Here is a 115,343-nt window from a genome sequence, read left to right as displayed (position 1 = left end):
CTTGTGCTCGCCGGGACCGGCGGGACTGCTGAAAGTGATATCCCAGCCTTGCTGCAAGAACGTTTCGAGGATCTGCATCACATGCCCACTGGCCGCAGAAGAGCGGGGCTCGGGCCAGACGTAACCGATGACTAGGACTTTGGTGATGGGCGGGGGGGGCATGAAGGTGGATCCTTTGCGGCAAGCGATAGGGCGAAAAGGGCGCAATTAAACCACAGCGCTGGATAATTTTATTCCTGCGTGGAATCACAAGACGGTGTGAATTTTTCAAGCAACCAATGACAAGGGACTATTCATTATTCCTGGATAGCCCAGCGTTCACCTCTCGCCTGGCCATGCCGAGCCGCTGTCGCCGGTTGCGAGCAGTAACGTTCTTTACTGTCATTGCATGCAGGTCAAAAAATATAACTAAGGTTTTTGGTTGCGTTGTAAATATTAATAACATATCTACGGTTTGTTGTTGGGTTGGGGATGATTACGCTTGTGCCTGGCTTGCAGTAATGGAAAAGTGCAGTTCGTGCTTTGTTGCTGCTCGCAGGAATACGTTATGAAAATGGAGTTGCCTGGTATTTACGATAATGCCGAAGATCAATACTCGCTTCTATGGCTGCTGGACCCCCTAAGTGATGTGGAGGAGAAAGAGCCTGTGCCAATGGCGAAAACCAGGACATTCGAAATCAGTTCGCTCGATGAAAGCGATGTTGATGGTGTTAATGTGAAAGAGCTGAGTGATGAAATATTGCATGGCTGTTCAGTCGTCGCTGACCCCGCCAGCTTTGATCCTGCTTATTTTATTCGTGATCGCATTGATGAGGCTGTGCAAGCACTAGTGCCTGACGAAAAAAACAGGTCGCGGATAAGGCATGATTCAGAAGTGACGATTAAATATATAGAGGTTAAACAACCCAATCGCAGTGACATGCTTAAAGCCGAAAGGGATTCCGCCAACTGGAAGGAGAGAACATTTACATTGGCAGAGCTATGCACCGGCTATCATTATCGTGTGCTGAAAGACAGAGGGTATTCTGAAATACAATGGCCTTCCTACTATCCTGCCAAGCTTGTAAAGACGTTGGAGGGGGTCGACTATCAGGCTGACTTCAAAAACTATGTTTCCGAAAGCTTACAGCATCCTGCGGCGCACGCTTTTGGGCGACTGCTAAAAAAAGCCGAACTCAACAAGCTGGTCGTAGAGTTCATCAAGAGTGACGCTCGCGCAATGGAAGACAGGATGATTGCCTTTGAGTATCTCAAAGGCTTGATCCCTGCGCGCCTTCTTAACTTGCACAGCGACCCGGATCTTGAGGTCGATAACGCCGTGTTTATCGGGCGCAGCAATCTGGATCGCGGCGTGTTGTTTTTTCTGGGCGAAGACAGTGCGGCCATCGAATTTCCCGCCGGGCATGACGAGCGCGGAAGGTTTCTGGAAAACCATCCGGAACTGCAAAAGCGTCTGCTGAAGCGTGTTCCATTGAGCGCGCAACAAAAACCTTACGTCCGTGATTTCAAATATCGGGGAATGGAGTTTCTCCTGTTCGCGACGCGCCCAAACTATCGAGAGATTGTATTTCGATCCAGCACTGACATTGGCAAAGACCTTTTTGACCGGCAGATCGAGCGAGCGTTGGCGGACATCGATACATTGGTATCAACCCACGCCGAGCGTATGACCGATATTGCGTTGGAAGTCGCCGGGTATCTGCTGCAATGCATTGCGTTCGCGGTTTCGATCCCTACCGGAGGAACGGCGGCCTGGGTGTCTGCACCGATTCGTATGCTGATTCCCTTCCTGTTGGGAATTGGGGCATCGGCAACTGATCTGATCCGTTCCGAAATCTCTGATGACCCTTCCGAGGCGGAACGTTTGAGGATCAACGCAGCGATCGGCGTTTTGTCTGAACTCGCCGGCCCCATTGCGGAAAAACTTTTGGGTAAAGCGCTTTCCATCGTGGCCAAGAAAAACATCAGCCGCCGAGTGCTCGAAACACTTAAGCGCAGCAATAGACCCTCGTTGGTGCGCAGACCCGCAGGCAGCATCAGCCATCAACTGGCGAGTACTACTGGCAAAGAAATACCGGATGCAGGCAAAGGGGTGCTTGTCGCAGGCTACCTGTCAGAGTTGGCGGGCGGGCCTAATGTGGCGCAGTCCCTTGCGACGAACTCACAGGTGGTGAGACTTTCCGGGCCGGAAAAAGGTTTTGTCTATCAAGGTTTCGTGTTCCGCGGGGACATGCGCGACCCGACGGTAATCTTTGAAAAAGGGTTTACCCAACGCACGCCAATCAGGGATCTCAAACAGGTCAACGGCTTCAAAGGTGGCTATGGAGGTGCTCACGATGCGCTCGATCTTGATGGAGCCGGGATTTCTACGTCGGCTTTTTACAAGAAAGACGGCGCAGGTGCCTTTGTCTATGGTGGCCAAAAAGGCGGCTACACCTATTTCGTCGATGCTCGTCAGTTGGAAGGATTCCATTTGTATGCCAATACCGAACTAGCGTTTCGCCCAAACTCCGGGTTGAAACAACTGCCGCCTTTGGAAATCAACTATGCCGTCGATCTACCGCCGGCCTTGATTCTCGGCGCCTATGACAAGACCGGAACGTTCATTCCCAACCCCAAAGCGATCAATCGAGCGCTGATGGCGAGTGAGGTCAATCCATTGAAAGGCAGTGGTCGAGACGTGGGAAATAAATTCCGCCAGCCGCTGACTGATATCAACGGACTTGCAGGCGTCGATTTTGGTAACGAGGCGGTGGCCGAGCAGGAAGCAGTGCCGCCTGTACCAGGCACTACCCCGACGCCTGCACGACTACCGGCTAAAGTGGATGCCAATGACATCGTCGCTTTCCGAGAGCGGCAGGAGGCTAAACGCAAACGCCCGAGTGCTTGAGTCGCGTTATTGGCCAGGCGACAAAATACCCTTGACCTTGTCCCGCAACTGATCGATAGAGAATGGCTTGCCGATGAGATGCATGCCGTCTGGCACCTCGATGCTTTCGGCATAGCCGCTGGCGAACAGAATCGGCAATTCGGGACGCAGCATGCGCGCCTGCTTCGCCAGTTCCCGACCGTCCATGACCGGCAACCCTACATCCGTCATCATCAAGTCGATGTACTGGTCTTCATCATTGATGAACTCCAGCGCCGCTTCACAGCCATCAGCCGCAAGCACCTTGAATTCGAGCTCCTCCAGCACATCGACGATCAGCGTGCGCACGATGGCATCGTCTTCGACGACTAGAATGGTGGAGGCGGCTGCGGACATAGTGGGGCTCTCAAAGGTTGAATTCGTGGTTGCCGGACAATCGAAACCGCCGGGTTCTTGCGTGATTGAGTGATGAATCACGACAGGTTCCCGACGCGCTACAAAAACAATAGCCGCACAAGAGCCGCAGAGAATAACCGCTCCTTTGTCCCAGAGCAGCTAAATGCAGGTTTTTGCCGCAAAACATGTCAGAAAAATGGATGAGCCCGGACGTTTTGGGGCAGACTCGATGCTTTTCAACAGTACGACAAGGCTTCCCCATGACCTCTGCGTCCTCGGTTGATGAGCAACGATTCCGTAAACTCCTGAGCCGCAACGTCAGCCTGCCGCTGGGTGTCGGCGTCATCAGTGCGGTTTTCTTCGTTTCGCTGATCACCTACCTGCTGTCGGTGATTCAGTGGGTCCAGCACACCGACCGGGTGATCAATAATGCCAATGAGGCGATAAAGCTGACCGTCGATCTGGAAACCGGCATGCGTGGGTTCCTGCTCAGTGGCGACGAACATTTCCTCGATCCCTACGAGACGGCCAAGCCCAGAATCGCCGTCGCGCTCAATACCTTGCTCGAATTGACCGCCGACAATCCGGTCCAGACCGATCGTCTGCGCCGGCTCCAGGCCTTGCAGACAGAATGGGCCAATTACGCGCAATCGATGATCGATCTGCAGCGCGCCAGCGGTGACTACCGTGGCGTCGTCAAGGCCGGACGCGGCAAACGGCTGACCGATGAGATCCGCAAGCAGTTCGAAGACGTTATCGACCTGGAGCAGCAGTTGCGTGCCACACGTAACGAGGAAGTGCGCCGCACCACGATCTGGAGCATCGCCCTTTATCTGCTGTTCGTGGCCGCTATCAGCGGGTTGCTGGCCTACATTGGCCGTCGGGACTTGCTCAAACTGTCGCAAAGTTACAGCACCAATCTCGCCGGACAACAGGCCAGTGCCCGGCGCCTGGAACAGCAAGCCTGGTTACGTAACGGCCAGACCGAACTGGCCGAGCAAGTCCTGGGGCAGCTATCTCTCAATGTGTTGGGGCGCAACATTTTGCAGTTCTGTGCCCAATATTTAGGCACGGCTGTCGCGGCGATCTATGTCCGTGAGGATCATGGTGGCCTGAAGCGTATCGCGTCTTACGGTTTCTCCCGGGAACAGGAAGCGCTTGAACAGCTGATCTACAGTGGCGAAGGGATTGTCGGCCAGGTGGCGCAACAGGCGCGTTTGATTCGTCTGGATAACGTTCCCGGCGACTACTTCAAAGTCAGCTCCGGCCTGGGCGAAGGTTTACCGCACAGCGTGCTGGTGGTGCCGACCAGCGACGACGATCGGGTCAATGGTGTGATCGAACTGGGGTTCCTGCGCACGCTGTCGGATCGTGATGTCGAACTGCTTGAATTGATTGCCGGTAACATCGGCACCTCGATCGAGGCCGCCCGCTATCGCCAGCGCTTGCAGGAAGTGCTGGCCGAAGCCCAGCAACTCAACGAAGAGCTGCAAGTTCAGCAAGAAGAACTCAAGACCGCCAACGAGGAGCTGGAAGAGCAGTCGCGGATTCTCAAGGAGTCCCAGACTCACTTGGAAACCCAGCAGGTAGCGCTGGAGCAAACCAACGAACAACTCGCCGAGCAGGGGCAGATCCTGGCCGCGCAACGCGATGCCATGGACCTGAAGAATACCGAACTGAATCTGGCTCAAGTTGAACTCGAAGCGCGCGCCGAAGAATTGCAGCGCTCAAGCAAATACAAGTCCGAATTCCTCGCCAACATGTCCCACGAACTGCGCACGCCGCTGAACAGTTCATTGATTCTGGCCAAACTGCTGGCGGAAAACCCGCAGGAAAACCTCAGCGCCGAGCAGGTCAAGTTCGCCGAGTCGATCTATTCCGCTGGTAATGACTTGCTTAACCTGATCAACGACATTCTCGACATTTCCAAGGTCGAGGCCGGCAAGCTTGAGGTACGTCCGGAGAACACCAGTGTTGCGCGTCTGGTGGAAGGCCTGCGAGGCATGTTCCAGCCATTGGCTGCGCAAAAGAACCTGGATCTGCAGATCCAGTTGCAGGCCGATGCACCGCTGATGCTGCTCACCGATCGCCAGCGGCTGGAGCAAGTGATCAAGAACTTGCTGTCCAACGCCGTGAAGTTCACCGAGAAAGGCACTGTCAGCCTGAGCGTCGCTGCTCAACCGGGCGAGGGCATTGCCTTTATCATCCGCGATTCGGGTATCGGTATCGCGCCGGATCAGCAGGAAAGCATTTTCGAAGCCTTCCGTCAGGCCGATGGCACCATCAATCGTCGTTACGGCGGCACCGGCCTGGGTTTGTCGATTTCGCGTGATCTGGCCACCTTGTTGGGCGGCTCGATCAGTGTGACCAGTACGCCTGGGCAGGGCAGTGTGTTCACCCTGGTGCTGCCGCAGCAGTACGTCGAGCCGGACGACGGGCCTGTCGATGCGATGGAAGCCACGCCGGCTGTCATGCCCCAAAGCGCCATGGTTGCTGCGCCTGGGCCGCTGATTGCCGCCGTCGATATTCCGCGTTTCGACGATGATCGCAACAAGGCGCCATTCGCGACTCGCTGCATCCTGGTCGTGGAGGATGAGCCAAACTTTGCGCACATTCTTTACGATCTGGCCCATGAACTGGGTTACCAGTGCCTGGTGGCCCACGGTGCCGACGAAGGCTACGACCTGGCCATGCAGTTCCTCCCTGATGCGATTCTGCTGGACATGCGCCTGCCGGATCACTCCGGGCTGACGGTATTGCAGCGCCTGAAAGAACATGCCGAAACCCGGCACATCCCGGTGCACGTGATTTCGGTCGAAGACCGTGTCGAGGCGGCCATGCACATGGGCGCCATCGGTTATGCGGTCAAGCCCACCACCCGCGAGGAGCTCAAGGATGTATTTGCCCGCCTCGAAGCCAAACTGACGCAGAAGGTCAAACGGGTCTTGCTGGTTGAAGACGACGATGTGCAACGCGACAGCATCGCCCGGCTGATCGGCGACGAGGACATTGAAATCACCGCTGTCGGCCTGGCGCAGGATGCGCTGGACTTGCTGCGCACCACGATTTTCGACTGCATGATCATCGACCTGAAGCTGCCAGACATGCTCGGCAACGACTTGCTTAAACGCATGTCCACCGAGGATATCTGCTCGTTCCCGCCGGTGATCGTCTATACCGGACGTAACCTGACCCGGGACGAAGAGACCGAGCTGCGCAAGTATTCGCGTTCGATCATCATCAAGGGCGCGCGCTCGCCCGAGCGGTTGCTGGACGAAGTGACACTTTTTCTGCACAAGGTCGAATCCCGCTTGTCCCAGGAGCGTCAGACGATGCTCAAGATCGCCCGCAGCCGCGACAAGGTTTTCGAGGGCCGTAAAGTGCTGTTGGTGGACGACGATGTACGCAACATCTTCGCCCTCACCAGTGCATTGGAGCAAAAGGGGGCCGTCGTGGTCATTGGCCGCACCGGCCGTGAGGCGATCGAGAAATTGAATGAAGTCGAGGACATTGACCTGGTGCTGATGGACGTGATGATGCCGGAAATGGATGGTTTCGAAGCCACCCTCGAAATCCGCAAGGACCCGCGCTGGCGCAAGCTGCCGATCATTGCGGTGACGGCCAAGGCGATGAAGGACGATCAGGAGCGCTGCTTGCAGGCCGGTTCCAACGACTACCTGGCCAAGCCTATCGACCTGGACCGCCTGTTCTCTTTGATTCGTGTGTGGTTACCGAAGATGGAACGAATCTAGTGGAGCGCGGCACCGACATCGAATTGCGCTTATTGATCGAGGCGATCTACCTCAAGTACAGCTACGATTTTCGCGATTACTCCAGCGCGTCGATCAAACGCCGGGTCAATCACGCCTTGAGTCAGTTCGAGTGCAAAACCATCTCGGCGCTGCAAGAGAAGGTTCTGCATGATCCGAGCGCATTCATGCAACTGCTGCAATTGCTGACGATTCCGGTCAGCGAAATGTTCCGCGATCCTTCGCATTTCCTGGCGCTACGTCAGGAAGTGGTGCCACTGCTCAAGACTTATCCGTCGATCAAGGTCTGGATCGCCGGTTGCAGCACTGGTGAAGAGGTCTATTCGATGGCGATTCTGCTGCGCGAAGAAGGCCTGCTGGATCGCACCATCCTCTATGCCACCGACATCAACCCGCACTCGCTGGATAAAGCGCGGCAGGGGATTTTCTCCCTGGAGAACGTTCGGGCCTACACTCACAACTACCAGCAGGCCGGTGGTCAGCGGTCGTTCGCCGATTACTACACGGCGGCCTATGGTTATGCGATTTTCGACAAGAGCCTGTGCGACAACGTGACCTTCGCCGATCACAGCCTGGCCACCGACAGTGTGTTCTCGGAAACTCAATTAATTTCATGTCGTAATGTATTGATTTATTTCAATAAAAAGCTTCAGGGTCGTGCATTGGGCTTGTTTCACGAATCGCTGTGTCATCGGGGTTTTCTGGCACTGGGCAGTAAGGAAACCCTGGATTTCTCGGCCTATGGCAATCAATTTGAAGCATTGGTCAAACCAGAACGGATCTATCGCAAATCATGAATAGGGCAGTGCTGGATACTCATCGGCTGGATCTTCGCGGCATTGGCCGTCTGTTTGTCGAGCTGGAACGAATCGCATGTTAAGTAATGTCCTGGCCAAATTACTGATCGTCGACGACTTGCCGGAAAACCTTCTGGCGCTCGATGCATTGATCAGGCGTGAAGACCGTATCGTCTACAAAGCCCTGTCCGCCGACGAAGCCTTGTCGCTGTTGCTGCAACATGAATTCGCCATGGCCATTCTTGATGTGCAGATGCCCGGCATGAACGGCTTCGAGCTGGCCGAGTTGATGCGCGGCACGGAAAAAACCAAAAACATCCCGATTGTGTTCGTCAGCGCCGCCGGCCGCGAGCTTAATTACGCGTTCAAGGGCTATGAAAGCGGTGCGGTAGACTTCTTGCACAAACCGCTGGATGTTCATGCGGTCAAGAGCAAGGTCAATGTCTTCGTCGACCTGTATCGCCAGAGCAAAGCGATGAAGCATCAGGTCGAAGCGCTGGAGCAGAGTCGTCGGGAGCAGGAGGCGCTGCTCAAACAGTTGCAGAACACCCAGAGTGAGCTGGAGCAGGCGGTGCGCATGCGTGATGACTTCATGTCTATCGTGGCCCACGAAGTCCGTACGCCGCTCAATGGCCTGATTCTCGAAACCCAGTTGCGTAAAATGCACCTGGCCCGCAATAACGCCGCGGCATTCACGCTGGACAAGATGCACGCCATGGTCGACCGCGACGAGCGGCAGATCAAAAGCCTGATCCGCCTGATCGAAGACATGCTCGATGTGTCGCGGATCCGCACCGGCAAGCTGTCGATCCGCCCCAGTCGGTTTGACCTTGTACAACTGGTGAACAATCTTCTGCAAAACTTTGCCCCGCAGGTCGAGGCCGCAGAGTCGTCGGTGACCTTGACGGCCGAGCAGCCGGTGATGGGGCACTGGGACGAATTCCGTATCGAACAAGTGATCTCCAACTTGTTGACCAATGCGCTGCGTTATGGCGCCAAGAGCCAGATCGACGTACGCGTGTACAATCAGGACGGGCAAGCGTGGGTTGAGGTTCAGGATCGCGGTATCGGGATCAGTGAAGAGGATCAGCAGCGCATTTTTCAGCAGTTCGAACGGGTTTGCGCCAAGGCCGTTGTAGCGGGACTGGGCCTTGGGTTATTTATTTCGGAGCAAATTGTCGCCGCCCACGGTGGCTCCATCACCGTCGAGAGCCGGATTGGCGAAGGCGCCTTGTTTCGCGTTTGTCTGCCGCTGCAGGAAAACAGCCCGATTAACGCAACCTCTGAGTGACCGCACGGTCGTATCAGCAGCTATTGACCGAACAAAGGCTTTCCATGAGTGAAGATGCACAAGATGTGGTACTGATCGTCGAGGATGACCCTTCGATCTTGATGGTGCTGTCTGCTTACTTGTCGGGTGAGGGGTACCGGGTGCTGCAAGCCGAAAACGGCGAGCAGGCCTTTGAAATTCTGGCGAGCAAGCCGCATCTGGACATGATGATCACCGACTTCCGCTTACCGGGGGGAATCACTGGCGTGCAGATCGCCGAACCCGCCGTGAAGCTGCGACCGGAGCTCAAGGTCATCTTCATCAGCGGCTACCCGCAGGAAATTCGCGAGACCGACAGCCCGATCACCCGCAAAGCGCCGATCCTGGGCAAGCCGTTCGATCTGGATGTGCTGCAACAGATCATGCAGGACATGCTGTCCTGAAGGCGGCTGGCCCCCGTAGGAGCTGCCGCAGGCTGCGATCTTTTGATCTTTTGATCTTTTGATCTTTTTGCGCTTGCGCGACGGCCCAGGATCAAAAGATCGCAGCCTTCGGCAGCTCCTACACGAGAATCTCTCAGATTCTGATCATCTCCCGCACCTTCGCCGTCAACAAATCGAAGGTGAACGGCTTGGTGATCATCTGCATGCCGGGGTCAAGAAAGCCACCGCGCACGGCAGCGTGTTCGGCATACCCGGTGATGAACAATACCTTGAGATCAGGCCGATACTGCCGGCCGATTTCCGCCAGTTGCCGGCCGTTCATGCCCGGCAGCCCCACGTCGCTGATCAACAGGTCGATTCGCTGACCGGAGTCGAGAATCGGCACGGCGCTGTCGGCGTCGCACGCTTCAACAAAGGCGTAGCCCAATTCACTCAATACGGCACTGACCAGAACTCGCACGGCGGGATCGTCCTCGACGATCAGCACGGTTTCGCCGTCTCGGGCGTAAGGAGCGTGTTGGGCATCGATTTGGGTGTCCTGGACCAATTCGCCGCTGAAACGCGGCAAAAACAGACTGACCGTGGTGCCTTTTCCGACTTCACTGTGAATGCTCGCATGGCCGCCGGACTGCTTGCTGAAACCGTAAATCATCGACAACCCCAGGCCCGTGCCCTGGCCAATGGGTTTGGTCGTGAAGAAGGGATCAAAGGCTCGGTTGATGGTGCTTTGCGGCATGCCGTAACCGGTATCGGTGACGCTCAGGACGATGTAATCGCCCGGTTGCAGATTGCTGTGTGCCGCGGTGAACCCCGTATCCAGATGCTGATTGGAGGTTTTGACCAGCAGCTTTCCGCCGTCGGGCATGGCATCCCGGGCGTTGAGCACCAGGTTGAGCAGGGCGCTTTCGAGTTGGTTGGGGTCTGCCTCGGCGACCCACAGTTGCTCGTCCAGCTGCATTTCCAGGTGAATGCTCTCGTTGATGCTGCGTAGCAACAGCTCGCCCATGGACACCACAAGGGTGTTCATCTGCACCGGTTTTGAATCCAGCGACTGACGCCGAGAGAACGCTAGCAGACGATGCGTCAGGCCCGCCGCGCGGTTGGCGGAGGTCACTCCAAGATCGATCAGACTGTCCAGGTCTTCGGTGCGTCCGCGCGCCAGGCGTCGACGCAGCAGTTCCAGGCTGCCGATGATGCCGGTCAGCATGTTGTTGAAGTCGTGGGCAATGCCGCCGGTGAGTTGGCCGACCGCTTCCATTTTCTGCGACTGCCTGAGAACCTCCTCGTTGAGGCGCAGTTGTGCGGTGCGTTCCTCGACCTGTTGCTCGAGGGTTTCCAGCGTGTTTTGCAGGCGCAGTTCACTTTGGCTCAGATCAATCAACCGGTCCCTGGCTTCATACTGCCGTCGTCGCCCGCGCAACGCCGTGGTGACCAGGCTGATCAGCGTGACCGGATGGAACGGGCGCTCAAGGAAAGTCACGTTGCCCAACTGCGAACCGAGTCGCGACGCAGGGTTCTGCTCCGGGCCACCGTGGTGGGTCAGCAGCACGATCGGCAGATCCGACCACGCCGGTTGCTGTTCGATCAGACCCAGCAGCGGTTCAAGGTCGGCGCCCAATAAGGCCTCGGAAGAAATCACCAGCAGGCCGGCACCTAGCGACAGCTCATTGCACAACGCGCCCAGATCCCGGGTAATGACCCCGTCGAACCCTGCCTCGTTGAGCATCATCAGCGCGATCTGGCTGTCGCGTCCCAACGGCGCAAGAATGATCGCACGCTCGGACATTGCCTCCATGACCGTCACTGGGCATCTTCCTCAAGCAGCGGATTGCTCGCGCCCAGGTAAGTGGGCACGCCACGCAATACACCCTGGAATGCATCCAGTGGTTTACCGATGGTCATGCCCTGGCTGCTGATGCGGTATTCGCGGATGGTCGATTCGTGGCTGCCGGTACGTTTTTTGATGATCGAGATCGCTCGGCGAACCTTGCCCAGGGCTTCGAAGTAGCGCAGCAGAATGACCGTGTCGGCGAGATAGGTAATGTCGACGGGGGCCTGCATGTCACCGACCAGCCCATGTTGGGCGACGGTCATGAATGTCGCGGCGCCTTGGCGATTGAGGTACAGCAGCAACTCGTGCATGTGCAGCACCAGCGCATTTTCCTCGGGCATCGCCGCTTGATAGCCGTTGATACTGTCGATCACCACGGTTTTGATATTGCGTTCATCAACACAACGACGAACCCGGTAGGAGAACTCGCCGGGGGACAATTCGGCGGCGTCCACTTGCTCGATCAGCAGGTTGCCGGTGTCTTCCAGTGCCTTCAGGTCGATGCCGATGTTTTTCATCCGCTCGAACAGCAGCCCCAACTCTTCATCGAAAATGAACAACGCAGCCTTTTCGCCACGGGCCACTGCCGCAGCGGCGAAGATCATCGAGATCAGGGATTTGCCGGTACCGGCCGGGCCGAGGATCAGGGTGCTGGACCCCGTCTCGATACCGCCACCGAGCAGGGCATCCATTTCCGGGATGCCACTGGTCAATTGCTGGCGTATATAGCGCCCGCGATGTTCGGCCGCCACCAGGCGCGGGAAGACATGCACGCCGTCACCCATGATGGTGAAGTCATGGAAACCACCCCGGTACTTCTGGCCGCGATACTTCACCACGCGGATGCGCCGGCGTTCGGCGCCGTAGTTGGGCGTCAATTCTTCGAGACGAATCACCCCGTGGGCCACACTGTGCACGGTTTTGTCGAGGGCTTCGGTGGTCAGGTCATCCAGCAGCAACACCGTGGCCTCGTAGCGCACGAAGTAATGCTTGATGGCCAGAATCTGTCGGCGGTAGCGCAAAGAGCTTTGGGCCAACAGGCGGATTTCGGACAGGCTGTCGACCACGACACGGGTCGGTTTGACCCGTTCGACCGCCTCGAAAATCTGTTTGGTGGCTTCGCCCAGCTCCAGGTCCGAGGAATACAGCAGACTCTGCTGTTGCTCGGCATTGAGCAGGCTTTCCGGCGGCGTCAGTTCGAAGATGTGGATGTTCTCATCGAGCTCCCAGCCGTGGGACAACGCCCCTTGGCGCAGCTCGCGCTCGGTTTCCGACAGGGTGATGTACAACGAGCGCTCGCCGGCACGGGCGCCAGCCAGCAAAAAATGCAATGCGACGGTGGTTTTGCCGGTTCCGGGTTCACCCTCCAGCAAGAACACGTGGCCGCGGGACAATCCACCGGCCAGGATGTCATCCAGACCTTCAATGCCGGTGGCGGCTTTTGCACTGATCAACTCGTTAGACGTAGACAAGAAATGCCCTCTCATGACTAGGGGAAGCGAGGCAGCAGGCTGGGAGCGCCTGAATGGACTGCCTGATCACTTGACCTTTCGCCGAGACGGCGGTTCAACCTTTTGTTGCTCTGATTTGTAGCAGCTGCCGAAGGCTGCGTTCGGGGGCGCAGCGCCCGTCGGTCAATCGATGACGAGTGCTACGCGCTCGAACGCAGCCTTCGGCAGCGCCCACAGGCGCGTAGGAGCTGCCGAAGGCTGCGATCTTTCGATCTTGATTAAAGCCCTTGCTGCAACGCCGGATCATCCGGATTGAGCTGCTCCAGCTGTGCCAACAGAATCTGTACGTTCTGCAACTGACCGCTTTCCTTCCAATAGTTGATCAAGAGCACCCGCGCCTTGCGGTCGGCCGGGTGGCGCTGAACGATTTCCTGCAGCTGGCTCTGCGCCGCTTCCAGCTCTTGCTCAGCATGCAGCGTGGTGGCCAGGTCGTAGCGGTAATCCTTGTTGTCGGGCTCAAGCTCCACGGCTTTGGACAACCCGAGCAGGGCGAACTCACTTTGCCCGTGATGCAGCAACCATAGCCCCAGCGCATGTTGCAGGTAGGCCGAGTCAGGCTGGGCCTTTAGCTGCTTGGCCAACAATTGCCTGGCAGCATCGCTTTGGCCCTGTTTATCCAGCACTTCGATCTGCATCACCAGTGCCGGCAGGTTGCCGGGCTCCAGTTGCAACGTGCGCTCCAAGGCCTGCTGCGCTTCCTTCAGCTCGGCATTGTGCAAGTGCAGGCGCGCCTGTTGATAGTGGATCTCGGCCGTTTCCGGCTGACCCTTGAGGAGTTGCTCCCAAGCATCGATGGCTTGCTCCAAAGGACCAAAGTACAACCCCAGTTCATCCGGCGTCAGGCCCAGCAAGGCGTTGACCGCGGCAAACCGGACGCTCGGATCGCTGTCATCGAGCAAGGGCCCCAGCAACAGACTGCGCTGACCACTGGGCACTAGCCCGCTGATGCTTTTAATCGCCGCGATGCGCACATCCGCCGAGGGATGTTGCAGGTCCGCATCCGCCAGTTTCAGGGCTTGCGGGCTTGGGTAGTTGGGCAGTTCGGCATGCAGCCAGACACGGCGCTTGGTCGACAGGTCAGGGCGGCCCAATTGCTGATAGAGCACCCGCGCCGCGCCCGGTTGACCCGCGCGCGCCTGGGCCAGTGCTTCGCTGTAGCCATGTTTGATCGCCGCCGGCACCACGGGTGTCGTGCTGCGCAGGAAAAACCAGGCGAGGGCGAGGGTAAACAATACGCAAACGCTGATGAGCAAGTAGCGGCGGGACTGAGGCATGCAGGAATCCGGGGTGGCAGGTTTTGCAAGGTCATCAGCTTCGGTCAGGCCGGGCTGTGAGTCAAACCAGGAGTGAGGTTTTCGCGATTCGAGCCTGGTAGGGGAACTGTCCAATCATGATCCCCCGCAATCTCTGTGGGAGCGGGCTTGCCCGCGATTGCGTCGGTACATCCAACATCCATGTGCCAGACAGACCGCTATCGCGGGCAAGCCCGCTCCCACAGGGGGGGGCGGTGACTTCAGCACCATACATCGACAAAAAAAAGCCCCGCGACCGAATGAGGCGCGGGGCAAAAGAATTGGTTGGTTGCGGCCAACCAAAGGAGCTCTTTGAAACGTTACTTGCTGGCGACCGTCTCTGGTTGCCAGCCGCCGCCAAGGGCTTTGTAGATCGCGACAATGCCGCGATACAAATCGACTTCGGCCTGGGCCTGGGTGTCTTCGGCTGCGAGGCGCTCACGTTGGGCATCGAGCAGCACGAGGAAGTCCACGGTGCCTTCGCGGTAGCGAATGTCGGCCAGGTCCGCGGCGGCGCGGCTTGATTCGCTCTGACGAATCAGCGAGATCAGGCGCTGCTGACGTTTGCCGTAATCGCTGAAGGCATTTTCCGACTCTTCCAGCGCCAGCAGCACCTGCTGCTCGTAGGTCGCCAGGGCGCCTTCGGCTTCAGCATCGGCACCGCGCAAACGGGCGCGCACGCTGCCCAGGTCGAATGCCGCCCAGGTAATGCTTGGGCCCAGTGCCCAAGCGTTGGCCGCCGAGGAACCGATCTGCGACCCGCGTCCGGCGGTGAAACCGAGGAAGCCGCTGAGGCTGACCCGCGGGAACAAATCAGCCTTGGCCACGCCGATGCGGGCGGTGGCAGCCGCGAGTTTGCGTTCGGCGCTGCGGATGTCCGGACGCCGTTGCAGCAATTCGCCCGGATCACCAATGGGCAGGGCCTTGGCGATCGCTGGCAAGTCTTTTGGACTCAGGTCGACGGTCAGCTTGTCCGGACGCTCGCCCAGCAGGGTGGCGATGCGGTTGCGCTGACGAACCTGTTCGGCCTGCAGCTGCGGGACGCTGGCTTCGACAGAGGCCAGGCGTGCATCGGCGCGAACCACGTCCAGCTGATCGCCGACACCGGCATCACGCAGGCTTTCGGTGATCTTGCGCGACTCCTGCTGGTTGTTCAGGTTGGCCAGGGCAATCTTTTCCCGCAGCTGTGCGCCGCGCAGTTGGCCATAGGCGTCCACCAGTTCGGCAATCATGGTGACTTGCAGTTGGTAAAGATCGGCTTCGGCGGCCTGCTGTTCAGCGTTGCTGGATTCCAGGTTGCGCTGGATGCGACCGAACAAGTCCAGTTCCCAGGCCATGTCCAGGCCCAGGTCATAGCGTTCACTGCTGACCCGGTCGGTGGTCTGGCCGGGAATCTGCCCCTTGGCCAGATCACTGCTGGCGCGGCTGGTGATGGTCGGCATGGCGTCATTGCTGGCGTCATCGCGAATCGCCCGGGCCGCTTTCCAGCGAGCGAAGGCCACGCGCAAATCGCGGTTGCCTTGCAAGGATTGCGTCACCAACTGGTTGAGGGTCGGATCGTCGAACTGCTGCCACCAGATGCCTTCGAAACGAGCGCGGTCAAAGTTCTTCTGACCGGCGCTGCCATCGGTGGCGGCCGTGATGTTGGCCGCCTCCGTCGCTGGGGTTTTGTAGTCCGGGCCAACGGCGCAGGCACTCAGGGCCAGTACCAGAAGGCTCGGCAGGAAGGCTTTCAGGCTCATTGTTGCGCCTCCAGTTGCTTGTCCAATTTCAGCGCCTTGGCCGCTTTGCGCGCTTCACCGCGCTCCACAAAGTTGCGAATCAGTACGTAGAACACCGGTGTCAGCAACAGACCGAAGAAGGTCACCCCGAGCATCCCGGAGAACACCGCCACACCCATGGCATGACGCATTTCAGCACCGGCACCGCTGGAGAAAACCAGAGGCACCACACCCATGATGAACGCGAAGGAGGTCATCAGGATCGGCCGCAGACGCAGACGGCAAGCTTCCAGCACCGCTGCCAGCGGGCCGAGGCCTTCTTCCTGTTTATCCTTGGCAAACTCGACGATCAGAATCGCGTTCTTACAGGCAAGTCCCACCAGTACGATCAAACCGATCTGGGTGAAAATGTTGTTGTCACCGCCCGAGGCAATCACACCGGTAATGGCCGACAGCAGGGTCATCGGTACGATCAGGATCACCGCCAGTGGCAGGCTCCAGCTTTCGTATTGAGCCGCGAGTACCAGGAATGCCAGCAGTACGCAGAGCGGGAACACGAACAGCGCGGTGTTGCCGGACAGAATCTGCTGGTAGGTCAGGTCGGTCCACTCGTAGGTCATGCCGTTGGGCAATTCGTCCTTGAGCAGTTTCTCGATGGCTTTCTCGGCCTGGCCGGAGCTGTAGCCGGGGGCTGCCGCACCGTTGATTTCAGCGGTGATGAAGCCGTTGTAGTGCATCACGCGGTCCGGCCCCGAGGTGTCGCTGACCTTGATGAAGGTCGCCAGCGGAATCATCTCGCCCCGGTTGTTACGCACTTTCAGCTGACCGATCTGGTCCGATTCGAGGCGGAACTGCTGCTCGGCCTGAACGTTGACCTGATAGGTGCGACCGAAGCGGTTGAAGTCGTTGGCATACAGCGAACCCAGATAGATCTGCAGGGTGTCGAAGATGTCGCTGACGGCAACGCCGTGGGTCTTGGCTTTTTCCCGGTCGATGGCGGCATCGACCTGCGGCACGTTCACGGTGTAGCTGGTGAACAGGCCGGCCAGTTCCGGCACGCTGTGGCTTTTGGTAATGATGTTCATGGTTTCTTTGTACAGCTCGTCATAGCCCAGGTTGCCCCGGTCTTCGATCTGCAGGCGGAAACCGCCAATGGTGCCCAGGCCTTGTACCGGCGGCGGCGGGAAGATCGCCATGTAGGCTTCCTGAATCCCGGCGTACTGGCCGTTCAATGCACCGGCAATCGCACCAGCGGACATGCTCGGATCCTTGCGCTCGTCGAACGGTTTCAGGGTGACGAACACGATGCCGGCGTTAGGGCTGTTGGTGAAGCCGTTGATCGACAGACCCGGGAAGGCCACCGCGCTTTCCACGCCAGGCTGTTTCAGGGCCAGGTCGGACATACGCTTGATCACGTCTTCGGTACGGTCCAGGCTCGCGGCATCCGGCAGTTGCGCGAAGGCCACCAGGTATTGCTTGTCCTGGCCGGGTACGAAACCGGTCGGGGTATTGGAGAAACCGAAGAACGTCAGCACCATCAGACCGGCGTACACCAGCAAGGCGATACCGCTGCTGCGGATAACCCGGCCTACAGTGCCGACATAACCATGGCTGGCCTTGTCAAAGAAGCGGTTGAACGGACGGAATAACCAGCCACCGAAGATCTTGTCCAGAACCTTGGAGAAGCGGTCTTTCGGCGCGTCATGGCTCTTGAGCAACACGGCGGCCAGCGCCGGCGACAGAGTCAGCGAGTTGAAGGCCGAGATCACGGTCGAAATCGCAATCGTCAGGGCGAACTGTTTATAGAACTGCCCGGTCAAGCCGGAGATGAACGCAGCCGGGATAAACACCGCACACAGCACCAGCGCCGTCGCGATGATCGGACCGGTCACTTCGCGCATCGCACGCTTGGTGGCTTCGACAGGGGTTAATCCGAGCCCGATGTTTCGCTCGACGTTCTCCACCACCACAATCGCATCGTCGACCACGATACCGATGGCCAGTACCAATCCGAACAGCGACAAGGCGTTCAACGAGAAGCCGAACAGGTGCATCACAGCAAACGTACCGATCAGCGAAACAGGCACTGCCACCAACGGAATGATCGAGGCGCGCCAGGTTTGCAGGAACAGGATCACCACGAGTACCACGAGGATCAGCGCTTCGAAGAGGGTGTGAACCACCGCCTCGATGGAACCGCGCACGAAGATCGTTGGGTCATAGACGATGCTGAAGTCCATGCCTTCCGGGAAGTTCTTCTTCAGCTCGGCCATTTTCTCCCGAACGTCGTTGGAGATCTGGATAGCGTTGGAGCCAGGGCGCTGGAAGATCGGGATCGCCACCGCCGGCTGGTTGTTCAGCAAGGAACGCAGGGCGTATTGGCTGGAGCCGAGTTCGACGCGAGCGATGTCTTTCAGGCGAGTGATTTCACCATTCTCACCGGAGCGAATAATGATGTTCTCGAACTCTTCCTCGGAAACCAGTCGACCTTGGGTGTTGACCGACAGCTGGAACGCCGTGGCATTCGGCGCAGGCGGAGCGCCCAGGGCACCGGCCGCCACTTGACGGTTTTGTTCACGAATCGCGGTGACCACATCGGTCGCGGTCAGGTTGCGCGAAGCGGTCTTGTTCGGATCGAGCCACACCCGCAGCGAGTAATCGCCCATACCGAACAGCTGCACATCACCGACACCGCCCAGACGCGCCAGCTCATCCTTGATGTTGAGCAAGGCGTAGTTGGACAGGTAGAGCATGTCGTAGCGTTTGTCCGGCGAGGTCAAGTGCACAACCATGGTCAGGTCGGGCGAAGCCTTGTCGACGGTGATACCGATGCGCGTCACTTCCTCGGGAAGCTTGGGCTCGGTCCGGGTCACGCGGTTCTGAACCTGCACCTGCGCGTTGTCCAGGTCGGTGCCCAGCGCGAAGGTGATGGTCAGCGTGATCTTGCCGTCGGCGGTGGACTGCGAGGACATGTACAGCATGTTCTCGACGCCGGTGATGGCTTGCTCCAAAGGAGCGGCCACGGTTTCACCGATGACTTTAGGGTTGGCGCCCGGGAAGTTGGCACGGACCACAACGGTCGGCGGCACGACTTCCGGGTATTCGCTGATCGGCAACTGGAACAGCGAGATGGCGCCGGCGATCAGGATCAGCAGCGATAGCACCGCTGCGAAGATCGGCCGTGAAATGAAGAATTGGGAAAAATTCATCGTAGAGATCCCTTAACCGCGTGGAGTCGCAGCAGCCACTTTCACAACCGTACCCGGCGCGACCTTGGCAGGTGCGACTTGGGGCAGGTTGCTGGCTTCCAGCGCTTGTCGTTGTTGAGCCAGAGCCGCGAGAGTTTCCTGGCTGGCCATCGGGATCACTTCAGGGGTGACCGGTGAACCAGGGCGAACCCGTTGCAAGCCCTTGACGATGATGGTGTCGTCCTTGTTCAGGCCGCTGCGCACGATGCGCAGACCTTCGATCTTCGGACCCAGTTCGACGGGGCGGTAAGCCGTTTTGTTGTCGGCATCCATCACCAGCACGAACTTTTTACCCAGGTCGGTACCGACCGCTTCGTCGTTGATCAACACCGCGGAGTAAGTGCCGCTGCCCACCAGTTTCAGGCGTGCATAAAGACCCGGGGTGTAGGCGCCGTCGCTATTGTCGAACACCGCGCGACCGCGGATGGTGCCGGTCTTCGGGTTGACCTGGTTGTCGACGAAGTTCATCTGGCCCTGGTGGGGGTTGCCGTCTTCATTGGACAGGCCGAGGTAAACCGGCGTGGTTGCGCCGCGTTGGCCCTGGCGGGCGAGCTGGGTGTACTTAAGGAAGACACGCTCGTCGGCGTCGAAGTAGGCGTAGACCTTGTCGGTGGACACCACGCTGGTCAACGCGGTGGTATCGGCGGTCACCAGGTTACCGGCGGTGATTTCAGCACGGCTGACACGGCCGCTGATAGGCGCCGTGACGCGGGTGAAGCTCAGGTTCAGTTTGGCCAGGTCCAGTTGCGCCTGGAGCGCGCCGACGGCGGCGCGTGCTTCTTGAGCGGCGCTGGTGCGCGAGTCGGCAAGTTCGGCGGAAATCGCGTTGCTGGTGCGCAGACGTTCGCCGCGCTGAGATTCGTTCTCGCTACGGGTGGCGGTGGCGCGAGCCTGGGCAACCAGGGCTTCGAGGCGGCGGACCTCAGCCTGGAAGGGGCGCGGATCGATCTGGAACAGCAGGTCGCCTTTCTTGACCAGCGCGCCTTCGGTGAAGGCCACATCATCGATCTGGCCGGAAACCCGTGGACGAATCTCTACCGTTTCCGGCGCTTCAAGGCGCCCGGTGAATTCGTCCCACTCGTTGACCGGTTGCTCCAGCACCTTGGCCACGCTGACTTTGGCCGCGGGCATCGTGGCGGCAGCGTCCGGGGTCTTGCCGCAGGCGCTCATCACCAGCACGGCCAACAGGGCCAAGGGGAAGCGCAAATGTTTGAGTGACTGTTCCATGGATGCATCCGCCAATGTATTGAGATGGACGGATGATGCTTGGCGGGGTTGTATGGCACGAATCGAATGAACCGAAGGTAACTATCATTCGGAATGATATAAGTTCATTGCAAGCCCTCTAGCATGCACCTTCCGTTGGCGGGCTTTCAAATGAAATGATGAAAAATCAGAGTGAATACCAGCTGGCCTGAATGTTCAGGACTAAAGTTCGCGCACTTTCCCCACAAAAGACCTGATGACAGCAGAACCGACTATCCTTTCGGATAGTGAACGCTGCACTCTTGGCAAAAAGGGACGCCATGCCAGACTATGAACGCGCCATCAGCTCCAGACCCGGCATTACATGCGGTGATCGAACCTGTCTGATCAGGCCCTGGTTACTCAGGCCCTGGCTACTTTGGATAGCTTCAATTACGGTTTTCTGTCTTTTCACGGCAACTCCCGGATACGCTGTCGAAAACGCCACGGTTACGGTGATTCAAGCGCAGGAAATCGTTTCCAGGGCCACCCTTGAAGCCGTTCGCTGGAGCGGCCCTGAATCCGGCCCGCGAGCCCTGCGGGGCAAGAGCATCGCCCTTGTCGCAGAAGATTTGCGTAACGGAGGAATCGTCGGTGTCGCGCAGGGCGCTCGCGAGGCAGCCAAGGTGATGGGCTGGACGCTGAAGATATTCGATGGCGCTGGATCATCGGCCGGGCGCGCAAAGGCCTTTTCCGATGCCCTGGCAGCGAAACCCGATGGCCTCATCCTGTGCGGCTCCGATGCCCTTGAAAACAATGCGGCGCTAATCCTCTTCGCCAACAGGGATGTGCCGGTGGTTGGCTGGCACGCCGGGGCACGCCCCGGGCCGATTGACGGCACGCCGGTGGCCATGAACGTCACGACCGACCCGCTCGAAGTGGCTCGCCTCACGGCCATGGCGGCCGTGGCACAGTCAAACGGACACGCCGGCGTGGTCATCCTGACCGACTCCAAGTACAGCATCGCCATGGCGAAAGCCAAGGCCATGGAAAACGTCATTCGGGCCTGTCGGGAATGTACGTTGCTGGAAGTGCGTGATGTCGCGATCTCCGAAAGTGGCGAGAAGATGCCGACGATCACCAAGGAGCTGCTTCAGCGCTATGGCAAGCGCTGGACCCACACGCTGGCCATCAACGACATCTATTTCGACTACTCGATTGCCTCATTGACCAGTGCCGCAATACCCAGTGACGGCATCAGCCTGTTGTCTGCCGGTGATGGCAGCGCTTCGGCTTTCTTGCGCATACAGGCAAAAACCTACCAGACCGTCACCGTGGCCGAGCCGCTCAACCTGCATGGCTGGCAAGTGATGGATGAATTGAACCGGCTGTTTGCAGGTCAGCCGGTGAGCGGCTTCGTAGCGCCGATTCACCTGGTCAATGCCGACAATATCGCCTTCGACGGCGGGAAGAAATCCCAGTACGACCCGGACAATGGCTATCGAGACATCTATCGCCAGCAATGGAATCCCTGACATTGGACGTTACTTCCCGGCTCGGACGCCGGCTATTGCCGCAATCTCTACGCGCACAGTTCACACTGGCATTTCTGACGCTGGCGCTGCTGATCCTGGCGAGTGGTGCAACTGCGGTCTACGCCTTGCGCACGTCAAACAACGGCACCCGCCAGTTGACGGAAGAACGACTGGTGCGCATGCAAAATGGGCAAGACATGCTGCAGCGTACCTTGCTGATCGAACGCCAGACCGATCAACTTCTGACAACCCGCTCCCCCGACACCCTGCGTTCAAGCTATGCGGCGACCGTCGAACAGCTTGAAGCCCTTGATCAACTGGTGCAGCAGCTGACTGCCGCGAACAGTGGCGTGGCGATACTCGACATGCATCAGTCGAGTCAGATGTTCCGCAATACCGCCAACATCGTTGCGCAGTTGCGAGAAAGCCTGCTGCAAACCGAGGTCACCTTCAAGCAAATCATGGAGGATCACACCGCCCGGTTAACCGCGGCCCAGACCCGGGCCAGCCTGGAACTGGCGGTGTTACTTTTCGATCTGCCGCAGGCTGTCGACAGTAATGCCGTGCAACGGCTGCGGATCCGATATGAGCGCCTGTCACGCACCACAGGCAAGCTACCCGACGCTAATGTGGAGACGCCCGATCTCTTCTCCCTGCGCCTGAGGCTCATCAATCAGCACAACGTCATACAGCACTTCAATGAGGAACTGAAGAACGAGGCCGGGGTTCTGGTCGCGGTGGCCCGTGCGCAATCCAGTGCTTACACCGAAGACTATCGCCAAGCCCTGCAGCGCTTGGTCGAGGACTCAAATCGTAGCCAGCAATGGGTGCTGATCATGTTGGGCGCCAGCCTGGTGTTTGCCTGGTTCGTGACCCGGGTCTTCATGGGGCGTCATGTGCTCGTGCGTCTGAATGAAATAAGCCGGCAATTGCGTCAGGAGCGCACTGACCAGACGCATTTGACGATGGCGGAACATGGGAAGGACGAGATCGGCAACATGGCTCGCGCGGTGAATCAATTCCTCAAAGACCGACTTCAGCTGGAAAAAAGAACGGTCCAGTTGAGCATCGCCACAGAACGGCTCGCCTTGCAAAACAGCCGATTAGAGCAAGAAGCCGTGATCCGTGCCGGACAAGGTCATGTCCTGGAGCTGATCGCCAGGAGCACCGAGCTTGCAGAAGTCCTCGACAGCCTGGCTCACTTGGTCGAGTCCCAACTGGAGGGGATGATGGTGTCCATCCAGGTGCTGGATGAGGATGGCAAACACCTGCTGCACGGGGCTGCGCCCAGTTTGCCGAAAGCCTATAACCAACTCATTGACGGGATTGCGATCGGTCCGAACGTCGGTTCATGCGGCACCGCGGTGTATCGACGAGAACCGGTCATCGTCACCGATATCGAGCTGGATCCGCTGTGGGAGGAGTACCGTTCAGTCGCCGCGCCCTATGGATTTCGCGCGTGCTGGTCGACGCCGATTCTGTCCCATGAGCGAAAGGTATTGGGTACGTTTGCCTTGTATTCCAGCACCGTACGCAGCCCCAGCTCGACCGAGACACGACTGATCAACATGGCGACACCTCTTGCCGGCATTGCGATAGAACGCCAACTTACCGAAAAGCGCATTCGCTATATGGGTGACCATGACGCACTGACCGGGCTGCCGAATCGCACACTGCTCGAAGACCGTCTCAAGCAGGCAATACTTTATGCTCAGCGCTACAGCCGGCTGGTGACGGTGGTGTTTCTCGATCTGGACAAATTCAAACTGGTGAATGACAGCCTTGGGCACAGTGCTGGAGACGAGCTGCTGAAAACCGTCGCCCAGCGCATGCTGGAGTGTGTACGCCGCACCGACACCGTCGTGCGACTGGGTGGCGACGAGTTTGTGATCATCCTGTTCGACCAGCCCTCAGACCTCGACGGAGTTACTCCCGCCCTGCACAAAATCCAGGAAGCCATCCTGCGACCGATTCAGCTCAGCGGACATACACTCCACGTCACCTGCAGCATGGGGTTGGCCACCTATCCCGCCGACGGCAGCGATACCGACACGTTGCTCAGCAATGCGGACGCCGCCATGTACCGGGCCAAGGAGCTGGGTCGCAACAGTTACCAGTTCTATACGAGCGAGATGAATAATAAGGTTCAGGGCAAGCTCGCCATGCAAGACGGGCTTCGAAACGCACTCAACCATGACGAGTTCCTGTTGCTGTACCAGCCACAGGTGGATTTGCAGTCAGGTCAGATTATCGGCGTAGAGGCACTGATCCGCTGGCAGCACCCCGAGCTCGGCATGGTGTCTCCAGTCAAATTCATTCCGCAGGCCGAAGAGACCGGGTTGATCGTGCCCATCGGCGACTGGGTGATTCATACCGCGTGCAGACAGAACAAGGCCTGGCAGGATGCGGGCTGGCCGCCGATCACTATGTCGGTGAATATTTCAGCACGCCAGTTCATCGAAAGGGACCTGATCGACCGGGTGATGCATGCCTTGCAAGAAACCGGACTGGACCCGATGTACCTTGAGCTGGAGCTGACCGAAAGTCTGATCATGCAAGACCTTCAGCAAGCCATCAGCAAAATGAAGGAGCTGCAATCAATGGGGATCAGTCTCTCGATCGACGACTTCGGCACCGGCTACTCCAGCCTCGCAGCATTGAAAAGTTTCCCGATCGCGAGACTCAAGATCGACCAGTCTTTCGTGCGCGATCTGCCCGACAACGAGAACGACAAAGCCATCGCCACCGCAGTGATTTCTTTGGGGCACAAACTGAACCTGAAGGTCATTGCCGAAGGTGTCGAAACCGAAGAGCAGCAAACCTTCCTGCGTGAAAACGGCTGCGATGAAATTCAGGGCCACTTTTTCAGCAGCGCGGTCAGCTGCGATGAAATCAGTGTGTTACTGCGTACGCCCCGGTTGCCTCAACCGAGCCGCATTGCGAGCCCTGACTCGCTCAGGCGGAAACGCGTTGTAAAACGCCCAGGCAGTCCAATACCCGGGCGTTAATGACTCAGCGTACGGTAACAGGCTGCTGTGTCAGAAGCCGATCGCCTGGGTACTTCGCAAACCGGTAGTCACGGGGGCCATTGTCACGTCAGCTTGAAGGGCAGCTCACGCACCGGCTTACCGGTGAGGCGTGCGACCGCGTTTGCAAAGGCTGGGGCCAACGGTGGCAGGCCGGGTTCCCCCATCCCTGTGGGTGGTTCGGCGCTTGGCACGACATGAATGGAAAATTCCGGCATATCGGTGATGCGTGGAACGCTGAAGTCTGCAAAATTACTCTGTTGCACGACGCCGTCTTTCAAGGTGATGGCACCGCCCGGCAGACACATTGACAGCCCCATAAGGGCGGCACCTTGTACTTGGGCCTCAACACTGCGCGGGTTGACGACCAGGTTGCAGTGGACGCCGGCGGTCACATGGTGCAGTACCGGACGGCCGTTCTGCACCGAGGCTTCCACGACGTAAGCCACTACCGAACTGAACGACTCATGTACCGCAACGCCCCAGGCTCGGCCAGCAGGCAGCTCGCGTTTGCCGTACTCGCTCTTGTCCACCGCCAGTTGCAATGCAGCCCGATGGCGCGGACTTTGATCGGCAAACAGTTTCATCCTGTAAGCCACTGGATCTTGTTTGGTTGTTCGGGCGATCTCATCGATCACCGTCTCCATCACGAAGGCTGTGTGGGTGGAGCCCACACTGCGCCACCACAACACCGGCACGTTGAGTTTTGGGTGATGCACCGTCAGGCGCATTGGCAGTGGGTAGGGATCGCGCATGCCTTCCGTCGCCGTGGGGTCGATGCCGTTTTTCACCCGTCCCCCGAACATGGTGCCACTGATGATGGACTGTCCTACCACAACGTGGTCCCAGGCCAGCACCTTGCCGGTATCATCAAAACCGAGACGAGCGCGGTGCAGGTGCATGGGGCGGTAGTAGCCGCCTTTGATATCATCCTCGCGGCTCCATAGCGTGCGCACCGGTACATTCAAACCGGCCATTCGCGCGGCCTTGGCCACCTCACATGCCAGCACCACAATGTCGCTGGTGGCTATGCCACGCCGGCCAAAGCCGCCGCCAGCCGTCTGCACATTAATTTGAATTTGCTCGGGCTTGAGGTTCAGTACACGTGCGGCCGCGGCGCTGTCGGCCCCGGCAAACTGGGTGCCCACCCATAACTCGCAGCGTTCTTCGGACAGTTTGACTGTGCAGTTCAACGGCTCCATTGGCGCATGGGCCAGGTAAGGAAACACGAACTCGGCGTCTAATCGATGGGGCGCTGTTTCCAGTGGCGCCATGTCCGCCTCGAAGAGCCGTGGACCAGGACGACCCGCCAGCTCCCGATAGTCGGCCAACTGCTTGTCGCTATCGACCTTTTCGACAGTCGTCGTATCCCATTGCAGTTTCAGTGCATCACGGCCTTGTTTGGCTTGCCAGTAACCGTCAGCGACGACGGCAACGCCTTCAGCCCCCCCATCGAGCGGTACACGCAGCACAGCTTTCACGCCTTTGATGGCACGTGCAGCACTGTCATCCAAAGACGCAATTTTGGCACCGAATACTGGCGGTCTGGCCACCACGGCCGTTAGTTGCCCTGGCAGTTTCATGTCGATGCCGAAATCCTGCTGGCCACTGCTCTTGGCTTTGGCATCGATGCGGGTGGTGGCATGGCCAATGATTCGGAAGTCTTTGGGGTCCTTGAGCGTGATCGTTTCGGGCACGGGCAGCGCCATCGCGGCCTCGGCCAGTTCGCCATAGCTCGCTTTGCGGCCAGCGGGGCCGAGCACCATTCCGGATTGCGTGCTCAGGCTGGCCATATCCACATTCCAGCGCGCGGCCGCCGCGGCGAGCAGCATGGCGCGAGCGCGGGCACCCAGTTCGCGGTACTGGGTATAGCTGTTCTTGATCGAATTGGAACCGCCGGTGAGGTGCATGCCAAAGAGTGGGTCCTGGTAGGCGATGTCGCTAGTACCATTGCGGCTGCGCACGAGGCTCCAGTCAGCATCAAGCTCTTCTGCAAGGATCATCGGCAGGCCAGTCTGCACGCCCTGACCGAACTCCAACCGGTTGATGGTTACGGTGACTTCCCCATTGGGCGCTATCTGCACGAATGCCGAGGGTTGCTGACTCGGCTTGAGAGGCATTGCGCGGTTGTCGCCAGGCTGTTGCGCCAGGGCCAGATGAGGAAATGCCCCCAGCGCCAGGCCGCCTACACCAAGGATTTTCAGGAAGCTGCGGCGGGGGAGTGTGGTGGGGCCGTCGATCTGGTCGCGCTCGAGTATGTGTTGCAACACGGGGGGGAGCTCGTCCGGGTAGGTGTCGTTGAACATGGCAAGCTCCAGTCAGGCGAGGGCTTTGGCGGCATCAGCCACCGCCGCGCGGATACGAGCGTAAGTGCCACAGCGGCAGATGTTGCCAGCCATGGCCGAGTCGATCTCGGCCGCCGTGGGCTGCTTGCCCTTGGGTTGAGCCTTGAGGAAAGCCGTCGCGCTCATGATCTGGCCGCTCTGGCAATAGCCGCATTGCGCTACGTCGTGTTTGACCCATGCCTCGTGTACGGCTGTGCCAACCGGGTCGCTGCCGTTGGTTGCTGCTTCGATGGTGGTGATCTTCCTGCCCTCGGCGGCCGCGATAGGCGTGACGCAGGAACGAATGGCCTGGCCATCAAGGTGAACAGTACAAGCGCCGCACAGTGCTGCCCCGCAGCCAAACTTGGTGCCGGTCATGCCCAGCGCGTCACGCAGAGTCCAGAGAATCGGGGTGCCAGGGTCTACGTCAACCGTGTAGTCACGGCCATTGATGTTGAGGGCGCTCATAGTGGGACAGCTCTCCATGAATGAGTGGGATCCGTGTTCCGGGCGTTTGCCAACTGTAGCGCCATACTTCCTGGATCGATTGCGCGATCCGCTTCAATGATTGCCCAATTTGACGGATGAACTGGGCGCCACTCCCGCGCAGATCTCGCTGGCATGGCTGCTGGCCCAGAAGCCCTGGATTGTTCCGATTCCAGGTACGCGCAGATTGGATCATCTGGAAGAGAACCTGGCCTCTGTCAGCGTTCAATTGACGTCCGCAGACCTGAGTGAGATCCACACGGCGCTGTCCAGGCTCAAGGTGCACGGCGGTCGAATGAATGAAATGCAGATGCGTGTTGTCGATGAGACAGATTCGTCATTTTAGGCAATGAATACGCCGATTGATGCAGCAACCAAAAGGAGAGGCTCGACACAATAGGTACTCGTTAGAAAAGGAACAATCACATGACTGAGAAACAAGTTTGGTTTATCACCGGTGCTGGCCGTGGACTGGGTGTAGACATCGCCAAAGCGGCACTCGCTGCCGGACATGCCGTCGTTGCGACCGGCCGTGATGCCGGGAAAGTGCTGGTGGCAATCGGCGAGCATGAAGACTTGCTGACCCTCAAGCTCGACGTTACCCGTCCCGATGATGCCCAAGACGCGGTCAAGGCCGCCATCGGCAAGTTCGGACGGATTGACGTACTGGTCAACAACGCGGGTAACTTCTATGCGGGTTTCTTCGAAGAGCTCAGCCCGGAACAGGTGCGCAGCCAGATCGAGACGCTGCTGTTCGGTCCGATGAACGTCGCTCGTGCAGCACTGCCGGTGATGCGCAAGCAGCGCTCGGGTCTTTTGCTGACCATTTCCTCTACGGCGGGTATCGCTGGCGGCATGTTCTGCACGGCCTATGCGGCGGCAAAATTCGGCCTCGAAGGATGGATCGAGTCGCTCGCGCCAGAGATCGAACCCTTCGGCATACGCACGATGTTGGTCGAGCCAGGTTTCTTCCGCACAGAACTGCTGACGGCCGATTCCACCACCTACGCGCTACCCTCCATCGACGACTATGCCCAGCGGACGCGAGAGACCGTCACAGCCTGGAGTGGCATGGACGGCAAACAGGGCGGTGACCCTGCCAAGCTCGCCGACGCGATTGTGCAGCTGGCAGGGCTCGACGAGCCGCCGGTTCGTTTCGCCGCGGGCTTCGATGCGGTTCAGACCTTCGAGGCCAAGGCCAACGCGCTACTGGCACAGGCCGACGCCTATCGTAAATTGTCGTCCTCTCTTGCTCACGACGACGCCTGACGCTCGATTTTCACCCAGGATCACAAAGGACATGCTCATGACATCACCACTTGCAGGTACCGTTGCCCTCGTCACCGGCGCCAGTAGCGGGATTGGCCACGCCACCGCGCGGGCGCTCGCTGCTAAGGGCGCCAGTGTCGCCTTGGTTGCTCGTCGGCAGGACCGCCTGGATGACCTCGTTGTACAAATCCAGGCGGCGGGCGGTAGCGCCCGCGCGGTACGTGCCGATATCACCGACCGCGCCCAATCCGAGGCGGCTGTTCAGGCAGTCGTCGAACGGTTCGGGCGGCTGGACATTCTCATCAACAACGCAGGGCTGATGCTGCTTGGCCCTATTGTCGGCGCCGATCCCGAGGAATGGGAGCGGATGATTGCGATCAACCAGAAAGGCCTGTTGTACATGACCAACGCGGCTTTGCCGCACTTGTTGGCCGCAGCCGAAGACGGGCCTCGCCGGGTCGCCGATATCGTCAACATCTCATCGATCGCTGGCCGTGTAGCCTGGGCCAACTATGGCGTCTACAACATGACCAAATTTGGCGTGAACGGATTCACCGAATCCCTGCGCCAGGAGATCACCAAGAAGCATGTCCGCGTGGGTGTGCTGGAGCCAGGCGGTGTCGACACGGAGTTGGGCTCGCATAACAGCGGCACGATGCGCGACAGCATCGATGCTTTCTACGAGAGCACTGAGGTGCTGCAGGCCGAGGACATCGCCGATGGCGTGGTTTACATGGTCACCCGGCCACGCCATGCCGCCGTCAGCGAACTGTGGATCATGCCCACCGATCAGGCTTAAGGGTTTTTCAGCGAGGGGTTCTCTAATGCGCAACCCCTCTAACAAGCTCGAGGCGGTGTTTTACAAACGACTCACATAGAAAGGGAAACCATCATGGAAACGGGATCAAACAAGCTTCTGATGAAGCGCTTCACTGATTTCATAAACACCGCGAGCGATGAGTTGGCCGGGGAGCTAATTTCTCCGCAGGCGACGTTTTTCGTTCCGGGGCGTTCTGAGCCTTTGCAGGGGCCGGACGGCTATCAGGAGATCATTGCGATGATGCGCGCAGGTTTTCCAGATATTCAGTGGACGCTTGAGGAACTGATTATTGAGGGCGACAGGGTGGCCGCGCGCTTTACGATGCGCGGTACGCATCATGGAAACTTCCTGGGTGTTCCACCCTCCGGAAAGACTATTGAGGTCAAGGCGGTCAATTTTTATCGGTTCGCCGATGGTCAAATAGTTGAAGAGCATGGTCAGCCTGACCTGCTGGGTTTGCTGCAGCAGATCGGTGCGGTACCGCTATAGATTCACCGTCGGACTCAGTGCATGGTCGCCATGAGTATTTGGCACCCGTGGCCCATGCAGGACGGCGGCCTCAGGTGTCCATGCATCCGTAAGCGGACACCTGTTTTGATCTTGAGCGTCAATTCGCTGGATCAGGCAGTAGAAGCAGCAGAACCGGCAACTCCCTCCTGGCACACCCTCACATACTTTGAAAACCACGATGGCCCATCGATGGCCGATCCGGTTCATCCGGGGGGCGTTCTGTCTGTTATTCAAACTCATGGGAGTTCATACGATGAAAAAATGGGTCGCAGCTTCTGTCGCTGCAATCACGTTCGCGTTTGCCGGTCTCTGTCTGGCGCAGGAGTCAACGCCGCACGGCTACATGATTGCCAACTACCAGATCAACGATCAGGCGACCTTCCAACGCTACATGGAAGCCGCAGGGCCGCTGGCACCGAAGTACGGTGGCAAGGTGATTGTTTTCAACCTCAATGCCACGGCAGTTGAAGGAAAACCCAAGTCGGTGATGGCCATTGCCGAGTTTCCAAGCCTTGTCGAGGCTCAGCGCTTCTACAACTCGCCGGAGTACACCGCGGCTAAAAAACTTCGAATGGCCGCTACTGAAGGCTCCGTAGTGATAACCGAAGGTTATGTGCCTGCACCGCAGTAATCCCACAAGCACATTGCCTGACGTTGTCTCATGGGGCTGTGCTCATCTAGCGCCTGGCACCTTTGCCGGGCGCTGGTCGCTCAACAATCTCCTTGTATCAGGCAAGCAAGTACCCGGATCGGGCAACCCGATCTACACGGCGCTTCACATACTCCGCGTGAGCCATCGGGGCCTGGCACGCCGCTAGCGGCGTGTCAGGCACTCCCATGGGCATTCGAAAACTGTTGTGAGTGCTTGATATGGAAAACAACGCTATCCGGTTTGCCTGTAATGGCTGCGGGATTTGCTGCAAAGGACGTCTGATCCCACTGACGTTGAACGAGACGAGGCAGTGGCTTCAACGCGGGCATGAGGTGGCCGTGATCCTGGAGGCATTCGATGAATCGACCTGGCAGTCGGATCCTCGGCAGTATGCCCACAGCGCGCAACGGGCGGTGGAGGTCGCCAGCGGTGATGCACGGATTCGGGTGGTCGCGGTGCTCGCAGGTAATGCGCTGCAGCAATGCCCGAGCCTGGGCGAAGACGATCGCTGCGGTATCTATGAAGAGCGGCCGCTGGTTTGCCGCATCTATCCGATGGAAATCAATCCGTTTATTGCCCTGAACCCGGAAAACAAAGTTTGCCCGCCAGAGGTCTGGAAGCAGGGCGAGGTCTTGTTCACCGACCGGATCGTCGACCCGGTACTGGCCGATCAAGTCGAACGCTCCCGTCAGGCCGACAGGGACGACGCACAGGCCAAGATTGTCGTGTGTGAAGCCATGGGGCTGAGCGTTGCCGCCTGGAAAGGCAATGCCCTGGCTGTGTACTTACCTGATCGAACGTCTCTACTTGAGGCCATTCATCATTACGACGTCGGGATGAGGGCACCGACAAGCCACGACTGGAAGATACGAATCGATGACCCTGACTTACACCGGCAACTGCAAGCGGCGGGTGTTGCTCTGGATGATCGGCCGCACGTCGACTACATCTTTCATCGACTGTAGAGCGGCTTCATTGTATTAGGCATTAAGACGAACTGAAGTACTTTGTAATATATGGTTCATGGCAAGTCGACGCTACAAAACTCCGTTGAATCGTGCAAACAACAGCGTCAATCAGGCAATCGGCTGATGCCGGAGCCGCATCATACTGTGGCCATTCTGATCAACGAAGCAGGACCGCACGATGACCTCTCTTTTCACGCCCTATACCCTGAAAGACGTCACTCTGCGCAACCGTATCGTTGCTTCGCCGATGTGTCAGTACCAGGCACGTGACGGCTTGCTGAATGAATGGCACCAGACCCACTATGAAACCCTGGCCAAGGGTGGCGTTGGTCTGGTGATGGTAGAGGCCACGGCCGTCTCACCGAGGGGGCGGATAACCTTGGGTGATGCCGGGCTATGGAGTGACTCACAAATATCTGGTTTTGCATCTGTGGCACATTCCATCAAGGCGGCTGGAGCAGTGGCAGGTATTCAGCTTGGGCATGCTGGACGTAAAGCCGGTTGCATAGCGCCTTGGCAAGGCGGGGCACCTCTGCCGGAATCCGATCCTCATGCCTGGCAGCCGATCGCACCTAGCGCATTGCCCTTTATACCCGGTACCCCTCATATCCCCGGGGAGATGACACGCGAAGACATTCAGCGCACACAACACGATTTCGCCAGAGCTGCAGTCCGGGCGTTAGAGGCAGGGTTTGAATGGCTGGAACTGCATTTCGCGCACGGCTTTCTCGGTCAGAGCTTTTTGTCTCGGCGCGCTAACTTTCGCACTGACCGCTACGGGGGAGACCTGGAGAACCGGGCACGGTTCCTGATTGAGACTGTGGGCGCGGTCAAGCGAGTCTGGCCGGCTCATTTACCCCTGGCCGTGCGCCTGGGCGTGGTGGAGTTTGGTCAGGAGGCTGAGCAGTCTTTGTCCGAGTCGATTCAGGTGCTGGATTGGCTTAAAGGGGCAGGGGTCGATTTTGTCGACGTCTCCTTGGCGCTCTCTACCGCAGGTGAACCCGTGCCTTGGGCACCGAACTTCATGGTGCCTTATGCCGAGAAGGTTCGCGCGGAAACTGGCCTGCCGGTGGGCACCGGCTGGATGATCACCGATGCCCGGCGAGCGGATGATTTCGTGCGTAATGGGCAGCTCGACCTGGTGTGTTTCGCTCGTAGTTTACTGGCGAATCCGCATTGGCCGTTTCAGGCGGCACGAGCCCTGAACATTCAGAACCCTTCGGCGGTGCTGCCAACCCCTTATGCGTACTGGCTGCAGAACTGGGCGAGTTGAGTTCGCCCCTGCTGGCAGGCGCTACCCCATGAATGCCTGTTTCGCCATGATCGGGCTGCTGAGCAAGGCCCAAGACCTGAACCTGTTTTTTGGAGAGTGCTCATGAATGAATCAGTCCGCGATTCCGGGTTTAGCCAGTTCGTTGAATTCACCGTCGATCCGCTCCATGTGCAGGGGTTGGTGACGGCATTGATCACTCGCGCGAAGCAATTTACTTGCTTCTATCCTGGCTTCATCAGTGCGCAAGTACATGTCAGTGATGAGGGCGAACGGGTGCTCATGAAGTTTCTGTGGTCCTCCAGAGCCGACGGCGAGCACGCACTCGAATTGGCGCAAACGGTAGAGCCGGATTTGTTTCATCTGGCTCGCCAGCATCATGCCAGCGCTCTGTTGTTCAGTACGTATCACGCAGTGGCTGAAGTGCGTGTTTCAACCGACGGCCCATTGGCTGGCGTAGAAACCTATGAAAAACCTTGATCTTCAGGTCATTCAGCAAGCCCTGAGTTGGCTCGATCAGGGCAATTGCGTGTGGCTGTGCACGGTTCTTGCGACGTTCGGTTCCGCGCCCCGGGGGCCAGGATCGATGCTGGTAGCTTTGCCGACGGGACGCTTCTGCGGCTCGCTGTCGGGAGGATGCGTAGAGGAGGATTTCCTGGAGCGACTGGGCCGTGGCGAATTCGCCTGCCACAACCAGATTGTGCGCTATGGCGAGGGTGGACTTGCACCCTCGCTGGAGTTGCCCTGTGGCGGTGTGCTCGATGTGCTGGTAGAGCGGTTTGAGCCGAATTCCCAGACGAGGGAGCACTTCGCCGTGTTACTGAGTGCGCTGCAGGGCCAGGATCGGGTGGAACGCCAGGTTTCATTGGGGTCCGAAACTCGATGCATTAAAATCGAGACGGCGGTGAGCGCAGCCGTCTGCGTGGAAGCCGATCAGGTGCGTATTCGCGTGGGGGCCGCTCATCGGTTACTGGTGGCTGGGTTGTCTCCGGTGGCAGAGTTTTGTGCCGGTTTCGCGATTGCACTGGGTTATGAGGTGATCGTCTGTGATCCGCGCACAGAACTGACCTCGGGGTTCAGCATGGCAGGGGTGACGTTGGTCGAGATGTTGCCGGCCAGATACATTTCCCAAGTTGGCTGCCACGCGGCGACGGCCATCGTGGCTTTGACCCATGATCCCCGCCTGGACGATCTAACCTTGCTTGAAGCGCTCAGAACCCCTGCATTCTACATCGGCGCCATGGGTTCCCAGCGCACCAGCGCAAGGCGCCTGGAGCGGATCAAACGCATCGGTATGCCGAAAGATCAGGCACTTGAGCGGATTCATGCACCTATTGGTTTAAGACTGGGGAGCAAGACCCCGGCGGAGATTGCCCTGGCGGTCATGGCCGATATTGTTCGTGTGAGCAACGGCATCATTCGTGACCAGCTATAGACTTCATGTTTTCAAGGAGAGCGCTGTGCAGCCTGCTACCAAAAGTCACCAAATTGCCGCCAACACAAGTCGTCTCGCCGGCGACGTCAGCCAGATTGTGCGCAGTGATTGCGACTTGATCACCGCCGTTCCCGGCCTGAGCCTGCATCGACGCAAGTGTTCCACTGCGCCTGTGCACTGTATTTACGGACTGGGGATTGGGGTGACCCTGCAAGGCTGCAAGCAGGTCATGGTGGGGGAGGAAGTGCTTAGTTACGCGCCCGGTCAGTCCATGGTTACCAGCGTTGACCTACCGGTCATTTCACATGTGACCCAAGCGAGCGTCGCACAACCGTTTCTGGGCATGATGCTTACGTTCGACAGCGCCACGGTGATACAGCTCGCCGAGCGCATGCGGTTGTCACAGCGCATGAAGGATGAAGGGTTCCGGCCAATCACCGTACAGGCGCTGGACGCCGCGGTGCTTGATGCACTGGGGCGTTTGGTCGGACTGCTCAGCGAACCCGAACTACTTGAAACCCTTGCGCCGCTGATCAAGGAGGAGATCATTGCTCGCCTGTTAAGCGGTGCTCACGGTTCGCAGTTGCTACATGTCGTTGCCGCGGGCTCACCGAGCCAACACATAGCCAAGACGCTTGCCTGGCTGAAACTTAACTTTCGCCATGCGCTACGCATGGACGACTTGGCGGCGAATGCACACATGAGTCCGTCTACCTTTCGCCAACATTTTCGCACCGTAACGGGCATGAGTCCGCTGCAGTATCAGAAACAATTGCGGCTGCAAGCGGCTCGACAGTTGATGCTAAGTCAGAATGTCGACGCAAGCAGTGCGGGAGGGTTGGTGGGGTATGAGAGCTCGTCGCAGTTCAGTCGCGAATATAGCCGTCTGTTCGGAGAGCCGCCGCAGAGGGACATAAAACGAATGCGCTTGCAGTAAATAAGTTACAGCTGCGAATGGCGATCTTTCGCTGACCGTGAGATCGCCAAGCGGCCGACTCGAGCATCACCGAAACTTTCGTCTTGTAATGTCTCAAGGTGGGACATCATGGTTGGGGGCATACTTTTTAGTGGACAGAGTTTGCCCCCAATAACTCCCCCCCTAAAATGGCGGTGGACTAGAGCTGGTCTCAATCGGCAGCAGCGGGCGTTTGGATGGTAATAAATCCAGCTAATGCGCCCTTGACGAGAGATGTGCCAGCCCCTTTCAAAGGCTTTCAGGGTCGCCGAAGAACATCTGAATCCGCGACCGTAACCACCGCTCACCCGGATCATTATCCTGCGACCCACGCCAAGCCATGTGCAGCTCAAAACTGCGCACCGGCAACGGCGGATCTTCGGCTCGCACACCACCAGCCGCCGTCAACGCTTCAGCTGTGTAATCAGGCACTGTCGCAACAATATCAGTGCCACTGATCAGTGTACTGAGACCATTGAACTGCGGCACCGCCAGCACCACATGCCGTTTGCGCCCCAGCTTCTCCAGCTCTTCATCGATAAAGCCGCTCAGGTCGCCCGCGAACGAAACCAAGGCATGGGGGCGGGCGCAGAAGTCATCCAGGCTCAACGGCCCCGGCACCGTGTCGGCCCGCAACAGTTTTGGCATGCTGCGGCGCAGCACTTTGCGCTTGGCGTTGGCCGGCAGGTCGGCGGTGTAGCTGACGCCGATGGAAATCTCGCCCGAGGCGAGCAGGCTCGGCATCAGGATGTAGTTGGCCCGACGCACCACCAGCACGATTCCCGGCGATTCTGCGCGCAGCCGTTTGAGCAGCATTGGCAGCAGCGCGAATTCAACATCATCCGACAAGCCGATGCGGAACACCGCGGTGCTGGTCGCCGGGTCGAATTCCGCCGCACGACTGACCGCGGTGGAAATCGAATCCAGGGCCGGCGAGAGCAGGGCGAAGATTTCCACTGCTCGGGCGGAAGGCTCCATGCTGCGGCCGGTACGCACGAACAACGGGTCATCGAACAGCCCGCGCAGGCGCGAGAGCGCCGCACTGATGGCCGGCTGGCCGAGGAACAATTTTTCCGCAGCGCGGGTCACGCTGCGTTCGTGCATCAGTGTTTCGAAAACGATCAACAGGTTCAGGTCGACACGACGCAGGTCATTACGATTCATCTGGAGTCCTGGCAGAGTCAGCAAACTTGACGTGAGCGGCCATATGAGAACAATGGCCGGCATGAATCTTACGGGGAAAGACTGGTACTCTGCATAGGGTAATTCAGTTTTTTCTGAAAGGCTGCTTCGGTTTTTCACGGCATTGGATGATGTCGCCGTCGCTGCGGAATCAATGACAGGCATGTCGACTATTAATAGCCACTGATGGTCTTGGGTAGAAAGCCCAGATAGAGTTCAGGGCATTAGAGGTTACTTTGACGAGGTTTGCGATGTCCCGCACGATCCGTTTTCACAAGTTTGGTCCAGCCGAGGTGCTCAAATGCGAAGAGCATGCGGCCGCTCTGCCTGCGCCGGGCGAAGTGCAGGTGCGCGTCGAAGCGATAGGCATCAGCTGGTATGACATTCTCTGGCGCCAGAACCTGGCCTCATCCCATGCACGTCTGCCGTCAGGCCTTGGCAGTGAAATGGCCGGTGTGGTCACGGCGCTCGGCGAGGGCGTCGATGACCTGGCTGTCGGTGACAAGGTGGCCAGTTTCCCGGCCGAAAGCCCTAATGACTATCCGGTCTATGGCGAACAGATCGTTCTGCCACGCACGGCGCTGACCCGCTACCCGGATGTGCTCAGCCCGATCGAGGCCAGCGTGCACTACACGCCGCTGCTGGTAGCCTACTTTGCCTACGTTGATCTGGCGCGAGTCAAACCCGGGCAATTTGCCCTGGTGACTGACGCCAGCCACTGCGCCGGGCCATCGTTCGTGCAACTGGGCAAAGCCCTTGGTGTGCGGGTGATTGCTGCGACCAAAACCGCGGATGAGCGTGAGTACCTGCTGTCCCTGGGCGCCGAGAAAGTCATCGTCACCGAAGAACAGGATCTGCTGATGCAGATCAACAAGATCACTGATAACCGCGGCGTCGATGTGGTGTTCGATGGCCTTGGCGGGCCGCAGATGTCGCTGCTCGGCGATGTGCTCGCCCCTCGTGGCAGCCTGGTGCTCTATGGCCTGCAAGGAGGTAACCAGACGCCGTTCCCGGCCTGCGCGGCGTTCCAGAAGAACATTCAGTTTTTCGTGCACTGCATCGGTAACTTCACCGGAAAGCCGGAACTGGGCATCATTCAGGACCAGGTCGCATTGCAGCGTGCCCTGCGTGACATCAACCAACTGACCGCCGACCGCGTGCTGCTGCCGCTCAAAACCCGGGTCTTCCCGTTTTCCGAGTTTGTCGAAGCGCACCGCTATATGGGTGAATGCCCTTGTCGCGAACGGGTCGCCCTTCAGGTCGAGCCTGCCTGAGCCCTTTCTCTGCCAAGAGTCCGCCGAACGCGGACTCTTCTGCTGGCAGTCGCTCCAAAATGAGACGTGTCATCGATCTGTCGGTGGGCCGGTTCAGCAACTGAACTGGTTTTTGCTCTCAATCTGTATCTTCTAATCATTATGTAAGCCCTGATAATTGAATGATTACTTTCATCTCAAGGAAAGAGTCATGGCTGAGTATCAGGCTGAAACTCCTCAATGCGCGCCGGCAATATATGCTCAACAAATAATGCGGCGTCGCTCAGTTGTCTTACATTCATGGGCAACTTCTTTCTTTATTTCTTGTGCTAAGTGTCTGTGGGACGCTGTCGGAAATTTCCTAGGAAAACCCGCCGGAGCCCAAGGCGCCCGCTCTGCGGGGCATTGCGCCGATATTGATCTCCCTGGGTTACCCGTAGCGTTCAAACATTTCAAATAATTACACAATGCTTAAGTGCTAGCATTTGAATAACAGCACCGGCACTCCATTCATGACAAACAACCTGTTGCGCAATACACCTCGTTATTTGCGTGGCATCGCACTTTTGAGTCACAGGTAAATAATGATGACCGCTACCCATGATCAGGCAATGAACTATGTTTATCAGCAAATGCTGCAGCGCTTGCTGGGTTTTTTCTCTCGCGCCGAGCGCACGGCATTGCAATTGCTGATTCAGCGCCTGGTGATGTCCGCAGGAGGTTTGGAGCGTATCGGCGATTACAAGGTGCTGTCGATCCAGTCCGGGTCCCGCGACAGCTGCTACACCCTGGCGCTACTGCGTGCCGCGCAGCTGAGTATTGCCGGCCGGGCACCGGCGACGTTTCAGCTGCGAGTGGCGACCTTGCGCTTGAACGGTGCGGCCTCGACAGCCTTGGAAAACATCCATCGCAGCTGCAGTGCATTGTTTCTCTACGACGATCCCCGGGTCGAAGTGTTGATGGTCGATAATCGCGAAGTCCTGCCGTTCAATCATCTGGCGCCGATCTCCGAAGCCGGTCGTGAGTCGAATCGGCTCAATCTGCTGATGGTCGGGCACCGCCGTGTCTGGGACGGGCCGCTTGATCTGTGGGATGACGGGTATCTGGCGACCGGCGAGTTTTACGGACAAATCGCCCGTTGGGACCAGGGTGTCGACGCATTGATCAGTAGCGATACGCCCCGTCGGCAGAAGCAGTTTCTCGAGGGGTTGAATCGTGCGGCGGCCAAGGCCGGGCTCAAGGCGCCGGACTGTCACGAAACGGGCTACGAGTGTCTGTTCGCGCGACTCGATGAATTGGGCAGCGATTGCTACCGCGAGTTTTATCCTGAGTCCGCCCAGGCGGCGTGGCGTCCCGCCGAACGTTTTGAAGCGTGTCGCCGCACGACCTTCATCGATATTCACGACATGCTGGTCAGCAACCTGGAAGAGCGCTGGCCACTGCTCACCGATTTCCTCGGGTTTCAACCTGACGAGTTGTCGGCTCAGCTCAGTGATAACGGCTACGTCAGCTTGTCGATATCCGCGCATCTTCGTGGCTTGCAAGCGTGCTTTGTACAGGGTCGCCGCTACGAGGAAGGCATTGGCGAGTACCTGCAGCGGGCGCTGGTGATGATGCGTCGCAAACACGTTCCAGAGCGCTTTTGCGAACAGGCCATGGAAACCTTCGGCAACCCGATGACGATGACCGACCAGCGCGCATTGGCATCGGCTGAAGCACAAAAGAGCCTCGGTTTGAGCGAGGCTCAACTGGTGTGCCTACTGTTTGCCCCGTTTGTCGATAACGGCGCGGCGCTTGAGCATTTTCTCCGTCAGTGCCATCCCGGCATGCTCGTGGCGTTGCCGGACTTGCACCGGGCAATGCAGGGCGGCCCGGCTCCCGAGCAGGTTCTGCAATGGATGGTCGATGTCAGCGGGTTGCCCGTGAGTCTGATCAGTAGGCTTTACCGCATGGGGCCGGTGGTTCGGGATGAGGGCAGGGCTCTCGGCCTGGAAAGCGTCGAGGTGGGTGGGCAAGCTGAAGTCTTGGAGCCTGGCGGTGAAACGACTGTGGCTGGCGAATGGTCGACGGGCCGGTGAAAGTGACTGGTTCGACGGATCCGGCAAGGATGCGTCACGACGTTCGTAGTCTGTTCGGCCATTACCCATGAAAGGACCACGAGATACCGATTTTGCGTACCAGGCGGTGTACCGTTACCTGACTAACCTGATCAATGAGCCGGGCAGCGACATGCAAGTGCGCCTGCCTTCATTGCGGCAGTTGGCGCACCGCCTGAGTGTGTCGATCTCGACCATTCAGTACGCTTATTCGCTGCTGGAAAAGGAAGGGCGCGTCTATTCAGTGGCCAAATCAGGCTACTACGCGCTCCCCGTGTCCTCAATCGGCATGCCCGGTAGCGGCAAGGACCTGCTCGAGACGGTTTATGTCAATGCCAGGCGTCCCGGCATGCTGGTGCTGAGCGCCGATGAACCGGCGTTATTACAACCCCTGGATAGCCCGTTGCTGTTACTGGAGAGAGAACTGCTGCGCCAGTATCCGCGCCAGCCGCAACCGTCTTCGCAACCCTGCGGCGAGCTGGAGCTGCGCGCAGCCCTGGCAGCGCGCTACACCACTTCGCCGACCCGTTGCTGGCATGCTGATGATGTCTATATCGGCGCCGATCTGCGTGGCGTACTGGAAATATTGATCGCCGTCCTTGGTCTCAAGGATGCTGTGGTGGTGGTCGAATCACCGTGCGACTGGGCCATTCTGCGCCTGTTTCAAGACGCGGAGGTGCAGGTGGTCGAGCTGCCGCTGCAAGCCAATGGTGGCCTGGATCCTGAGCAGTTGAAGAAGCTGCTTGAGACTGAGCAGGTACGACTGGTGATGCTTTCATCGAGGCTGAATATGCCCCGGGGCAGTGTGGCGCCTGACAGCAACAGGCAAATCACCGCACAGTTGCTGGAGCGACACGGCAGTTGGGTGCTGGAAAACGATTGTTACGGCGAGCTCGAATTCGAGCCGAGCGGCCTGCGGTTTCGTGACCTGCTGGACCCGGATCGGCTGATCGTGTTCTCCACCTTCGAGAAAATCATCGGGTCGGAGGCACCCTTCGGCTATTTGCTGTCGCGACAGCTGCGTGCCGAATTGCAACGGCACTTTCTGCTGCGCGCTTTCCGCTTGTCGCTGATTCGTCAGAAAGCTATTGCGCGGCTGTACAGCAACGGACGCATTGATCAACACCTGCTGGTGTTGCGTCGACTGCTCAAGGAACGCATGGTGCAGATGACTCGGTTGCTGGAAGAGCGCCTGCCCGATGGGTTGCACTTCGTCGAGCCCCAAGGCGGGGCGACAATCTGGATTCGTTCGTTGCGCCAGGTCGATGTGCATCGAGTGTTCGAGCGTTTGCTCAAGCAGCATGTGGTGATTGCGCCGGGGGAGCTGTTCAGCCTGCACGGCCTGCACGGGCAGCATTTGCGCCTGAGTCACACCTTCGGTGGTCACCACGACCTCGCCGATGCATTGGGTCTGTTGGCGGATGCCTTGCGCCTCGAATCGATCGACTGAGCCGAGGCGCAAACCCTCCTCGGTACCTGACAATTGATAACGTCGCGCCCGGAGCAAACTGTCAGTAAACTGCGTTCTATTCCCGAACCACTCTTTCTCAGAGGTTTTGCATGACACTCAGTCCTTTTGCGGGCAAACCGGCACCGGCAGAACTGTTGGTCGACATCCCGCGACTGGTAACGGCCTATTACACCGGCCAGCCCGATGCAGCCATTTCTACCCAGCGCGTGGCCTTTGGCACGTCCGGACACCGAGGTAGCTCGTTCGATCTGAGTTTCAATGAATGGCACGTTCTGGCCATCAGCCAGGCGATCTGCCTGTACCGCGAAGCCCAGGGCATTGACGGTCCATTGTTCGTCGGGATCGACACCCACGCGCTGTCCACGCCGGCCGGTGCCAGCGCCCTGGAAGTCCTGGCGGCAAACGGTGTGACGGTGATGATCGCCGAAGGCGACGAGTACACGCCGACGCCGGCCATTTCCCACGCAATTCTTTGCTACAACCGTGGTCGAACTTCGGGCCTGGCAGACGGCATCGTCATCACCCCGTCTCACAACCCGCCACAAAGCGGTGGCTACAAATACAACCCTACCAACGGCGGCCCGGCCGATACCCACATCACCAAGTGGATCGAAGCCAAGGCCAATGAGTTGCTGGCGGCCAAACTCGCTGGTGTCAAACGCATCAGCTACGAGCAGGCCCTGAAGGCCAGCACCACCCATCGCCATGATTATCTCAACACCTATGTCGCCGACCTGATCAACGTGATCGACTTCGACGCCATCCGCGAGGCGAAGCTGCGTCTGGGTGTCGATCCGCTGGGCGGAGCAGGGGTGCGCTACTGGTCGGCGATTGCCGAGCACTATCGCCTGGACCTGGAGGTGGTGAATAAACAGGTTGATGCGACATTCCGCTTCATGACTGTCGATTGGGACGGGCAGATTCGTATGGACCCATCGTCCAGCCACGCCATGCAAGGTTTGATCGGCCTGAAAGAGCGTTTCGACGTGGCCTTTGCCTGTGACCCGGACCACGACCGCCATGGCATCGTGACCCCGTCCGGTGGTTTGCTGGCACCCAACAACTACCTTGCAGTGTCGATCGATTACCTGTTCCAGAACCGTCCGCTGTGGCGCGCCGATGCGGCCGTGGGCAAAACCGTGGTCAGCAGCGGCTTGATCGATCGCGTCGCCAAACGCCTGGGCCGCCGTCTGTACGAAGTGCCGGTTGGCTTCAAATGGTTTGCCGACGGCCTGTTCGACGGCTCCCTCGGTTTTGGTGGCGAAGAAAGTGCCGGCGCGTCGTTCCTGCGCAAGGATGGCAGTGTCTGGTGCACTGACAAGGATGGCTTGATTCCGGCGCTGCTGGCGGCCGAAATGACTGCCCGCACCGGGCGTGACCCAAGTCAGGCCTATCGCGCGTTGACTGATGAACTGGGTGAACCCTTCTCGGTACGGGTCGATGCCAAGGCCAACCCTGAGCAGAAAGCGCTGCTGAGCAAATTGTCGCCAGATCAGGTCACCTCCACTCAACTGGCGGGCGAAGCGATCCAGAGCATCCTCAGCCATGCACCGGGCAACGACCAGGCCATCGGCGGTCTGAAAGTCATGACTGAGAACGGTTGGTTCGCGGCGCGGCCGTCGGGCACTGAAGACATCTACAAGATCTATGCGGAAAGCTTTGTCAGTGACGACCACCTCAAGCAGTTGGTGGCGGAAGCTCAGACACTGGTGGATGGCGCGATTTCTGCGAAGTGATTGAGGGCCCCATCGCGGGCAAGCCCGCTCCCACAAGGATTGCGCTAAACCTGTGGGAGCGGGCTTGCCCGCGATGGCGTCAGTGCAGTCACTAACATTTAAGAAAAAAGGGGCAACCATCAACGGTCGCCCCTTTTTTTATTCCGTGTGTCGCCGCATCAAGCCACATCCACCAACACAATCTCACTGTCCTCAATCGCGGTTACGCGCAGCACCTGCTCATCGACAATCGCGACACCGTCTCGAGCTTGTGCACGCAAGCCATTGACGTCAATGACCCCAGTGGCTGGAACCAGATAAGCCCGACGGCCGCTGTCCAGGTGATACTCCGCAGACTCCCCGGCCTTCAGATTCGCCGCCACCAAGCGCGCATCGGCGCGAATGTGCAGGCTTTGATCGTCGCCGGCCTTGCCGCTGGCCAGGGTCACGAAACCTTCGCGCTCACCTTTGGGGAACGGCTTGGCACCCCACGACGGGGCCGAACCGGCTTCGTTGGGGATGATCCAGATCTGAAAGATCCGGGTCTCGGTCGCTTCCAGGTTGTACTCACTGTGAGCGATCCCGGTGCCGGCGCTCATGACCTGAACGTCGCCCGCTTCGGTGCGGCCTTTGTTGCCGAGGTTGTCCTGGTGAGTAATTGCGCCTTCACGAACGTAGGTGATGATTTCCATATCCCGGTGTGGGTGTTGCGGGAACCCGGTGCCGGGGGCAATCACATCGTCGTTCCATACCCGCAGGTTGCCCCAGTTCATGCGTTTGGGGTCGTGGTACTCGGCGAACGAAAAGTGGTGATGGGCATCCAACCAGCCATGGTGCGCGCCACCCAGCGAGTTGAAAGGTCTGAGTTCAAGCATGATCGTCTCCTGAAAAGGTTCGTCATGGGGCAGAACGCCTGAGCCACAAACGAGAACCGGTGGTTGATGGCGAGCATCATCTATCAGGCAATCATCGATAAAAAGCGTAAAAAATGCCTCAATACAATCGAATTAGTTGATGTCAAATAACCTCGAAACATTCTCATCCAGCCTTCACTTCATCGCATAAGCCAATGACCTGTAAGCATTTCACTAGAACTCGGCGGCAAATGCAGACACCATAGCCCTCAACAGCCTCACACCCTGGAGTCCGTCCGCGTGCCGCAACACACCCCCGATCTTCCTCCCGAACTTCGCCCTTTGGCTGAGATGCCTTTGTTCAAGCGCCTGGCCGCCCGGTTTTTTGGCCACGGCCTTACCCGCCTGCGCGCGCAACACCGTGCGTCCTGGCTGCACGGGCAAGCCGACGGTTTTCGCAGCGGTCACAGCGCTGGGGTGGATTACGGTTATAAGGAAGGCAAACTCGAGGGGCTGGAGGAAGGTCGGCAGGTTCTGTTGATTCGCGACTCACGCTCAACCGAGCATCGACCACCCAGCGTCGATGACAATCTGTTCGACGATTGGCGGCTGCCATTGAGCGCTGAGTTGAAGAATCGCATGAAGGCCGACGTGGCGCGATTGCTGCCCGCGCATGCCCAGCCGAGCGCTGCCCAGTGGAAGATGATTTTCAGCGACACACCGTCGACCTCGGTGATCGCCGGGGCGGGCGCGGGCAAATCGACCACCCTGGTGCTGCGAATTCTGTTGCTCAGCCATTACCTGGGGTTTGAGTTGAGCTCGATGACCGTGGTGACCTTCACCCGCGAATCGCGCAAGGACTTCATCAATAAGCTGATCGAGCTGTTTGCAATCTGGGGCCGGGGCATCAGCCTTAAGGATGCGCGCGATCTGGTGCGCACTTTCCATTCGCGCATCCTGCCGATGGTTCGCAGCTTGCCAGGTTTCGAGCGGCTGCAAGCCTTCGAAAACCTCAGTCACCGCGTGCAAGGCGGCGATGAGGAGGTCGACAGCAACCCCTTCGACCTGCGCATCAACGATGCCCAGCGCCAGCAACTCAACGCCTGCTATCACAGCCTGCACACCCGCGATGAGCGTTTCCGCGAGTTGATCAAGCCTTTGTCTCGCCATGCCTTGCAGCTCAAGGAGCTGGAGCGTGATCACCCGGACGTGCAGAAACGCATGGCGGTGACTGAACTCGCCGCCAAGCGCGATGAAGAACTGTGCGACACAATCGAAGACCTATGGTTTCGCGCCGGCGCCTGGCCGATCAAGGGCATCGAACCGAATCGTCAGACCTTCGACATCAACGGTTCAACCTTTCATTGCCACGGCTACATTCCGACGCTCGACGCCTGGGTGGTGCTGGGGTTCGATCCTCGGGAAAACCCTCAGGTTAGCCGACCGAATGCCAAACTTTCAGTGCGCGCAGAGTGGGCGGTAAAGCGCACCCTGTTTCAAGCTTTCTGTCGTAAGCCTTTGATATGGCTAGACAGTTATGAGTCTTCAAAGCGTGTTTTGGCATCCCTTGCCGGAGACGCCAGCGCTGGGCCCGGCTTCGATTACAAGGTCAAGGGCGAGCTCGGCTCCGCGCCGTTGCTGGACTGTTTTGTCGCCGCGGCCGGGTTTATTGAAAACCTCGGCCTGGATGTGCCGAATGCTGTGGGCCAGATGAGTTTCGCCAAGGATGACCCGGACCGATTCTTCTTCGAGGCCCTGAGCCTGTTCTGGCGGGCGCTGGAAGATCATCTGCTGGATCAATCGCCGCCGGTGATGACCTACAACCGGATGTTCGCCTTGTTCAGTGAACATTCACCGGAGAATCTCAAGCTGCTGAGCGATGAGCTGCTCAGGCCAATGTCGCACTTGATGATCGACGAATTTCAGGACGTGTCACCGCAGATCGTTTCGTGGATTCGCGCCAGCCTGGCGGAGATCCGCAGTCGCGGACCGGCCATGCATGTGGGGCGCGGTGCGCAACGTTCGTCATTGCTTTGTGTCGGTGATGACTGGCAGTCCATCTATGGCTGGCGCGGCAGTTCGCCGACTTACTTCATGGAGTTCAACAAGGAATTCCCGTCGCCGAGCACGACCAAAGTGATGCTCAGTGACAACTACCGTAGCCATCAGCACATCATCGACGCGGCGGAGCATATTGTCCGCGCGGCACCAGCGATTGCCGGCAAGAAGGCCAAGGCCAGCGGTGAGCCCAAGGCGCTGCTGCCGGTGAATATTCTCGACCGGGATGACCAGGGCATGGCCCAGCGCCTGATCGAGCACTATAGAAAGGGTGATTCAATCTTGATGCTTTATCGAAAAAGCAGCGATAAGTCATTGATTGAAGAGCATATTCAGTCTGTAGTTAATGTGGATTCTAGCTTGCCATACGACGCTCGACGGCTCAAACAACTGACCTATCACAGCGCCAAGGGCCTGCAGGCTGATGCGGTATTTCTGCTGGGCGATTGCCAGCACCTGACCAGTTCACCCTACAAGAACCAGGTCTATCGCATGGCCGGACTCGGCAAGGCCGGCGACAGCGAAGCTTACGACAGTGCACAGAAAGACGAGATCCTGCGACTGGCCTACGTGGGCATCACCCGGGCCGTGAGCCATTGCTACTGGTACGTCGATGGCCAGGATACCTCGGCGGCGAATATGCCCAAGGCCTCCGACCGGATCGGCAAGGGCAAGGCGTTCTTCGCTGATCACCGTCAGGGCAAAGTGTCTGCCTGACCATTCAGAGAGGCTTGAGCAGAAAACCTGTGGCGAGGGAGCTTGCTCCCGCTTGAGTGCGTAGCACTCACAAAAAAATGGGCGCTTGTCGAATTTTTGGGGCTGCTACGCGACCCAGCGCGAGCAAGCTCGCTCGCCACAAAGGCAGGCATGGCTGAAGAGGTACCGACTGGCTGCGAAAAGTTGCGGGGGGCGCAATCCCGGCCTATGGTCCAAAGCGAGGCTTTGCTTGCGACTGGCGCGCAATGATTCGCCGCAGGTCGCTGTCCATCCAGTGCGGATACATGCAGCGAGGTGACGACATGCCGAATGACTCCCGTCCCGCCGTGCTCGAACTGATCGGCAATACGCCGCTGGTGCGTATCAGCCGCTTCGATACCGGCCCATGCACACTGTTTCTCAAACTCGAATCACAGAACCCCGGCGGTTCGATCAAGGACCGCATCGGCCTGGCAATGATCGACACCGCCGAGCGCGATGGTCGCCTGCGCCCCGGAGGCACCATCGTCGAGGCCACCGCCGGCAACACCGGTCTGGGTCTGGCCCTGGTCGGCCGGGCCAAGGGTTATCGGGTGGTGTTGGTGGTGCCGGACAAGATGTCCACCGAGAAGGTTCTGCACCTCAAGGCCATGGGCGCCGAGGTGCACATCACCCGTTCCGATGTCGGCAAAGGTCATCCCGATTATTACCAGGACGTCGCTGCGCGGTTGGCGCGGGACATTCCCGACGCCTTCTTCGCCGATCAATTCAACAACCCGGCCAACCCGCTGGCCCATGAGTGCAGTACCGCTCCGGAGATCTGGGCGCAGACTCAGCATGATGTGGATGCCATCGTCGTCGGCGTCGGTTCGGCCGGCACGCTGACCGGACTGACCCGTTTCTTTCAGCGCGTACAACCGAACCTGGAAATGGTGCTGGCCGATCCGGTCGGCTCGGTAATGGCCGAATACAGTCGCAGCGGCACCCTTGGTACGCCCGGTTCCTGGGCGGTGGAGGGCATTGGCGAAGACTTCATTCCGTCGATTGCCGACCTGTCCAGCGTGCGTAAGGCTTATTCGATCAGCGACGAGGAAAGCTTCGATCATGCCCGCCAACTGCTGCGCGCCGAAGGCATTCTCGGCGGCTCTTCGACCGGTACATTGCTCGCTGCGGCACTGCGTTACTGCCGCGAACAAACCGAGCCGAAGCGGGTGGTCAGTTTCGTCTGCGACACCGGCACCCGTTACCTGTCGAAGGTCTATAACGACCAGTGGATGAACGACCAAGGGCTACTTGCGCGCAAACGCTACGGCGATTTGCGTGACCTGATCGCGCGGCGCTTCGAGGATGGCCGGGTGGTCAGCGTGGGGCCGGACGACACCTTGCTCACGGCGTTCCAGCGCATGCGCCTGGCGGATGTATCGCAACTGCCGGTGCTGGTGGATGGGCAGCGGCTGGTCGGGGTCATCGACGAGTCCGACATTCTGTTTGGCGTGCACGAAGACGCTACGCACTTTCGCATGACCGTGACCAGCGCGATGACCGACAAGCTCGAAACCCTGCCTCCCGGCGCCAGTCTTGCTGAGCTGGAGGCGGTGCTCGATCGAGGGTTGGTGGCGATCATCGCCGACACTTCGGGCTTCCACGGCCTGATTACTCGCGTCGACATGCTCAATCACTTGCGGAGATCCCTCGCATGAGTCAGCACGATGAAACCGCCGCGCCACGCGGATTTGCCACCCGTGTGATCCATGCCGGACAAACGCCGGACCCATCCACCGGGGCGCTGATGCCGCCGATTTACGCCAACTCCACCTATCTGCAACAGAGCCCCGGTGTGCATAAGGGCTTCGACTACGGGCGTTCGCACAACCCGACGCGCTTTGCGTTGGAGCGTTGCGTGGCGGACCTCGAGGGCGGTACTCGGGCCTTCGCTTTCGCTTCCGGGCTGGCGGCGATCGCCAACGTCCTCGAACTGCTCGATGCTGGCGCCCATATCGTCTCCGGCAATGACCTGTACGGCGGCACATTCCGGCTGTTCGACAAGGTGCGCCGGCGCAGTGCCGGGCATCGTTTCAGCTTCGTCGATCTGACTGACCTGGCGGCCTTCGAAGCGGCACTTGAGGATGACACGCGGATGGTCTGGGTCGAGACGCCGAGCAATCCTTTACTGAGCCTCACGGATCTCGACGCCGTCGCGCGTATCTGTCGTCAGCGAGGCATCATCTGTGTGGCCGACAATACCTTCGCCAGCCCGTGGATACAGCGGCCGTTGGAGTTGGGTTTCGATATCGTGCTGCACTCGACGACCAAGTACTTGAACGGTCACTCCGACGTGATCGGCGGCATCGCGGTGGTCGGGCAGAACGCTGAGCTGGCCGAGCGCCTGGGTTTTCTGCAGAACGCGGTGGGGGCTATCGCCGGGCCGTTCGACGCTTTTCTCACATTACGCGGCGTGAAGACCCTGGCGCTGCGCATGGAACGCCACTGCAGCAACGCGCTGGAGCTGGCGCAATGGCTGGAGCGTCAGCCACAGGTGGCGCGCGTTTACTATCCGGGCCTGCCATCGCACCCGCAGCACGAACTGGCGCGGCGGCAGATGCGAGGATTCGGCGGAATGATTTCCCTCGACCTGAACAGTGACCTGGCGGGTGCCAAGCGTTTCCTTGAGAGTGTGCGGATTTTCGCCTTGGCTGAGAGCCTGGGCGGGGTGGAAAGCCTGATCGAGCACCCGGCGATCATGACCCATGCCAGCATCCCCGTCGAAACCCGGGCACAACTCGGCATCGGCGATGCGTTGGTGCGTTTGTCAGTGGGGGTTGAGGATGTCGAAGACCTGCGTGCCGATCTGGCTCAGGCGCTGATGCGGATCGGTTAAACGCAATCAATGTGGGAGCGGGCTTGCTCGCGAAGAGGGAGTGTCAGTAAACATTAATATTGCCTGACACACCGCATTCGCGAGCAAGCCCGCTCCCACATGTTTTGTGAAACGCTGGTCGTTCAGGCATAACTCCTGAGGGCCTCCGGCGGAATGAACGCTTCCAGCTCATCTTCCACAGCTTCAATGATTCGTTCTACATCCGCCGCATTCATGACCGTTGCGCAAGGAATGCCGGCAATGGCGATCATGGTTTCGCCACTGGCGCGGTCGAACAGTCGCGCAACCATACTGCCCGGCGCATCCATGGTCGCTTCGAAACCCATGGGATGAAAATGCCAGCGCATCAGCTGGCAGGCATTTGGAAAAGTGACTTTGCTGAAGGAACCTTTATTCATGTGTTGCCCACCTTAATCATCGAGCGCTTCCCTTAGCTCATGTTAGGAGGGAAGAACCTTCAATGGCTCAACCGGTGACTGTCTTTAAAAGTAGCATCCAGATGTGAAAGTCATGTGGATTTTTTCAGTCCGTTTAGCGATTGGTTCATTTTTTTTTGACGCAGATCATGAGACACCGATTTTGTGGCGAAAGGCCAATATTGCCGGGGCATTCCACGGGGCCATTGAAGCCTGGTGAGAACTTCGGCAAGCTCGGTTTTTTCTCATTGAGTCCTTTATGCACGCCGATGATGATGCTCCGTTGCAAACCCAGGCCACGGGCGAGACGGTCATGCGTTACCACCTGCGCTGGAAACACCGGGATCTGGACGGCGTCATGGCGCTTTATCATCCGGATATTCAGTACAACGACTTTTTCCAGAACCGCGTGATGGGGCTGGACGAATTGCGCGAGTATGTGCGCGACAGCATGCCGCGCGATCCGGATGAAGCCTTGGAGCATTCAGACCGTATTCGTCTGGACGGCAACACGGCGTTCATTCAGTACCGCATCACCCTTCGCGGCGGCGAGGGGCTGGTGTCGTTTCGGACCAGCGAGGCGATTACCGTACGTGATGGACTGATCTGGCGGGTCAATGAATACGCCACGCTCGTGCATGAGCAAGCGACCGACAAGGCCGCGCACAACCTGCGCCCGGCGGTCAGTCGACTTGGGCTGTCACCGCGACAGCTGAGTTTCATGGCCGAAGATTTGCAGCAGTACTTCCAGCGCCAGCAACCTTATCTGGATCCTGAACTCGACCTGCAGCGGGTGGCGAAGGAGTGCGGGTACAGCCGCAATCAGATTTCTTACCTGCTGAATCAGGTGCTCGGGCAAAGCTTCTACCGTTACGTCAATCAGGCGCGGCTGCAGCATTTGCTTGCGGCACTGGACGCCGCCACACCGCCACTGCGTATCGACGAACTGGCCTTCGCGGCTGGCTTCAATTCGTTGTCGGCGTTTTACAGCTGTTTTCGTCGACACACCGGCCTGTCGCCCAAGGCTTACGCCAAACAAATTTCTTTGCGTGCACGCGCGCAAGACAATCCCTGAGCCCACGCACTAGGATCGACGCCATCGAAGTTTTCAGTGGCGGAGTTTTGCATGTCGGCGTGGCGCACGATCAGTTTGTGGATGGATCAACTCGACGAGCCATTGCTGGCGCGCCCGGCGCTGGAACAGGATCTGGACGTCGACGTGGCCATCATTGGCGCCGGGTACACCGGGCTCTGGGCCGCGTATTACCTCAAGCGCCTGGCACCGGAGCTGGACATTGCCATCGTCGAAGCCCAAACCGCCGGTTTTGGTGCTTCGGGCCGTAACGGCGGTTGGCTGATGGGCAACCTGCTGGGCGAAGATCGCTTACTCGCCGATCTACCGGCCGAACAGCGCCGCGCCTCTTTCGAACTGCTGCACGGTATCCCTGATGAAGTAGCGATCGTGCTCGAACGAGAAGGCATCGACTGCGATTATCGCAAAGGCGGGGTGCTTTACTGCGCTGCGCGTTATCCAGAGCAGGAAGCCAGCCTGCGGCATTATCTGGACACGCTTTACCACCAGGGGCTGACCGAAAGCGACTATCGCTGGCTCAGTCCCGAGCAATTGGCGCAACAGATCAGAGTTGCCAAACCTTATGGCGGTATCTATGCACCGCACGTCGCGACCATTCACCCGGCAAAGTTGGTCCGAGGCCTGGCACGGACGGTGGAGCGCATGGGCGTCAACATCTATGAGAACAGCCCGGTCACGCAATGGCAGTCGGGCAGTTTGCGTACGGCCAAGGCTCAGGTTCGCAGCCGCTGGATCGTGCCGGCGTTAGAAGGGTATGCGGCCACATTGCCACCGTTGGACCGTTATCAGTTGCCGGTCCAGAGTTTGCTGGTGGCGACCGAACCGCTGTCTGCCGCGACCTGGGACGAAATCGGCCTCAGCCACGGTCAGGCTTTCAGCGAAAGCAGTCGCCAAGTCACCTATGGCCAGCGTACGGCGGATAACCGCTTGGTATTTGGCGCCCGAGGTGGCTATCAATTTGCAGGCAAGTTGCGCCATGACTTCGACTTGACCACCAGCGAAATAGAGTTGCGGCGCTACCTGTTCAGCGAACTTTTTCCGCAGCTCAAGAACGTCCGAATTACCCATGCCTGGGGCGGCAACCTGGGTATGTCCCGGCGCTTCAAGCCGCACATGCTCTGCGATCAGGCCAGCGGCATCGCCTTGTCCGGTGGTTATGGCGGGGAGGGCGTCGGTGCCAGCAACCTCGGCGGGCGGACGCTGGCCGACCTGATTCTTCAGCGCGACACCGATTTGGTCCGCCAGCCTTGGGTCATTCCTCAGGGTGGTCTCGACGCGCTCAAAGCCTGGGAGCCCGAGCCCTGCCGCTGGCTGGGCTACAACGCGATCATCCGCAGCTTCGTCCACGAAGACCAGACCCTGGCCAACCCGGCCACCGCGCCCTGGCGTCGCAAACTGGCCAGTCGGGTCGCGGGGTTCATGGAAGGTTTCATGCACTGAACGGCATTTTTCTCAATCGACAGGTACTCCCATGCCAATCAATCACTTCAAGAACACCGCAACCCTGACGCTGGAAGAGTCGACTCCAGTCGCCGTGCCATTGGGCGCGCCCGTGGCGGTGGCCTCAACCACCAGCGTCGAACGCGACGATGGTGTCGAAACCGGCGTCTGGGAATGCACGCCCGGCCGCTGGCGTCGGCAGATCGTTGCCCAGGAATTTTGTCACTTCATTCAGGGCCGCTGCACCTTCACTCCGGACGACGGTGAAACCCTCTACATAGAAGCCGGCGATGCACTGATGTTGCCAGCCAACAGCCTCGGCATCTGGGACATCCAGGAAACCGTGCGCAAGACCTACGTTTTGATTTTTTGATCTTCTGATTGCCTGCCAACAACAACTCATACAGGAATCGCCCCATGATCCGAAAGACACTGACGCTTGCTCCACTGGCGCTCGTCGCGACCTTCAGCCAGGCCGCCGAGACCGTCAAAATCTACAACTGGTCGGACTACATCGCCCCGGACACCACCAAGAACTTCCAGAAAGAAACCGGTATCGCCTTTAGTTACGACGTCTTCGACAGCAACGAAACCCTTGATGGCAAGTTGATGACCGGCACATCCGGGTATGACGTGGTGTTCCCGTCCAACCACTTCATGGCCCGACAGATTGAGGGTGGGGCCCTGAAAAAACTCGACAAGAGTCAGTTGCCCAACTGGAAAAACCTTAACCCGGTGCTGCTCCAGACGTTGCAGGCCAACGACCCGGGCAACGAGCATGGCTTCCCGTATTTGTGGGGCAGCACCGGCATCGGCTACAACGTTGCCAAGGTCAAGGCCGTGTTGGGTGACAACGCGCCGGTGGACTCCTGGGACCTGATCTTCAAACCCGAGAACATGGCAAAGCTGCAAAAGTGCGGTGTCGCCATTCTCGACAACGGCCCCGAACTGTTGCCGGCGGCGTTGAACTACCTGGGGCTGCCACATCACAGCAAGAACCCCGAGGACTATAAAAAGGCAGAAGCGCTGCTGATGAAAGTCCGGCCCTATGTCAGCTATTTCCACTCATCCAAATACACCAGCGACCTGGCCAACGGTGACATCTGCGTGGCCGTCGGCTTCTCTGGCGACATTATCCAAGCAGAAAACCGCGCCAAGGAAGCCAGGAATGGTGTCGACATTGGCTATTCAATCCCCAAGGAAGGCGCCGCCATCTGGTTCGACATGGTTGCCATGCCCGCCGACGCCCCGGACGAGAAGGCCGGCTACGCCTTCATGAACTACCTGCTGCGTCCCGATGTCATGGCCGGTATCAGTAACTACGTGCACTACGCCAACGGCAACGAACAGGCCGACAACCTGATCGACCCGGCCATCAAGAGCGACACCAAGGTTTATCCGAGCCCGGAAATGATGGGCAAATTGTTTGCGTTGGAAGCGATGCCGCTGAACATTGACCGGGTGCGGACGCGGGTGTGGAACAAGATTCGTACGGGTAGCTGAGCGGTCAAATCTTGTAGCCAATGGCGCCGGTTGGGTTGACTGCAATGAGGCTTGGCACCTCTTTGCAAACGAAACAGGTGTCCAGGGGCAACTGGGGGCACCTATGGCTCCCAGTTGCCAGCAGTGCAGATTTTCAGGCAGCTTCGGTATGGAAAGGATAGTCCGTGTAACCCACCTCGGTGCCACCGAAGAACGATTCGCGGTCGTACGGGTTCAGCGGCCAGCCGTTGCGCAGGCGCTCCGGCAAGTCCGGGTTGGCGATGAAGTGGCGGCCAAAAGCGATCAGATCTGCATCGCCGGCCTCAAGGATCGCCTTGGCTGATTCACCAGAGAAGCCGCCCGCCGCGATAAGGGTTCCCTTGTAGTGCTGGCGTATGAGTTGGGACGCCACCGGATTCTGGTCCCGACGTTCGTCCTCGGCGACACCTAAAATGCGCGGCTCGATCAGATGCAGATAGGCGAGGTCCAGCTTGTCTAGCTCGCGCGCGACATGGGTGAACAGACCAATGGGGTCGCTGTCGGACATATCGCCGAAATTGCCGCTCGGCCCCAGACGCACCGCCACCCGATTGCTGCCCCAGACGGAGATCACCGCTTCTACTGCGTCCAGCAGGAACCGGCTGCGGTTCTCGAACGAGCCACCGTAGATATCCGTACGTTTGTTGCTACCGTCCTGGAGGAATTGATCGAACAGGTAGCCGTTGGCCGAGTGCAACTCCACGCCGTCAAATCCGGCTGCGATGCCGCGTGCGGCCGCGGCGCGGAAGCTGTCTACCAGCCCGTGGATTTCAGCGATGGTCAGTTCGCGCGCCGGGGAGCCGGGGGTCCAGCCGGACTCGGTGAAGGCCAGGCCGCCGTGGTCCACGACGGAAGGGGCCACCGGCTGGGCGCCGTCCGGCTGTAGCAGGCTGTTGGACTGGCGCCCCGCATGGTAGAGCTGCAGGAAGATTTTGCCGCCCTTGGCATGAACGGCGTCGGTCACGAGCTTCCAGCCGGCGATCTGGCTGTCGTCATACAGACCGGGAGCACCGAGGTATCCATTGCCATTGGGTGCGGCGATAGTGGCTTCGCCGATCAGCAGGCCACCGGCAGTGGTACGTTGGGCGTAGTACTCGGCCATCAGTTGGCCAGGAATAGCGCCTGGTTCGGCACGCATGCGGGTAAGTGGCGCCAGAACGACGCGATGGGCAATCTGGTATGGACCTATTTGGACGCTCGTATGCAATTTGGACATGACATCGATACCTATCAGTGGCGGGATGGGCGCAATGTAGGCGTAAAATGCGTGAAGAAAAATGTCCCGCGATGCCGAACATTTCGGATGGTTTTTCCGTAATCCGGCCTTGTTGGTGGGGTTCTACGGGGGAAAGCAGGAAAGTGATGGAAAGTCTGAGTGGCATCTCAATGTTCGTGCAAGTTGCCGAAACGCGCAGCTTTACCGAGTCCGCCCGGCTGTTGGGGGTGTCATCTTCAACCGTGGGCAAAGCCATCGCTCGGATGGAGGAGCGCTTGCACGTACGGCTGTTTCATCGCAGTACACGCAGTATCACGTTGACGGCCGAGGGGACTCTGTTCCTTGAGCGATGCCGCCGCATCCTCAGCGAGGTCACCGCTGCCGAGTCCGAGTTGTCAGGCCTGGCTGGCAGTCCACGTGGGCGGCTTCGCGTGGGCACACCTTTACTGGGCGACCTGATGATGCCGGCCTTTGACGGGTTCATGGAGCGGTATCCGGAAGTCGAACTGGATATCGATTTTTGCGACCGTATGGTCGATGTGATCGAGGAAGGGTTCGACGCGGTGATTCGGACTGGCGAGCAAACCGATTCGCGCTTGGCCGCGCGCCGCTTGGGCTCCTGCGCACATGTGCTGGTGGCGTCGCCAAGCTATCTCAAGCGGCATGGTGTACCCACTTCTGCGCGTGAACTGGAGAGCCATTCATGCCTGCAACACAAATTCCCCGCAACGGGAAAGCTGGAGCGTTGGCCGCTGCGGCTCGGAACATCCGAGGCTGAATTGGTGCTGCCCGCCACGATGACGTCGAACACGATCGAGCCTCTTGCCTATGCCGCAATTCAGGGCAGGGGGATTGCCTTTCTGCCTACCTTCCTGGTGCGCGAAGCGCTGGAACGCGGCCAACTGGTCACAGTGCTGGACGATTACGTGGATCGTCAGGTCGTCTTCTGGATGCTGTGGCCAGCCAGCCGCTATGCCTCGCCCAAGCTACGCGTGTTCATTGACTACATGAGTGCGCACTTGCGCATCTGATGCCTCACGCCTCCAGCCTAAGGCGCATGCTTTCACGGTGGGAGACCTCGAGTAGCGGCGGCAGAAGGCGCGTGCGGTGTTACCCGACGCGCCAGTCTGTCATTTGCTGACGTCCAGCACCACGCGGTAGCGCGCCTTGCCACTGCGTAGGTGATCGATGGCTTCGTTGACCCGGCTCATGGGAAAGTGCTCGACCTGCGGCAGACGCCGCAATACTCCACTGCGACTTCCACCTCTTCGCCCCCCAATGGACCGGGATCGTAGCTATAGCGCTGCAGCGGAGCGCCTGCCGACGTTGCAGCCCAACCGGTGAAAGTAGTGAGTTCGGTGCTGTCGCTCATGGGATACCTCCAGATCAGGAGACAGGGGCTTTGACCGCTCGGATGCGGTGGCCTGGCAACGCTGATCAGCAGCCAAGGCGTAATCATTCTAGCAGGCCGCAATGACAAGCATGGTCCGGGAGCGGTGTTGGAATTAACGGGTCGTCGGAGCCTGTCTCCGGCCACCGCTGCAACTAACTGGACGTTTAATTTAGTTGATAGCAATACGCTGGCACTTATATTAATAAGTCCGAAAAAATGCGAACTCATCTACAGAAAAACAACTTACCCATATTTAATATTTAAATAGCAAATTGTCGGACAATCCGGCTAGAACCTTAAACTACAAACTATATTTCGACAGCGCACGCACTGTTTACTGGAGTTTGCCGGAACCACTCAATTTGACGTCAAAAAAAATGTAGACGTTTGATTTCGAATTGTGTCAGTTTTTATACGCCTTCATTGGGCGAGTGATAGGACGATCTCGCCAGAGATTGTCGTATCGGACAAAAACTGTTCCATTGCTAAACAAGGAAGTGTGTTTATGTCGAAAGTAAAAGACAACGCTATTGATCTTGCCGAACAGGGCTTTGCGCCATTGCAAGCGCTGGCTGCCCCCAGTTCCGCCTACAACCAGATCGATAGTTTCAGCCATCAGTATGATCGGGGTGGCAATCTCACGGTCAATGGCAAACCCTCCTTCTCCGTCGACGAGGCTGCTACCCAGCTGCTGCGGGACGGCGCTGCCTACCAGGACAAGGACGGCAGCGGCAAAATCGAACTCACCTACACGTTCCTGACCTCGGCTTCGTCGAGCACCATGAACAAGCACGGCATCAGCGGGTTCAGTCAGTTCAGCGCGCAACAGAAAACCCAGGCCGTGCTTGCCATGCAATCCTGGGCCGACGTGGCCAATGTCACCTTTACCGAAAAGTCTTTTGGCGGCGACGGTCACATGACCTTCGGTAACTACAGTAGTGGTCAGGATGGCGCCGCAGCATTCGCCTACCTGCCTGGCACCGGTGCAGGTTATGACGGTACTTCGTGGTATCTGACGGGCAGTGGCTATAACGTCAACAAGACGCCGGACCTGAACAACTACGGCCGTCAGACCCTGACCCACGAAATCGGTCACTCTCTGGGCCTGGCTCACCCTGGCGACTACAACGCTGGTGAAGGCGCACCGACCTACAACGACGCGACCTACGGCGAAGACACCCGCGGTTACAGCGTCATGAGTTACTGGAGCGAGAGCAATACCGACCAGAACTTCAGCAAGGGCGGTGTGGAAGCCTATGCGTCTGGCCCGCTGATGGACGATATCGCCGCCATCCAGAAACTCTACGGTGCCAACACCACCACCCGTACCGGTGATACCACCTACGGCTTCAACTCCAACGCCGGTCGCGACTTCCTGAGCGCCTCTTCGTCGTCGGACAAAGTCGTGTTCTCGGTCTGGGATGCGGGCGGCAAGGACACCCTGGATTTCTCCGGTTTTACCCAAAACCAGAAGATCAACCTCAATGAAGCCTCGTTCTCCGATGTTGGCGGCATGGTGGGCAACGTGTCCATTGCCAAGGGCGTCACTGTCGAGAACGCGATTGGCGGTTCGGGTAGCGACCTGCTGATCGGCAACAGCGTGGCCAACGAACTGAAGGGCGGTGCCGGCAACGACATCCTCTTCGGCGCGGGCGGTTCGGACAAACTGTGGGGCGGTTCGGGTTCGGACACCTTTGTGTTCGCGGCCAGCAGCGACTCCAAGCCAGGTGCCGTCGACCAGATCCTCGACTTTGTCAGTGGCCTGGACAAGATCGACCTGACCGGCATCACCAAAGGCGCGGGCCTGCATTTCGTGAACGCGTTCACCGGTGCGGCAGGCGATGCGGTGTTGACCACTTCGGGCGGCAACAGCCTGTTGTCGGTGGACTTCTCCGGGCACGGCGTGGCTGACTTCCTGGTCAGCACCGTTGGCCAGGCGGCGTTCTCGGACATCGTGGCCTGATTCAAGGCAAAAAGGAGGGCGGCGCTTGACGCGCCGCTCTCTGTCCCTTGAACGGCAAGTGTAATGAGTAAGGCTACAACCCAGAGTAAAACGCCCTATGATCCAGAACGCTTTTACTTACAAAGCAACCGCGTGGCTGTTGCCAACGCTGATGATGTTTCTTGGAGAGGTAGCCATGGCAAGCAGTCTGAAATTAGCCGACCCGTCGGAACTCGCCGGGAAATGGCAGGCCACCTTGAATACCGCGCAAGACTCCCCCGAGTCCCAGGCGCTGCAGGACAAACCGTCGAATGTTTGCACGATCGAGTTCAATTTGAACCAGACCCTGGGCGAGGGGGCCGCCTGCCTCGGTGCCTGGCTGAACGATTCGGCGATTGGCTGGTTCCCGGAACCGGATGGCATTGCCGTGACCGGTAAAGAAGGCTCAAGAATTGTGTTTTTCAGCCGACAGCGTGAGGGGCTTTATAAAAGCACCTTGAAGTCAGGTCTGATCATTACGCTCGAGCACACTGCGCATTAAGTGAAAAATGTCGGACAGGCGCCAGGCGCTGAATATAAAGCTCGTTATTGCCGTTATAAGCAGCAGATCAATAACCGGAGCTCTTTGAAGAAAACAAAGAGTTGTTATTAATGTGTAAGCGATATCGGCAAAAGAACGTCTCGACCCATGTGCGGACAGTTAATTGGAACCTCGTCAAGTAAGGCGAGGATTAATACCTCAGGAAAAACCAATGAAGATGGCGAAGAGTCCGGCCACCGCACCGTTATTCAAGGCACTGGGCGACTATAAGAGCATCCTGATCAGCGTCGGGTGTTTTACCGCACTGATTAATGTGCTGATGTTGGTCCCGTCGATTTATATGCTGCAGGTCTATGACCGGGTACTGTCTTCGCAAAACGAAACCACCTTGGCAATGTTGTCGTTGATGGTGGTCGGGTTCTTCGCTTTTATCGGTTTGCTGGAAATCGTGCGCAGCTTCATTGTTATCCGTATCGGCAGCCAACTGGAGCGCCGCTTCAACCTGCGGGTGTATCAAGCCGCTTTCGAGCGCAACCTGTTCAAGGGCGAGGGCAACGCGGGGCAATCCCTGGGCGACTTGACCCATATTCGCCAATTCGTCACCGGCCCGGCGCTGTTTGCCTTCTTCGACGCACCGTGGTTTCCGGTGTATCTGTTTGTGATCTTTCTGTTCAACGTCTGGCTCGGCGTATTGGCCACCGCGGGCGCGGTACTGCTGATCGGGCTGGCCTGCCTCAACGAGGCCATGACCAAAAAGCCTTTGGGCGAAGCCGCGGGTTTTTCCCAAAGATCCAGCCAACTGGCCACCAGTCACCTGCACAACGCCGAAACCATTCAGGCCATGGGCATGCTCGGTGTCTTGCGCAAGCGCTGGTTCCAGGTGCACTCGCGTTTTCTCGGCTTGCAGAATCAGGCCAGTGACACCGGCGCGGTCATCAGTTCCCTGAGCAAAACCCTGCGCCTGTGCCTGCAATCCCTGGTCCTGGGGTTGGGCGCCTTATTGGTGATTCAGGGTGATATGACCGCCGGGATGATGATCGCCGGCTCCATCCTGATGGGACGGGTGCTGAGCCCCATCGATCAGTTGATCGCCGTGTGGAAACAGTGGAGCGGCGCCAAACTCGCTTACCGCCGTCTTGACGCCTTGCTACAAGCCTACCCGCCGACTGACGAGGCCATGGCGCTGCCGGCGCCGAAAGGCCAGATCACCTTCGAGCAAGTCAGCGCCGGCCCGCCGGGGCAACGGGCAGCGACCTTGCACATGGTCAATTTCAACCTGGGCGCCGGGGAAGTGCTGGGCGTACTCGGTGCTTCCGGTTCGGGTAAATCGACCCTGGCCCGAGTGCTGGTCGGCGTCTGGCCGACGCTCGGCGGCACGGTGCGGCTCGATGGCGCGGACATTCATCGCTGGAACCGCGACGACCTCGGCCCTTACATCGGTTATCTGCCCCAGGACATCGAACTGTTCAGCGGCAGCATCGCCGAGAACATCGCTCGATTCCGTGAGGCGGATCCGCAAAAAGTCGTCGAAGCCGCGCAACAGGCCGGCGTTCATGAACTGATCCTGCGCATGCCGCAAGGCTACGACACCGTGCTGGGCGAGGACGGCAGCGGCTTGTCCGGTGGCCAGAAGCAACGCGTAGCCTTGGCTCGCGCGCTGTACGGCAATCCTAGCCTGGTGGTGCTGGATGAACCGAACTCCAACCTCGACACCGTCGGCGAAGCGGCATTGGCCGGCGCCATCGCGCACATGAAGGCCCGGGGCACCAGCGTGATTCTGGTTACCCATCGCTCTTCAGCCCTGGCCCAGGCCGACAAGTTGCTGGTGCTCAACGAAGGTCGTTTGCAGGCCTTTGGTCCAAGCCAGGAAGTGCTCAAGGCGCTGTCCGGCGCTCAGGAGCAGCAACGTGAAAAAACTGCACAGGCACCGGGCGGGCTCAGCATGAGCCGGCAGTATCAGCCCACGACAAGGAATTCGGGTGTATGAGCAGCACACGCATGAACGACGACAGCGAAGCGACGATGGAACACGACTACATCGCCGAACGCCCTGAGCGCGACGCGCGTTTCTTCGCCCGCATGGGCTGGATTCTGGCGATTGTCGGTGCCGGCAGTTTCTTCACGTGGGCGAGCCTCGCGCCGCTCGATCAAGGCATTCCGGTGCAGGGGACCGTCGTGGTTTCGGGCAAGCGCAAAGCCGTGCAGTCAATGAGCAGCGGCGTGGTCAGCCAGATTCTGGTGCGCGAAGGGCAGGTGGTGAAGCAGGGCCAGCCACTGTTTCGTCTCGACCAGACCCAGGTCGCGGCCGACGTGCAATCGCTGCAAGCGCAGTACCGCATGGCCTGGGCCAGCCTGGCACGCTGGCAGAGTGAGCGGGACAACCTCAAGCAGGTGAATTTCCCCGCCGAACTGAGCAACGATCCTGACCCGCGTCTGGCCCTGGTGCTCGAAGGCCAACGGCAATTGTTCAGCAGCCGTCGCGAAGCCTTTTCCCGTGAGCAAGCGGCCCTGCGCGCGAACATCGAAGGCGCCAGCGCGCAACTGGCCGGCATGCGCCGCGCACGCATCGACCTGACGGCCCAGGCCAGTTCCCTGCAACAACAGTTGAGCAATCTTCAGCCCTTGGCGGACAACGGCTACATCCCGCGCAACCGCTTGATGGATTACCAGCGTCAGTTGTCGCAAGTGCAGCAACAGCTGGCAGAAAACTCCGGCGAAAGCGGTCGGGTGGAGCAGGGCATCCTTGAGTCCCGGCTGAAACTGCAACAGCACAGCGAGGAATACCAGAAGGAAGTCCGCAGCCAACTGGCCGACGCGCAACTCAAAAGCGTGACCCTGGAAGAGCAATTGACCTCTGCCGGCTTCGACCTGCAACACAGCGAAATCATCGCCACCGCCGACGGCATCGCCGTCAACCTTGGGGTTCATACCGAAGGCGCGGTGGTGCGTCAGGGCGACACGCTGCTGGAGATCGTCCCGCAAGGCACACGCCTGGAAGTGGAAGGGCACCTGCCGATTAACCTGATCGACAAGGTCGGCACGCACTTGCCGGTGGACATTCTGTTCACCGCGTTCAACCAGAGCCGTACCCCGCGAGTTCCCGGCGAAGTCAGCCTGATCTCCGCCGACCAGATGGTCGATGAAAAAACCGGTGTGCCGTACTACGTGCTGCGCAGCAGCGTCAGTGATCAGGCCATGGAAAAACTCAACGGTCTGGTGATCAAACCGGGCATGCCGGCAGAAATGTTCGTGCGTACCGGTGAACGTTCACTCCTCAACTATTTGTTCAAACCGCTGCTCGACCGGGCAGGCTCCGCGTTGACCGAGGAATAAGGATGTTCGGCTGTATGAATAAGCTTTCCCTGCTCGCAGCGACCCTGGCGTTGCTGACGGGCAACAGTGCGATGGCCATGGGGCCCTTCGACATTTATGAGCAAGCCCTACGCAATGATCCGGTGTTCCTCGGCGCCATCAAGGAGCGCGATGCCGGCCTTGAAAACCGTGCCATCGGCCGCGCCGGGCTGCTACCCAGGATTGGTTACAACTACAACAAGGGGCGTAACACCTCCAAGGTCACTCAAATTAATGAGGGGAGACCAGACTTCACCGAGGACCGCAACTACAGCAGTTACGGCTCGACCTTGACCCTGCAACAGCCGCTGCTCGACTACGAGGCGTACGCGGCGTACCGCAAAGGCGTGGCGCAATCGCTGTTCGCTGACGAAAACTTTCGTGGCAAGAGCCAGGAGCTGCTGGTTCGCGTGCTGGAGAATTACACCAAGGCGCTGTTCGCTCAGGATCAGATCGACATTGCCCGGGCCAAGAAAAAAGCCTTCGAGCAGCAGTTTCAGCAGAACGAGCAAATGTTCCGCCAAGGCGAAGGCACGCGCACCGATATCCTCGAAGCCGAGTCACGTTATGAACTGGCGACCGCCGAGGAAATCGAGGCGCGGGACGAGCAGGATGCGGCCCTGCGTGAGCTGGGCGCACTGATTGGCGTGCCGACCATCGACATTGCCGACCTGACACCACTGGATCAGAACTTCCAGACCTTCACCCTGCAACCGGCCAATTACGACACCTGGCACGAGATGGCGGTGGCCAACAACCCGAACCTGGCCTCCCAGCGCCAGGCGGTGGAAGTGGCGCGCTACGAAGTCGAACGCAACCGCGCCGGCCACCTGCCAAAAGTCAGCGCCTATGCCTCGGTGCGCCAGAACGAATCGGAAAGCGGCAACACCTACAACCAGCGCTACGACACCAACACCATTGGCATTGAAGTCAACGTGCCGCTGTATGCCGGCGGCGGCGTCTCGGCCTCGACCCGGCAAGCCAGCCGCACCATGGAACAGGCCGAGTACGAGCTGGATGGCAAGACCCGGGAAACCTTGATCCAGTTGCGCCGCCAGTTCAGCGCCTGCCTGTCGGGGGTTAATAAACTGCGGGCTTATCAGAAGGCGTTGACGTCGGCGGAAGCGCTAGTGATCTCGACCAAACAAAGCATTTTGGGCGGCGAACGGGTCAACCTCGATGCGCTGAATGCCGAACAACAACTGTTTACCACCCGCCGGGACCTGGCCCAGGCGCGCTACGACTATTTGATGGCCTGGACCAAATTGCATTACTACGCCGGAACCTTGGGCGACCAGGACCTGGCCAAGGTGGATGAGGCCTTCGGCCAGGGCTCGAAAGCTCAGTAGCGCATAGAAAACATTGTGGCGAGGGAGCTTGCTCCCGCTGGACTGCGAAGCAGGCCCAATGGCGGTTGCTGCGCAACCGAACGGGAGCAAGCTCCCTCGCCACAGAAACACAGAAACACAGAAACACAGAAACACAGAAACACAGAAACACAGCACCGCCGCCCCAGGACTGGGGACTACAACTCTAAAAACGCCAAGAAAGCGAGAGTCATGCACATGGATGTACAGATCAAGCCGATGTCGGTCGGCACGCTATTGCTCCTGATTTCATCAGTACCAGGCCCAGCCCAGGCGCTTTATCTGGAAACCGGCAAACCCGGCGACGCAGCCAGTTGGCGCTCGACAGAGTTCCAGCGCGATTGGGGACTGGCGCGCATGCAGGCCGATCAAGCCTATGCCGCCGGCATCACCGGCAAGGGCGTGAAAATCGGCGCGCTGGATTCCGGTTTCGATTCCAGCCATCCCGAATTTGCCGCAGACCGTTATCACGCGGTGACGGCCAGCGGCAGCTATGTCGACGGCTCAGCGTTCAACGTCGACGGCACGCTCAACACCAACAACGACTCCCACGGCACCCACGTCACCGGCACCATGGGCGCTTCCCGGGATGGCACCGGCATGCACGGTGTGGCGTACAACGCGCAAATCTACGTCGGCAACACCAACAAGAACGATAGTTTCCTGTTTGGCCCCAACCCCGACCCGCGCTACTTCAAAGCGGTCTATAACGCCCTGGCGGATGCCGGTGTCCGCGCGATCAACAACAGCTGGGGCAGCCAGCCGCCAGACGTCAACTACCGAACCCTCGACGATCTGCATGCTGCCTACGCCCAGCACTGGAACAAAGGCACCTGGCTCGACGCCGCCGCCGACGTTTCGCGTCGCGGAGTGATCAATGTGTTCAGCGCCGGCAACAGCGGTTACCCGAATGCCAGCGTGCGTTCGGCCTTGCCGTATTTTCAACCCGACCTGGAAGGCCACTGGCTGGCGGTGTCGGGGCTGGATCAAAGCAACCAGCAGAAATACAACCAGTGCGGGATCGCCAAGTATTGGTGTATCACCACCCCGGGCGCGAAGATCGACAGCACCATTCCCGGTGGCGGTTACGCGATCAAGTCCGGTACCTCCATGGCCGCGCCGCATGCCACCGGGGCACTGGCACTGGTGATGGAACGCTATCCGTACATGAACAACCAGCAGGCGCTGGAGGTGCTGCTGACCACCGCGACCCAGCTCGACGGCTCGATCACCGAGGCACCGAGTACGCGCATCGGTTGGGGCGTGGCCAACCTCGAACGGGCGATGCGCGGGCCGGGGCAATTGCTCGGGTCGTTCGACGCCAATCTGGGGGCCGGGCAAAGCGATGTCTGGAGCAATGACATTTCGGACAAGGCGCTGATTCAGCGTCAGTCCGAAGACGCCGCCGAACGCAGCGCCTGGCAACAGACGTTGAAGGACAAAGGCTGGGAGAACGGTATCGCGGCTGGCGCCAGTCAGCAGGATCAGACCGATTATGCGGTGGGCACCGCTCGCGATTCCGCCGCCGCCAACCGAGTCTACGAAGGCAGCCTGATCAAGTCCGGTGCCGGGCGGTTGATGCTCACGGGCGACAACACGTATCGCGGCCCGACCACGGTCAACGGCGGTTTGCTGGCGGTGAACGGCTCGCTGACGTCGGCGGTGACCGTCAATGACAGCGGCACCCTCGGCGGTAACGGACGGATTGCTGCCTTGACCGCCAATGCCGGCGGTACAGTGGCGCCCGGTAACTCCATCGGTACGTTGCAAGTCAGTGGCGATGTGACGTTTGCGCCAGGTTCGACTTATGCCGTCGAACTGTCACCCACCAGCAGCGACCAGATTATTACCAGCGGTACGGCCACGATCAGCGGCGCTACCGTGAGCCTGTCCCTGGAAAACAGCCCGACCTTGCTCAGCACCCAACAAGTGCAAAGCCTGCTGGGCCATCAGTACAACATCTTGCAAGCGGCGGGCGGGATTCAAGGCCAGTTCGGCGCGGTGCTGCCCAACTACCTGTTCATCGGCGGCAGCCTCGATTACGCCGTGACTGGCATTCAGTTGAGCGTTGAGCGTAACGCCACGACCTTCGCCAGCGTCGGGCAAACGCCGAACCAGCGTAATGTCGCGGCCGCTGTGGAAGGGCTTGGCGCGGGTAACGCCGTCTACGAAAGCCTATTGCTGTCGCCGACCGCCAGTTCAGCGCAACAGGCCTTCCAGCAGTTGTCGGGGGAAATCTACCCGGCGCTGGGCTCGGTGTTGATCAATGACAGTCGCTATCTGCGCGATGCGGTCGGTGAGCGTCTCAACGAAGCCAGCGGTTCCCGAAGCAACGGCTGGATCAAAGCACTGGGCGCCTGGGGCAAGACCGATGACAGCCATGACACCGCCGGCTACACCACGTCGATTGGCGGTTTGTTGGCCGGTGTCGATGGCGCAGTGGATGACGAAACCCGTGTCGGCCTGGTCGCCGGTTATAGCGACAGCTCGGCCAGCATGGGCTCCGGAACTCATTCATCAGGGCAGGTCGACAGCTATCACCTGGGCGCCTATGCCGGCCACGAAATAGGCGCCTGGCGCCTGAGTGCCGGGGGGGCCTACAGCCGGCATCGGGCCGACGTCAAACGTGACCTGCAATACGGCGACGTCAGCGCCAAACAGAAAGCCAAAGTCGACGCCGGGACCACCCAGCTATTCGGCGAAGCGGCCTATCGCTTGAACCTGCAAGCACTGGCCTTGGAGCCATTCGCCAATCTGGCTTACGTGCACCTCGACACCGAGGGCTTCACCGAAAAAGGTGACGCAGCGGCGCTCAAAAACAGCGGCGACCGGCGTGACGCGGTACTCAGCACCCTGGGCGTACGCGCACTGAAAACAGTAACGCTGTCCGGTCAGCAACAGCTGGACCTGAGCGGCAGCCTCGGTTGGCAGCACAACCTGAGCAACACCGATTCCGAGGAACACCTGGCGTTTGCCAGCGGTGGCACTCCGTTCGTGGTTCAAAGCTCGCCACTGGTTCGCGATGCGGCGCTGGTGGGCGCCCATGCCAGCCTGGCCTTGAGCCGGGATGTTCGGTTGAACCTCGATTACACCGGCCAACTGGCCAACCGCGAGAGGAGCCACGGCGTCGGGCTGAGTCTCAATTGGCAGTTTTAATCCGGTAAACACCGGTTGTGGCGAGGGGGCTTGGCGCAATCCATGTGGGAGCGGGCTTGCCCGCGAAGAGGGCGTATCAGTCGACATTAATGTTGTCTGGCAAACCGCCTTCGCGGGCAAGCCCGCTCCCACAGGTTCCGCGCCTTGACTGGCAGGATTGGGCAGGCCTTGAGGCACAAGGATTTTGGCAACATAACTAAGGATGGTCGCTGGATGAGAGCTGAAAACAACAATTCGCCCGCTCGGTCGGGCAGCACGTTTACTACTTTAAAAAACCTCAATCGCGCCTTGCTCTGCGCATTGGCCACCCTGGGCACCGCACACGCGGCGCCCTACGTGGAAAACGGCAGGACAGGTGATCCCGATAGCTGGCGCAGCACCGAGTTCAACGCCGATTGGGGGCTGGGGGCGATCAACGCTCAGGAGGCCTATGCCGCCGGTTACACCGGCAAAGGCGTGAAGCTGGGGATTTTCGATCAACCGGTTTACGCCTTGCACCCGGAGTTTTCCGGGGCCAATAAGGTGATAACCCTGGTCACCAGTGGCATCCGCGAATACACCGACCCGTACATTCCGGTCAAAGCCGGGGATGCCTTTTTGTATGACGGTTCGCCCTCGGTGGGCTCCAACGGCAAACTCGGTGCCCACGGCACTCACGTTGGCGGGATCGCCGCGGGCAGTCGCGATGGCGGGCCGATGCACGGCGTCGCCTTTGGTGCGCAAATCATCAGCGCCGACAACGGCGACCCGGGCCCGGAAGACGGGATCATTCGCGGCAACGACGGCGCGGTGTACAAGGCCGGTTGGGATGCCCTGATCGCCAGCGGCGCGCGGATCATCAACAACAGCTGGGGCATCGGCATCACTGATCGCTTCGACCTGGGTGGTCGGGACCCGGCGTACCCGCACTTCACCATGCAAGACGCGCAACTGCAGTTCAACGAGATCCAGACCTTGCTGGGGACCAAACCCGGCGGTGCCTACAACGGCGCAATCGCGGCGGCCCGCAGCGGCATCGTCACGATCTTCGCAGCCGGCAACGACTACAACCTCAACAACCCGGACGCCATCGCCGGCCTCGGCTACTTCGTCCCGGAGATCGCGCCGAACTGGATGACCGTCGCCGCGTTGCAGAGGAATCCGGACACCAGCAGCCCCGACCCTTACAACATCAGTACGTTTTCGTCACGCTGCGGCTACACCGCGAGCTTCTGCGTATCGGCACCGGGCAGCCGCATCTACAGCTCGATCATCAGCGGCACCAATGCCAATGACCTGACTACCGGCTACGCCAATTACAACGGCACCTCCATGGCGGCGCCGCACGTAGCAGGCGCGGTGGCGGTATTGATGGAGCGCTTCCCGTACATGACCGGCGCGCAAGTCGCCAGCGTACTGCGCACCACCGCCACCGACCTCGGCGCACCCGGCGTCGACTCGCTGTACGGCTGGGGCATGATCAACCTGCGCAAAGGCATCGATGGCCCGGCGATGTTCGTGACCGAGCAGGACATTCCCGAAGAATTTCGCATCGACGGCGCCTACGGCTCCAGCCAGTTTGTCGCGGACTTGCCAGGCATCGGCGCGATCATCGACGCCGGCAAACCCACCGAGCGTGTGTGCAATGACGTGCATTGCGGGCTCGACGTTTGGCGCAACGACATTTCCGGCCATGGTGGCCTGACCAAGCAGGGCATCGGCACACTGGTGCTGACCGGCGCCAATACCTACGCCGGCCCGACCTTGGTCAATCAGGGCCGATTGGCCATCAACGGTTCGCTGCTGTCGGCCGTCACCGTCAATGACAGCGGGATCCTCGGCGGTAACGGCAGCATCGCGGCGCTGACCGCGAAAAGCGGCGGTACCGTGGCCCCCGGCAACTCCATCGGTACCTTGCAGGTGGCGGGCGACGTGACTTTCGAGCCTGGCTCGACCTACGCCGTAGAGCTGTCGCCCACCAGCAGCGACCAGATCATTGCCGGCGGCAAGGCTGTGATCGAAGGCGCAACGGTTAGCCTGTCTCTGGAAAACAGCCCGACATTGCTGACCACCAGCGAAGCGAAATCTCTGCTCGGCAATCAGTACAACATCCTGCAAGCGGCCGGTGGAATCGAAGGGCGTTTCGGTGCGGTGGTGCCGGACTACCTGTTCCTCGGCGGCACCCTCGACTACTCCGCTGGCGGCATTCAATTGGCGGTGGTGCGCAACGCGACCTCCTTCACCAGCGTTGGCCAAACCCCGAACCAACGCGCCGTGGCCGCTGCCGCCGAGCAGTTGGGCGCAGGCAATCCGCTCTACGAAACCCTGCTGTTGTCGCCGACCGCCGCTGTCGCGCAGCAAGCGTTCCAGCAACTCTCTGGTGAGATTCATCCGGCAATCGGCACGCTGCTGATTAACGACAGCCGTTACCTGCGCGATGCAGTCGGCGAGCGTCTGCGTGAGCACGATTTGTTCGACGCCGGGGCTCCCACCGATGACCGCAGCAACGCCTGGCTCAAAGTGCTCGGCGCCTGGGGCAAGAGCGATGGCGGGCATGATAACGCCAGTTCCAACAGCTCCATTGGCGGGCTGCTGGCCGGTGTCGATGGCTTGATCACTGAAGATACCCGACTGGGTTTCGTCACCGGTTATAGCGACAGCTCGTTGAGCATGGGCGATGGCACACATTCGTCGGCCTCGGTCGACAGCTACCACTTGGGTGCGTACCTGGGCCATGAAATCGACGCGTTGCGCCTGAGCGTCGGTGGCGCTTACAGCTGGCATCGCATCGACGTCAAACGTGACCTGCAATTTAACGGTGTCAGCGGCAAGCAGAAATCCAAACGCGATGCGACCTCCGCGCAACTGTTCACCGAAGCGGCGTATCGCCTGGACCTGCAACCGATCGCTCTGGAGCCATTCGTTAACTTGGCTTACGTGCACTTGAACACTGAAAGCTTCAGCGAAAAAGGTGACGCCGCTGCACTCAAGGGCGGGGAAAACAACCGCGACGTGGTGCTTTCGACCCTTGGCTTGCGGGCGAGCAAAGCCATTGCGTTGTCCGACCAGCAACAGCTGGAACTGTCCGGCACGCTCGGCTGGCAACACAACCTGAGCAACACCCGTTCCGAAGACCACCTGGCCTTCGTCAACGGCAACACCGCGTTCAGCGTGCAAAGCGTGTCCATGGACCGCAATGCCGCGGTGGTCGGTGCCCGTGCCGGATTGGCGCTGGGCCGCGATACCCGTTTGAACCTGGATTACAACGGGCTGCTCGGCTCCCGGGAAAAAGACCACGGTGTAGGCCTGACCCTGGACTGGCAGTTCTGATTTGACGCTAAGGAAGCAAGAAGATGGGACTGTTTGATTACAAAAATGCCGGCAGTGAGGCCGGCAAAGCGCTGTACTCCGACGCGATCGCGCTGACGCTCTACGCGTACACGCCCACCGGTCAGCCACTGCCGGCGACCGCTTGGGCGCCGATTGGCGCTGCAGCGTTGGGCTATCAGGGCAACGTCGGGGCTCAAGGCACCTTCTATGGCGAGAAGGACGGCTTCACCAGCGCCGAAGCCGAAGTGCTCGGTAAATACGACGGGGCAGGCAAGCTGATCGGTATCGGAATCGCTTTCCGTGGCACCGGCGGCCTGGGCTACAGCGACACCTTCGGCGACATGAAAAATAATCTGCTGGCCGCGGTCGGCCCGGTGGATTACGCGACGAACTACGCGAAAAACGCCTTCGATACTTTGCTGAAAAGCGTCGCCGCGTTCGCCATCGCCCATGGCTTGAGTGCCAAGGACGTGCTGGTCAGCGGGCATAGCCTCGGTGGGTTGGGGGTCAACAGCCTCGCGGAGTTGAGCGGCAATAACTGGGGCGGTTTTTTCAAGGACGCCAACTACATCGCCTTCGCCTCTCCGACCCAAAGCGCCACCGGCAACAACGTGCTGAACATCGGCTACGAAAACGACCCGGTGTTTCGAGTGCTCGACGGCACCACCTTCAGCAGTGGCTCGCTGGGCAAGCACGACGGTCATCAGGAGTCGGCGACCAACAACATCGTCAACTTCAATGACCAATACGCCTCCACCGCGCAGAACCTGGTGCCGTTCAGCATCCTCAATCCGCTGAACTGGTCGGCCCACGGTTCGTTAGGCTATGCCGACGGTTTGAACCGGGTGATCGACTCGCGCTTCTACGACCTCACCGACAAGGACTCGACGCTGATCGTGTCGAACCTGTCGGAATCGTCCCGAGGCAGCACCTGGGTCGAGGACCTGGGCCGTAGCGGCGAGCCGCACACCGGCAGCACCTTCATCATTGGCACCGACAGCAACGACTGGCTCAAGGGCGGCGCGGGAAATGACTTCATCGAAGGTCGTGACGGTAACGACCGGTTCCGCGATGACGGTGGCTACAACCTGCTGCTGGGTGGCAAGGGCAGCAACACCTTCGAGCTGCAAAAACCGTTGCAGAACTTCAGCTTTGCCAATGATGGCGACGGCACGCTGTACGTGCGCGATGCCTACGGTGGCATCAGCATGACCCGCGACATTGGCGCGCTGGTGAGCAAGGAGTCGGGTTCGTGGTGGGGCAGCAAGGAGGTGACCTACAACGTCACCGCCAACGGTTTGCTCAACGGCACGGAACTGACCCACTACAACCACTCGCTCAACGGTGATGCCTACGGCAACACGCTGGCGGCGACGCTGGATGGCGATTGGCTGTTCGGCAACGCCGGCGACGATCTGCTACGCAGCGACAAAAGCCATGTGACCTTCGTTGGTGGCGCGGGCAATGACGTGATGCAGGCCTCGGGGGGCGGCAACAACACCTTCCTGTTCAGCGGGGCCTTCGGCTTCGACGCGATCAATGGTTATCAGGGCAGCGACAAACTGGTGTTCATGGGCGTCCAGGGCGCGGGGCAGGGGTATGACTACACCCAGCACGCGACCCAGGCCGGCAACGACACTGTGCTCAAGATTGGCGATTACGCCGTAACGCTGGTGGGCGTAGGTCTGGATAATCTCTCGGCTTCGGGAATTACGTTTGCGTAAAAGCTGCATGCACTAAAGGCTCCGGGGCGCCTCGTGATTGAGGCGTCCTGGCTGTGAGCTATCTCTGACAATTCCAACAAAGAGAGAGGCAATACCAATGGGTGTGTATGACTACAAGAACTTCGGCACAGCAGACTCCAAGGCGTTGTTCAGCGACGCCATGGCGATCACGCTGTATTCCTATCACAACCTCGACAACGGTTTCGCCACCGGTTACCAGCAAAACGGCTTCGGCCTGGGCTTGCCGGCAACTCTGGTCACCGCGCTGATCGGCGGCACCGATTCCCAGGGCGTCATTCCCGGCATTCCCTGGAACCCCGATTCGGAAAAAGCCGCTCTCGAAGCCGTGCAAAAAGCCGGCTGGACGCCGATCACCGCCGCGCAATTGGGCTATGACGGCAAGACCGACGCTCGTGGAACCTTCTTCGGCGAGAAGGCCGGTTACACCAGCGCTCAAGTCGAGATCCTCGGCAAGTACGATGGCCAGGGCCATCTCACCGAAATCGGTATCGCTTTCCGCGGCACCAGCGGCCCGCGGGAAATCCAGATCGGCGACTCCATCGGCGACGTGATCAACGACCTGATGGCAGCGCTAGGGCCAAAGGATTATGCGAAAAACTACGTAGGTGAAGCCTTCGGCAATCTGCTCGGTGACGTTGCAGCATTTGCCCAGGCCAATGGGCTGTCGGGCAAGGACGTACTGGTCAGCGGCCACAGCCTCGGCGGGTTGGCGGTCAATAGCCTGGCGGACTTGAGCAGCGATAAGTGGTCCGGTTTTTACCAGGATTCCAACTACATCGCCTACGCCTCACCGACCCAAAGCAGCAGCGACAAAGTGCTGAACATCGGTTATGAAAACGACCCGGTGTTCCGCGCCCTCGATGGCTCGTCGTTCAACCTGGCCTCGGTAGGCGTGCACGATGCCGCCAAGGATTCGACGACCGATAACATCGTCAGCTTCAACGACCACTACGCCTCGACGGCGTGGAACGTGCTGCCGTATTCGATCCTCAACATCCCCACCTGGATCTCGCACTTGCCCACCGGTTACGGCGACGGCATGACCCGCGTGCTGGAGTCGCAGTTCTACGACCTGACCAGCAAGGATTCGACCATCATCGTCGCCAACCTCTCGGACCCGGCGCGCAGCAACACCTGGGTCCAGGACTTGAACCGCAACGCCGAAACCCATAAAGGCAGTACCTTCATCATCGGCAGCGACGGCAATGACCTGATCCAGGGCGGCAAGGGCAACGACTACCTGGAAGGCCGCGACGGTAACGACACCTTCCGCGATGGCGGTGGCTACAACATCCTGTTGGGCGGCAAGGGCAGCAACGTGCTGGACCTGCAACAGTCGGTGAAGAACTTCACCTTTGCCAATGACGGTGCCGGCAACCTGTACGTGCGCGACGCCAATGGCGGCATCAGCATCACCCGCGACATCGGCAGCATCGTCACCAAGGAGCCGGGTTTTCTCTGGGGGGTGTTCAAGGATGACGTGACCCACAGCGTCACCGCCAATGGCCTTGTGACCGGCAGCAACCTGACCCAGTACGCCTCAAGCGTGAAGGGCACGACCGGCGCCGACACCCTCAATGCGCATGCAACCGGCGACTGGCTGTTTGGCCTGGACGGCAACGACCATTTGATCGGCGGCATCGGCAACGATGTGTTTGTCGGCGGGGCGGGTAATGACCTGCTGGTATCAGGCGGCGGGGTCGACACGTTCCTGTTCAGCGGGGCGTTTGGCCAGGACCGGGTGGTGGGTTATCAAACCAACGACAAACTGGTGTTCCTCGGGGTTCAGGGCGTTGCGCCAAACGAAGATTATCGGGCCCATGCCACGGCGGTGGGGCAGGATACGTTGCTCACATTTGGCACTGATTCGGTGACCCTGGTGGGTGTCGGGCTGGACAGTTTGTCTGGTAGCGCGATTGTGATCGCCTGAGGGTAGCGGGGCGCCTGTCAGGGCCCTATCGCGGGCAAGCCCGCTCCCACAGTGGTTGGTGATGTTCACAAAATCTGTGTCCGCATCAAATCCCTGTGGGAGCGGGCTTGCCCGCGATGAACGATAACGCGGTAAACCTGCCTGTCTATGTGACCCACCGGTCACTCTCGAACTCCAATACCTGCACCAACAGGAATCTGGCACTAAACCATCAGCCCATCCACGCGTTATCCCTATGACGCCGGTGCTGCATGCCGCCATTGAGTACAGGAGATTTTGCAACGTGAGTAACAGCAAGAGGTACACCTTCGGTCTGGCGCTGGCCTTGTTATCGGCAACCGCCGCCGCAGAACTGCCTCAGAGCTCGATTCTGACCCGTTACGGGGTCACCTCTGATCAACTGCCGAAACCGGCCGCGATCCAAACCACCAAACCCACCACGCCCGTCGAAGAAAAAAGCCGCTTTCAGCTCCAGCCGGAACAGCCCTGGGTGACTGTGCGCCTGGGCGACGGCAAACCACCGGAGCAGACCGGCAATATCAGCATCGATCGTTCGATGCAGCAGGAACGGGAGCGTTGCCAGCGGATGCAGGAGCGACTGATACGGCAAGGAAGGCAGTCCTTCTCCTGCGATAACAGTATTTCTGCAACTCACTAAACATAGCGGGTGCCTTTTAAGTCAGAGAAACCTGTGGCGAGGGAGCTTGCTCCCGCTTGAGTGCGTAGCACTCACAAAAATCGGCAATGGTTGTCAGATTCTTGGGGCCGCTACGCAGCCCAGCGCGAGCAAGCTCGCTCGCCACAAAACGATCAATAACCCTGCGCCCGATCGATCTCCCCGAGCATCGGCTCCCCCCGTTGATGTCGGCGAATATTCTCCAGCAATACCTCAAAGGCGCTATCTGGCTGGGTCATCGCCGCGATGTGTGGTGTCAGCAGAATCTGCGGGTGGTGCCAGAACGGATGATCCACCGGTGCCGGTTCCTGCTGCAGCACATCCAGCACCGCGCCGCTCAAATGCCCGCTGTCCAACGCCTCGAGCAGATCACCTTCCACCAGATGCCCGCCACGGCCCATGTTGATCAGCGCTGCGCCACGGGGCAGTTGTTCAAACAACCTGCGATCAAGAATGCCCTGGGTCTGTTCGGTCAGCGGCAATACACACAACAGAATGTCGCACTGGCTGAGGAACGCTGGCAGCTGCTGGTTGCCGGCGTAGCAATCGACCCCCGGAATTTGATGGGCACTGCGCGCCCAGCCTGACAAGGCAAAACCCAGCGGTTGCAAGGTTGCCAGAATCTGCTGCGCCTGAGCGCCGAGCCCCATGATCCCGACCCGACGCCTGGCGGCCGGTTGCAGCAAGTGCGCTTGCCAGCAGCGGGCCATTTGTTGCTGGCGATAGCGCAGCATGTCCCGGTGCAGGCTGAGCACGGCAAAACTGGCGTATTCGCACATGCCACGGGTGATGCCGGGGTCCAGCAAGCGCACCACCGGCAAGCTCGCCGGCAGGCGATTGAGGTCGAGTTGATCGACGCCAGCGGACAAGGCAAACAGCACCTGCAGATTGGGCAGCACAACCGCAAGATCGTCGGGTGCCTGCCAGGCGGCCAGGTACTGAATGTCCTTCGGGTCACCGATGTCCGGCCACGCGCGCCATTCGATATCCGGGGCGTGTTCGGCGAACAGCGCTTGCCACTGTTCGCCGCGCACAGGGTCAGCTTTATACAGCAGGGCCATGGGCAATTCCTGAAAGGTGAAGGGGCTGCCCATCATCGCGCAACGCCAACGCAGGATCTGTCGAAAGCAGCGGGTTTAACGCGTTGAGTAACGTTGTATCGGCCACGCACCGGCAGATTCGGCGGGCTGAAGGAATCTGCCGTTTGGCGGGGTGAAAACAGTCGATCCGAATTTCTCAGGGGGCAAGTTCGGCGTAGTTCGTTTCGCGCAAGCCTTAACCTGAACACCATCGCAACCACTTCCCGGTTGCCGGACTCACGATGGGAAATGCCATGAACAGCAAAGTCGACGAAACCCCTCATTTGCTCCGTCAGCGCGATCAATTCGTGCCACGTGGCCTGGTTACCGCGCATCCGTTGGTGATCGATCGGGCCCAAGGTTCAGAATTGTGGGACGTGGACGGCAAGCGCTACCTGGACTTTGTCGGCGGTATCGGTGTGCTGAACATCGGTCACAATCACCCGAAGGTGGTCGCGGCGGTGCAGGCGCAGCTGCAAAAAGTCTCCCACGCCTGTTTCCAGGTGGTGGCCTACAAGCCTTATCTCGACCTGGCCCAGCGCCTGTGCGAAATGATCGGTGGCCAGGAATCTTATAAAGCGGCGTTCTTCACGTCCGGCGCCGAAGCGGTGGAAAACGCGGTGAAGATCGCCCGCGCCCACACCAACCGTTCGGCGGTAATTGCCTTTCGCGGCGGATTCCATGGCCGGACCTTGCTCGGCACCACGCTGACTGGCATGAGCCAGCCTTATAAACAGAACTTCGGGCCGTTCGCACCGGAGGTCTTCCACACCCCGTATCCGAATGCCTATCGCGGTGTCACCAGCGACATGGCGCTCAAGGCGCTGGATGAATTGTTGGCCACTCAAGTGGCGCCCGAGCGGGTCGCGGCGATCATCATCGAACCGGTGCAGGGCGATGGCGGTTTCCTCTCGGCACCGACAGAGTTTCTTCAGGCCCTGCGTGCCCTGACTGCAAAACACGGCATCGTGCTGATCCTCGATGAAATCCAGACCGGTTTCGGTCGTACCGGCAAATGGTTCGGCTTCCAGCACGCCGGCATCCAGCCGGACCTGGTCACCGTGGCCAAGAGCCTGGCCGGTGGCTTGCCGCTGTCCGGTGTGGTCGGCAAGGCCGAGATCATGGACGCGCCATTGCCCGGCGGCCTTGGCGGGACTTATGGTGGTAACGCGCTGTCGTGCGCGGCGGCGCTGGCGGTGATCGAGGCTTATGAGCAAGAGCAGTTGCTGGCCCGTGGCGAAGCCTTGGGCGAGCGCCTGCGTGAAGGGCTGTTGCGCTTGCAGGCCCGTTACCCGCGCATCGGTGACGTGCGCGGCAGCGGCTTCATGCTGGCGATCGAGCTGATCAAGGATGATGACGCGCGCACCCCCGATGCCGACCTCAACCAACGGCTGATCGACGAAGCCCGGGCCGGTGGCCTGCTGGTGATCAAGTGCGGCGTGTACCGCAACGTGCTGCGCTTCCTCGCACCGCTGGTGACCAGCGAAGCACAGGTGGACGAAGCGTTGCAGATTCTCGACGCGGCACTGGCACGAGTCTTGAACTGAGCTCACGCCTGCTCGGGGCGGTGCCACAAGGCATCGCCCGTGAGCATTTATGGAGCATGGATTGATGGAATGCATCATCGGAGGCTTTACACACCATGGGGCTGACTGATTATCGAGCGTTGCTGATCGATTGCGATGAGGTCCTGGTGGATCGCGATTCCGGGGTCTGGACGGCGTTGCAGCCGCTGCTCGACAGCCGTGGCGGTCACCCGGACAAGGCACAGGTGCTGGCCGAGTTCAGTGAAGTGGTGCATGCGCTGTACCCGCGCTTCGGCGAGCTGGGTTTCAGTGGCTTGCTGTGCTTCGCCCACCGTCAATTGGCCGAGCGCTGGGGGCTCAAAGCCAGTTGGGAGGAGGGCATGAGCTTTGCCCGCTCGGTGGCGGGTTGGTCATTGTTCGAAGACGCGCCCGGCGCCATGCTGTACCTGCGCAAGTTCTATCGGCTACTGGTGCATGGCGATCGCGATGCCGAGGATCGGGGCCTGCTGTGCGAGCGCTTGGGGATCATGCCCGACGATTTTATTTCTCTGGCCAGCAATCCGCTGCGGGATCACGATTGGCTGGCGGCCAATGAGCTGGATGTAAAAACCATCCTCCAGGTGACCCGGCCTTCCGCCCGGCCACAAGGGGCGGGCGCTGTCTGCCTGATCTGTCGCGGCCGGGGCAAACACCCGACGCCGTGCGCGGCGGATTACTGCATCAACAGCATGGCGGATCTGGTGGCTCAGCATCAGCTGTCTTTACGGCGCTGATTTTGCTAGAAGATTGTCTTACAAACGGCAGTCAAGAGGTACGCAATGGAAGGTTTAGTAAAACTGGACCGGATCGACATCAGCATTCTGGTTGAGCTGCAAAAGGACGGGCGCATGACCAACGTCAGCCTGGCCGATGCCGTGGGCCTATCGGCCAGCCCCTGCCTGCAACGGGTCAAACGGCTTGAGTCGGCCGGGTATATTTCCAGCTACAAGGCCCACCTGAACCTGGCCAAGATCACCGACTCGGTCACGGTATTCACCGAAATCACCTTGAGCGACCACAAGCGCGAAGACTTCGCCAAGTTCGAATCCAATATCCGCCTGGTCGATGAAGTACTCGAATGCCACCTGATCAGCGGCGGCTACGATTACCTGGTGCGCTTCATGACCCGCAGCATCCAGCACTATCAAGAAGTGATTGAAAGCCTGTTGGACAAGAACATCGGCATCTCCAAATACTTCAGCTACATCGTCATCAAATCGCCCGTGCTCAAGGACGGCGTGCCGCTGCGCAAATTACTGCGTCACTGAAACTGACTCCGCGAACACATCCATCGTCCATTCCATGCCCCGGCAGCCTGCCGCGCCTTTTTTAAAGGCGCGCGACGGGCTGATGCCGCATTCCCTGTGGGAGCGGGCTTGCCCGCGATGGCGGCGTCACATGCAACACATTCGTTGACTGACATTCCGCTATCGCGGGCAAGCCCGCTCCCACAGGTTTTTCGTGTCTGTCGATGAAGTATTTGGGAATGCACCTCGATTGGACATGGGGGCCGCAGAACCTCTCTGCACGCTTCACGCTGGCGCAGGCCGCATAAAGAGCTGTTTACGCGGCAAAAACAGTCTTCATTTACGTAATGAGCAATGAATTCGGGACGAAGCGCAAAATAACCTGCGTTGTAATTGCGTTCAGAGAGAGGGGCAGGTTGTTGCAGGGCTGCAACGATCCATGGAACAACACCAATCGGAGCGCAAAAAAATGCGAATGAGCAACGCAAAAAAAGCACTGTTGGGTTACGGCGTCTTCATGCTGGCGAGCAGCAGCGAGGCGCATCAAATCTGGTACGAGCAGCCACCGGGGCAACCCCTGGCGTTGTACTACGGGGAATATGACAAGAACATGCTGGAAGTCACCCCGGGCGGGATGGACCGGTTCCGGCAACTCAAGGGCTGGTCGATCAGCAACAAATCCCAACCGTTGAGCCTGACCTTGCAGCGCCAGGCGTTTGCGGTGGCGCATCAAACCAAAGCGGATGACTCGCTGCTGGCCCAGGATGCGCATTACCCGATCTTCGACCTTCACGAAGGCGATAAAACCCTGAAGGCTTACTGGACGCCCGCCACCCGTTGGGTCGGCGACTTGCGTGCGCGCCCCCCGGAACTGACCCTGGATATCGTGCCCACCGGTGTCGCTGATGCAGGCAAGGCGCAGTTTCAGGTGTTCTATGCGAACAAGCCCCTGGCCGATCAGGACGTGGTGCTGGAAACCGGTTCCGGTGAAGTGTTTACCCGGCGCACCGATGCGACTGGCAAGGTCAGTTTCGAGCTGCCCTGGCAGGGCACCTATGTGGTGGCCGTCGAACACAAGGACCACGTCTCTGGCGAGCGCGTCAACCCGCAGGGCCAGGCCGAAGCCTTTGACGTGAAGAGCTTCAGTTCGACGCTGTCGTTCTATCGGAAGGAAGGTCAGGTACCCTTGCCGCGGGCGCCGTCGCAGCTGCCGGCATCGGAAATTGCCAGGCTGAAAAAACAGGGCTGAGCCAGCGGTAGTCCACTGACCACGACATGAGTGACTGATATGACCCTATCTACAGGTGTGGCAGGGCAGGCGGGAAGTGTTTCCCCTGCGCTTGCTACCAGCGCTGCAAAAACCAATACCCGGATGCTGGCCATCGATGCCCTGCGCGGCTTCGTCATGCTTTTGATGCTCATCGACCACGTGCGGGAAACCTTTCTGCTGCACCGCCAGGTCACCGATCCGATCGATGCGCTGAGTGTCACGCCGGACTTGTACTTCACCCGCATGCTCAGCGAGATCTGCGCCCCGGTGTTCATCTTCCTCACCGGTTTGTCGGCCTGGCTCTACAGCCAGAAACACACGGCCAGCGAGACATCGGTGTTCCTGCTCAAGCGCGGGTTGTTCCTGGTGTTTCTGGAGCTCACGTTCGTCTGCTTTGCCTGGAACGCCGAGTTCCCGCCCAAGACGTTGTGGCTGCAAGTGATCTGGTGCATCGGTATCTGCATGATCGTGCTCGCCGGGTTGCTGCACTTCAAGCGCGGTTGGCTGATCGTGCTCGGGGTGGCGATTGTCGCCGGGCACAACCTGCTCGATGGCGTGACCGTGGGGCCGGAGTCGCCGTTCTTCGTACCGTGGTCGATCCTGCATCAGCGGGTGTTCATCGACATCACCGAGTTCACCCGGGCTCGCACCACCTATCCGGTGTTGCCATGGATCGGGGTGATTCTGCTGGGCTGGGCCATCGGGCCATGGTTCGGCAAGGACATGGAACCGGCCGAGCGGATTTCCCGGTTGCTGAAAGTCGGCGTCGGCCTGCTGGTGGCGTTCGTGTTCATCCGTTACCTGAACGTTTACGGCGAGAAGCCGTGGGTGCAAACCGGTGACTCGCTGCGCACGTTCATGAGCTTCATGAGCGCGAAGAAGTACCCGCCGTCGCTGATGTTCCTGATGCCGACCCTCGGCCTGGGGCTGATCCTTCTGGCGTTGTTCGAGAAGGCCCAGGATCGCTGGTCCACCGCGACCCTGGCGATCTACGGCGGTGCGCCGATGTTCTTCTATTTGCTGCACCTGTACGTGCTCAAGGCCATGTACCTGGTGGCCGTCGCGATCTGGGGCGCCAATCAGGGCACCTATTACGGCTTCGATGACCTGCCCATGGTCTGGCTGTGGAGCGTGATTCTCGGGGTGTTGCTGTTCTTCCCTACGCGCTGGTTCGCCAACCTCAAACAGCGCCGTCGCGACATCGCGATTCTCAAATACCTCTGATTGCCCTTCGGTGTCCCCCATTCGGCGGGACACCTTGCAGACCCGCTACGTACGACTGATTTTCCAGGAGTCAAACTGTGAAGACGTTAACCACGCACGCCCTGCTTTTGGCCTTGGGAGGGCAAAGCCTGCTCGCTCAGGCCTCGGAACAAGACAATGCCAAAGGTTTTTTAGAGGACGGCCAATGGAACCTGCTCAACCGCAGCGTCTATGACCGTCGCGATTATGAACACGGCTCGCTCAGCAATGGAGCGCGCAACGCCTATAAACCCCGAGCCCAGCGCAGTGATCTGGCGGAGGAATGGGCTTATGGTCTGATGGCCGATGTGGCCTCGGGTTTCACCACCGGCACCGTAGGCTTTGGGTTGGACGCGCACCTGTATTCCGGCTGGCAACTGGACAGCGGAGGCGGGCGCGCCGGCAAGGCCCGACTGTTGGGCGTCGACAACGAAGGTCACCCCAAAGACGAGTTCAGCCGAGGCGGCGCGGTGGCCAAGCTGCGTTTTTCCTCCACCGAATTACGCTACGGCGAGCAGCGAGTGAAAACCCCGGTGTTCGGTTCATCAGACAGTCGCTTGTTGCCCGAGACCGCCACCGGTTGGCTGCTGACCAGCCGCGAACTGCCTGGCACCACGTTGTATGGCGGGCACTTCAATGAGAGCACCGACCGTAATGCCACCAGCCATGACCAGGGCTTCGTGGTCAATTACTCCAACGGCAAACAGGGCAACAGTTTCGACTTGATCGGTGCGCGCAACACCTCGATCAAAGGACTCAACGCCAGCCTGTTCAGCGCGGTGTATGACGATACCTGGCGTCAGCACTACTTGGGCGCGGTCTACACCCAGCCGTTGGCCGAAGGCCAGGACCTGATCTTTGACCTCAATCTGTATCGAACCCAGGACACTGGCAAAGCCTTGTCGGGCCGTATCGACAACACCACCTGGAGTTTTCTCTCCACCTACAAGGTCGGCTCCCACAGCTTCGGCCTGGGTTATCAAAAGGTCGACGGCGACACGCCCTACGACTATGTGACCCGAGGCGCGATCTACCTGAGCAACGCGGTGGCGTTGTCCGACTTCAACGCCCCCGAAGAAGCGTCCTGGCAGGCCCGCTACGATCTGAACATGGCCGGTTACGGCGTTCCCGGCCTGACCTTCGGTGCGCTGTATGTGCGCGGCAGTGGTATCGATGGCAGTCACATGGACCCGAACGGTGGTTACAAATGGCTGGGTTACGGGCAGGGTGGCAAGCATTGGGAACGTGATCTGCAAGCCAAGTACGTGGTGCAATCGGGACCGGCGAAAAACCTTGGGTTTACCCTGCGCCATGCGGTCCATCGGGGGAATTCGGCGCAGGCCGAACTGGACGCCAATCAGATTCGTCTGGCGATTGAATACCCGTTGGGTGGGAAGTTCTGAAACCGTGTAGCAGTGCCGTTCGCCTGATGACCTGGCGCTGCTGCGCTCTATGCCCCGCATGCCTGAACATCTGAATCTTGTATGATTGGTCTTTTAAGTAAGCTACCAGAGGCTTTCAGTGCGAACGGACTTTAAACGACCTAAGGATAAGGCCAAGGATATCTACTGGGCGCTAGACTTTGCTAAAGAGCATTATGGATGGATCACTGCACTGTGTGCCTTCCTGGCATCTTTTGCCGGAGTTGCAAGCTTAAGTTCATATTCGTTGTACATAGGCCGCCCGGATGTTTTCTTGCGATCGCTGGAATTCGGTCCCTCTTTGGCCATTCTGTTTGTTGCGTGTTTTCTTTTGTTTGTTGGTTTAGTCGGCAGCATGCTGGTGACATCTTATGTTTTTGCGTCGACAATTTCCTTCCTGAAACCAGAGGTTGAACAGGCGAAAACGGTCGTTCGCTGGTTGTTTGGAATGACGGCAGCCGCCATGGCGGTTCTTATATTGGTCGTGCTGGCGGGTACGCTACTGGACTACTCGACTGCCCATCTAGGATGGGCGTTTCTTTCGTTAATCCCGCTGGTCGGTACCGCTTGGAAATTTTTTGAGGCTAACGTCGGGAAGCTCGGTTGTTTTCCTGTAGCGCCAGGTCCTTTAAGAAAGATCCTGGCGTGTGTGGCACTGGTCGCAGCGTTGGAGTTAATTGCGCTCCTGGGCGTTTTTCCGGCATCGGTGGTCGCCAAGTCGTTCGTCGGCCCCGATACCATTCTCGGGTTATCCCAAGCGCTTATGTTCAGTTTTATAACGATGCTGGGGTCGTTGTTTCCAGCGGTCGTTTTTCACATGAATATGGCTGAAAACAGGTTGATTCGCTTTAGATTAGTACTGGCCAGCGTGTTTGGCTTTATCGGTGTCTTGACGATTACCGCGCCAGCAATGTTTGGCTTCGTTTCTGTGGGTGGTGCTCATACCATCGGTTTAAGTGATCTGGAACAGCGGCACTACCTTGTTTCAAGTGATAAGTACCCGATCGGAAGGTTTGACAAGGCACGCTGGAATACGGTGGAGGATCAAGAGAAAAAGTTCATCATTGATGCTATCTCCTTGTACTCATTCGGTTCGGTCGAATTACTTTGCCCGGTTAACCTGAGACTGGTCAATGCACCTCAACGACGGGACTATACCCACCGCTGTGTTCGCTTTACGCGAAGTGCCGTTACCGCGCTGGATGCCGTCGACGGGGACGACAGCCTCAGCCAAGGACAAAAGGCGTGCGTGGCGTCTATCCCGTTTTACCCGGTGAGCGCCGCTGCATGGCTGAACGCAATCGTCAGCGAATTCGCCCACCGCACCAGGATCGTCATTCCCCTGCGTTTGAATGATGGGCAAAAGTATTTGCTCAATGTCAGAAAGTCTTTGTTTCGACGGTGTAATGCAGGCAATTGAGGTGTTCGCGGATGTGTTTCATGCGGCGGTTAGATGTCCGGAGCGAATGCTCCGGACATGAGGTTGGCCAAGTGCAGGTGTTTCGTACGCGATTATGATTGATTCAGAAACTCATAACCTGTTTCTGAAAAAAAGCGTTCCCGGTAGGGCGTGTATTCAGGTTTACTGAAAATATTCAAGAAAACTTCAAGGTACGGTAGCGTGTGATCCACCATGGACGGCATATCCCAATCCGAGCCGTAGGCTATTTTTTTCATCAGGTCATACTGTCCGATATTTTTTCTTGCTGTTTCAAGGTTGGTTGTAAAGCTATTGACCCAGTCTTCTCCCTGAAGTAATTCAATGATGTAGGCAACTTCGCAATAGACGTTTTTGTATTGGGTACACAGGGTTGCGATGATTCTCGCGAAATTATCCGGATCCTCCCATTGCGCCGATGTTTTGGCGGTCCATCCGTAATATTTCTTTTTCCCTGCTGCGTCATCTCTGTCGGCTTGGCCACCCCCCGCATGTCCAAAGCACAGGCGCAGGTCAGGGAATTTGAGAAGTACATTGGCCCAATGCTTCGGGTGAGTGTTCAGACCATAATGTTCCTTGGTTTCAAAGCCGATGGGGGTGCAATGGACGAATATTGGCCTGTCGCGTTCTACGCAATATGCAAAAAATTTATCGATTCGGTCGCGTACGGCTAAATCACTATCTTCATAAGGTAGGTAACCCATGGCAGGGTAGAATTTATACCCTGAGAAACCTGATGCATTGGAGGCGTCTGCAATGTTCTCCCAGTTATCTCGACGAGGATCGAATGCTGAGAATCCAATGATTTTTTCTGGATATTGTAGCTGTAGCTTCTTCATGTTTTGAAGCTGCTGAGGGAAAAATGGGTAGTAAACCTTAGCGGGTTGTTTGTACGCTTTTTCCATGTCCATCATAAAATGTACGAAACGCATTTTATCTTTGTACATTCCATAGCTGTCTGTCAGTTTTTCAAACAATACCTCTTCGGCGTGAAGCATGGTCCATAGGAACTCGATAAAATCGCCTCCGTCCTCCACATTTTCACAGAGCTTTGAAACGGCGTGAAGCGCTTTTTTAACTGCCTTTTCCCATGTGTTAAATTTGAAGCTCATGATGTTAGGGGAGAGATTTTTTGGCGTTAATAAGTTTTCATCGATGAACATCAGTGCGTCTATGTCAAGCCCTTCATCTTCATAGGCGATATCGTTTAACTGGTCGATAATTTTTGCCAGTTTTGACTCAAGTATTACTTTTGAATGCCCGTGCTCTAGTGAAAAATTTTTGATGTGTTGCGGATCAATGGGCTCTGGAGGAATAGCAGCCAGTTCAAAATCCGCCACCGCCCAAATTAAATCTACAAACGTTTCATTATTTTTAACAGCCCGTTCGTTGACGTGGGCATCTTTGGCAAGGAGGCTGCTTTTTGATCCCGTCAAGTGCCATAACAGTTTAGCGGTTATGTCCGCTAACTTGCTTTCACTTTTCCCCATCTTGTCGGCAATGACTCGCCCCAAAGGCATATAGCGCGCATTGAACAGGTGGGTGTGCAAATCCAGTATTTTTGCCGGAATCGCGTTTTTATCTACACTCATGGTTCGGCTCCTTATTTATTTAAATAAGGTTGCCGAGACCATGATCGTGAGTTCTCTGCCACCTTAACGTCTTCTGACGTTTTCGCAGCTTAGTCAACGTTTTGTGATCAGGTTATTTAACGGCATACACCTTGCGCACATACCGCGCACTGCTCCAGGCGCACGGTGCGCCTTGCGGTACGAACACGGTATCGCCGGGGTTGACAGTTACGCTGGTTCCATCCGGCGCCTGCAAGGTCACGCTGCCTTCGAGCAGGTGCATCAGCTCGTTGAGTTTGTGCGCTCGGCCATGGCGAGTGTACGGCGTCGAATCCCAGACACCGACGCGCAGATCAGTGGCGTCGTCTTCGAAGGCATTGCGGGAGCGGCACTGCGGCGTAGGACCGATCAGTATTTGCGGTTCCGGGGCTGCCGAAGGGGACAGCATTGCCAATGGGTCGAGTGCGGTCAGCCCCGGCGTCGGTTTGGCGGTGGGGCTGGTGACGGCGCAGAAGGCCCAGCAGGTATCGGGTTGTGCCTGAAGCTTGAGCGCCGTACCGCGACCGATCACGGCGCTGGCACCGATCCCCAGTTCCAGCGTCTGCTCCGGGGATTGCAGCACGACATACCCAGCGTGGACCACGATCACTTCGGTGTGCGGAAAGTCATCGATATCGAGGGTTTTGCTGGTGTGAACAATGCCCGCCGATACGCTGTCGGGCCCGGTGTAGGCGACCTGACGACCGTCCATGAACGGATCGATGGAGCTCAAGGGTGCTGTTTTGAAAGGCGTAGAAATACGGCCGCCGTCGGCGCGAGCCAACAGCAGAACGGTAGGTTGAGACATACGGGTCACGCTCCCTGCAAATGGGGTGTAGAAGGTGTTGGATGGCGCTTGTTTCATCGCGCGCCGGGGTCAACCAATGGCTTGGGTGACGAGGGCAAATTGGCGAACGCCGTTGGCCGCTTGCGGCGGTGTGCCGAGTGCCATTTGTGCCACGGTGTCGACCTGCTTGAGGCCGGCCAGCTCCAGCCATTCGCCCAAGCCACTGTCCGCTGGAATGTCGATCCGCACGAAGGCGTCCGGCACCTGGGCCAGCAACACGGCGATCAGGTGTTTGGCCTGCTCGGGGGTTTGGGCGATGACCGGGCCGATGCAACGACCGCGGCCGAAGGGACGCAGCAGGGCGAAGGCATGCAATTGACCGTCGCGCTCGATGCCCACTGACTGCTCGACCACCTCGAACAGATCCGTAAGCACCGCCTGGCGGTTCAGCCCGCTGCCAGCGTTGGCCAGTTCCAGTTGACGAGCCTGATCAGCCGCGCGCAGCGGGCGACATTCTTCACCGTCCGCCAGCGCTTCAAGCGCGGGTGCTTGCGCCTGGCCTTGATGCTGCTGAACCCGGCCGAATTCGACAAAACCCTGGCTGGCATAAAGCGGGGCGCCGGCGAGGGTGGCATTGAGCATCGGCGTGCATGACTGGCAAGCCTCAAGCGCAAGCTCCATCAACCGGCGACCGATGCCCTTGCCCTGATAGTCATCACTGACGATCACCAGGCCGATGGTCGCGTATTTGCCTTGTGGACAGGCGAACGCGCTGCCGATCAATCGCTCGCCATCGAGCACCACGAAGCCTTCGCTGACCCGCTGCAACATCGCCCAGTCTTCCAGGCGATGGGGCCACTTCAACTGCACGGACAAGGCGTGGGCCGAGGGCAGATCGGCGGCAGTCATCGGCCGATAGACATAAGCGGAAGGGTGCGAGGCGGACATGGCGAGTCTCCGTTTTCAGTGTGCGCGATCAACCGGTTTTCCGGCGCTAGGGTGTCTGTATCCCATCTGCGTGAAGGCCTGACAAGGGGGCCGGGAAGATTCGGCAGATTCCTCACGTCGAAGGCGTACAGACCACACTTACTACTTAATTGCCCCATAAGGTCGGCAGCAAATGCTTGGGCTTTTTTTCTACGATGGAGGCCTGAGTTCACGACTCGCCGTCCCTTTTTGGAGTGCTCCATGGATAGCTTCGATCCTCGTCTTATCGCTGTGCGCAGCGCTCACTTTATTGCCGGTCAATACCGCGATGCCCGACCGGGACTGGAAGTGGTTCGCCCTTCGGACGGCCAGGCCTATGCCCAGTTGCCGATCGCCGATGCCGACCTGGTGGATGAGGCGGTCAATGATGCCTGGCAGGCTTTTAATCGCAGCGACTGGGCCAGCCGTCCACCCCGGGAACGGGCGCGGGTCATGCGCCGCTGGGCCGATCTGATCGAAGCCGATGTCGCCGTCCTGGCGCCGTTGGAAGCGGTGGGTTCGACTCGTCCGCATAAAGATGTAATCGCCTGGGATATTCCTTACGTGGCGGAAGGCATTCGTTTTTTTGCCGAACTGGCGGACAAGCACGGCGGCCATGTCGCGGCCACCCAGACTGATCGGCTGGGCATGCAGATCGCCGAACCGTACGGCGTGATTGCCGCCATCGCGCCGTGGAATTTCCCGTTGAGCATGGCTTCCTGGAAAGTCGCTCCGGCGCTGGCCGCAGGCAATGCCGTGGTGCTCAAGCCGTCGGAGCTGACGCCGTTCTCCAGCCTGCGCTTCGCCGAGCTGGCGGTGCAGGCGGGTATCCCGGCGGGGATTTTCAACGTGGTGCAGGGCGATGGCCGCATCACCGGTGACGCCTTGTGCCGTCATCCTCGGGTGGGCAAGGTGACCTTCACCGGATCCACGGCGACCGGGTCGAGCATCATGTCCACCTGCGCGCTGGTGGGGCCGAAACCGGTGACGCTGGAGCTGGGCGGCAAGAGCCCACAACTGGTGTTCGCCGACGTGCCGGACATCGCGCAAACCGCGCGCACCGTGGCGCTGGCCATTACCGGCAACGCCGGGCAAGTGTGCGTGTCCGGTTCGCGGCTGTTGATTGAACGCTCGATCATGGAACCGTTCATTGCGCACTTGCAGGCGTATTTCGAAGAGCTGCGCCCGGGGCCAACCTGGTCTTCCGAGAGCACACTGTCGCCGATCATTTCCCGGCTGCAGGCCAGCCGCATTGACGACATCGTCCAGCGCTCGCGCCAGGCCGGGGCCGAAGTGTTGACCGGCGGTGGTTTGTTCGAAGGGCTGGGTGGCGCTTATTACCAGCCGACCTTGCTGGCGGGTCTGGACAATCACAACCCGGCGGTTTGCGAGGAGATCTTCGGCCCGGTGCTGACGGTGCAGGCGTTCGATGATGAAGAACAGGCATTGAGCCTGGCCGCGCACGCCATCTACGGCCTGGCGGCGGGCGTGCACACCGCTGACATCAATCGCGCGTTGCGGCTGGTCCGGCGACTGGAAGCGGGCACGGTGTGGGTCAACCGTTACGGGCGCAGCAACGACTACATCCTGCCAACCGGCGGCTACAAACGCTCCGGCATCGGCAAGGACCTGGGGCGCGAAGCGTTCGAAGCGAATTTGCGTTTCAAGAGTGTGCTGATCGATATCGTGCAGTAGGGCGATACGCAATCCCTGTGGGAGCGGGCTTGCTCGCGAAAGCGGTGGGTCAGGTGACATCAATATCGACTGTGCCGCCGTCTTCGCGAGCAAGCCCGCTCCCACAGGTTTCGCATTATCAAATTTCGAATCATCGACAAACGGGCGCTTCCTTAGGGAAGCGCCCGTTTTCGTTCAGCCCGGCGCAGGTTCTGCCGTGAATGCGGGCGTTTTTGAGCCTCGCGCGGTCATCAAGGTCCATAAAAGCGCACAAATACGGGGTTTGCCCAAGGCTGGAGCGAGCCGCAAAGTCTGCTGAGGGGGGTGGCTAAAACGGTGGTTTGTATCAAGCAGAGGTCGCTTTTAACGCCATCTGCTGGTTTCACGGTGTTGTAATGACGGTGTGCTGCAGCGTTGCATCGCCGCTCCCGAAACGCAGCGAATGCCTGTCGCGCCATGACCTCAACGAACTTCAGGACCGCACACAATGAGCTTTCTTCGCCCCAAATTCATTACGTTCGACTGCTACGGTACGCTGACCAATTTCCACATGGGCACGATGACTCGCGAACTGTTCGCCGATCGCGTGGTACCCGAGCAGATGGATCAGTTCGTCAAGGATTTCTCCGCCTATCGTCTGGATCAAGTGATGGGTGACTGGCGGCCTTATGATGAAATTCTCAAGACCGCCCTGGCGCGGACCTGCAAGCGTTGGGGCATCGAATACCGTGACGAAGGTCAGCTGTATTACGACGCCGTGCCGACCTGGGGCCCACACCCGGACGTGCCGGCAGGCCTGTCGAAAATCGCCGACAAGATTCCTCTGGTGATTTTCTCCAACGCCAGCAACAGCCAGATCATGTCCAACGTCGACAAACTCGGCGCACCGTTTCACAAGGTCTTCACCGCCGAACAGGCCCAGGCCTACAAGCCGCGTCTGGCCGCATTCGAGTTCATGCTCGACAACCTCAACTGCGGCCCGGAAGACATCTTGCATGTGTCTTCCAGTTTCCGTTACGACCTGATGCCGGCCCACGACATGAAGATCAAGAACAAGGCCTTCGTCGCCCGTGGCCACGAAGTTCCGGCCAATGCCTTCTATGGCTACCAGCAGATCACCGACATCGGTGGGCTGGCGGCGCTGGTCGGTCTCTGAGTCGAACGGTAACGGCACTCTTCTTGGCATAGGCGGATTAAACATGGGCAGTGAATCCTACTGGCTCGACACCGCACCGGCGTTTACCGGTGCTCAGCCTGGTGCGTTGCCCGGGCAGGTCGACGTGGCCATCGTCGGTGGTGGTTTCACCGGCTTGGCGGCGGCTCGGGCATTGGCGCTGAAGGGCGCCAGTGTGGTGGTGCTGGAAGCTGGAAGGGTGATCGGCGAAGCCTCCGGGCGCAACGGCGGTCAGTGCAATACCGGCGTGGCCCAGGACTACGCCGGGCTGAGCGCCAGTCTCGGTGCCGACAAGGCCCGCGCTTATTACCAGGCCTATGAAAGCGCGGTGCACAGCGTGGTGTCGCTGGTGGAGCAGGAGCAAATCGCCTGCGACCTCAAGCGCAACGGCAAGCTCAAACTGGCGGCCAAGCCGATGCACTACGAAGGCCTGGCGCGTACCTGCGAATTGATTCGCCAGGAAGTCGATGCCGAGGTCGAGTTGCTGTCCGCCGAACAGACCCGCGCTGAAGTGAATTCGGCCCAGTTCCATGGCGGCTTGCTGCAGCGCAACGGCGTGCAGATGCACGTCGGGCGCTTCGGTGTGGGGCTGGCCGAGGCGGCGGCGCGTCATGGCGCGTTGATCTATCAAGGCACGCCAGTAACGGACTGGAAAGCCCAGGCCGGCGGCTATCGGGTCAACACCGCCAAGGGCTCGCTGCACGCCGGGCAAGTATTGCTGGCGACCGGTGCCTGTCAGCACGGAGGCCTGGGCTGGTATCGGCGGCGGATCGTGCCGGTCGGCAGTTTTGTGATCGCCACCGAGGTGCTGCCACAGGCCCTGATCGATCAATTGCTACCCGGTCGGCGAGCCTATGTCACCAGCCGCATGATCGGTAACTACTTTCGCCTGACCCCGGACAACCGCTTGCTGTTCGGTGGCCGTGCGCGGTTTGCGATGTCCGACAGCGTGTCCGACGCCAAGAGCGGCAAGGTGCTGCAAGCGGCGATGGTGCAGATGTTCCCGCAGTTGGCCAACGTCAAGATCGACTACTGCTGGGGCGGACTGGTGGACATGACCTCCGACCGCTTGCCTCGCGCCGGTCAGCACGGCGGGGTTTATCACTCCATGGGCTACAGCGGCCATGGCGTACAGATGTCGGTGCACATGGGTCAGGTGATGGCCGAGGTGATGGCCGGCAAAGTCGAGGCCAACCCCTGGCGCGAACTCGACTGGCCGGCGATTCCCGGGCATTTCGGCAAGCCGTGGTTCTTGCCGTTCGTGGGCGCTTATTACCGCTTCCAGGACTATTTGCATTGAGTTGATGTTGTGGCGTCACCGTCGTTTGCGTTTCCAGGACGCTCCGGTTAACCGCGAGCACTCGAGCCTCATTTTTTCGACAGGTACAACTGATATGACTGACAACAAGATCGACTCCCAACTGATCTCCGGCCAGGAAAGCCTGCGGGTATTCGAAGGCCTCAATCGCGGCATGTCGCGCCGCCACGCCTTGCAGATGCTCGGCGTGGCGGGTGTCGCCGCAGCGGGTGCCGGTAGCCTGTTCGGCGCCGCCGGCAAGCTCTTCGCCGAAGAAGCTGCGACCCCGGGCAAAGGCAAGCCGGGCGGACGGATTCGCGTCGCCGGCATGTCCAGCTCCACCGCCGATACCCTGGACCCGGCCAAGGGCGCGTTGTCCACCGACTACGTGCGTCACTTCATGTTCTACAACGGCCTGACCCGATTCGACAGCCATCTGGTGCCGCAACTGGAACTGGCCGAACGCATCGACAACACCGACGCGACGCTGTGGATCATCACCCTGCGCAAGGACGTGACCTTCCACAATGGCAAGACCCTGAGTGCCGCCGACGTGGTGTACTCGCTGTCGCGCCACAAGGATCCACTGACCGGTTCCAAGGTCATGCCGCTGATGGCGCAGTTCGAAGAGATCAAGGCCACCGGCACCCACGAAGTGCAGATCCGCCTGAGCGCGCCGAACGCCGAACTGCCGTCGATCCTCGCGGTGTCGCACTTGTTGATCGTTCCCGAAGGCACCACCGACTTCAACCAGGGCATCGGCACGGGCCCATTCAAGGTCAAGGAATTCAAACCGGGCGTGCGCTCGATTGCCGCGCGTAACACCGGCTACTGGAAACCGGGCCTGCCGTACCTGGACGAGATCGAATTCATCGCCATTGCCGACGAACCGTCACGGGTCAACGCGCTGCTGTCGGGTGACGTGCACATGATCAACGAGGTCAACCCGCGCTCGACCACGCGGATCAAGGCCAGCGCCAAACACCGGGTCGTCGATGCGCCGTCGGGCAACTACACCGACTTGATCATCCGTCAGGACCAGATGCCGGGTAAAAGCGCCGAATTCACTCAGGCCATGAAGTACCTGCTAGACCGTGAACAGGTCAAATCCGCGGTGTTCCGTGGCTTTGCCGTGGTCGGTAACGACCATCCGATTTCCCCTGGTTCGCGCTATTACAACGCCGACCTGCCGCAGCGGGTCTACGACCCGGAAAAAGCCAAATTCCTGCTCAAGAAGGCTGGCATGGAAAGTATCAGCATGCCGCTGGTGGCATCGCCCGCCGCGACCGGTTCGGTGGACATCGCCGTGCTGTTGCAGCAATCGGCGAAGCAGGCCGGGCTCAAGCTCGACGTCAACCGCCTGCCCAGCGATGGCTACTGGTCCAACCACTGGATGAAGCACCCGCTGAGCTTCGGCAACATCAACCCGCGGCCGAACGCCGACGTGATGTTCTCGCAGTTCTTCCAGTCCAGCGCACCCTGGAACGAATCGGGCTGGAAGAACGATCAGTTCGACCAGTTGCTGATGCTCGCCCGCGGTGAAACCGACGACGCCAAGCGCAGCAAGATGTACGCCGACATGCAGACCCTGGTGCATGAACACAGCGGCATCGGCGTGCCGGTGTTCATCAGCAACATCGACGGCGTCGACCAGCGCATCAAGGGCTACGGCAGCAACCCCCTCGGCGGTTTCATGGGCTACATGTTCGCCGAGCAGGTCTGGCTGGATGCCTGATCGGCTGCACAAGCATGTAACGCGGGGATATTGCATGAGGGTAGGGCAATGAATAGCAACACACTGTGGTTGATCGGCCGGCGCCTGGGCGCGGCGGTCGTGACCTTGTTGATCGTGTCCATGGTCGTGTTTGCGATCACGGCGGTACTGCCGGGGGACGCAGCGCAACAGGCCCTCGGGCAATTCGCTACGCCGGAACAGGTGGCGGCCTTGCGACTGAAGCTGGGGCTGGATCAACCCGGTGTGGTGCGTTACCTGCATTGGTTGATGAACCTGCTGAGTGGTGACATGGGGCAGTCGGTGTCCAATGCCATGCCGGTCAGCGAGCTGATGGCCGGGCGCGTTCCCAACACGCTGATGCTGGCGGCCGTCACGGCGCTGGTGTCGGTGCCGGTGGCGCTGATCCTCGGCATCGGTTCGGCCATGGGCCGGGGCGGGCGCGTCGACAGTTTTCTCAGCTTTGTCACCCTGGCCCTGGTCGCGGTGCCGGAGTTTCTGGTGGCGACCCTGGCGGTGCTGATCTTTGCGGTGAACCTGGGCTGGCTGTCGGCGTTGTCCTATGCCAGCGACATCACCTCACCCCTGCAATTTCTACGCACCTACGCCTTGCCGGTGATGACGCTGTGCTGCGTGATTGTCGCGCAAATGGCGCGCATGACCCGGGCGGCGGTTATCGATCAACTCGACAGCGCCTACGTGGAAATGGCCCGGCTCAAAGGCGTGAGCCCGATGCGGATCGTACTGCGTCATGCCTTGCCCAATGCCATCGGGCCGATTGCCAATGCCATCGCCCTGAGCTTGTCCTACCTGCTGGGCGGGGTGGTGATCGTCGAGACGATCTTCAACTATCCCGGCATCGCCAGCCTGATGGTCGATGCGGTGACCAACCGCGACATGGCGCTGGTTCAGGCCTGCACCATGCTGTTTTGTACGGCGTACCTGGGGTTGGTGCTGATTGCCGACCTGTGCGCGATTCTTTCCAATCCGAGGCTGAGAAACCAATGAACGATCTCATTGCGAAATCGGCGCCTGCCGGGCCCGAACTGGCGCTGGGCAAAGTCTCCCATGGGCCGTCGTGGCTCGGTCTGGTCGGCGCTGCGATGTGTGTGATGTGGTTGCTGGTGGCCATCTTCGGCCCTTGGCTGGCGCCGCACCCGGTGGGCGAAGTGATCTCCGACAACGTCTTCGACAGCCTCAGCGCGGCTTACCCGTTGGGCACCGATTACCTGGGCCGCGACATGCTCAGCCGGATCCTTGTCGGTGCGCGGTTCACCGTTGGCCTGGCGCTGGTTTCGGCGGTGCTGGCCAGCACACTGGGTACTGGTTGCGCGTTGCTGTCGGTGGTCTCGCCGAAATGGCTGGACGAGGTCATCAGCCGTTTGATGGACGCCTTTATTTCCATCCCGAGCAAGATGCTGGCGTTGATCATGGTCTCGGCTTTCGGCTCCTCGGTGTTGTTGCTGATCTGCACCGCGGTGCTGAGTTTCACTCCGGGCGCGTTCCGCATTGCCCGCAGCATGGCAGTGAACATCGAAGCGCTGGAGTACGTGCAAGTGGCCCGCACCCGTGGCGAGCGTCGGCTGTACATCGCCTGTGTGGAAATCCTGCCGAACATGCTCAACCCGGTGCTGACGGATCTGGGGCTGCGCTTCGGTTTCATCGTGCTGCTGCTCAGTGGCATGAGCTTCCTTGGCCTGGGTGTGCAACCACCGGATGCCGACCTTGGTTCATTGGTGCGCGAGAACATCGGCGGCCTCAATCAGGGCGCACCAGCCATTGTGATCCCGGCGCTGGCCATTGGCACCCTGACCATTGGTGTGAATCTGTTCATAGACCGACTCTCGTCACGGCGTAGTCGACGTGCGGGAGGTCATTGAGATGAGTGATTTGATTCGAGTCGAAGACCTGCGCGTGGTCGCCTGTGGTGAGCGCGGCGAGGTGGAAATCGTCAAGGGCGTGAGTTTCTCCCTGGCCAAAGGTGAAGTGCTGGCGCTGATCGGTGAGTCCGGCTCCGGCAAGACCACCATCGCCCTGGCGCTGCTCGGCTATGCCCGGCGCGGCTGCCGATTGGCGGGCGGCGTGGTGCAGGTCGGCGAACACGACATGCTGGCGTTGAGCGAAAGCGAGCTGCAAGGCCTGCGCGGAAACCGGGTTTCGTACATCGCCCAGAGCGCGGCTGCCGCGTTCAACCCGGCGAAAAAGCTGATCGATCAAGTGGTCGAGGGCGCGCTGATTCATGGTCTGGGCAGCCGGGCGGTGCTGGAAGCCAAGGCCATCGAACTGTTCCGCGACCTGGCCCTGCCGGATCCCGATCACATCGGTCAGCGTTACCCGCATCAGGTGTCCGGTGGGCAGTTGCAACGAGTGATGGCGGCCATGGCGCTGATCAGCGATCCGCTGCTGGTGGTACTCGATGAGCCAACCACCGCCCTCGACGTGACCACCCAGATCGACGTGCTTCGCGCCTTCAAACGCGTGGTGCGTGAGCGTGGCGCGACGGCGGTTTATGTGTCCCACGACTTGGCGGTCGTAGCGCAAATGGCCGATCAGATCGTCGTGCTCAACGGCGGGCAGATCTTCGAACAGAGCGCCACCGCGCCGCTGCTCAAAGCCCCGACCCACGAATACACCCGCAGCCTGTTGCTGGCAGCCCGCCCGGACACGACGATCCGCCCGCCTTGCGGTATCGCCGAAGAAACGCCGCTGCTGACCATCCAGGGCCTGACCGCCGGTTACGGCAACAAGAATATGCAAGGCATGCCGGCAATCCGCGTGCTGGAAGACATCGACCTGACCGTGCGCCGGGGCCAAGCCATCGGGGTGATCGGTGAGTCGGGTTCCGGCAAGTCGACCCTGGCGCGGGTGGTGGCCGGGTTGCTGACGCCCGCATTGGGCGGGCTCACTTTCGATGGCCAGCCACTGGGCGGCAGCTTGTCCGAGCGCACTGACGAGCAGTTCCGCCGTATTCAAATGGTGTTTCAGAACGCCGACACCGCGCTCAACCCGATGCACAGCGTCGGCACCATCCTGAGCCGTCCGCTGAAGATGTACTTCGGCCTCAAGGGCGTCGCACTGCGCGAGCGGATTGGCGAACTATTGGACCTGGTGCGCCTGCCGCGCGCCATGGCCGAACGACGCCCGAATGAACTCTCCGGTGGGCAAAAACAGCGGGTCAACCTGGCGCGGGCCCTGGCGGCGAAGCCGGACCTGATCCTCTGCGACGAGGTGACCTCAGCGCTAGACACCGTGGTCGGCGCGGCGATTCTTGAACTGCTGCGCGATCTGCGCCAGCAACTGGGCGTGTCGTATCTGTTCATCAGCCACGACATCTCCACGGTGCGGGCGCTGTGCGACGACATTGTGGTGATGTACAGCGGCCACAAGGTTCAGGCCGGCGCTCGGCAGTCGTTTGCCCAGGCACCGTTTCATCCCTATACCGACCTGTTGATCCATTCGGTGCCGGAACTGCGTCAGGGCTGGCTGGAGAACTGCGGCACCACTTGCGGCACGCTGCCACCGATCGGCGCCAAGGCCAATGTGCCAGAGCTGTGCACCTTCCTCAGTCGCTGCCCGGTGCGGGTCGACGGACTGTGCAATCGCACCGCACCGAACCGGCGGATCATCGACGGCGGCAGCGAAATCCTTTGTCATCACGACAGTGCCGAGTTGCTGAAAACTCAGCGGGACCTAACCACCATGAGCCTGGGAGCCTACGCATGAAGGGGCGTTTTGTGAGGCTGGCCGAGCAGGGCCGGCCGACCGTCAAACTGACGGTGGACGGTTCGCCTATCGAGGCATTGCAGGGCGACACGCTGATGGTCGCGTTGCTGACCCAAGGCAACGCGCTGCGCCAATCGGAATTCGATTCGGGCCGTCGCACCGGATTCTGCCTGATGGGCGCCTGCCAGGATTGCTGGGTCTGGACCCGCAGCGGCGAACGCCTGCGTGCCTGCTCCAATGAAGTCCGCGAAGGGCTGGACATCGTCACCACACAACCGGAGGCGATATGGCCACTGCACGGCTGAGCACTCATCGGGTCGTTATCGTCGGCGCCGGGCCGGCCGGCATTCGTTGTGCTGAAACACTGTTGGCGGCGGGCCTCAAACCGATCCTGATCGACGAGAATCGCCGGGATGGCGGGCAGATCTACCGTCGCCAGCCCGAAGGGTTTACCCGGGATTACGTCACCTTGTATGGCACCGAAGCCGCCAAGGCCAAGGATTTGCATCAGAGCTTCGACCGTTTGCGCGGGCAGATCGACTACCGCCCAGACACCCTTGTGTGGAACCTGACGCCGGGGCAATTGTGCTGCGTCAGCCAGGGCAAGCACTCGATGGTGGATTACGACGAACTGATCCTGTGCACCGGCGCCACCGACCGCTTGATGCCGATTGAAGGTTGGCAGTTGGCGGGCACTTACAGCCTCGGCGGGGCGCAGATCGCACTGAAATCCCAGGCGGTTTCCATTGGCCACCGCGTGGTGTTCATGGGCAGCGGCCCGTTGCTGTATCTGGTCGCCAGCCAATACGTCAAGGCCGGGGCCACGGTCGCGGCGGTACTCGACACTTCGCCGCTGAGCAAACGCATCGGCGCCTTGCCCAAGTTGTTGGCGCGCCCGGGATTGCTGTTCACCGGGATGAAACTGCTCGCGCAGCTGTACCGGGCGAAGATCCCGCTGCACTTGGGGATCAAACCCCTGCAAGTACTGGGTGACGCCGCCAGTGGGGTCAGTGGCGTGCGGATCAGCACGGCAAAAGGCGAAACCCTGACGATCGATTGCGATGCCGTGGCCTTGGGTTATCACTTGCGCCCGGAAACCCAATTGGCCGATCTGGCTGGTTGCCGTATGCGCTTCGACGAGGCTTCCAGCCAATGGTGGCTGGCTGTCGATGAAGCGGGCCGCACCTCGGTCAACGGTGTGTATGCCGCCGGTGATGGTTCGAAGATTCGCGGCGCCGATGCCGCCGAGCACGCCGGGCGACTGGTGGCGATGGCGTTGCTGGAAGATTTGCAGCAACCGGTGAACATCGGGTTGCGTGACGAACAACGGCACGCGCTGGCGGTGATGGATGAGTTTCGCCTCGGCCTGGCCCAGGCGTTTCCATGGCCTGCGGCGCAAGCCAAAGCCTTGCCGGATTCAGCCATCGTCTGCCGCTGCGAGATGATCAGCGCCGGAGAGTTGCGCCGCACCGTGAGCGAGAAGGGCGCCTGTGAAGTCAATCGGGCCAAGGCTTTCAGCCGAGTCGGCATGGGCCGCTGTCAGGGCCGTTATTGTTCCCAGGCCGGGGCCGAAGTCATTGCCGCCGCTGCGGGCGTCAGCGTGCAACAGGTCGGCCGGCAGCGCGGTCAAGCGCCGGTGAAACCCCTTTCGATGCTCACCGAGGAGGTGTCGTCATGACGCTACAAAAAGCCGATGTGGTGATTGTCGGCGGCGGCCTGATGGGCTCGGCGGCGGCGTTTTTCCTGCGCCAGCGCGGGCAGTCGGTGATTCTGCTGGAACGCGACCAGATCGGTCAGTACGCCAGTGGGGTGAACTTCGGCAACGTCCGGCGTCAGGGGCGTTTCCTCGGGCAACTGGAATTGGCCAACCGTTCCTGGGCACTGTGGAAACGTCTGCCGGAACTGATCGATGACGACCTGGAATTCATCGCCAGCGGGCACATGCGCGTGTGTTATCGCGAAGACGAAATCCCTGAGCTTGAAGCCTACGCGGCAGCGCCCGAAGCTGCTCAGCTGGACTTGAAGATCTATCGCGGCGCCGAGCTGCACCAGCGTTTCCCATTCCTTGGGTCGGAGGTGAAGGGCGGCTCTTACGCCCCCCACGATGGCCATGCCAATCCACGTCTGGCGGCACCGGCATTTGCCCGGGCGGCACGCCGCCTCGGTGCGCGGATTGAAGAACAGACCGAAGTCGCCGACGTGCAGAAGGTCGGCGGCGAGTTCACGGTGACCACCACCGATGGCCGTCAGTTCAGCGCCGAGCGTTTGCTGATCACGGCCGGCGCCTGGGGTCAGAAACTCTCGGCGCAGCTCGGCGAGCCGGTGCCGCTGGACACCCACGGCCCGCAAATGGCCGTGACCGAACCGGTGCCTTACGCCTTGCCGACGGTGATTGGCGTGTACACCAAGATTCCCGAAGAAGTGATCTACTTCCGACAGATCCCGCGCGGCAACATCATCATCGGCGGCGGTTACCGGAGCAAACCGGACATGCTCAACCGCCGCGCCTATGTCGAGCCGCGCAGCATTCTTAATCAGATGGAGCAGATGCGTCGCTTGCTGCCGGGTGTCGGAAACCTGAACATCATTCGCGTGTGGAGCGGCATCGAAGGCTACCTGCCCGATTCCCTGCCGGTGATGGGGCCGAGCGGCAACGTTGACGGCTTGTACTACGCGTTCGGCTTCTGTGGCCACGGCTTCCAGCTCGGCCCCGGTGTCGGCGACGTGATGGCTGAACTGATCAGCACCGGCAGCACGAGTACCTCGATCGAGCCGTTCTCCATCCGTCGGTTCGCCCCTTCAGCCGAGCAACGGACAACTGAGCAAAGGAGCAGGGCCTCATGAAACCCCGTGTACTGGAGATTCTCAAACGCCTGATGGCCTTCGACACCGTGTCGTCGGAGTCGAACATGGCCCTGATCGAGTACGTGCGCGACCTGTTGCTGAGCAAGGGCATCGAGTCGCTGATCGTCCAGGACGAAACAGGCAAAAAGGCCAACCTGTTCGCCAGCACCGGCCCCAAGGAATTGCCGGGGATTTTGCTCTCCGGGCACACCGACGTAGTGCCGGCTGCGGGGCAGGCCTGGACCTTTCCAGCGTTTCAGGCGACGGTGCAGGACGGCCGGATTTACGGCCGTGGCAGTTGCGACATGAAGGGGTTTATCGCGTTGGCCATCGACGCCATGCTCGATGCCGCCGACCATTCCTTGAGCCGACCGCTTCAAATCGCCCTGTCCCATGACGAAGAAACCGGTTGTGTGGGGGTGCGACGTTTGCTCGACGTGCTGCACCTGGCGTCGGTGCGGCCGTTTTTGTGCCTGATCGGTGAGCCGACCAACATGCAGTTCGTGCTGGGGCACAAGGGCAAGGGCTCTTATCGCACTTACTGCCGTGGCTTGGAAGCCCATTCCTCCCTGGCACCGCGTTCGGTCAATGCGATTCACGTCGCCTGCGATTTCATCGCGGCACTGCGTCAGAGCCAGCAGCAACTGCAAGCGCAGGGCGCGCAGGATGCCGACTACGACGTGCCCTACAGCACCGTGCATGTCGGGCAGATTGTCGGCGGCAAGGCGCTGAACATCGTGCCGAACCTGTGCACCCTGGATTTCGAGGTGCGTAACTTGCCGGCGGACAATCTGGATCAGTTCCTGGAACAGATGCGCGAGCGTGCCGAAGTGATCGTGCGCGAGGCCAAAAAACTGTCCAGTGTCGCAGCGATCGAAATTGAAACGGTCAACGTCTATCCGGGCCTCGATACTCACCCAAGCGTCGAAGCGGTGCGCTTCCTGAAAAACTTCGCCGCCCCGGATACCGGTACCGCCAAAGTCTCGTTCGGCACCGAGGGCGGGTTGTTCAAACAGCGTCTCGACGTACCGGTAGTAGTCTGCGGCCCGGGCTCGATCGAACAGGCGCACAAGCCGGACGAGTTTATCGAGATCAGCCAGATGCAGGCCGGGGAGCGGTTTTTGGATGGCCTGCTCGGTTCGCTGAAATTGTGATGTTCCTTGTGGGAGCGGGCTTGCCCGCGATGGCGGCCTGTCAGTCAACATCAATGTTGAATGTCAGTCCCTCTTCGCGGGCAAGCCCGCTCCCACAGGGTTTTGTGTTTGTCTGAAAAGTCATGAACCCCCTCGGTAGAGCCTGCCGTCCCACCGCAAATTTCAGCATCCAACACTGCCCATCAGACGCTTTCAGCATCCTCATCCGTGGCATCTCCCTAGACTGGAAATGTCTCGGATCAGGACTCGACCATGCTCAAGAATCGTTTGAAAGACCCCAGCCTTCTGGCAGAACTCGCTTATGTGGACGGGCAGTGGATCGGCGCCGATAACGCCGCGACCCTGGACGTCATCGACCCGGCCTCCGGCCAATTGCTCGCCCGAGTCCCGGCCATGCAAGGCGCGCAAACCCGGCGCGCCATCGAAGCCGCCGAACGCGCCTGGCCGGCATGGCGTGCACGCCCGGCGGCGGAACGAGCGGCGCTGCTGGAGCGCTGGTATCAGGCGATGATCGACAACCTCGACGACCTAGCCTTGATCATGACCTGCGAGCAGGGCAAACCGCTGAACGAGGCCAAGGGCGAAATCCGCTACGGCGCCGGCTTCGTCAAATGGTTCGCCGAAGAGGCCCGTCGGGTTTACGGCGAAACCATGCCGGCCCCCAGTGGCGACCGGCGCCTGCTGACGCTCAAGCAACCGGTGGGCGTGTGCGCTGCGATCACCCCGTGGAATTTCCCCAACGCGATGATCACTCGCAAGTGCGCGCCGGCGCTGGCGGCCGGGTGCCCGATCATCGTCAAACCCTCGGACCTGACGCCATTGTCGGCCCTGGCCCTGGCGGTGTTGGCCGAACGCGTCGGCATCCCGGCCGGGGTGTTCAACGTATTGACCGGGATGCCTGCGGGCATCGGCGAAGAGCTGACCGGCAACCCGACCGTGCGCAAAATCTCCTTCACCGGTTCCACCGCGGTCGGTCGGCTGCTGATGCGCCAGAGTGCCGAACACATCAAGCGCTTGAGCCTGGAACTGGGCGGCAACGCGCCGTTCATTGTGTTCGACGACGCCGATCTGGAACAGGCCGTGGCCGGCATCATGCTCAGCAAGTTCCGCAACGCCGGGCAGACCTGCGTTTGCGCCAACCGCATCCTGGTGCAGGACGGCATTTACGAGCGCTTCGCCCAGCGTTTGGTGGAGGAGGTGGGCAAACTCAAAGTCGGCAATGGTTTGGACGCCGACGTCACCATCGGCCCGCTGATCAACCCGGCGGCGGTGAGCAAGATCGCCCGGCACATCGACGATGCCCTGAGCCAGGGTGCGCGTTTGCTCTGCGGCGGTATTCCCGAGGGTGACAGCCAGTTTGTGCAACCGACCGTCCTCGGCGACACCCACGCCGGCATGCTCTTGGCCAACGAAGAAACCTTCGGCCCGGTGGCGCCGTTGATGCGCTTCACCGATGAAGCCGAAGCGCTCGCGTTGGCCAATGCCACGCCTTACGGCCTGGGTGCCTACTATTTCACTCAGGACTTGCGTCGTTCATGGCGGTTCGGCGAGGCGCTGGAGTTCGGCATGGTCGGCCTCAATACCGGGATCATTTCCATGGAAGTCGCGCCGTTCGGCGGCATCAAACAGTCGGGCCTTGGCCGTGAAGGCAGCAAGTACGGACTGGACGAATACCTTGAAGTCAAAGCTTTCCACATAGGCGGGCTGTAACCCGACAACGATTGCACAGCCATTTTGCGAGGCATGATTAATGAGTAAACCATTCAGAATCGCTGCGATTGCCGGCGATGGCATCGGCAAGGAAGTCCTGCCGGAAGGGTTGCGGGTACTGGAGCAGGCCGCAAAAAAGTGGCAGCTCGATTTGAGCATCGAAGTACTCGACTGGGCTCATTGCGATTACTACCTGGAACACGGGCAGATGATGCCCGATGACTGGTTCGACCAACTCAAGGGCTTCGACGCGATTTACTTCGGCGCCGTAGGCTGGCCGGACAAGGTGCCGGATCACATTTCCCTGTGGGGGTCGCTGTTGAAGTTTCGCCGCGACTTCGACCAGTACGTGAACATTCGCCCGGTGCGGCTGTTTCCCGGTGTGCCGTGCCCGCTGGCCGGGCGCAAACCGGGCGACATCGATTTCGTGGTGATCCGCGAGAACACCGAGGGCGAGTATTCCTCGGTCGGCGGCAAGATGTTCGAAGGCACCGAGCATGAATTCGTGCTGCAAGAGTCAGTGTTCACCCGACGTGGCGTGGACCGGATTCTCAAATTCGCCTTCGACCTGGCCCAGACCCGACCGCGCAAGCGCCTGACGGCGGCGACCAAGTCCAACGGGATTTCCATCAGCATGCCGTACTGGGACGAACGCACGGCGTTGATGGCCGCGCAGTACCCGGACATCACCTGGGACAAGCAACACATCGACATTCTGTGTGCGCGTTTTGTGCTGCAACCGGACCGGTTCGATGTGGTGGTGGCGTCGAACCTGTTTGGCGACATCTTGTCCGACCTGGGACCTGCCTGCGCCGGCACCATCGGCATTGCACCGTCGGCCAACCTCGATCCCGAGCGGCGTTTTCCGTCGCTGTTCGAACCGGTGCATGGTTCGGCCCCGGACATCTACGGGCGCAATATCGCAAACCCGATCGCCATGATCTGGTCCGGTGCGTTGATGCTGGATTTTCTGGGGAACGGAGATGAGCGTTATCGCGCCGCGCACGACGGGATTCTGCAGGCGATCGAACGGGTGATTGCCGAGGGGCCGATCACGCCGGATCTGGGCGGGAAGGGCTCGACCCAGGAGGTCGGAAAGGCGATTGCACAAGCGCTTTAAAGCCCAAACCAAAGCGGGCAGCGCTAATGCCGGTAGGTTAAAACGCAGAACCTGTGGGAGCGTGGCTTGCCCGCGAAGAACGATTACGCGTGATACCTGACAAACCGCGGTGAATTTTTCGCGGGCAAGCCACGCTCCCACAGGATATTCGTCGTTTAGCCCGTCAGGGGCTCAGTCTTCCTTGCGAACCGTGGCCACGTCATCGGCCCGGACTTTCACCTTTGCCCCGGAAATATCTTCAAACTCAAAGAAGCCGTCCTCGGTCTTGGTATTCGGCATGTCCTTGGTCAAATACTGAGTGCCGTTCTGCAGGGTAACAACCGTTGGCGTCGAGCAACCGGCCAGGGCCAGAAAGGCCGCTACTGCCAAGGGCAAACCCAGAGTCTTGATATTCATACACACCTCTCATCACTGAATAAAAACAGCGCGAACGCCCCGCTTGAGATCAATCGTCGCTGTGCCTCTAACGCGGTTGGTGCGATGGAATGGCAGAAAGTTCGATGGTCACCCGAAAATTGCCGGATAGCGTCGCCACTGATCCTTTTCCGTTTGCACCGGGTGGGGCATAGCTGGTATCTGTACGCATAACCAGTACTCGTTTGCCATGGCCCTTTTTGCCCGTGATTGTAAATCCTCTCGACGACCCGTTCTATTACTTGAACAACTTCATGCAAGTGCTTGATTGGCTTGAGCATCGCTATGCCGATGTATTGAGCCTCGAGGAGCAGGATTTCATCCGCGACTTCAATCGACTGCCTCGCGAGTCCCAGGCCCTGCTGGTCAGACTGGTGATGCGCAAGGGCGTGCATTTCAGGGCCGGCAAACTGAGTTACGTCGAGATCGGCGACATCGACAGCGCTGCGGCGCCATTGCTGGTGTCGGGCTGGATCGATGAGCAGTCGCCATTGCACATCGAGGACTTGTTCGAGGTGTTGCTCAAGGCCGAGATTCTCCAGTGCATTGGCAGCGCCATCGATCAGCCCAAGGGCAAAAAGACCGATTGGCTGCCGGTCCTGAGCGAGCAGTTTCCCGAGGCGCAAAGTTTTGCCCAGTGGTGTCCGGCACTGAATGAGCGGTTGTTCAGCCTGACGGTCATGGACCTGTGCGACCGGCTACGGCTGATGTTCTTCGGCAATCTTTACCAGGACTGGTCGGAGTTCGTGCTGGCCGACCTGGGCATCTTTACCTACGAAAAAGTCGAGTTCTGCACCGAATCCCGTGGCTTGCGCAGTCGCGAGGACGTCGACGCCTGCCTGTTCCTGCACAGCTGTCAGCAGCGTTTCGAGGCCGGTGAAGACGTGGCGGCGATTGTCGAGCAGATCAACGGGCTGGAACTCGGCAATCCCTGGCTGCAAAGACGTCGGGGCAAACTGCTGTTCCAGATCGGTCAGCACTGCGAGCGCGTCGCGGATTTTTCCACTGCCCTGAACCTCTACCGCGAATGCGCCTACCCCGGCGCGCGTCTGCGGTTGATTCGCGTGCTGGAGCGCTGTGCTGAATATCAACTGGCCATGAACCTGGCCACCCACGCCGAGCAAGCCCCTGAAAGCGCCGCCGAGCATCAGCATCTATCGCGTGTGCTGCCCAGGCTGCGGCGCAAACTGGGTGGGCCACCGATCAAGCGACCAGCCCCTCGGGCCATGCAGCGTCTGGACCTGCAACTGCCCCGGCACGATCCGACGTTGTCGGTGGAGTCTTACGTTCAGGCGCATCTGGCGGACGATTCAGCGCCGGTGCATTACGTCGAGAACAGCCTGATCAATTCACTGTTCGGGTTGCTGTGCTGGCCGGCGATCTTCGCGCCGTTGCCGGGGGCGTTTTTTCACCCGTTCCAGCGCGGTCCGGTGGACCTGCTCAACGAAGACTTTCATGCGCGGCGCGCGGATCTGTTTCAGGCCTGCCTCGCTGAACTCGATGACGGGCGTTATGTGCAAACTGTCCGCGAGCGTTACAGCGCCAAGTGGGGCGTGCAGTCGCCGTTCGTATTCTGGGGTGCGCTGAGCGAGGAACTGCTGGAGCAGGCACTTGCCTGTCTGCCCGCCGAACACCTCAAGCACTGGTTCAATCGTCTTTTGCTCGACATCAAGGCCAACCGCGCCGGCATGCCGGACTTGATTCAGTTTTGGCCGCAACACAAAACCTACCGCATGATCGAAGTCAAAGGCCCCGGCGATCGGTTGCAAGACAACCAATTGCGCTGGCTGGAATTCTGTCACGAGCACCAGATGCCGATCGCCGTCTGCTACGTGCAATGGGCGGAACAGGGCGCGTGAGCTACAGCATTGCGGTGCGGGCACTGTGTGAATTCACCGCCAAGGTCGGCGACCTCGACCTGCGCTTTACCCCGTCGCCAACCGCGCTGGAAGGTATCGTCGGGCATCGCACCGTAGCCTCACGGCGCAGCGAGGGTTACCAGAATGAAGTCGCGCTGGAGGGCCAGTATCGAACCTTGACGGTGAAGGGCCGGGCAGACGGCTACGATCCAGCGCAAAACTGCCTCGAAGAAATCAAGACCTACCGTGGCGACCTGAGCAAACAACCGGCCAACCACCGGCAACTGCACTGGGCGCAGGCGAAGATCTACGGAGGGTTGATGTGCCAGAAACTGCAGCTGGAACGCATCAATCTGGCGCTGGTGTACTTCGACATCGTCAGCGAAAAGGAAACCTGTTTGGTCGAGGCCTTCAGCGCCGCCGAACTACAGCTGTTCTTCGAACACCATTGCGGGTTGTTCCTGCACTGGGCCGAGCAGGAAATGGCCCATCGCGAAGGGCGCAATCTGGCCGCGCAACAGTTGGCATTTCCCCATACCGATTTTCGTCCCGGGCAACGGCATCTGGCCGAATCGGTGTTCAAGGCGGTCAGCACCGGTCGCTGCCTGATGGCCCAGGCTCCGACCGGTATCGGCAAGACCGTTGGCACGCTGTTCCCGATGCTCAAGGCCTTGGCGCCGCAGCAATTGGACAAGGTGTTCTTTCTCACGGCGAAAACCCCGGGGCGCAAATTGGCGCTGGACGCCGCTCAGGTCATCCTCGACAGCGCCGATGCTCCACCCTTGCGAGTTCTCGAAATGATCGCCCGGGATAAGGCTTGCGAGCACCCGGACAAGGCCTGCCATGGCGAGTCGTGCCCGTTGGCCCAGGGCTTTTATGATCGTCTGCCGGCCGCGCGTCAGGCCGCCAGCCAATTGAACCTGCTGAACCAGAGCGCATTGCGCGAGGTTGCCCTGCAGCATGACGTTTGCCCCTACTACCTCAGCCAGGAAATGGCCCGCTGGGCGGACGTGGTAGTCGCCGACTACAACTACTATTTCGACTTCAGTGCGCTGCTGTTCGGGCTGGCCCAGGCCAATAACTGGAAAGTCGCGGTGCTGGTGGACGAAGCCCACAATCTGGTGGAGCGTGGCCGGCAGATGTACAGCGCCAGCCTCGACCAGGCGACGTTGAACAGCGTGCGAAAAACCGCACCTGAGCCACTGAAGAGATCCTTGCAGCGGGTCAATCGCGAATGGAATGCCCTGCATGATCAGCAACTCAGCCCCTATCAGGCCTACGACAAAGCCCCGGAAAAACTGCTTCAGGCGCTGTCCTTGTGCTGCGCGAGCATCGGCGATTACCTGAACGATTACCCTCAGGGCCTGGACAGCGGCTTGCAGAATTTTTACTTCGACATGCTGCAGTTCGGCCGCGTGGCTGAACTGTTCGATGAGCATTTCCTGTTCGACATCAGCAAACGCGACCTCGAGCGCAAGCGCAACCTGTCGCAGCTATGCCTGCGCAATGTTGTGCCCGCTGGTTTCATCCGCCCGCGCTTGACCGCTGCGCGTAGCACCGTGCTTTTTTCCGCCACCCTGAGCCCTGGGCATTACTACGCGGATTTGCTGGGAACACCGGCGAACACGGTGTGGATCGATGTGGAGTCGCCATTTCACGCCGATCAGCTGCAAGTGCACATCGTCAGCCAGATTTCGACTCGCTATGTCCACCGTCAGGCGTCCCTTGAGCCCATCGTCGAGCTGATTGCCAAACAGTTCACCCAACGCCCCGGTAACTACCTGGCGTTCTTCAGCAGCTTCGATTATTTGCAGCAAGTGGCACAGTTGCTGGCCGAGCGGCATCCGCACATCACGCTGTGGTCGCAGTCCCGGGGCATGGGGGAAGGGCCGCGTCAGGCATTTCTCGATCAATTCACCGTCCATAGTCAGGGCGTAGGGTTTGCGGTGCTGGGTGGCGCATTCGGCGAAGGCATCGATTTACCCGGCGCGCGGTTGATTGGTGCATTCATTGCCACCCTGGGGCTGGCGCAACTCAATCCGGTCAACGAACAGATGAAACAGCGCATGGCGGCGATTTTCGGTGCCGGGTATGACTACACCTACCTGTTTCCTGGCGTGCAGAAAGTCGTGCAAGCAGCGGGGCGGGTGATCCGCACTCAGCAGGACCAGGGGGTAGTGATGCTGATCGATGACCGATTTGGCGAGAGCAAGGTCAAGCAATTGCTGCCGCGCTGGTGGTCAGTTGAGCCAGCGCACTTTCCTTCACCTTCGTAGGATTTTTTACTTTATAAAACAGAGACATATCTTGAAAGACACGCCCGTTTGAACAAACAACGAAACAGCGCTTTATTCAAAGGGCAGGCAATCACTTTCAAGCGAATCTTTGATAAGGAAATCAAGGTATGTCAGTAGCCCCGAAGTACACTTACACCCCAGAGCAGGTCACTGCAGTATTCACTGAAATCACCGCGACGCTGTTCAACGGCATCACTGCCGAGGCAACTCCGAAAATGCTGGTCGTTGCCGGGCTGCAAGGGTCAGGTAAAACGTATCTGTTGGAAAAAAACCTGCTTCGCTCCAAACGCTATGACAATTATGTTCGTCTGTACCTGCCCAAATACCGCGAAAAACACCCTCAATACGCAGAGATGATCACGCTCGGCGTCTTGCATGCTTACGAGCATACGGAAGCTTTTGTCCGGGAGGTCAGCACGAAGATCTTCGTGGAGGCGTTCAAGCGCAAATACAACATCATCATGGAATGCGCATTCGACAGTATCGATTTCGCCGCTTTTCCACCGACGGCGACGGCGGCCGGCTATCAGGTCGAGACCCATATCGTCGCTTGTAATCAAGAGTTCGCTCATGCATCAAGCATCAAAAGAGCGCTCAGGAGCCTGGAAAAGCAGGAAATGGAAAGGTTCGTCACTGTGTCGATGCTGGATGCCAGCGTGAGTAACGCACAGGCGATCATCCTGGCCTTCGAAACGGCCGCCAAAGCGGTCAGCGGCTCGCAGATCATCTTGTACGAGCGCGGCTTCGGTGCATTGAAGGAACGGACCTTGCGCGCTCAAAGCACTTACACCAAAGCCGCCGACGGAGCATTGACCATCACAGGAGCAACGGCACCTTATACGTGCGCTTATGGGATGATCATCGACAATCACATCTACACCATGAGTGATCGCGACGAAATGATCAAAGAGTGTCACCTGGCACTGCTCAAAACCCAAACCTACGCTGAACATGTCCCTGACTTTGTCTACAACGATCTGTACGCCTATATCGTCAAATACGTGTACCGATAATCCCTCGCGCCACTGCGGCAGACCAACGTATTGGTTTTTTGGAATTTCCAAACGAGCGGTTTGTCGCATACTCCAGAAGAACAACAATAAGGACAGGGCTCCATGAGCGATGACCGGACCAAGATCAATGCCATCGAGGAGATGCGCTTTCGTCTGCTGATCGATGCCGTGGTGGACTACGCGATCTACATGATTGACCCCGAAGGCATCATCACCAGTTGGAACGCTGGCGCCAAGCGTTTCAAAGGGTATGAGGAGGCGGAGATTCTTGGTCAGCATTTCTCGCGTTTTTATACCGAAGAGGACCGCAAGGCCGGTTTGCCTCAGCGCGCCCTTGATACCGCCATTCACGAAGGGCGTTTCGAGGGCGAAGGCTGGCGGGTTCGCAAGGACGGCACGCATTTCTGGTCCCACGTCATCATCGATCCCATTCGCGATCCGTCGGGCAAATTGCTGGGTTTTGCCAAGATCACTCGGGATTTGACCGACCGCAAAATGGCCGAAGAAACCCTCAAGCAAAGCGAGCAGCAGTTCCGGCTGCTGGTGCAAAGCGTCACCGACTACGCCATCTACATGCTCGCCCCGGATGGACGCGTGACCAACTGGAATCTGGGGGCTCAGCGAATCAAGGGCTACCGGCCCGAAGAAGTTATCGGCCAGCATTTCTCGATGTTTTACACCCCTGAAGACCGCGAAGCCGGTGAACCCCAGCGTGCGCTGGAGATCGCTACACGCGAGGGGCGATTCGAAAACAAGGCCTGGCGCGTGCGCAAGGATGGCACGCGTTTTTTCGCGCATGTCGTGGTCGACCCGATTTGGGGCGAAACCGGCACGTTGCTGGGATTTGCCAAGATCACTCGGGACATCACCGAGGTGACCCAAGCCCAGCAAGCCCTTGAGAAAACCCGCGAAGCGTTGTTTCAGGCGCAAAAGATGCAGGCCATCGGTCAACTCAGCGGGGGGATTGCCCACGACTTCAATAACCTGCTGACCGTTATTCTCGGCAATCTGGAAATCGTTCGTAAACGTGCGGCAGACGACCCGAGAATTACCCGTTTGCTCGACAACGCCACTCAAGGCGCCTTGCGTGGTGTTTCCTTGACCCAGCGCATGCTGGCGTTTGCCAGGCGTCAGGAACTCAAGACCGAATCCGTTGAGATACCAACTCTGATAGAGGGGATTACCGGGCTGTTGCGCAGCTCTTTGGGGCCTGCGGTGAGCATAGAAACCCGCTTTGCGCCCGAACTTGAGCCGGTGATGGCCGACGTCAATCAGCTGGAGCTGGCGGTGCTGAATCTGGCGACCAACGCCCGTGATGCCATGCCCGACGGCGGGAAACTCATCATCAGCGCCCAGACACATGAGGTCCACGATCAGAAGTTATCCCTGACGGCAGGCCGTTATGTCTGCCTGAGTGTCACGGATACGGGGGAGGGCATGGATGACGCTACCCTGGCGTCGGCCATGGACCCCTTCTTTACCACCAAAGGCATCGGCAAAGGCACTGGCCTGGGGTTGTCGATGGTTCATGGGTATATGGAGCAATTGGGAGGACGCTTCAGTCTGAAAAGCCGGAAGGACGTCGGCACCACGGCTGAACTCTGGATACCCGTGGCACTGGCCTACTCGACCACCGAACCCGCTATCGAGGAAACAGCCATGTCGCGGGTGCCTCGTCTGTGTGTGTTGGTCGTGGACGACGACAGCCTGGTGTTGACCAGTACCAGCCTGCTGCTCGAGGACCTGGGCCATCGGGTGATCAGTGCCTCGTCCGGCGCACAGGCGCTGGAGCTATTCGACAGTGAACCCGCGATTGACCTGGTCATTACGGACATGGCGATGCCCAAAATGAACGGCGAGCAATTGGCGCAGATTATCCGCAACATCAGGCCACAGCTGCCGATCATCCTCGCCACCGGTTACGCCGAGCGTCTGGAAGGCTTGGCGGCCAGACTCCCACGCCTGTCCAAACCCTTTACCCAACTCAATCTGGTGGAAATCATTGCCTTGGTGATGAAGTGACCGTTGCCCTCATGTAAACCTTTGTGGCGAGCGAGCTTGCTCGCGTTGGGCTGCGTAGCGGCCCCCAAAAATCTGACAATCATTGCCGATTTTTGTGAGCGCTTCGCACTCAAGCGCGAGCATGCCTCCCTCGCCACAGGTTTCTCACAGACTCAAGAGTCTCGTAAGTCATTCGCCGCGCCTTTGCTATTCAAGCCGCGAGGTTGGACGCGCCCAGTTCTTTTTTGTAGCGGGCTTTCAGGCTTTCCATCTCTACACCCAATTCGTCGAGCGTCGCTTTGCCCAGCAGCTTTTTGGCCTGAGGAAACATTTCCTTTTCCTCTTCTTCGATGTGATGTTCCAGCAGTTCCTTGACCACTTTCACTCGACCGGCGAATTCGATGCTAGCGGGATCGGTGGTTTTCAGGTCGGGAAGCACCAGCGAATCGACGGTGCGATGTTCTTCCTTGGCTTCGTAATACATCACATCCTGTTCCTTGCCCCCGGCCTTTTTATACGCCGGGTACAAGACTTCTTCTTCCAGGCGGGTATGGATCTTGATTTCCATTTCCAGCTTGGCCAGCAACTCGGTGCGTTTTTTCACCCCACGTTCAGTGGACTCGCTCAACTGGGCCAGGATCCCTTTTACGCGTTCATGGTCGGTTTTCAACAGGTCAATGGCGTTCATGATCGAACCTCTTGTTTAGTCACGGGTCAGGCGCAAACGGTCTTCCTGCCGTTGTCGCTCACACTGCTGGAGCATTTCCCGTGCCTGTTTTTAAGGTTAAGAAAACCCAAATAAAAACAATCGGTTGTGATGGTTTTTAACAAGCCATTATCGTGCAGCCTGCATGAATTCAGTTTGCTGCTCAGTGCAGGTTGACCGACGTTCGTCAGACGTCCTGCTGATCGCGCTGCTCATAACGGGCCAGCATCGGTTGAGTACTGATGCCATGCGCCAGAATGCTGAGCGCCACCACCGACAACGTCAGGTCGGTGCACAGCGTCGCCGCTGCCGGACCGAGGTCATGGTTCAAGGCGTAGAACAGGTAATAAAAGCTCCCGATGCCGCGAATCCCGAACCAGCCGATCAACAGGCGCTGGCGGCCGTCCAGCAGGCGCCCCCACGGCATGATCCCTACACACAAGGGGCGAATGGCACAGAACAACACCAGTGCAACCACCAACGCTCGCCAATCCCAATGGCCCACCAGCACCACGCCCAGCAGGGTGACCAGAAACACTTCCATGGCCCGTTCCACCAAACTGCCGAATGCCAGCATGTCGCCCATCATGATCCCCGCCGCGACTTGGGTTTCCGGCAAGTTCGCCACATCACCGTGGACGGCGGCCTCAGGCTCGACGTTCTGGTGGCCGACCACCGGTTGCACCAGATGCTCGGCGGGGATCCGTGCGTCGCCGGTGGATTTGACTTCGGCTTGTCGCAACCCCAGGCCGGCGGCGAATACCGACAGAAAGCCATAGCCATGGATCTCCTCGGCCGCGACATAAGCGAGGGCGATCAGGGCCAGGGTCAGGTAATCGTTGGGAGAAATGGTGCTGTCGGCATTGCGGATGCGCATCGACAAGGTCAAGCGACCGATGCCGTGGCCCATCCAGTAACCGGTCAACAAACCGACCGGCACGGCCCACAGCACACTTTTCAATGCCCACTCACCGAGCCAGGCCTGGCTATCACCGCTCTGTTGCACAAACAGCAAACCGAGGATCACGAAAGGGAAGGCGATGCCGTCGTTGAGGCCCGCCTCACCGGAGAGCCCGAAACGCACCGAGTCGTAATCCCTGGCGTCGTTGACCTGCACCAGCGAGGCCAGTACCGGATCGGTGGGGGCCAGAATCGCCCCGATCAGCAACGACGGCCCCCACGCCAGGGCAAAACCGTAATGCAGTAACAGGCAGACGCCAATGATGGTCAAGATCATCACCGGTCCCGCCAGGCCGAACGCCACCCGCCATCGAAGATCCTTCAGCGGCAGGCGCAATTTGAGTCCGCAGACAAACAGCGAAAAGAGCACCGCGACTTCCGTCAGGTGCTCCATCCAGATCGCCGCGTCCTTGATGTCCAGCTTCAACAAGCCCAGGCCACCCGGACCGATCGCCACGCCCAGCGCCAGGCACACCGCCGACGTGGTCACCGGCATCCAGCGCAGATAGGACGAGGTCAGTGCCAGGGTCAGCAGCACCGCACCCAACACCGCCACCCATACAATGAAGCTCATGCCCGGTTCTCGGAGGTGTACCGCCGATCGCCGGCGGATGGCGGACTCAGGAAAATCAAACGCCAGTCACGCGTAAGTACTCAGGCCCCAGGTAGTTGAACCAGAGCAGAATCATCTCCACCAAAATAGTCACCAGCACCAATAGCCCGACGCCCCATACGCTCGCCGCATTCAGCAAGCCTTGCTCCTTGCGCTCGTGCATGAAGATCGGCAAACCGACGAACAGCAGAAACGTTGAATAGAGGGAGGCGGCCCCCAGCACGGTGATCGCTAGCCAGCGGCTCGGGTAGAGCCCGGCGATGCCCGCGAGGAAGAACGGAGTGACGGTGTAGGCGGCGAAACCGATGCACTGATTGACGGTGGGGCGTGAGTCGAAGGTGCGCGACATCCAGCGGATGAACAGCCCCATCAGCACCACGCCAACAATGATGCTCAGGTACAGCAGCCCGCAGAGTTGCAGGGCGCTGGTGGTACTGAGCTTGACCGTTTCGTTCTCGGCCAGGCTCCAGCCGACGTAGGTGGTCCCGATAAACAGGCACGCGGCGGGGATCAAGGCGAGCACCAGCAAATGAGCGAGGTAATGGCGCGGATGCGCTTCCTCATCCTTACGAATATCTGTCCAGACGAAATTGGGCTGAGTGAACAGCCTGACGAAATGTGCGGACATGACGACCTCCAGATACAAGCGGCCCGGCATAGGGGCCCCTAAAAGTATTGAGGTGCATCCATCGCCGGGGGTTCACTTTTTATCGGGTGCCTCAAGAGCGGTCGGCTGGAGGGAATGTTTACAAACGGCGAAGGTCAACCGAGCAGTTCCTCTTGCCTGGGTGCCTGGTCATGAACGTCAGCCAATCCGTCGTCGACTATTTGCGGCAACACGACTTGCGACTGACGACGGCCGAATCCTGTACCGCTGGAAAAATCGTGACATTGCTGGCCGAGGTGCCGAACAGCGGGGACCTGATCGAGAGCGGCTATGTGGTTTATTCCTCCGAAGCCAAGCAGCGATTGCTTAACGTCAGCCCCGATACGATCAAAACCTTCAACCTGACCAGTTGCGAAGTGGCGTGCGAAATGGCCTTGGGCGCATTGCGCGACAGCCCCGCCAATGTCGCGGTAGCCACCACCGGCATTCTGGGCCCGGAGGATATCGACGGGATTCCGGCCGGCACCGTCTGTTTCGCCTGGGCGTACCAGACCGAGCGAGGGAAGCGCGTGTTCACTCACCAGCACCGGTTTTTCGGATCGCGCAGCCGGGTGCAGTTACTGGCCGCCGAACATGCCTTGAAGCGGGTGTCGTTTTTTCATCAACGTGCATTGGCCGGTGAACAAGGCCAGGTCACACCATGAACGACGAATCGCGCCGCGACGAGCATCACAGCCGTGATTACCCGGTGCGCGAAGACATGGCCTATCAGGTCAAGGTCTGGCGATTCGAGCTCAACGGCAAGATATCGGTGATTGCTCAAGAGCCCTGATTTCTTGGGTAAGCCCCAATGCCAGTCAGTTAAGCGAATGAACCGCTTTTCGTAGGAGCCAGGGTTGGGGGGGGGGGGGGGGGGGGGGGGGGGGGGGGGGGGGGGG

General features: G+C 59.3%; 87 protein-coding genes and 2 pseudogenes (1 of these 89 running past the window's edge). 66 read left to right on the top strand and 23 right to left on the bottom strand.

All coding sequences use genetic code 11. The features are described from left to right. On the bottom strand, positions 1-162 hold the beginning of the coding sequence (locus tag AC1RQB_RS03600; RefSeq protein WP_063343637.1) for a glycosyltransferase. The gene continues 1,131 nt to the left of window position 1, outside the view; 162 of the gene's 1,293 nt are visible here — the first part of the coding sequence; it begins with the start codon at positions 160-162; its stop codon lies off the left edge, out of view. Between the two features lie 385 nt (positions 163-547). On the opposite strand from AC1RQB_RS03600, the gene AC1RQB_RS03595 reads away from it, so the two are divergent. Continuing rightward, a complete protein-coding gene (locus AC1RQB_RS03595; RefSeq protein ID WP_063343638.1) occupies positions 548-2,890 on the top strand; it encodes a hypothetical protein in 2,343 nt (780 codons plus the stop codon). 6 nt (positions 2,891-2,896) lie between these two features. Here AC1RQB_RS03595 and AC1RQB_RS03590 read toward each other — a convergent pair whose 3' ends face one another. Then, positions 2,897-3,265, bottom strand: coding sequence for a response regulator (locus AC1RQB_RS03590; protein ID WP_063343639.1), 369 nt, complete (start codon positions 3,263-3,265; stop codon positions 2,897-2,899). A gap of 260 nt (positions 3,266-3,525) precedes the next feature. Between AC1RQB_RS03590 and AC1RQB_RS03585 the strand changes: the two genes are divergently transcribed. The 5 genes and pseudogenes from AC1RQB_RS03585 (at position 3,526) to AC1RQB_RS03565 (ending at position 9,545) form a co-directional block, all read left to right on the top strand. After that, positions 3,526-7,017: a response regulator gene (locus AC1RQB_RS03585; RefSeq protein ID WP_063343640.1), complete on the top strand. Its 3,492-nt coding sequence runs from the start codon at positions 3,526-3,528 to the stop codon at positions 7,015-7,017. Beyond that, a complete protein-coding gene (locus AC1RQB_RS03580; protein ID WP_008069942.1) occupies positions 7,017-7,832 on the top strand; it encodes a CheR family methyltransferase in 816 nt (271 codons plus the stop codon). The genes AC1RQB_RS03585 and AC1RQB_RS03580 overlap by 1 nt, the downstream gene beginning before the upstream one ends. Next, positions 7,829-7,915: pseudogene (locus AC1RQB_RS03575) on the top strand (chemotaxis protein CheB); the annotation flags it as partial. The gene AC1RQB_RS03580 and the pseudogene AC1RQB_RS03575, both read left to right, overlap by 4 nt. Next, positions 7,909-9,123 (top strand): hybrid sensor histidine kinase/response regulator, encoded by a 1,215-nt coding sequence (locus AC1RQB_RS03570; protein ID WP_063343641.1) that lies wholly within the window; start codon positions 7,909-7,911, stop codon positions 9,121-9,123. The pseudogene AC1RQB_RS03575 and the gene AC1RQB_RS03570, both read left to right, overlap by 7 nt. 44 nt (positions 9,124-9,167) lie before the next feature. Further along, positions 9,168-9,545 (top strand): response regulator, encoded by a 378-nt coding sequence (locus AC1RQB_RS03565; RefSeq protein ID WP_008069938.1) that lies wholly within the window; start codon positions 9,168-9,170, stop codon positions 9,543-9,545. Positions 9,546-9,678: 133 nt separating this feature from the next. Here AC1RQB_RS03565 and AC1RQB_RS03560 read toward each other — a convergent pair whose 3' ends face one another. The 6 genes from AC1RQB_RS03560 to mexE form a co-directional block, all read right to left on the bottom strand. Beyond that, a complete protein-coding gene (locus AC1RQB_RS03560; protein ID WP_219734775.1) occupies positions 9,679-11,340 on the bottom strand; it encodes an ATP-binding protein in 1,662 nt (553 codons plus the stop codon). Positions 11,341-11,345: 5 nt separating this feature from the next. Further along, entirely contained in the window at positions 11,346-12,848 is a 1,503-nt protein-coding gene (locus tag AC1RQB_RS03555) for an ATPase domain-containing protein (protein WP_008069933.1), read from the bottom strand. A 257-nt stretch (positions 12,849-13,105) separates the two neighbouring features. After that, positions 13,106-14,161: a tetratricopeptide repeat protein gene (locus AC1RQB_RS03550; protein WP_063343643.1), complete on the bottom strand. Its 1,056-nt coding sequence runs from the start codon at positions 14,159-14,161 to the stop codon at positions 13,106-13,108. Positions 14,162-14,499: 338 nt separating this feature from the next. Next, complete coding sequence (locus AC1RQB_RS03545) at positions 14,500-15,921, bottom strand: efflux transporter outer membrane subunit (RefSeq protein WP_063343644.1); 1,422 nt, start codon at positions 15,919-15,921, stop codon at positions 14,500-14,502. After that, the gene (locus AC1RQB_RS03540) at positions 15,918-19,109 is read right to left on the bottom strand and encodes an efflux RND transporter permease subunit (protein WP_063343645.1); all 3,192 of its coding nucleotides are present in this window, start codon (positions 19,107-19,109) and stop codon (positions 15,918-15,920) included. Before AC1RQB_RS03540 ends, AC1RQB_RS03545 begins: the two co-directional genes overlap by 4 nt. 12 nt (positions 19,110-19,121) lie before the next feature. After that, the gene (mexE, locus tag AC1RQB_RS03535; RefSeq protein ID WP_063343646.1) at positions 19,122-20,375 is read right to left on the bottom strand and encodes a multidrug efflux RND transporter periplasmic adaptor subunit MexE; all 1,254 of its coding nucleotides are present in this window, start codon (positions 20,373-20,375) and stop codon (positions 19,122-19,124) included. A 299-nt stretch (positions 20,376-20,674) separates the two neighbouring features. Here mexE and AC1RQB_RS03530 point away from each other — a divergent pair, with 299 nt between their 5' ends. Both AC1RQB_RS03530 and AC1RQB_RS03525 read left to right on the top strand, forming a co-directional pair. Beyond that, positions 20,675-21,868, top strand: a complete 1,194-nt coding sequence (locus AC1RQB_RS03530; RefSeq protein WP_219734659.1) for a substrate-binding domain-containing protein — start codon at positions 20,675-20,677, stop codon at positions 21,866-21,868. Further along, the gene (locus tag AC1RQB_RS03525) at positions 21,856-24,876 is read left to right on the top strand and encodes an EAL domain-containing protein (protein WP_063343648.1); all 3,021 of its coding nucleotides are present in this window, start codon (positions 21,856-21,858) and stop codon (positions 24,874-24,876) included. The genes AC1RQB_RS03530 and AC1RQB_RS03525 overlap by 13 nt, the downstream gene beginning before the upstream one ends. A gap of 83 nt (positions 24,877-24,959) precedes the next feature. On the opposite strand, the gene AC1RQB_RS03520 is transcribed toward AC1RQB_RS03525, so the two are convergent. Continuing rightward, the gene (locus AC1RQB_RS03520) at positions 24,960-27,200 is read right to left on the bottom strand and encodes a xanthine dehydrogenase family protein molybdopterin-binding subunit (protein ID WP_063343649.1); all 2,241 of its coding nucleotides are present in this window, start codon (positions 27,198-27,200) and stop codon (positions 24,960-24,962) included. A gap of 12 nt (positions 27,201-27,212) precedes the next feature. Then, positions 27,213-27,686, bottom strand: a complete 474-nt coding sequence (locus tag AC1RQB_RS03515; RefSeq protein ID WP_008069908.1) for a (2Fe-2S)-binding protein — start codon at positions 27,684-27,686, stop codon at positions 27,213-27,215. Positions 27,687-27,795: 109 nt separating this feature from the next. On the opposite strand from AC1RQB_RS03515, the gene AC1RQB_RS03510 reads away from it, so the two are divergent. The 10 genes from AC1RQB_RS03510 (at position 27,796) to AC1RQB_RS03465 (ending at position 35,565) form a co-directional block, all read left to right on the top strand. Beyond that, a complete protein-coding gene (locus tag AC1RQB_RS03510) occupies positions 27,796-28,050 on the top strand; it encodes an aldo/keto reductase (RefSeq protein ID WP_063343650.1) in 255 nt (84 codons plus the stop codon). 80 nt (positions 28,051-28,130) lie between these two features. Continuing rightward, positions 28,131-28,973: an SDR family oxidoreductase gene (locus AC1RQB_RS03505; protein WP_063343651.1), complete on the top strand. Its 843-nt coding sequence runs from the start codon at positions 28,131-28,133 to the stop codon at positions 28,971-28,973. Between the two features lie 37 nt (positions 28,974-29,010). Next, positions 29,011-29,772: an SDR family NAD(P)-dependent oxidoreductase gene (locus tag AC1RQB_RS03500; protein WP_008069899.1), complete on the top strand. Its 762-nt coding sequence runs from the start codon at positions 29,011-29,013 to the stop codon at positions 29,770-29,772. A gap of 93 nt (positions 29,773-29,865) precedes the next feature. Beyond that, entirely contained in the window at positions 29,866-30,282 is a 417-nt protein-coding gene (locus AC1RQB_RS03495; RefSeq protein WP_063343652.1) for an ester cyclase, read from the top strand. A 274-nt stretch (positions 30,283-30,556) separates the two neighbouring features. Continuing rightward, positions 30,557-30,934: a DUF1330 domain-containing protein gene (locus AC1RQB_RS03490; RefSeq protein WP_109790693.1), complete on the top strand. Its 378-nt coding sequence runs from the start codon at positions 30,557-30,559 to the stop codon at positions 30,932-30,934. 239 nt (positions 30,935-31,173) lie between these two features. Further along, positions 31,174-31,920 carry a YkgJ family cysteine cluster protein gene (locus tag AC1RQB_RS03485; protein WP_063343653.1) on the top strand — a complete coding sequence of 249 codons (747 nt, stop codon included), beginning with the start codon at positions 31,174-31,176 and terminating at the stop codon, positions 31,918-31,920. 181 nt (positions 31,921-32,101) lie between these two features. Further along, entirely contained in the window at positions 32,102-33,196 is a 1,095-nt protein-coding gene (locus AC1RQB_RS03480; protein WP_207267309.1) for an NADH:flavin oxidoreductase/NADH oxidase, read from the top strand. Positions 33,197-33,298: 102 nt separating this feature from the next. Then, positions 33,299-33,673 carry an antibiotic biosynthesis monooxygenase gene (locus AC1RQB_RS03475; RefSeq protein ID WP_063343654.1) on the top strand — a complete coding sequence of 125 codons (375 nt, stop codon included), beginning with the start codon at positions 33,299-33,301 and terminating at the stop codon, positions 33,671-33,673. After that, a complete protein-coding gene (locus AC1RQB_RS03470; protein WP_063343655.1) occupies positions 33,660-34,628 on the top strand; it encodes an XdhC family protein in 969 nt (322 codons plus the stop codon). The genes AC1RQB_RS03475 and AC1RQB_RS03470 overlap by 14 nt, the downstream gene beginning before the upstream one ends. Positions 34,629-34,653: 25 nt before the next feature. After that, positions 34,654-35,565 (top strand): AraC family transcriptional regulator, encoded by a 912-nt coding sequence (locus tag AC1RQB_RS03465; RefSeq protein WP_063343656.1) that lies wholly within the window; start codon positions 34,654-34,656, stop codon positions 35,563-35,565. Positions 35,566-35,832: 267 nt separating this feature from the next. Here the strand turns inward: AC1RQB_RS03465 and AC1RQB_RS03460 are convergent, their stop codons facing one another. Beyond that, positions 35,833-36,747, bottom strand: a complete 915-nt coding sequence (locus AC1RQB_RS03460) for a LysR family transcriptional regulator (RefSeq protein ID WP_007896187.1) — start codon at positions 36,745-36,747, stop codon at positions 35,833-35,835. Positions 36,748-37,016: 269 nt separating this feature from the next. Between AC1RQB_RS03460 and AC1RQB_RS03455 the strand changes: the two genes are divergently transcribed. From AC1RQB_RS03455 to pgm, 4 genes are all read left to right on the top strand, one after another. Further along, complete coding sequence (locus tag AC1RQB_RS03455; RefSeq protein WP_063343657.1) at positions 37,017-38,039, top strand: zinc-dependent alcohol dehydrogenase family protein; 1,023 nt, start codon at positions 37,017-37,019, stop codon at positions 38,037-38,039. Between the two features lie 566 nt (positions 38,040-38,605). Beyond that, positions 38,606-40,096, top strand: coding sequence for a hypothetical protein (locus AC1RQB_RS03450; RefSeq protein WP_032830230.1), 1,491 nt, complete (start codon positions 38,606-38,608; stop codon positions 40,094-40,096). Between the two features lie 67 nt (positions 40,097-40,163). Then, the gene (locus AC1RQB_RS03445; protein WP_063343658.1) at positions 40,164-41,564 is read left to right on the top strand and encodes an aminotransferase-like domain-containing protein; all 1,401 of its coding nucleotides are present in this window, start codon (positions 40,164-40,166) and stop codon (positions 41,562-41,564) included. 110 nt (positions 41,565-41,674) lie between these two features. Then, positions 41,675-43,321: a phosphoglucomutase (alpha-D-glucose-1,6-bisphosphate-dependent) gene (gene pgm / locus AC1RQB_RS03440; protein ID WP_008069864.1), complete on the top strand. Its 1,647-nt coding sequence runs from the start codon at positions 41,675-41,677 to the stop codon at positions 43,319-43,321. 158 nt (positions 43,322-43,479) lie between these two features. On the opposite strand, the gene AC1RQB_RS03435 is transcribed toward pgm, so the two are convergent. Beyond that, positions 43,480-44,175 carry a pirin family protein gene (locus AC1RQB_RS03435; RefSeq protein WP_063343659.1) on the bottom strand — a complete coding sequence of 232 codons (696 nt, stop codon included), beginning with the start codon at positions 44,173-44,175 and terminating at the stop codon, positions 43,480-43,482. Positions 44,176-44,454: 279 nt separating this feature from the next. Here AC1RQB_RS03435 and AC1RQB_RS03430 point away from each other — a divergent pair, with 279 nt between their 5' ends. The 3 genes from AC1RQB_RS03430 (at position 44,455) to AC1RQB_RS03420 (ending at position 49,786) form a co-directional block, all read left to right on the top strand. After that, positions 44,455-46,929 carry a UvrD-helicase domain-containing protein gene (locus tag AC1RQB_RS03430; protein WP_063343660.1) on the top strand — a complete coding sequence of 825 codons (2,475 nt, stop codon included), beginning with the start codon at positions 44,455-44,457 and terminating at the stop codon, positions 46,927-46,929. A 302-nt stretch (positions 46,930-47,231) separates the two neighbouring features. Then, positions 47,232-48,608, top strand: coding sequence for a pyridoxal-phosphate dependent enzyme (locus AC1RQB_RS03425; protein WP_008069858.1), 1,377 nt, complete (start codon positions 47,232-47,234; stop codon positions 48,606-48,608). Further along, complete coding sequence (locus AC1RQB_RS03420) at positions 48,605-49,786, top strand: cystathionine gamma-synthase (RefSeq protein WP_063343661.1); 1,182 nt, start codon at positions 48,605-48,607, stop codon at positions 49,784-49,786. Before AC1RQB_RS03425 ends, AC1RQB_RS03420 begins: the two co-directional genes overlap by 4 nt. A gap of 122 nt (positions 49,787-49,908) precedes the next feature. Here the strand turns inward: AC1RQB_RS03420 and AC1RQB_RS03415 are convergent, their stop codons facing one another. After that, positions 49,909-50,184 (bottom strand): DUF1652 domain-containing protein, encoded by a 276-nt coding sequence (locus AC1RQB_RS03415; RefSeq protein WP_007896200.1) that lies wholly within the window; start codon positions 50,182-50,184, stop codon positions 49,909-49,911. A gap of 277 nt (positions 50,185-50,461) precedes the next feature. Between AC1RQB_RS03415 and AC1RQB_RS03410 the strand changes: the two genes are divergently transcribed. Genes AC1RQB_RS03410 through AC1RQB_RS03395 form a run of 4 tightly spaced genes read left to right on the top strand, consistent with a single transcriptional unit; the run spans position 50,462 to position 54,238 of the window. Further along, a complete protein-coding gene (locus tag AC1RQB_RS03410) occupies positions 50,462-51,277 on the top strand; it encodes an AraC family transcriptional regulator (protein WP_063343662.1) in 816 nt (271 codons plus the stop codon). A gap of 51 nt (positions 51,278-51,328) precedes the next feature. Beyond that, on the top strand, positions 51,329-52,735 hold the full coding sequence (locus AC1RQB_RS03405; RefSeq protein ID WP_063343663.1) for an NAD(P)/FAD-dependent oxidoreductase: 1,407 nt from the start codon (positions 51,329-51,331) through the stop codon (positions 52,733-52,735). A gap of 31 nt (positions 52,736-52,766) precedes the next feature. Further along, entirely contained in the window at positions 52,767-53,108 is a 342-nt protein-coding gene (locus tag AC1RQB_RS03400) for a cupin domain-containing protein (RefSeq protein ID WP_063343664.1), read from the top strand. Positions 53,109-53,152: 44 nt separating this feature from the next. Then, positions 53,153-54,238, top strand: a complete 1,086-nt coding sequence (locus AC1RQB_RS03395; protein WP_063343665.1) for a polyamine ABC transporter substrate-binding protein — start codon at positions 53,153-53,155, stop codon at positions 54,236-54,238. Between the two features lie 133 nt (positions 54,239-54,371). Here AC1RQB_RS03395 and AC1RQB_RS03390 read toward each other — a convergent pair whose 3' ends face one another. Then, the gene (locus AC1RQB_RS03390) at positions 54,372-55,472 is read right to left on the bottom strand and encodes an alkene reductase (RefSeq protein WP_063343666.1); all 1,101 of its coding nucleotides are present in this window, start codon (positions 55,470-55,472) and stop codon (positions 54,372-54,374) included. Positions 55,473-55,618: 146 nt separating this feature from the next. On the opposite strand from AC1RQB_RS03390, the gene AC1RQB_RS03385 reads away from it, so the two are divergent. After that, complete coding sequence (locus AC1RQB_RS03385; RefSeq protein ID WP_063343667.1) at positions 55,619-56,503, top strand: LysR family transcriptional regulator; 885 nt, start codon at positions 55,619-55,621, stop codon at positions 56,501-56,503. Between the two features lie 200 nt (positions 56,504-56,703). On the opposite strand, the pseudogene AC1RQB_RS03380 reads toward AC1RQB_RS03385, so the two are convergent. Beyond that, positions 56,704-56,844 (bottom strand): annotated as a pseudogene (locus tag AC1RQB_RS03380) (alcohol dehydrogenase); the annotation flags it as partial. A gap of 526 nt (positions 56,845-57,370) precedes the next feature. Between AC1RQB_RS03380 and AC1RQB_RS03375 the strand changes: the two are divergent. The 10 genes from AC1RQB_RS03375 to AC1RQB_RS03330 all read left to right on the top strand — a co-directional run bounded on the left by AC1RQB_RS03375 (position 57,371) and on the right by AC1RQB_RS03330 (position 74,864). After that, positions 57,371-58,828, top strand: a complete 1,458-nt coding sequence (locus AC1RQB_RS03375; protein WP_063343668.1) for a serralysin family metalloprotease — start codon at positions 57,371-57,373, stop codon at positions 58,826-58,828. A gap of 97 nt (positions 58,829-58,925) precedes the next feature. After that, the gene (locus AC1RQB_RS03370) at positions 58,926-59,348 is read left to right on the top strand and encodes an AprI/Inh family metalloprotease inhibitor (RefSeq protein ID WP_063343669.1); all 423 of its coding nucleotides are present in this window, start codon (positions 58,926-58,928) and stop codon (positions 59,346-59,348) included. Positions 59,349-59,559: 211 nt separating this feature from the next. Then, the gene (locus AC1RQB_RS03365) at positions 59,560-61,335 is read left to right on the top strand and encodes a type I secretion system permease/ATPase (protein ID WP_063343670.1); all 1,776 of its coding nucleotides are present in this window, start codon (positions 59,560-59,562) and stop codon (positions 61,333-61,335) included. Continuing rightward, on the top strand, positions 61,332-62,681 hold the full coding sequence (locus AC1RQB_RS03360; protein WP_063343671.1) for an HlyD family type I secretion periplasmic adaptor subunit: 1,350 nt from the start codon (positions 61,332-61,334) through the stop codon (positions 62,679-62,681). The genes AC1RQB_RS03365 and AC1RQB_RS03360 overlap by 4 nt, the downstream gene beginning before the upstream one ends. Before the next feature lie 2 nt (positions 62,682-62,683). After that, positions 62,684-64,048 (top strand): TolC family outer membrane protein, encoded by a 1,365-nt coding sequence (locus tag AC1RQB_RS03355; RefSeq protein WP_063343672.1) that lies wholly within the window; start codon positions 62,684-62,686, stop codon positions 64,046-64,048. A gap of 216 nt (positions 64,049-64,264) precedes the next feature. Continuing rightward, the gene (eprS, locus tag AC1RQB_RS03350; RefSeq protein ID WP_063343964.1) at positions 64,265-67,222 is read left to right on the top strand and encodes an autotransporter serine peptidase EprS; all 2,958 of its coding nucleotides are present in this window, start codon (positions 64,265-64,267) and stop codon (positions 67,220-67,222) included. A 213-nt stretch (positions 67,223-67,435) separates the two neighbouring features. Continuing rightward, complete coding sequence (locus AC1RQB_RS03345) at positions 67,436-70,531, top strand: autotransporter serine protease (protein WP_063343673.1); 3,096 nt, start codon at positions 67,436-67,438, stop codon at positions 70,529-70,531. A gap of 23 nt (positions 70,532-70,554) precedes the next feature. Beyond that, positions 70,555-72,255 (top strand): polyurethane esterase, encoded by a 1,701-nt coding sequence (locus AC1RQB_RS03340; protein ID WP_063343674.1) that lies wholly within the window; start codon positions 70,555-70,557, stop codon positions 72,253-72,255. 97 nt (positions 72,256-72,352) lie between these two features. Then, positions 72,353-74,206: a polyurethane esterase gene (locus tag AC1RQB_RS03335; RefSeq protein ID WP_063343675.1), complete on the top strand. Its 1,854-nt coding sequence runs from the start codon at positions 72,353-72,355 to the stop codon at positions 74,204-74,206. Between the two features lie 283 nt (positions 74,207-74,489). After that, on the top strand, positions 74,490-74,864 hold the full coding sequence (locus AC1RQB_RS03330) for a hypothetical protein (RefSeq protein WP_063343676.1): 375 nt from the start codon (positions 74,490-74,492) through the stop codon (positions 74,862-74,864). Between the two features lie 152 nt (positions 74,865-75,016). Here AC1RQB_RS03330 and AC1RQB_RS03325 read toward each other — a convergent pair whose 3' ends face one another. After that, a complete protein-coding gene (locus AC1RQB_RS03325; protein WP_063343965.1) occupies positions 75,017-75,943 on the bottom strand; it encodes a 2-hydroxyacid dehydrogenase in 927 nt (308 codons plus the stop codon). Between the two features lie 272 nt (positions 75,944-76,215). Here AC1RQB_RS03325 and gabT point away from each other — a divergent pair, with 272 nt between their 5' ends. From gabT to AC1RQB_RS03290, 7 genes are all read left to right on the top strand, one after another. Next, positions 76,216-77,508 carry a 4-aminobutyrate--2-oxoglutarate transaminase gene (gabT, locus tag AC1RQB_RS03320; protein ID WP_032830786.1) on the top strand — a complete coding sequence of 431 codons (1,293 nt, stop codon included), beginning with the start codon at positions 76,216-76,218 and terminating at the stop codon, positions 77,506-77,508. A 95-nt stretch (positions 77,509-77,603) separates the two neighbouring features. After that, on the top strand, positions 77,604-78,260 hold the full coding sequence (locus AC1RQB_RS03315; RefSeq protein WP_008076616.1) for an HAD family hydrolase: 657 nt from the start codon (positions 77,604-77,606) through the stop codon (positions 78,258-78,260). A 45-nt stretch (positions 78,261-78,305) separates the two neighbouring features. Further along, positions 78,306-78,794 (top strand): Lrp/AsnC family transcriptional regulator, encoded by a 489-nt coding sequence (locus AC1RQB_RS03310; protein ID WP_008055821.1) that lies wholly within the window; start codon positions 78,306-78,308, stop codon positions 78,792-78,794. Between the two features lie 454 nt (positions 78,795-79,248). Beyond that, positions 79,249-80,022, top strand: a complete 774-nt coding sequence (locus tag AC1RQB_RS03305) for a DUF4198 domain-containing protein (protein ID WP_241824492.1) — start codon at positions 79,249-79,251, stop codon at positions 80,020-80,022. Positions 80,023-80,061: 39 nt separating this feature from the next. Next, complete coding sequence (locus tag AC1RQB_RS03300) at positions 80,062-81,267, top strand: acetyltransferase domain-containing protein (RefSeq protein ID WP_063343677.1); 1,206 nt, start codon at positions 80,062-80,064, stop codon at positions 81,265-81,267. Positions 81,268-81,344: 77 nt separating this feature from the next. After that, positions 81,345-82,688: an OprD family porin gene (locus tag AC1RQB_RS03295; protein WP_063343678.1), complete on the top strand. Its 1,344-nt coding sequence runs from the start codon at positions 81,345-81,347 to the stop codon at positions 82,686-82,688. A gap of 118 nt (positions 82,689-82,806) precedes the next feature. After that, the gene (locus tag AC1RQB_RS03290) at positions 82,807-84,126 is read left to right on the top strand and encodes a hypothetical protein (RefSeq protein ID WP_063343679.1); all 1,320 of its coding nucleotides are present in this window, start codon (positions 82,807-82,809) and stop codon (positions 84,124-84,126) included. Positions 84,127-84,218: 92 nt separating this feature from the next. Here AC1RQB_RS03290 and AC1RQB_RS03285 read toward each other — a convergent pair whose 3' ends face one another. The 3 genes from AC1RQB_RS03285 to AC1RQB_RS03275 form a co-directional block, all read right to left on the bottom strand. Then, positions 84,219-85,736 (bottom strand): amidohydrolase family protein, encoded by a 1,518-nt coding sequence (locus tag AC1RQB_RS03285; RefSeq protein WP_063343680.1) that lies wholly within the window; start codon positions 85,734-85,736, stop codon positions 84,219-84,221. Between the two features lie 112 nt (positions 85,737-85,848). Next, positions 85,849-86,562 carry a cupin domain-containing protein gene (locus AC1RQB_RS03280; RefSeq protein WP_063343681.1) on the bottom strand — a complete coding sequence of 238 codons (714 nt, stop codon included), beginning with the start codon at positions 86,560-86,562 and terminating at the stop codon, positions 85,849-85,851. Positions 86,563-86,631: 69 nt separating this feature from the next. Then, a complete protein-coding gene (locus AC1RQB_RS03275) occupies positions 86,632-87,489 on the bottom strand; it encodes a GNAT family N-acetyltransferase (protein ID WP_063343682.1) in 858 nt (285 codons plus the stop codon). A gap of 240 nt (positions 87,490-87,729) precedes the next feature. On the opposite strand from AC1RQB_RS03275, the gene AC1RQB_RS03270 reads away from it, so the two are divergent. The 13 genes from AC1RQB_RS03270 (at position 87,730) to AC1RQB_RS03210 (ending at position 103,935) form a co-directional block, all read left to right on the top strand. Beyond that, positions 87,730-89,202: an aldehyde dehydrogenase family protein gene (locus AC1RQB_RS03270; RefSeq protein WP_063343683.1), complete on the top strand. Its 1,473-nt coding sequence runs from the start codon at positions 87,730-87,732 to the stop codon at positions 89,200-89,202. 466 nt (positions 89,203-89,668) lie between these two features. Further along, positions 89,669-90,337 carry a haloacid dehalogenase type II gene (locus tag AC1RQB_RS03265; RefSeq protein ID WP_008076604.1) on the top strand — a complete coding sequence of 223 codons (669 nt, stop codon included), beginning with the start codon at positions 89,669-89,671 and terminating at the stop codon, positions 90,335-90,337. Positions 90,338-90,380: 43 nt separating this feature from the next. Continuing rightward, positions 90,381-91,655: an NAD(P)/FAD-dependent oxidoreductase gene (locus AC1RQB_RS03260; RefSeq protein ID WP_063343684.1), complete on the top strand. Its 1,275-nt coding sequence runs from the start codon at positions 90,381-90,383 to the stop codon at positions 91,653-91,655. Positions 91,656-91,749: 94 nt separating this feature from the next. Then, positions 91,750-93,387: an ABC transporter substrate-binding protein gene (locus tag AC1RQB_RS03255; RefSeq protein WP_207267307.1), complete on the top strand. Its 1,638-nt coding sequence runs from the start codon at positions 91,750-91,752 to the stop codon at positions 93,385-93,387. Between the two features lie 48 nt (positions 93,388-93,435). Then, positions 93,436-94,392: an ABC transporter permease gene (locus AC1RQB_RS03250; protein ID WP_063343686.1), complete on the top strand. Its 957-nt coding sequence runs from the start codon at positions 93,436-93,438 to the stop codon at positions 94,390-94,392. Continuing rightward, positions 94,389-95,264 (top strand): ABC transporter permease, encoded by an 876-nt coding sequence (locus tag AC1RQB_RS03245; RefSeq protein ID WP_008076600.1) that lies wholly within the window; start codon positions 94,389-94,391, stop codon positions 95,262-95,264. Before AC1RQB_RS03250 ends, AC1RQB_RS03245 begins: the two co-directional genes overlap by 4 nt. Before the next feature lies 1 nt (position 95,265). Next, on the top strand, positions 95,266-97,107 hold the full coding sequence (locus AC1RQB_RS03240) for an ABC transporter ATP-binding protein (RefSeq protein ID WP_008076599.1): 1,842 nt from the start codon (positions 95,266-95,268) through the stop codon (positions 97,105-97,107). Further along, entirely contained in the window at positions 97,104-97,412 is a 309-nt protein-coding gene (locus AC1RQB_RS03235) for a (2Fe-2S)-binding protein (protein WP_063343687.1), read from the top strand. Before AC1RQB_RS03240 ends, AC1RQB_RS03235 begins: the two co-directional genes overlap by 4 nt. Further along, complete coding sequence (locus AC1RQB_RS03230; protein ID WP_063343688.1) at positions 97,394-98,785, top strand: FAD/NAD(P)-dependent oxidoreductase; 1,392 nt, start codon at positions 97,394-97,396, stop codon at positions 98,783-98,785. Before AC1RQB_RS03235 ends, AC1RQB_RS03230 begins: the two co-directional genes overlap by 19 nt. Then, on the top strand, positions 98,782-99,951 hold the full coding sequence (locus AC1RQB_RS03225; RefSeq protein ID WP_063343689.1) for an NAD(P)/FAD-dependent oxidoreductase: 1,170 nt from the start codon (positions 98,782-98,784) through the stop codon (positions 99,949-99,951). Before AC1RQB_RS03230 ends, AC1RQB_RS03225 begins: the two co-directional genes overlap by 4 nt. Further along, positions 99,948-101,105, top strand: a complete 1,158-nt coding sequence (gene argE, locus AC1RQB_RS03220; protein ID WP_063343690.1) for an acetylornithine deacetylase — start codon at positions 99,948-99,950, stop codon at positions 101,103-101,105. The genes AC1RQB_RS03225 and argE overlap by 4 nt, the downstream gene beginning before the upstream one ends. 252 nt (positions 101,106-101,357) lie before the next feature. Then, complete coding sequence (locus tag AC1RQB_RS03215; RefSeq protein ID WP_063343691.1) at positions 101,358-102,815, top strand: NAD-dependent succinate-semialdehyde dehydrogenase; 1,458 nt, start codon at positions 101,358-101,360, stop codon at positions 102,813-102,815. Between the two features lie 40 nt (positions 102,816-102,855). Then, a complete protein-coding gene (locus AC1RQB_RS03210) occupies positions 102,856-103,935 on the top strand; it encodes a tartrate dehydrogenase (RefSeq protein ID WP_063343692.1) in 1,080 nt (359 codons plus the stop codon). A 171-nt stretch (positions 103,936-104,106) separates the two neighbouring features. On the opposite strand, the gene AC1RQB_RS03205 is transcribed toward AC1RQB_RS03210, so the two are convergent. Continuing rightward, on the bottom strand, positions 104,107-104,331 hold the full coding sequence (locus AC1RQB_RS03205; protein WP_007902349.1) for a YgdI/YgdR family lipoprotein: 225 nt from the start codon (positions 104,329-104,331) through the stop codon (positions 104,107-104,109). A 224-nt stretch (positions 104,332-104,555) separates the two neighbouring features. Here AC1RQB_RS03205 and AC1RQB_RS03200 point away from each other — a divergent pair, with 224 nt between their 5' ends. The 4 genes from AC1RQB_RS03200 to AC1RQB_RS03185 all read left to right on the top strand — a co-directional run bounded on the left by AC1RQB_RS03200 (position 104,556) and on the right by AC1RQB_RS03185 (position 111,540). After that, on the top strand, positions 104,556-106,208 hold the full coding sequence (locus AC1RQB_RS03200; protein ID WP_063343693.1) for a VRR-NUC domain-containing protein: 1,653 nt from the start codon (positions 104,556-104,558) through the stop codon (positions 106,206-106,208). Further along, positions 106,205-108,484: an ATP-dependent DNA helicase gene (locus AC1RQB_RS03195; RefSeq protein WP_063343694.1), complete on the top strand. Its 2,280-nt coding sequence runs from the start codon at positions 106,205-106,207 to the stop codon at positions 108,482-108,484. The genes AC1RQB_RS03200 and AC1RQB_RS03195 overlap by 4 nt, the downstream gene beginning before the upstream one ends. Before the next feature lie 128 nt (positions 108,485-108,612). Next, a complete protein-coding gene (locus AC1RQB_RS03190) occupies positions 108,613-109,518 on the top strand; it encodes a zeta toxin family protein (protein WP_063343695.1) in 906 nt (301 codons plus the stop codon). A 102-nt stretch (positions 109,519-109,620) separates the two neighbouring features. Beyond that, positions 109,621-111,540 carry a hybrid sensor histidine kinase/response regulator gene (locus AC1RQB_RS03185; RefSeq protein ID WP_063343696.1) on the top strand — a complete coding sequence of 640 codons (1,920 nt, stop codon included), beginning with the start codon at positions 109,621-109,623 and terminating at the stop codon, positions 111,538-111,540. Positions 111,541-111,730: 190 nt separating this feature from the next. Here AC1RQB_RS03185 and AC1RQB_RS03180 read toward each other — a convergent pair whose 3' ends face one another. The 3 genes from AC1RQB_RS03180 to AC1RQB_RS03170 all read right to left on the bottom strand — a co-directional run bounded on the left by AC1RQB_RS03180 (position 111,731) and on the right by AC1RQB_RS03170 (position 114,426). Beyond that, on the bottom strand, positions 111,731-112,207 hold the full coding sequence (locus tag AC1RQB_RS03180; RefSeq protein ID WP_008072161.1) for a PA2171 family ribosome-binding persister protein: 477 nt from the start codon (positions 112,205-112,207) through the stop codon (positions 111,731-111,733). A 205-nt stretch (positions 112,208-112,412) separates the two neighbouring features. Then, positions 112,413-113,759 carry a cation:proton antiporter gene (locus tag AC1RQB_RS03175; protein ID WP_063343697.1) on the bottom strand — a complete coding sequence of 449 codons (1,347 nt, stop codon included), beginning with the start codon at positions 113,757-113,759 and terminating at the stop codon, positions 112,413-112,415. 55 nt (positions 113,760-113,814) lie between these two features. Next, positions 113,815-114,426, bottom strand: a complete 612-nt coding sequence (locus AC1RQB_RS03170; protein ID WP_063343967.1) for a Yip1 family protein — start codon at positions 114,424-114,426, stop codon at positions 113,815-113,817. A 170-nt stretch (positions 114,427-114,596) separates the two neighbouring features. On the opposite strand from AC1RQB_RS03170, the gene AC1RQB_RS03165 reads away from it, so the two are divergent. Further along, positions 114,597-115,109, top strand: coding sequence for a CinA family protein (locus AC1RQB_RS03165; protein ID WP_008072164.1), 513 nt, complete (start codon positions 114,597-114,599; stop codon positions 115,107-115,109). Next, positions 115,106-115,237 carry a hypothetical protein gene (locus AC1RQB_RS03160; RefSeq protein ID WP_259333018.1) on the top strand — a complete coding sequence of 44 codons (132 nt, stop codon included), beginning with the start codon at positions 115,106-115,108 and terminating at the stop codon, positions 115,235-115,237. Before AC1RQB_RS03165 ends, AC1RQB_RS03160 begins: the two co-directional genes overlap by 4 nt. The last annotated feature ends 106 nt before the right edge of the window (positions 115,238-115,343 follow it).

The organism is Pseudomonas sp. GW822-FHT02E03 (genome assembly GCF_058802325.1).
The sequence above is the reverse complement of the archived record's forward strand: the minus strand, read 5'-3'. Positions and strand labels throughout refer to the sequence as shown.

Coding starts and splice junctions, on each gene's coding strand:
- AC1RQB_RS03595 (WP_063343638.1), top strand. CDS start 548: ATGAAAATGGAGTTGCCTGGTATTTACGATAATGCCGAAGATCAATAC.
- AC1RQB_RS03590 (WP_063343639.1), bottom strand. CDS start 3,265: ATGTCCGCAGCCGCCTCCACCATTCTAGTCGTCGAAGACGATGCCATC.
- AC1RQB_RS03585 (WP_063343640.1), top strand. CDS start 3,526: ATGACCTCTGCGTCCTCGGTTGATGAGCAACGATTCCGTAAACTCCTG.
- AC1RQB_RS03570 (WP_063343641.1), top strand. CDS start 7,909: ATGTTAAGTAATGTCCTGGCCAAATTACTGATCGTCGACGACTTGCCG.
- AC1RQB_RS03565 (WP_008069938.1), top strand. CDS start 9,168: ATGAGTGAAGATGCACAAGATGTGGTACTGATCGTCGAGGATGACCCT.
- AC1RQB_RS03560 (WP_219734775.1), bottom strand. CDS start 11,340: ATGGAGGCAATGTCCGAGCGTGCGATCATTCTTGCGCCGTTGGGACGC.
- AC1RQB_RS03550 (WP_063343643.1), bottom strand. CDS start 14,161: ATGCCTCAGTCCCGCCGCTACTTGCTCATCAGCGTTTGCGTATTGTTT.
- AC1RQB_RS03545 (WP_063343644.1), bottom strand. CDS start 15,921: ATGAGCCTGAAAGCCTTCCTGCCGAGCCTTCTGGTACTGGCCCTGAGT.
- AC1RQB_RS03540 (WP_063343645.1), bottom strand. CDS start 19,109: ATGAATTTTTCCCAATTCTTCATTTCACGGCCGATCTTCGCAGCGGTG.
- mexE (WP_063343646.1), bottom strand. CDS start 20,375: ATGGAACAGTCACTCAAACATTTGCGCTTCCCCTTGGCCCTGTTGGCC.
- AC1RQB_RS03530 (WP_219734659.1), top strand. CDS start 20,675: ATGCCAGACTATGAACGCGCCATCAGCTCCAGACCCGGCATTACATGC.
- AC1RQB_RS03525 (WP_063343648.1), top strand. CDS start 21,856: ATGGAATCCCTGACATTGGACGTTACTTCCCGGCTCGGACGCCGGCTA.
- AC1RQB_RS03520 (WP_063343649.1), bottom strand. CDS start 27,200: ATGTTCAACGACACCTACCCGGACGAGCTCCCCCCCGTGTTGCAACAC.
- AC1RQB_RS03515 (WP_008069908.1), bottom strand. CDS start 27,686: ATGAGCGCCCTCAACATCAATGGCCGTGACTACACGGTTGACGTAGAC.
- AC1RQB_RS03505 (WP_063343651.1), top strand. CDS start 28,131: ATGACTGAGAAACAAGTTTGGTTTATCACCGGTGCTGGCCGTGGACTG.
- AC1RQB_RS03500 (WP_008069899.1), top strand. CDS start 29,011: ATGACATCACCACTTGCAGGTACCGTTGCCCTCGTCACCGGCGCCAGT.
- AC1RQB_RS03495 (WP_063343652.1), top strand. CDS start 29,866: ATGGAAACGGGATCAAACAAGCTTCTGATGAAGCGCTTCACTGATTTC.
- AC1RQB_RS03490 (WP_109790693.1), top strand. CDS start 30,557: ATGAAAAAATGGGTCGCAGCTTCTGTCGCTGCAATCACGTTCGCGTTT.
- AC1RQB_RS03485 (WP_063343653.1), top strand. CDS start 31,174: ATGGAAAACAACGCTATCCGGTTTGCCTGTAATGGCTGCGGGATTTGC.
- AC1RQB_RS03480 (WP_207267309.1), top strand. CDS start 32,102: ATGACCTCTCTTTTCACGCCCTATACCCTGAAAGACGTCACTCTGCGC.
- AC1RQB_RS03475 (WP_063343654.1), top strand. CDS start 33,299: ATGAATGAATCAGTCCGCGATTCCGGGTTTAGCCAGTTCGTTGAATTC.
- AC1RQB_RS03470 (WP_063343655.1), top strand. CDS start 33,660: ATGAAAAACCTTGATCTTCAGGTCATTCAGCAAGCCCTGAGTTGGCTC.
- AC1RQB_RS03460 (WP_007896187.1), bottom strand. CDS start 36,747: ATGAATCGTAATGACCTGCGTCGTGTCGACCTGAACCTGTTGATCGTT.
- AC1RQB_RS03455 (WP_063343657.1), top strand. CDS start 37,017: ATGTCCCGCACGATCCGTTTTCACAAGTTTGGTCCAGCCGAGGTGCTC.
- AC1RQB_RS03450 (WP_032830230.1), top strand. CDS start 38,606: ATGACCGCTACCCATGATCAGGCAATGAACTATGTTTATCAGCAAATG.
- AC1RQB_RS03445 (WP_063343658.1), top strand. CDS start 40,164: ATGAAAGGACCACGAGATACCGATTTTGCGTACCAGGCGGTGTACCGT.
- pgm (WP_008069864.1), top strand. CDS start 41,675: ATGACACTCAGTCCTTTTGCGGGCAAACCGGCACCGGCAGAACTGTTG.
- AC1RQB_RS03435 (WP_063343659.1), bottom strand. CDS start 44,175: ATGCTTGAACTCAGACCTTTCAACTCGCTGGGTGGCGCGCACCATGGC.
- AC1RQB_RS03425 (WP_008069858.1), top strand. CDS start 47,232: ATGCCGAATGACTCCCGTCCCGCCGTGCTCGAACTGATCGGCAATACG.
- AC1RQB_RS03420 (WP_063343661.1), top strand. CDS start 48,605: ATGAGTCAGCACGATGAAACCGCCGCGCCACGCGGATTTGCCACCCGT.
- AC1RQB_RS03415 (WP_007896200.1), bottom strand. CDS start 50,184: ATGAATAAAGGTTCCTTCAGCAAAGTCACTTTTCCAAATGCCTGCCAG.
- AC1RQB_RS03410 (WP_063343662.1), top strand. CDS start 50,462: ATGCACGCCGATGATGATGCTCCGTTGCAAACCCAGGCCACGGGCGAG.
- AC1RQB_RS03405 (WP_063343663.1), top strand. CDS start 51,329: ATGTCGGCGTGGCGCACGATCAGTTTGTGGATGGATCAACTCGACGAG.
- AC1RQB_RS03400 (WP_063343664.1), top strand. CDS start 52,767: ATGCCAATCAATCACTTCAAGAACACCGCAACCCTGACGCTGGAAGAG.
- AC1RQB_RS03395 (WP_063343665.1), top strand. CDS start 53,153: ATGATCCGAAAGACACTGACGCTTGCTCCACTGGCGCTCGTCGCGACC.
- AC1RQB_RS03390 (WP_063343666.1), bottom strand. CDS start 55,472: ATGTCCAAATTGCATACGAGCGTCCAAATAGGTCCATACCAGATTGCC.
- AC1RQB_RS03385 (WP_063343667.1), top strand. CDS start 55,619: ATGGAAAGTCTGAGTGGCATCTCAATGTTCGTGCAAGTTGCCGAAACG.
- AC1RQB_RS03375 (WP_063343668.1), top strand. CDS start 57,371: ATGTCGAAAGTAAAAGACAACGCTATTGATCTTGCCGAACAGGGCTTT.
- AC1RQB_RS03370 (WP_063343669.1), top strand. CDS start 58,926: ATGATCCAGAACGCTTTTACTTACAAAGCAACCGCGTGGCTGTTGCCA.
- AC1RQB_RS03365 (WP_063343670.1), top strand. CDS start 59,560: ATGAAGATGGCGAAGAGTCCGGCCACCGCACCGTTATTCAAGGCACTG.
- AC1RQB_RS03360 (WP_063343671.1), top strand. CDS start 61,332: ATGAGCAGCACACGCATGAACGACGACAGCGAAGCGACGATGGAACAC.
- AC1RQB_RS03355 (WP_063343672.1), top strand. CDS start 62,684: ATGTTCGGCTGTATGAATAAGCTTTCCCTGCTCGCAGCGACCCTGGCG.
- eprS (WP_063343964.1), top strand. CDS start 64,265: ATGGATGTACAGATCAAGCCGATGTCGGTCGGCACGCTATTGCTCCTG.
- AC1RQB_RS03345 (WP_063343673.1), top strand. CDS start 67,436: ATGAGAGCTGAAAACAACAATTCGCCCGCTCGGTCGGGCAGCACGTTT.
- AC1RQB_RS03340 (WP_063343674.1), top strand. CDS start 70,555: ATGGGACTGTTTGATTACAAAAATGCCGGCAGTGAGGCCGGCAAAGCG.
- AC1RQB_RS03335 (WP_063343675.1), top strand. CDS start 72,353: ATGGGTGTGTATGACTACAAGAACTTCGGCACAGCAGACTCCAAGGCG.
- AC1RQB_RS03325 (WP_063343965.1), bottom strand. CDS start 75,943: ATGGCCCTGCTGTATAAAGCTGACCCTGTGCGCGGCGAACAGTGGCAA.
- gabT (WP_032830786.1), top strand. CDS start 76,216: ATGAACAGCAAAGTCGACGAAACCCCTCATTTGCTCCGTCAGCGCGAT.
- AC1RQB_RS03315 (WP_008076616.1), top strand. CDS start 77,604: ATGGGGCTGACTGATTATCGAGCGTTGCTGATCGATTGCGATGAGGTC.
- AC1RQB_RS03310 (WP_008055821.1), top strand. CDS start 78,306: ATGGAAGGTTTAGTAAAACTGGACCGGATCGACATCAGCATTCTGGTT.
- AC1RQB_RS03305 (WP_241824492.1), top strand. CDS start 79,249: ATGAGCAACGCAAAAAAAGCACTGTTGGGTTACGGCGTCTTCATGCTG.
- AC1RQB_RS03300 (WP_063343677.1), top strand. CDS start 80,062: ATGACCCTATCTACAGGTGTGGCAGGGCAGGCGGGAAGTGTTTCCCCT.
- AC1RQB_RS03285 (WP_063343680.1), bottom strand. CDS start 85,736: ATGAGTGTAGATAAAAACGCGATTCCGGCAAAAATACTGGATTTGCAC.
- AC1RQB_RS03280 (WP_063343681.1), bottom strand. CDS start 86,562: ATGTCTCAACCTACCGTTCTGCTGTTGGCTCGCGCCGACGGCGGCCGT.
- AC1RQB_RS03275 (WP_063343682.1), bottom strand. CDS start 87,489: ATGTCCGCCTCGCACCCTTCCGCTTATGTCTATCGGCCGATGACTGCC.
- AC1RQB_RS03270 (WP_063343683.1), top strand. CDS start 87,730: ATGGATAGCTTCGATCCTCGTCTTATCGCTGTGCGCAGCGCTCACTTT.
- AC1RQB_RS03265 (WP_008076604.1), top strand. CDS start 89,669: ATGAGCTTTCTTCGCCCCAAATTCATTACGTTCGACTGCTACGGTACG.
- AC1RQB_RS03260 (WP_063343684.1), top strand. CDS start 90,381: ATGGGCAGTGAATCCTACTGGCTCGACACCGCACCGGCGTTTACCGGT.
- AC1RQB_RS03255 (WP_207267307.1), top strand. CDS start 91,750: ATGACTGACAACAAGATCGACTCCCAACTGATCTCCGGCCAGGAAAGC.
- AC1RQB_RS03250 (WP_063343686.1), top strand. CDS start 93,436: ATGAATAGCAACACACTGTGGTTGATCGGCCGGCGCCTGGGCGCGGCG.
- AC1RQB_RS03245 (WP_008076600.1), top strand. CDS start 94,389: ATGAACGATCTCATTGCGAAATCGGCGCCTGCCGGGCCCGAACTGGCG.
- AC1RQB_RS03240 (WP_008076599.1), top strand. CDS start 95,266: ATGAGTGATTTGATTCGAGTCGAAGACCTGCGCGTGGTCGCCTGTGGT.
- AC1RQB_RS03235 (WP_063343687.1), top strand. CDS start 97,104: ATGAAGGGGCGTTTTGTGAGGCTGGCCGAGCAGGGCCGGCCGACCGTC.
- AC1RQB_RS03230 (WP_063343688.1), top strand. CDS start 97,394: ATGGCCACTGCACGGCTGAGCACTCATCGGGTCGTTATCGTCGGCGCC.
- AC1RQB_RS03225 (WP_063343689.1), top strand. CDS start 98,782: ATGACGCTACAAAAAGCCGATGTGGTGATTGTCGGCGGCGGCCTGATG.
- argE (WP_063343690.1), top strand. CDS start 99,948: ATGAAACCCCGTGTACTGGAGATTCTCAAACGCCTGATGGCCTTCGAC.
- AC1RQB_RS03215 (WP_063343691.1), top strand. CDS start 101,358: ATGCTCAAGAATCGTTTGAAAGACCCCAGCCTTCTGGCAGAACTCGCT.
- AC1RQB_RS03210 (WP_063343692.1), top strand. CDS start 102,856: ATGAGTAAACCATTCAGAATCGCTGCGATTGCCGGCGATGGCATCGGC.
- AC1RQB_RS03205 (WP_007902349.1), bottom strand. CDS start 104,331: ATGAATATCAAGACTCTGGGTTTGCCCTTGGCAGTAGCGGCCTTTCTG.
- AC1RQB_RS03190 (WP_063343695.1), top strand. CDS start 108,613: ATGTCAGTAGCCCCGAAGTACACTTACACCCCAGAGCAGGTCACTGCA.
- AC1RQB_RS03185 (WP_063343696.1), top strand. CDS start 109,621: ATGAGCGATGACCGGACCAAGATCAATGCCATCGAGGAGATGCGCTTT.
- AC1RQB_RS03180 (WP_008072161.1), bottom strand. CDS start 112,207: ATGAACGCCATTGACCTGTTGAAAACCGACCATGAACGCGTAAAAGGG.
- AC1RQB_RS03175 (WP_063343697.1), bottom strand. CDS start 113,759: ATGAGCTTCATTGTATGGGTGGCGGTGTTGGGTGCGGTGCTGCTGACC.
- AC1RQB_RS03170 (WP_063343967.1), bottom strand. CDS start 114,426: ATGTCCGCACATTTCGTCAGGCTGTTCACTCAGCCCAATTTCGTCTGG.
- AC1RQB_RS03165 (WP_008072164.1), top strand. CDS start 114,597: ATGAACGTCAGCCAATCCGTCGTCGACTATTTGCGGCAACACGACTTG.
- AC1RQB_RS03160 (WP_259333018.1), top strand. CDS start 115,106: ATGAACGACGAATCGCGCCGCGACGAGCATCACAGCCGTGATTACCCG.